Origin of the sequence: Winogradskyella pacifica (genome assembly GCF_013403915.1) — a bacterium.
In the GTDB taxonomy this organism is placed as follows: Bacteria; Bacteroidota; Bacteroidia; order Flavobacteriales; family Flavobacteriaceae; genus Winogradskyella; species Winogradskyella pacifica.
This window is the reverse complement of sequence record NZ_JABFDI010000006.1, coordinates 115,343-200,130: the sequence shown is the minus strand read 5'-3', so window position 1 is coordinate 200,130 and position 84,788 is coordinate 115,343. Positions and strand designations below refer to the sequence as shown.

Sequence of the window (84,788 nt, the reverse complement as noted above, 5' to 3'; positions counted from 1 at the left end):
TTAAGATACGAAAATCAATGCTTCTTTGAAAATATAAAATATAAAAAAAGAGACTGCCTTTTTAGACAGCCTCTTTTATTTTTAGCAGCATTCTATTTTAGACTCTTAAACCGTTTCTAACTGAGGTATAGAAATATGCGTCAATTCATTTTTATAAAATTGAAGTTCATTTTGAATAGTCGTATATTTTGAAGATAGAACACTTACAAACAAGTCTTCATAATAAGCAATACCATCAAACAGATTGCTTTTAAATGCCGTCCATTTTTTAATCTGTTTAGCCGTTAGGTCTTCAGAAATGGTGTCAATATCAGTCTTTAAATAATCCACATACATTTTCAATTCCTTCATAAACATATTTGGACGACCTACATTAGAAAGTACAGAGGCATTTCCATTAATGTGTTGCATCATCTGAGATAGCGATACTTCTTTATCAAAATAAGCCATATTTGGTCCTGGACAAATAACAACTCCTTGCTCCTGCCCTTTAATATTAATATCGTTTTCTAAATAAGAAGCATTTGCCAAACCAACACAAAGGCACGCTTTTTCAGTTATTTTTGCTTTAGCATTCTCATAAATGGCAGGAGACACGTCCGCTTTTTTAGCTTCTAGTTCCTGTAGCTTAACATCTTGATATTTTTTAGACGCGGTACAAACCCCTTCTGGACCAAACGCTTTATTTAAAGCCAAAAATTTCTTTGGGCAAGAACTTCCTGCCTTATTATTAGCAATACGTTTTTGTTTATGAAACTCATTGGTCGTTCCTTTTATAGTATTAAAAGGCACACCTAAAGGAGAAATACCGCTTAAATACAAATCTTTTTCTTTAGCGCTACGCAATAAGTCTCTGGTTTCTTGATCTACAGATGTGGCTTCGGGCACTAATAAAAATGGTGTTCCCCAACCTACCGAATCGACCTGATAATTTTCAAGTAAAAAATGATGCTCCTCTGCGGTACCCACACCACCTTGAACCGTGATTTTTAATTCTAAAGGTTGCTCAGGAGCATCGATTTCCTTTTGATTTAAACCTTTTACATAAACCGCGTGCGTGTCTTGTATTAATTCTATTTTCTTCGTTTTAAACTCTTCTAAAATCGGCCCCAATAAAAAACCTTCGGTAGCAAAAGCATGACCACCACAGTTTAATCCGGATTCTATTCTATATTCGGAAACCCAAAGGCCTTTTTTAGCCAAAAATTTCCCTTGAATAATTGCTGAGCGATAATCACTAACTTTTAATATAATTTTCTTTTTTAAATGCCCATTCACATCTGGAAAGAAGTCCTTAAAGCTTTCAAAGTAACTGTATAACCTCGGATTCATTCCTGCAGAAAGGACTACAGATGAACTTAAATTACTATTCGCAAAACCACGTAGCGATGCATGTGCATCATTGAATTGTGTTGGTAATTGTTCCCCTTTAATAAAATTATCTTTATCTACTTTGGTCATGATGTTAACATCAATAGTTCCCACTTTTAGATGTGTTTCAAGATAACTTCTAGCCTTGTCCTTAAATGCAACTCCTTCTTGTAGTAAATTGGAAAGTCCATCTTTAAAATCAGATGTATTAGGTAAGGTGGTGATGAAGTGTTCTAAAGCTGCTTTGCTTTCAGATAATTCTGTTTTAAAATTTACGAATTTTTCTTTTACAATTGTATCAGTCAAATTTAAATACGAGGTAATCCGCTCTGCGCGATAATCTTGTACTTTCTTTGTGATTTCTTGGTATGGTACGTTGAATTTTTTGCTGTAAAATGAATTCATCTTTTCGATGAGCTCGTCGTCTATAATAGAAACTACGGACGAAATACCATATTGAGCCACTCGAATAGGACTATCAATAGTATACGCTAAACCCATTACGGGTATATGAAAACTGTGGAGTGATTTTGTTAAAGCCATCTTCTAATTTTGTTTAAAAATTGAATAAGCTACAAAGATGACTTTAGTTTTTATGTCAAAACATGACTTATGTCACACCTTTTTATCCTTTATTGATCTTTGATCTTGTTAGTGAATGAAAAGTCTTATTTCAACTTTCCTGTTTTATAAAGCACAAACAGAATAATTATAGGCACGGCCAATAAGCCAACATAGCCTAGATTACTTGTAAATAAACTTGGCATCATTATTAAAGTTACAACATAGCCACCAACTGCTCCACCAAAGTGTGCATCATGCCCAATATTGCCTATTTTATTTTTCATGCCATAAATAGAATATAATAAATAGCCAATACCAAACACATAACCAGGAATCGGAATGGGTATAAAATACATATATAAGTTCATATCTGGTCGTAAAAGTATAGCTGCGTATAAAACACCGGTTACCGCACCACTCGCACCAATGGCACTATACCAATACTCATCTTTATGAAAATATAATGAGAGTAAATTTCCAAAAATTAAACTCGCAAAATAAATCACTATAAATTTAAAAGAGCCAAGTATCATAACTACAGCATCTGCGAAAAAATAAAGTGTAAACATATTAAACAGTAGATGGGTTATATCTGCATGTAAAAACCCAGAACTCAACATTCTTATCTGTTCTCCACGTTTAATACTCCCAACATTGAATTTATATTTTTCAAAAAAAATGCGGTCATCAAATCCTTTAAAAGACATAATAACGTTAGCTGCAATAATCACGATGGTAACTATACTTATACCCAAATTGTCCATAAACTCTAATCCTATAAATCAAATATAATATATATTTGTACTTCAACGCTAATATACATTAATGCAACTTATTGCTTATATTTTAATCTACCCTATTCTTTGGTTAATTTCAATTTTACCTTTTAGATTACTTTATGGATTCTCTGATGTGATTTATATTTTTATGTATCGCATATTTGGCTATAGAAAAACCACTGTAAAAGAAAATTTAAGATTGGTTTTTCCTGATAAGTCTGAAAAAGAAATTTCTGAAATAACAGGAAAATTCTATCATCATTTTTGTGATATGATGGTTGAAGCGATTAAATCCCTAACAATTTCGGAGGCTCAAATGAACAAACGCTTCAAGTTTACGAACGTAGAACTCATTAATGATTTAGAAAAAAAACAACGAAATATTATTTTAATGTGTGCCCACTATGGCAGTTGGGAATGGATTTTTATTTTACAACGACATATTGAATACAAAGGCTATGCCGTTTATAAGCGCCTAAAAAACAAGTATTTTGACAAACTCGTTAAACGGATCAGAGCCAAATATAATTCGCATTTAATCACCACTAAAGAAACTTATGGTGTCCTTCTTAAAAGCAAGAAAAAAGATGAACTCACCATTAACGGATTTGTTTCTGACCAATCCCCAAAAGCACATAAAGCTTTTCATTGGAATGAATTTATGGGCATAAAAGTACCCATGTATACAGGTGCTGAAATGCTAGCTAAAAAATTAGATATGGCGGTGGTATTTTTCAGTGTGAAACGAATTAAACGTGGTTATTATGAAACCACATTCACAACCATTACCGAAAACCCAAAAGAATACAAAGATTATGAAATCACAGACTTGTTTTTTAAAATGGTAGAAAAACAAATCTTAGAAGCGCCACAATATTATCTATGGACGCATAAACGTTGGAAACATAGAGATAAAGTGCCAGCTGAATTTCTATAAAAAATAGTATAACTCGTGTGGAAATTGATGTTTAAGTCTAGAACTCAATTAATTCATATCAAACCAAGCATCTACATTTATAGCATCACAAGGGGTATCAACTAAGGTTTTATGCACAAACTCATTATTACATCTTGAGTATTCATAATCCTTAGCCCATGCGTCATGATTCTTAGCTAAATCGGTAATACTATCACAAACATATTTAATCTCTGCATTCGTGGTTGTTGGATGAATAGACATACGAATCCAACCTGGCTTACGAACTAAATCCCCAATGGAAATTTCATTAGTTAATTCGTTAGACATTTGCTGATCTACATGTAGTAAGAAATGGCCATAAGTGCCTGCACAACTACAACCTCCACGGGTTTGAATACCGTATTTATCATTCAATATTTTAACCGCTAAATTAAAATGCAAATCGTCAATATAGAATGAAATGACTCCTAGCCTATCTTGGTGTTGGCCTGCAAGAATGTTAAGATTCGATACGTCCCCAAGTTTATCAAAAATAATTTCAACCAACTCATGCTCGCGTTGCAACATCTTATCCACTCCCATTTGTTCTTTTAAACGAATGGACAGTGCCGTTTTTATAACTTGAAGAAATCCTGGCGTCCCACCATCTTCTCTGTCTTCAATGTTATCTATGTATTTGTGTTCGCCCCAAGGATTCGTCCAGCTAACAGTTCCTCCCCCCGGACAATCGGGTACCATGTTTTTATATAATTTCTTATTAAAAACCAATATACCTGAAGTTCCTGGTCCACCTAAAAACTTGTGAGGTGAAAAGAAAATAGCATCTAATTGCGCATCTTCATCAGTAGGATGCATATCAATACCTACATAAGGTGCCGAGCATGCAAAATCTACAAAGCATACTCCACCGTGCTGGTGCATTAGTTTGGCCACATCATGATGCGGAATTTGAATTCCCGTAACATTAGAACCACCGACTACTGACGCAATTTTAATGGTACAATCTTTATATTGATGTAATAAGGTTTCTAAATTCTTAAGGCAAAATAAACCGTCTTCATTTGGTGGTACAACCTCAACCTTTGCTATCGTTTCTAACCAAGTTGTTTGATTGGAATGATGCTCCATATGTGAAATAAAAACCACTGGTTTCATTTCTTCTGGAATGTTTGTATAGTCTTTTATATTTTCAGGAATCTTTAATCCTAATATACGTTGAAACTTATTGATAACACCGGTCATACCATTACCTGAACAGATTAAAATATCATCATCATTGGCATTAACGTGATCTTTAATAATATGCCTCGCTTTATGATAGGCTTTCGTCATAGCTGTACCAGAAACTGTAGTTTCCGTATGGGTATTTGCAACAAAAGGACCAAAATCATTCATTAATTTTTCTTCAATCGGTCTGTATAACCGACCAGAAGCCGTCCAATCGGTATAGATAATTTTCTGTTCTCCATAAGGAGATTCAAACCGTTGGTTTTGACCAATAATATGTTGTCTAAACTGATTAAAATAGGTTTCTAATTCAGTGGTTTCGGTTGTATTTGTTTCTAAAATCATGGCCAAATATTATTATATATGCATCATTAAAAAGGTAATGAAATGTCAGTTTGAGCGCAGTCGAAAACCTTAAAACAGTCACCATTAAAGCATTTCAACTGCGCTCAATGTGACATTTATATTTATACAATTATTCAATTAAAATACCCCTACAATTTTTCAATTTATAAGTACTTAATTTCATTTAAAGATATTAAATATTAGCAATAGCTTTTATTTCAGCAATAAAACGATCTGCTAACGTATCTGCTGCTTCTTGCGAAGGAGCTTCTGTATAAATTCTAATTATTGGTTCCGTATTACTCTTACGTAAATGCACCCAACTATCCGAAAAATCAATTTTCACACCATCTATAGTGGTTAATTTTTCATGACTATAATTAGATTCCATAGTGCTTAAAATACCATCAACATCCAATCCTGGAGTTAATTGAATTTTCTTCTTGCTCATAAAGTAATTTGGGTAAGACGCTCTAAGTTCACTGACTTTCATTTTTTTCTCAGCCAATAAACTTAAAAATAAAGCCACACCAACTAAGGCGTCACGTCCGTAATGAGAATCTGGATAAATAATTCCTCCATTTCCTTCACCACCAATAACTACATTATTCTTTTTCATTAAAGTTACAACGTTGACTTCACCTACAGCACTAGCTTCATAAGTTCCGCCATGTTTTTCAGTAACGTCGCGTAACGCACGTGTAGAACTCATATTACTTACGGTGTTCCCTGGTGTCTTACTCAATACGTAATCTGCACAAGCGACCAATGTATATTCTTCTCCAAACATTTCTCCTGTTTCATCCATAAAAGCTAAACGATCTACATCTGGATCTACAACGATTCCGAAATCCGCATGTTCTTTTACAACTGCTTTTGCTAAGTCACCTAAGTGTTCTTTCAAGGGCTCTGGATTATGAGGAAAATGACCTGTTGGATCACAATATAATTTTACAGGCTCAACACCTAAACGTTCTAATAATAATGGAATAGCGATACCTCCTGTAGAATTTACACCATCAACAACCACTTTAAAATTTGCGTCTTTTATCGCTTGTACATTGACTAATTCTAAGTCTAAAACTTCATCGATGTGAATATCGATATAGGCATCATTAACTGTTATTTTCCCTAAGTCATCTACCTCAGCAAAATTCATCGTATTAGACTCTGCAATCTCTAATATTTTCTGTCCTTCTGCTCCATTCAAAAATTCACCTTTGGCGTTTAAAAGTTTTAAAGCATTCCATTCTTTCGGATTATGACTTGCTGTTAAAATTATACCACCATCAGCATGCTCTAATGGTACAGCAATTTCAACCGTTGGTGTGGTAGACAAACCTAAATCAATAACGTGAATTCCAAGTCCGACTAAAGTATTCATCACTAAATTCTGAATCATTTCTCCAGAGATACGAGCATCACGTCCAACGACAACGATATAATTGTCTTTTTGGCGCTGTTGCTTTAACCAAGTCCCATAAGCTGCTGCAAATTTAACCGCATCAATTGGTGTTAAGTTATCATCTACTGGTCCTCCAATAGTACCTCTAATTCCTGATATTGATTTTATTAAAGTCATGTATATTTCTATTTTCAACAAATATAAATAGATATACTGTTTTTAACTATTTTGTGATTATGAATTTGTAATTTCGAAATATGAATTTTCTCGCTCATATTTACCTTTCAGGAGGTAACGAACTCATTACTATCGGAAACTTTGTTGGAGATGGAGTAAGAGGTAATAAATACAAATTATACCCTAAAGAAATACAAATTGGTATTCAATTACATCGCAACATTGATACGTTTACAGATGCACATCCTCTTTTTAGACAATGTACCAAACGCTTGCATAAAGGGTATAGTCATTACAGCGGAGTTATTGTAGATATATTTTTCGATCACTTTTTAGCTAAAAACTGGACGACCTATTCCGATATTCCACTAGATGTATATATTGCCGACTTCTATAAAAGTTTATCGCATCATATTGCTATTTTACCGCCGCGATTTCAAAGTTTGACTCCGATTATGATTGAAGGTAATTGGCTACTGAGCTATGCTACCGTTGAAGGTATTCAGATTGTATTAAACGGAATGAATCACAGAACCAAAGGACTATCTAAAATGAATGAAGCAACTAAAGAACTCAGAGAACATTATGATGCTTTTGAGGCCGATTTTACGTTGTTTTTTGAAGATCTTAGAGCGTTCAGTATTTTGAAACGAATTGAGATTGAAAAGCAATTTAATTTAAAATAACCACTAATTTAGCAACCTTAAAAGTAAATAGCTAAAGCTGTTTTTAGCTTTATTAAATTTTATAGGACTAGTTACGTATTATGGCAAAAGCATCTAAACTAAAAAAAGCATTAAAAATTATAGGAGGAGTGATTGTATTCTTCACCTTACCAACTCTACTACTCTTTGGGTTTATATATTTTAAATATAACGAAGAATTACCAACAGGTCAACAAGGTCCTAAAGCTGAGCAGTTAGCTAATAAAATGCTTAAATCATTAGATGAATCGGCATATTTAAACACGGATTATATAGAATGGACTTTTAAAGGCAGACAAAAATATAAATGGTATAAATCGGACAATACCTGCGAAGTCTATTGGAAAGATTTTACAGTGATTTTAGATTTAGAAAATCGCAACAACTCAAAAGTGTTTGTTTTAGAACAAGAGTATAATGGCATAGAAAAACAAGAGTATATTACAAAAGCCGAAAACTATTTTAATAACGATTCGTTTTGGTTAGTTGCGCCGTATAAAGTTTTGGACGAAGGCACTGAGCGTCGTATTGTGATCACAGAAGACCACAAAGAAGCCCTTTTGGTAACTTATAAGTCTGGCGGTACAACACCAGGCGATTCTTATTTGTGGCATTTTGATGATGAAGGAAAACCAAAAAGTTTCCAAATGTGGGTCGATATTTTACCCATTAAAGGTTTAGAAGCTACTTGGGAAAATTGGACGACTACGGAAAGTGGAGCCCAGCTACCAACCTTTCATAAACTTTTGATTTTGGGTATTGAGATTACAGATATTAAAGGCTTAAAGATGTAATACTGTTGCATTACCAAATGAAATTATTTAATGTGTTGTAATAAGGTTTCAATTAAGTTATTAAAGAAACTATCTCTTTTAACTATTCACTCCTAACTTTTCACTATTAACCAAAAACTATTTAGACCGTTGCCCAACAAACTGTTGACTCTTCAACTTAAATAGCACATTAAAACTTGTTAAACTTCCATAGCTTCTCGTAATATACTGTTGAAGATCTATCTTCTCTTGCTCCTCGAGATTACTCGAATTTATCTTTTGTTCCATAACACGAAGGCGGTCACGTACCATAGTAATTTTATGAAAGAATGTATCTATTGGTACTTCACTAGACTTTAAATTAGAATCTCCAGGTGTCATAATCAATTTTCCACCTTTCCATTTATCTGCAATTGTAATAACTTCAGATACATCAGACCATTTTTTTAAGATGGACTTTAAACTACGCTCTACATCGTAAAAACTTACAGCGTCCACGTCGTCCTCTGCGGCTTCAATCACTTCAAAATCAGAATCTAAATCTAGAGTCTCTAAACCATCGTCGATAAAGGTGACCCAATAGTGCTTTGAAGTGACGTTGGTCACCACACCTTTTCCATATTCTGAATGCTTTATTCTAGATCCTATTCCCAGTAATTTCATAGTGTTCTTTATGTGCTATTTGAGTTAATAAAAAAACTAAAATAACAAAAAAAACAGCTTAAAATTAAATTGAATTTACAAATGTTAAGAATTATTAAAAGTTGTATTTCGTACGAATTAATCTTATTATTTTTACAGTAAACACAATCTAAACCCAATTAATTATGAAAAAAATAATTTTTACACTTTTATGCTTCGGCTTTATCTTAACAGCTTCTGCGAATAATGACCCTAAGATTGGGGATTTATTAACGGTAAAAACACCAACTGCACAAGGATTTAATCACGTTGATTTTCCTAAAGCTAATATTTTAATAAAACGGGGTGTCGTAACGAACTATAAATCCGTAAATAATGAGACTGTTGTTATAGACAAAGTAGAAACTGAAGCTAACGGATCTACGACTGTAATTCTTAAGAAACAAGATGGTTCTAAATTCTTTGGCTTTTTAAGTAACGTTAAAGCTGATTATACAAAAGCTATAGGATCAGGAGAACTTGTTGTAATTAAATAACATCACTTCTAGCTTTTAGCTATTAGCTATTAGACACAAAAAAACTTAGTCTAATTATAGACTAAGTTTTTTTGTTTTAAGATAAATGTTTAGAATTATTACTCTTTAACATAAGCATCACCTAAAATTTATTTAATGTAATCTCGTTTAAAAATTACCATAAAGCGGTTTTCATTTCAGCCTATCTTTTATTTTTTCGTTTAGGTTTGTCTTCTTGGAGTCTTACATAAATTAATTTAGAACGTCCTCTTGAATCCTCGCGTCGCTCAATTTCGAAAGCTGAAATTGAATTAATTAAAGGAGTTAATTTCTGAAAACCATAATTTCTAGAATCAAAATTAGGCTGCTTCTTTAATAGTAAGCTTCCCACATCACCCAAAAATGCCCAGCCATCATCATCTGCTACATCATCTATAGTTGTCGCAATCAGCTTTATTTCTTTTGCTGTAATAGTATCATAATTATTCTTTGATGTTGTAGACTTCGTTTTGTCTTCTAATGGACTTTCTTCTTTTATATTTTTAAGAATCTCTATATATATAAACTTATCGCAAGCGACAATAAAGGGATTTGGTGTTTTCTTTTCACCTATACCATAAACCGCCATACCTGCTTCGCGCAAACGGGTTGCTAACCGTGTAAAATCACTATCACTAGAGACCAAACAAAAACCATCTACTTTCTCTGAATACAAAATATCCATAGCATCAATAATCATAGCAGAATCCGTAGCATTTTTCCCTGTAGTATAACCATATTGCTGTATAGGAGTTATGGCATTTTCTAAAAGCATATTTTTCCATTTGGATAAATGTGGCTTGGTCCAATCACCATAAATACGCTTTATAGTTGGATTGCCGTATTTGGCAATTTCTTCCATCATTTCTTTTACATAAGCTGATGGTATGTTGTCACCATCAATCAGTACTGCTAATTTTATATCCATAAGTGATTTTACATATTAATTTTTGTAATCCTAAAGATAAGGGCTTTAAAATAAAAAACCACTTCAATTGAAGTGGTTTTGTTAAACTTTACTGTAATCGTTACTTACGACTTACCTTTTTAGCGATTTTATCTGCTTTTTTTTCTTTAGCCGATTTAACTGGCTCTTTTTTTGAATTTTTCTTTGCATCTTGTGATTTAGCCATGACTATATATTTTAAGTTTTCACTTTTTAATTAGTATTAAATATAGTGAAAAAGAAAATACAAATGCGTGTTAAACGTCCAACTTCATTAGTTTTTTAAAATTCCGTTATTCTTCGTCTTCAATCCGTTTCCAAATCAACTCACTATTAAGTAAAAAACTACCTATGTGGTCAAAATTACAATCTGAAGGAGCAATAATAGATAAGAATGATTCTTCCTTTTTATCGCGATACAAGTGGTAAGTCTCACCAACGATGGGCTCAAAGGTGTAACGCGAATTATAAACCAATGTGTTATATTCTAGCTCTTGCATCATTTTTTCGTATGCTGCTTTAAGTTCTAAATATTTGGCTTTAATTTGTTTATTGGCCTTATTGATGTTTCTGGTTTTCCAAGACGAATTATCTGTAACTTGTATGGCAGGTGCACCAACATTAGTGGCATACGGTTTTAGATACGCATCATAACGGCTGGTAACTTCATCATATACAACCTGATCTGGTTTCTTATCTTTCGACATATTCAACTAGCTTTTCATAAAAAACGCTTTAATGAAACATTAAAGAGAATTGAATGTGTGTTTTTTTTATTAAATTTAGATCAATTAATTAATCCGTACTAAACTTTATGAAAAAAATAGGCTCATTAAACCTCTTTATGATAGCACTATGTGTTTTAATTATTATAGTAGCCATGTATTTATTCTTAAGAGGAGATCAGCGTCATGCTATTTTTATTGGACTCTGGGTACCGACAATTCTCGCGTTCGCAATCTTTATAAAACAAATCTTCAATGGAGGCAAATGAAATAATTTTTACTTTTTCGATATTTGTATCTATATGCGTAGTCGTTTGGGCTGTTTTGGTCATTCGCGCTTATAATAAGATAGATCGAAATGACTAAGTAAAACAATCATCTTTACGTTGTAAAAAAAGCAATGTGCTAAAGATTTAAATCATCTTAAAATCCAAAAGCAATTCCCCTTCAATTGAAGCCTGTAAATGATCACCTTTAACAACCAAGCCCGTGCCACTGGCAGGCGTACCTGTAAAAATAAGATCACCTTCGTCTAATGTCATAAAAGACGATATATAAGTAATAATTTCAGCAAAGCTATAAATCATTAAACCCGTTATACCCACTTGTTTTTGTTCTCCATTAATTTTTAAATCAAAATTTATAGCATTCAAATCTGAAAATTCTGAAATCGGTTTAAACCCCGAAATCGGCGAGGCACCATCAAACCCTTTAGCCAAAGCCCAAGGCCCTTTATTTTCTCTACTAGCAGCTAACACATCTTTGGCTGTGTAATCAATACCAATTGCCAATTCTGAAATATAAGACACAGCATCATTGAGTGCAATATCCTTACCACGTTTTCCTATTTTAACCACCAGCTCTACTTCGTAAGCTAATTGATTTGTAATTTTCGGAAATTCAACATCTTTATTATCGGTAACTAAACTAGAGTCTGGTTTCGTAAATATAGTTTGTGCACCAGTTTTTAGAGCACTAATTTCTGATGTTTCGTTGACATAATTTTTGCCAATACCTATTATTTTCATGTGGTTTTATCTTTCAAATTAATTAAGAATAAAGATAGAAAAAGCCATTCTAAAACCTATTAAAAAATAGGTTATCAATAAAAAAAATATACAACTTCTAAAATACCTCAAATACATACCCAAGCAGCCAATAGAGTATAAAAAATACCACGATAGTACCTATACAACCGCACTTACCTCCTCCTATTTTCTTAGCTCCCCAAGCAGCACCTATAATTCTTAATAATTTTTCCATAGCGTTACATATTATATATCGTAAAGTTAAGTCGCGTTTAGATAATTATGGTGCTGTAATTAAATAAATTTACGCTCATATCATTATTTTAGATTGTTATTACAGACATTACTACGGTTATTTTTAACAACTATAATTTGTACCTTTGCAGCTTTGCTAAAAACAATAAGAGGACAAATCCAAATATGAGCCAATTCAACGATTATATTGAAGTCAAAGGAGCACGTGTTCACAACCTTAAAAACATTGATGTTACCATTCCACGGGAAAAACTTGTCGTAATTACAGGTTTATCAGGAAGCGGAAAATCATCCTTGGCTTTTGATACTATTTATGCCGAAGGACAACGTCGCTATATTGAAACATTTTCAGCGTATGCGCGTCAGTTTTTAGGTAATTTAGAACGTCCTGATGTCGATAAAATTGATGGCCTTTCTCCTGTTATTGCTATAGAGCAAAAAACAACGAGTAAATCACCGCGCTCTACGGTTGGCACAATTACCGAGATCTATGACTTTTTACGCTTGTTGTACGCCAGAGCTGCAGATGCTTATAGCTACGAAACAGGCGAACAAATGGTAAGCTATAACGATGAGCAAATTAAAGACCTTATTTTAGAGTCTTACAAAGGCAAACGCATTAACATCTTATCACCTGTGGTGCGTTCTCGTAAAGGTCATTATCGCGAATTATTTGAGCAAATTGCGAAACAAGGTTTTGTTAAAGTTAGAACCGATGGAGATATTGTAGATATCGAAAAAGGTATGAAACTAGACCGTTACAAAACCCACGATATTGAAATTGTTATTGATAGACTAAAGATTGATAGCACTGAAAACGATGAAAAGCGCTTAATGGAAAGCATTAATACAGCCATGTATCATGGTGAAGACGTATTGATGGTTATTGACCAAGACACTAACGAACCACGCTTTTTTAGTCGTAACCTTATGTGTCCTTCTTCTGGTATTTCTTATCCCAACCCAGAGCCTAATAATTTTTCTTTTAACTCACCAAAAGGAGCTTGCTCTAATTGTAATGGTATTGGCGAATTGTATGTGGTAAACCCAAAGAAATTGGTGCCAGACGAATCGTTATCCATAAAAAATGGAGCTTTAGCACCCCATGGCCCACAGAAGAAAAGCTGGATATTTAAACAGTTTGAAACCATAGCACAACGTTTTGATTTTTCTTTAAACGATGCTTGGAAAGACATTCCTGAAGACGCAAAACAAATTATTCTTTATGGTGGGAAAGATAAATTTACAGTAGAAAGTAAGCTACTAGGTGTTACACGCGATTACAAAATTGATTTTGAAGGAGTTGCTAATTTTATTGAAAGCCAGTACAATTCAGATTCCACATCGTTAACGCGTTGGGCAAAAGAATATATGGACAAAGTAGAATGTCCTGTTTGCGAAGGTTCTCGTTTACGCAAAGAGTCTCTCTATTTTAAAGTGGATGGCAAAAGTATAGCCGATTTGGTGAATATGGATGTGGTAGAGTTAGGCGTTTGGCTAGATGGTTTAATGGACCGTTTATCTAGCAAGCAACAACAAATTTCTGCCGAAATCATAAAGGAAATCCGAAGTCGTGTTCAGTTTTTATTAGACGTAGGACTCACCTACCTAAGCCTAAATCGAAGTTCAAAATCCTTGTCTGGAGGCGAAGCACAACGTATTAGATTAGCCACGCAAATTGGTTCGCAATTGGTTGGTGTACTTTATATTTTAGATGAACCAAGTATTGGTTTACACCAACGCGATAACGAAAAACTAATCAATTCTTTAATTTCTCTTAGAGATGTTGGAAACTCCGTTATTGTGGTCGAACACGATAAAGATATGATAGAACGTGCCGATCACGTTATTGATATCGGTCCTTTTGCGGGTAAATATGGTGGCGAAATTATTAGTGAAGGCACTCCAAAAGAATTACTAAAACAAAAGACATTAACCGCAGCTTACCTCAATGGCGAAAAGGAAATTGAAATCCCAAAAACCAGACGAAAAGGCAATGGTAAAAAATTGATATTAAAAGGCTGTACTGGTAATAACTTAAAGAATGTTGATATTGAGTTACCACTAGGAAAAATGATTGGTGTGACGGGAGTTTCCGGAAGTGGGAAATCGACATTAATCAACGAAACCTTATACCCTATTCTTAATGCTTACTATTTTAATGGTGTAAAAAAACCGATGCCCTATAAAAGCATAAAAGGTTTAGAGCATTTAGACAAAGTGATTGACATTAACCAATCACCAATCGGAAGAACACCAAGAAGTAATCCTGCAACTTACACGAAGACTTTTGATGAAGTTAGAAGTTTGTTTGCTAAGATTCCCGAAGCCATGATTCGTGGTTACAAACCAGGACGTTTTAGTTTTAATGTCAAGGGTGGACGTTGCGAAACGTGCCAAGGTGGTGGCTTGCGTGTTATTGAAATGAATTTCTTACCAGATGTTTATGTCGAATGTGAAACCTGCCAAGGCAAACGTTTTAATCGAGAAACATTAGAGATTCGCTATAAAGGAAAATCGATTAGTGATGTTCTAAATATGACCATCGAAGAAGCAGTTAGTTTCTTTGAAAACATTCCTAAGATCCATAGAAAACTCAAAACAATTAAAGATGTAGGGTTAGGATACATTACGCTAGGCCAACAATCTACAACACTTTCTGGAGGGGAAGCGCAACGTATAAAATTAGCGACAGAATTAAGCAAACGCGATACTGGAAATACCTTTTACATACTCGATGAACCAACTACTGGTTTACATTTTGAAGATATCAGAGTGCTAATGAAAGTGCTTAACAAATTAGCAGATAAAGGTAATACCGTTTTAATTATTGAACACAACCTCGATGTTATAAAAACCGTAGACTACATTATAGATATCGGTTACGAAGGCGGAAAAGGCGGTGGTAATGTGGTGGCTAAAGGTACACCTGAAGAAATTATAAAAGATAAAAAGAGTTATACTGCTAAGTTTTTGAAAAAGGAAATGCAGTAAGTGCAACTCAACAATCTACTATAAGTAAGATTTCCTTCTAAACATTTAAAGACTACAGACAAAATTTAAGTTAAAAAGAACTTTTTTACAACTATTGTTAACTCAATCGGTTTTACCATAATGAAGCTATTGTTATATTTTATAACTTGACTTCACTAACACAAAAACCTTAACATTATGAAAAGTATTCTTTGGCTTGTAGCCGTTATCTGTATAGTAGTATGGCTGCTTGGATTATTAGACATTATTCCAGGAATGAGCAGTAACAGTCTCATACATATATTATTAGTTATTGCTGTGGTTGTTATCTTATATAATATAATTTCGGGTAGGAAACCATTATAAATTCTAAATAAAATAAATTCATAAGCGTATCTCAATATTTAGGTACGCTTATTTTTTTTGAGTTTAAATATCTATTTCAATCTATTTAACTTAACTTTGAAAGTCTTAAAAATTAGACAAAGCCATATTAATATATGGCTTTTATATTGTTATAATAAATTATATTGATATTATGCGAACAGAAAGCAACAGCAAACGATGGAATGAAATAAAAACAAATGACTCATGGGCGATTTTCAAAATCATGGGAGAATTTGTCAACGGATATGAAAAACTGAGTAAAATAGGTCCTTGTGTTTCTATTTTTGGATCAGCAAGAACTAAACCAGACCATAAATATTATAAACTAGCAGAAGAAGTTGCTGCTAAAATTGTAGACCAAGGCTATGGCGTTATTACAGGCGGTGGACCAGGTATTATGGAAGCGGGAAATAAAGGCGCGCATATCGCAGGTGGAACGTCTGTAGGTCTAAATATCGAATTGCCATTTGAGCAGCACGACAATCCTTATATAGATTCAGACAAGAGCTTAGACTTTGATTATTTCTTTGTTAGAAAAGTAATGTTTGTAAAATACTCGCAAGGTTTTGTTGTAATGCCTGGAGGTTTTGGAACTTTAGATGAACTTTTTGAAGCGATAACATTAATTCAAACGCACAAAATAGAATCATTTCCTATCATCTTAGTTGGAAAAGATTTTTGGGGCGGTTTAATGGAGTGGGTAAAAACGACCTTATTAGATGCCGGAAACATTAGCGCTAAAGATTTAGATCTTATTCACCTTGTGGATTCTGGAGATGAAGTAATTGAAATACTTAACGATTTTTATAAAGAATACGATCTTAGTCCTAATTTCTAAAAAAAATCTTTATTTTTCAATTCAATGCCTTGAAAAAAAATTTTTAAGTTATTTTACAATAAAAATATTCACTTTAACGATTCTTAATCAAGAAACCGTTAAAGTGATGTTTTATAATTTATGCTATTACCCTTTAAAAGATGCAGTTACTAATCCCAAAAACTTTATAATTCCTTAATTGCATAAAAACCTATTCATAACAGCCCTCTTCATTGTTTTTAGCTACACTATTGCGGCTCAAAATATAATTGCTATTAATGCAGATGTCGATGTTGAGTCCAAAACTATCGCTATAGAACAAACCATAGTTTATAAGAATGAAACTAAGGACGTGCTTAGCAGTATTTATCTTAATGACTGGAATAATAGTTACTCTACCAAATCCACACCATTAGCAGAACGTTTTGAACAAGAGTTTAGCACTAAATTCCATTTAGCTAAAAACGAACAACGTGGGTTTACGTTGGTGACTTCAATAAAAAACGACGCTGAAACTCCTTTAAATTACGACCATTTAAAAGCACATCCCGATGTTTTAAAAGTTGACTTAGCTAACCCATTGCAACCTGGCGAATCTTATACTTTGCAGCTCAATTATCAGCTGTTAATTCCTGATGCTACTTTTACGAATTATGGCATAACTAAAGCTAAAGATTTCGACTTAAAATATTGGTACATCACACCTGCCGTATACGATGGCGAATGGCATTATTATAGCAACAAGAATTTAGATGACTTATTTATTCCTAAAGCAGATGTAACTATTAGCATTACTCACCCGAGAAACTATAAAGCCACTTCTGAGCTCAATTTTATTACCTCAAAAATTAACGAAGAACAGAACACACAAACCACGATTCTAAGCGGAAAAGATAGAATAGATACCTATTTATCACTTTATAAATTCTCGTCATATAATTTTGTACAGACTGATGACTTTATTATAATTTCTGATATAAAAGAAAAGGACTTACCTGGTCCTGCAAAAGCATTGATAACAGATAAGGTTACGAGATATCTAACTAAGCATCTTGGAACCTACCCGCATGAACAACTGTTGGTAACCTCTATTGATTACCAAAAAGATCCACTGTACGGCCTTAATCAACTACCTTCTTTTTTTAGACCTTTTCCTGAGGATTTTCAGTATGAATTAAAACTTCTTAAAACCGCATTAAAAAAGTACATAGACAATATTCTATTATTAAACCCTAGAAAAGAACATTGGTTAAGTGAAGGGCTTCAAGTATATTATTTAATTAATTATGTTGAAGAAAATTATCCCGACATGAAACTCTTAGGAACCTTAGCAGACGTTTGGGGAATTAGAGCTTTTCATGCTGCCGATTTAAATTTTAATTTTCAGTACTTTTTGTACTCCATGGAGATTGCTAGAAAAAACAGAGATCAGCCTTTAACCACGTCTAAAGATTCCTTAACTAAATTCAATACTAATATTGCGGGCAAATATAAAGCAGGTGTTGGCTTAGATTACTTAGATCAGTTTACAGACGACATCAACTTATCTGATAATATCACAGAGTTCTTACAAGAAAATCAATTAAAAACAGTTTCTCTTACCGATTTTGAAACCTTTATCAGCTCTAAAACATCTAAAGATATTCGTTGGTTCTTTAGCGATTACCTAAATACTAGAAAGAAAATAGATTTTAAAATTTCGTCGATAAAATCATTAGAAGATTCCTTAGAATTAACCATAAAAAATAAGCGCGATAATGCGATGCCTATTTCAGTTTTTAAGTTGAAAAACGATTCCGTTATTGGAAAATTATGGGTAGAAAACATAAATGGCACTAAAACTGTAACACTGCCAAAAGACAGTACAGAGAAGTTTGTTTTAGATTACGATAATGTGATACCAGAATACAATCAGCGTGATAATTATAAAGCTGTTAATGGCTCTTTTCTAAATAACAAACCACTTCAGTTTAGATTATTTAAAGATATTGAAGACCCTAATTACAATCAAATATTCTTTATGCCATTGGTTGAGTTTAATAATATCTATGATGGTTTAACATTAGGCACAAAAGTGTATAATAAAACGATTTTAAGAAAGCGATTAAACTATAGGTTCTCGCCACAATATGCTACAAAATCAAAATCATTAACAGGCTCTACTTCTGTATTCTATTCACACAATTTAGAAGATCAAAATCTATATGATATTACCTATGGGCTTTCTGCAGGTTACCAATCCTTTGCTACAGATGCCTTTTTTACCAGAATAAGACCTTCGGTTACTTTTAGTTTTAGAGATGATTCGGATTTTAGATCCCCACAAACGGATCAGATTATGGCTAGGTATGTTAGCATATCTAGAGAACTTGGCGAGGACGCTACAGTTCCCTTAGACGAAGACGAACCAGATTATGGTGTTTTTAATTTAAGGTATACGCATTTCAATCCTGGCGTTATTAATTATTCAAAATTTTATACTGATATCCAAGTGGCCAATAAGTTCAGTAAAATTTCATTTAATTACGAATTTAGAAAACTAACTCAAAGCAACCGAAATATTAACTTTAGATTTTTTGCAGGTGCATTCTTAGATAACCGTTCTGACCTTAGTTCTAATTATTTTAGTTTCGCCTTAGACCGACCAACAGATTATTTATTCGACCTAAACTATCTTGGTCGTTCGGAAGCTTCAGGGCTTTTTAGTCAACAAATTATTATTGCAGAAGGAGGCTTTAAATCAAAGTTAGAAACACCTTTTGCTAACCAATGGATGACTACAGCTAATTTTAGCACCTCTATTTGGAGATACATTCAAGCTTATGGTGATGCAGGTTTAGTAAAAAACAAATTCAGTAATGCTAAATTTGTTTACGATTCTGGCATACGATTAAACCTTGTTGAGGATTATTTTGAAATCTACTTCCCTATCTACTCTAATCTCGGTTGGGAAATCGGACAGCCAAATTACGATCAGTCTATTCGTATTATGTTTACTGTAGACCCACAAGTTCTTTTAGGGCTTTTTAGACGAAAATGGTATTAAGGAATTCTTATTGAAAAGTTAAAATTATTAAATAATTTAAGCTATTGTCAGCGATAAAGCTATTTCACTGAGAATATCACAAGATTATAACGCTGCTCACTGTTGCATAAAATTTTAATTTTTTGTACTTTCGCAAGACTTAAACAGTGACTATATGAAGACGGATCCTAACACCAAAACAGAAATTACTTTTGACGATTTTAAAACCGAAGTTTTAAGCGACTACAAATTAGCGGTAACCAGCCGAGAATGTAGTTTGCTTGGTCGTAGAGAAGTTTTAACTGGGAAAGCCAAGTTTGGTATTTTTGGTGACGGAAAAGAAATCCCTCAAATCGCTTGGGCAAAAGCATTTAGAAATGGGGATTTTAGATCTGGTTATTATAGAGATCAAACCTTTATGATGGCTATCGGTGAATTGACTATAGAGCAGTTTTTTGCTGGCCTGTATGCAAACACAGATATTAAAGAAGAGCCTATGTCTGCTGGTCGCCAAATGGGAGGCCACTTTGCAACCCATAGTTTAGATGAAAATGGCCAATGGAAAAACCTAACAGAACAAAAAAATTCTAGTTCAGATATTTCTCCTACCGCAGGACAAATGCCTAGACTTTTAGGTTTAGCTCAAGCGTCTAAAATATATAGAGAAGTTAAAGGTATTGATACCGCAATGTTTTCTAAGGAAGGTAATGAAATTGCTTGGGGAACCATCGGTAATGCCAGTACAAGTGAAGGCTTGTTTTTTGAAACTATAAATGCTGCAGGTGTTTTACAAGTACCTATGGTCATTAGTATCTGGGATGATAATTACGGAATTTCTGTACATGCGAGACATCAAACAACAAAAGAAAATATTTCTGAAATACTAAAAGGCTTTCAACGTGAAGAAGACCAAAAAGGTTACGAGATTTTTAGAGTTGATGGTTGGAATTACCCTCAGTTAATTGATACGTATCAACGTGCTGCTAAGATTTCGAGAAACGAACATGTACCAGTAATGATACATGTTCAAGAATTAACACAACCTCAAGGCCATTCTACATCTGGATCTCATGAGCGTTATAAGAATAAAGAACGTTTAGCATGGGAAGCAGAGTACGATTGTAATGTACAAATGCGTCTTTGGATTATCGAGAATAACATTGCTACAGACGAAGAACTAACAGCTATAGAGCGTACCATTAAGAAAGCAGTTAGAGAAGGTAAAAAAGCAGCTTGGGCCGCGTGTATAAATCCTATAATCGCAGAACGTAAAGAAGCACTGAGTATGTTAGAGCAACTAGCAGCATCTAGTCCAAATGCCGTGTTTATTACCAAACTAAAAAACGAATTAGAAGGTTTTGATGAACCTTTACGACGCAATATACTTACGGCAACTAGAAAGGCGTTACGCTATGTGGTTTCTGAATCATCTTCAGAAAAAACAGCCCTTCAAAATTGGATTACAAATTATATTAATACCATTCAACCTAAATACAGTTCGCATTTACATAGCGAATCACAGAAAAGTGCTTTTAACCAATCTGAAGTTATTCCAACTTATGATGCCAACGCCGAAGAAGTTGATGGACGTGTGGTTTTACGAGAAAATTTCGATGCTATATTTAGTAACTATCCAGAAGCTTTAATTTTTGGAGAAGATGCTGGTTATATCGGAGATGTTAATCAAGGCTTAGAAGGTCTTCAAGAAAAGCACGGAGAACTTAGAGTTTCAGATACTGGTATTAGAGAAGCGACCATTATAGGACAAGGTATAGGAATGGCTATGCGTGGTTTAAGACCAATTGCAGAAATTCAGTATTTGGATTACATTATGTACGCAATTCAAATAATGAGTGATGATTTAGCTACAGTTCAATACAGAACTAAAGGTCGCCAAAAAGCACCATTAATTGTAAGAACTCGTGGTCATCGATTAGAAGGTATTTGGCATTCTGGCTCGCAAATGGGTGGTGTTCTTAATTTAATTAGAGGTATTCATGTTTTAGTACCAAGAAACATGACTAAAGCCGCTGGTTTTTACAACACTTTATTAGACAGTGACGAACCTGCTTTGGTTGTAGAATGTTTAAATGGTTATAGGTTAAAGGAAAAATTACCAAATAACATCGGGGAATTTAAAACACCAATCGGAGTTGTAGAAACCATTAGAGAAGGTGATGATATTACCCTTATATCTTATGGCTCAACATTACGTTTAGTTGAAAAAGCAGCAAAAGAATTGCAAGTGGTTGGTATTGATGCAGAGATTATTGATGTACAATCATTATTACCTTTTGATTTGAATCACGATATCGTTAAAAGTATTGCCAAAACCAACCGTGTTATGGTAATTGATGAAGATGTAAAAGGAGGAGCTTCGGCTTATATTCTGAATGAAATCTTAAATACACAAGATGCCTTTCAGTATTTAGATAGTGCACCAAAAACTTTAGCAGCAAAGCCACACAGACCAGCGTATGGTACAGATGGAGATTATTTTTCAAAGCCATCTGCAGAAGATATCTTTGAAGCTATTTATGATGTGATGCATGAATTGAGTCCTGCTGATTATCCTAAATTAAGATAATAAGAATCACAATTTTATAAAATATATAGAAGCAGTTAATTATGACATATAATTAGCTGCTTTTAGTTTTACATGGGTTTCATATACAACTACAACGAAAAGTCTTAAATTTATAGCATGAAGATTGAATCCATCGTTACCATTAAAAAAGAACTCAAACACCTTTCTCAAGAGGAGCTTTTAGAGCTGTGTTTACGCTTAGGCAAATTCAAAAAAGAAAATAAAGCACTACTCACCTATCTATTATTTGAATCTCATGATGAAGATGGTTACATCGTAAGTGTAAAAGCGAGTTTAGATAATTTGTTTGAAGGTATTAATACCGATAGCTATTTCTATATGAAGAAAACGATACGTAAGATTCTCAGAGAAATCAGAGTATACAGTCGTTATTCGTTAAAGAAAACAACCGAAGTGGAGCTCCTACTCTATTTTTGTGAACGGATGAATGAATTAAAACCTTCAATTCATAAAAATACTACGCTGAGTAATTTATATGAACGTCAAGTACTTTCTGTGAAGAAAAAAATTAAAGTACTGCATGAAGATTTACAGTATGATTATAATTTGCAATTGGAGGCTTTGGAGCGGTAATTTGTATTTCTCGTAAAGGCGCTAAGACGCAAAGATGAACTCTGAAAATTAGCACTGAAAGTTATGACACAGAGTTACACGAAGAAGGCTCAAAGATGCACGGAGAGATTGTTCTAAAAAACAAACTCTATTTGCTCATTCATATTATAAATCCATTCGAAAAAACACTTCGTTTCTGAAAACTACTACTAAGACATTAGGCTTTTAACTAACGACTACCAACCAACGACTAAAGATTAACCTACTGCTTATGAGTCTTCTTACTACCTTCATACATTTCGTACTTCACCAAACGTGCTTCAAGCTTAGCGTTAAAGACTTTTATTTTTCTTGAAGGTCTTAAACCTACAGATTTTAAAGCTTCCATATTAGAGGTAATTAACCACGCATTGGTATTAGGATATCCATGCTTTAGGGTAGTTCCTATATTACCGTAGAATTCTTCAACATTTAAATTCTCTAAACGTTCACCATAAGGAGGATTAAAAACCATATGTAATTTTTCATCACCCGATTTTTGAGTTTTAAAGAAATCTTCATGCTGAATGTGTACAAATTCATCTAAATGCGCATTCTTAATATTCTCTTTTGCTTTTACAATTGCCGACGGAGATTTGTCGTACCCCATTATTTTATGATGAAAATCACGTGTTTTTTTCAATAAGGATTCTTCAATTTTTTCGAATAATTCCACATCCCAATCTGTCCAACGTTCAAAGGCAAACTCTTTTCGCATTAAATTTGGCGGAATATTACAAGCAATCATAGCGGCTTCTGCCAACATGGTTCCACTACCACACATCGGGTCCATAAAATCAGATTGACCATCCCAACCACTCATCATAATAAGTCCGGCAGCTAAAACCTCATTAATTGGAGCAATATTCGTTGCCGTTTTATAACCACGTCTATGTAATGATTCTCCAGAAGTATCTAGAGAAATCGTACAACGTTGACGATCTATATGTACATTTATTTTTAAATCTGGAAAACGTAAATCGACATCCGGACGCGTACCGTCAATATCTCTAAAACGATCTACAATAGCATCTTTCGTTTTTAAAGCGGTGTATTGCGAATGCGTAAAGACACTATTATGAACCGTAGCATCAACAGCCAAGGATCCAGTAGATTTTAAATAGTCTTCCCATTTCATATTCTTTACATTTTTGTAAAGATCTTCCTCTTTAGTCACTCTAAAAGAATGAATAGGTTTTAATATTTTTATGGCCGTTCTAATTCCAAGGTTCGCTTTATACATAAAGCCTTTATCTCCTTCAAAGCTCACATTTCGCACACCTTTTTCCACTTTCATGGCTCCAAGTTGTGTGAGTTCCTTTGCTAAAATATCTTCGAAGCCAAATAGTGTTTTGGCTAACATCTTGTAATTATCTTCCATAAATTCCGTCAAATAGATTGCAAAAATACAGTATTTTTGCAGCATGACACCCTAAAATTTGAATAGGACTCGTCATTACGAAATTTTAAGACAAAGTTGACACCATCTTTTTATTGATAATGAGATGACCACGCTTATGCTTCTCGTAATGACAACTAATTATTTTAACGAAAGTGACTCCTACTTTTATTAGGAGATAAATATGACTAAACCAGCAAAACAATGGTACGCATCGTGGTTTGATACACCTTACTACCATATCTTATATAAAGACAGAAATTATACTGAAGCCCAGGATTTCATGGATAATTTAACAAATTATCTTAACATTCCCGAACAAGGTAAAATTCTAGATTTAGCATGTGGTAAGGGAAGACACTCTGTGTACTTAAACTCTTTGGGCTATAATGTTACAGGTGCCGATTTATCAGAACAAAGTATTGCTTATGCGGAGCAATTTGAGAATGACACACTAAAATTTAAGGTTCACGATATGAGTAAACCTTATCCTGATACGTTTGATGCTGTTTTTAATCTTTTTACTAGTTTTGGTTACTTTGAAGACGAAAAATGTAATCTTGAAACGATAAAGTCTATTCAAGCAGAATTAAATGAATTTGGATTTGGGGTTATCGATTTTATGAACACCAATTACGTTATTGAAAATTTAATTCCAGAAAATATTAAAACGGTTGAAGGGATTGATTTTCATCAAAAACGATCGGTTAAAGATGGTTACATTATTAAAGATATTAGTTTTGATGCTGACGGTGAACACTTCGAATTTCAGGAACGTGTAAAAGCTTTTACGCTAAAAGATTTTGAAGCGCTTTTTGAAAAAGCCGGAGTGCATTTGTTGGATGTTTTTGGAGATTATAAATTACACAAATATCATACTCAGACATCTGAGCGTATGATTATGATTTTTAAGTAAACTGCATGAATAGCTATTTATTACCATTACTTGCCGTAATCATCGGTGTTGCTATCGCTTTAGTCACTAAACACCAAAAGTCAATTTACACCAAATTGCTTTTATCTTTTAGTGGTGCCTTTTTATTAGCATTAACACTCTTTGATTTGCTACCAGAAGTCTATCAGCACATTGATGCCAAGCTCACTGGTTTGTATATAATGTGTGGTATATTACTTCAAATTATTTTAGAGTTCTTTTCTAAAGGAGCTGAGCATGGACACGTTCATATTCATAAAGAGGACAACGAATTTCCTTGGTTACTTTTTATCAGTTTATGCATTCATAGTTTTTTAGAAGGCTTTCCCATACACCAACATAATGATATGGTTTATGGAGTTTTAATTCATAAAATTCCGATTGCCATTTTAATAACCGCATTTTTATTAAAATCTAGTTATAGCAAATTACAGATTATAAGCTTCTTAGCAATATTTTCGGCTATGACGCCTTTAGGAACCTTAATATCTAATCACTCTAGCTTTATGGCAACTTATGTAGATGTCATTAATGCTATTGTTATAGGTATCTTTTTACATATTTCTACCACTATTTTATTTGAATCTGGCGAGGGCCACAAGTTTAATTTATCTAAATTAGTCGCTATCTGCTTAGGAATATTAATTGCTTATTTCATTTAAATGTTTTCAAAAGAAGAATCACGATTATTACGACAAGAATTCTGGATCAGTTTCGGAAAATCATTTCCTAGAAAATGGTTATTATACGATACAAAAATAAAAGGGTTCTCGTTTAAGTTTCATTTCGATACGAAGTCCGCTTTAATCGCTTTAGATATTGAAGATGATTTGGAGAATCGTATTAAATATTGGGAAAAACTCACCTCATTAAAAGGCATTTTAAAGAATGATTTTCTTCCAGAAATTATTTTTGAAGAAGAATACATCCTAGAAAATGGAAAGGAGATTTCACGAATATATTTACCATTAGAGCAAAAAGTATCGATCCATAATAAAAATACATGGAGAGACGTTATGGAATTTTTTAATGAAAATATGGATTTATTTGAATCCTTTTTTTATGAATATAGCGATATTATAAAAGATTAACTTTTATACTAGATTTCTTTTATTTAGCTTAAAAGCATTGCTATCACTAAGAAAAACCATTTCACCTTATTAAGCGCTCTAATTTTTTTAAGAAATATTTATCATTGTAATGCTAAAATTAAAACTATCTCTTGTTGGTAATATAAATCTAATGGTATAGTTTTGACCCCCGAAATGAAAAAGACTTTCAATAGATACTTATCTTTAATTGTTGTTCTATTACTAAGCACATTTGCTAATTTACAAGCTAATGAAGCTATTGGCAATACAACAAACACGCTCACTACCCATCATGGTAGTATAACACTTACGTATACTAAACAATTTAGTGATGCAACTATTATTCCGTATCATAAAGGTGCGGATGATAGAAGAAATGTTGAAGTTATTGAAAGTAACAAAGTAGAAGACGAAGAAGCGTCTAGTAAAAAACAGTACTATAAAGACTACCTAGAAACAGCTTTCATAAATGCACTGTTATTTGAGTTTTCCTCTAAAGAACTACAAAAAAAACCATACCGCTCAGAAAGCGTTATCAATGAACCTTGTCTTAGGCTTCATATCCAATTCCAAGTTTTTATAATTTGATATCCACAAGAACAGACATACAACTTAAAACGGTCTGTTTCTAATTTATGGATTTAGAGTTTAGACCAAAACTCTAAAATGTCATGCTCAATTCCCAATGGGTCTGACCTCATACTTATATCATTTTATAAAATAATTTACAAGTGAACATCATTAAGAAAATAACTATTTTCACAGGCCTATTTATGTGTATAACTCTGGCGAGCTGTGAAGAACACAAAGAAGAAAAACACGAAGAATCAACATTTCTCGTAACCAATCCTATAAAAAAAGACACGACTCTTATTAAAGATTATGTGAGTCAAATCCACTCCATAAGACACATTGAATTGAGAGCTTTAGAAAAGGGCTATTTAAAAAATATCTCTGTAGATGAAGGGCAACATGTAAAGAAAGGACAGCAGTTATTTCAGATCATGCCTAACATTTATCAAGCTGAACTCAATAAGGCTAAAGCCGAATCTAAAGTCGCGCAAATAGAACTCGCCAACACGCAATTACTAGCTGATGGTAATGTAGTGTCTCCTAATGAATTGGCCATGGCACAAGCCAACTTAGAAAAAGCCAATGCCGAAGTCTCTTTAGCGCAAACCCATTTAGGTTTTACCAGTATCAAAGCGCCTTTTAATGGTATTATTAACCATTTGGAAGCTAGAGAAGGTAGCCTTTTAGATGAAGGTGAATTATTAACCACACTCTCAGACAACAGTGAAATGTGGGTATATTTTAATGTGCCTGAAGCAGAATACTTAGATTATATTACCAGTGAAGCTAAAAAGAACAACACAAATGTTGAACTTCTAATGGCGAACAACAAGCTTTTTAACCAAAAAGGTATTGTAGAAACTATTGAAGGAGAATTTGATAGCGAAACCGGAAATATTGCGTTTAGAGCTACATTCCCTAATCCCGATGGAATTTTAAGACATGGTGAAACAGGAAGCATTTTAATGACCATTCCTTTCAAAGATGTTGTTATTATACCACAAAAAGCCACGTTTGAGATCTTAGACAAAACCTATGTTTTCGTAGTTGACACGAACCATGTTGTACACCAAAGAGAAATCACTATTGGTGCAGAGTTGCCGCACTTATTTATCGTAGATAAAGGGTTATCTGAAACCGAAACGATACTTCTCGAAGGTATTAAAATGGTCAGAGATCAAGAGGAGATCCATACTAAAACTGTAGATCCTGTTACTGTATTATCTAATCTAGAACTTTACGCAGAGTAATTCTAACTAATCTACACACATCATGTTTAAAAAATTTATTAAAAGACCCGTCTTGGCTATTGTCATTTCGGTGATCATTATATTTATAGGTGGCTTAGCGATAAAGCAACTACCTATATCTCAATTCCCGCAAATTGCACCGACTACAGTCAATATTTTTATTGCCTATCCAGGTTCGAGTGCTGATGTATTGGTGAATTCCACATTAATTCCATTAGAAACCGCCATCAATGGTGTTCAAGACATGCGTTATATCGCATCAGATGCTACTAGTGCTGGTGAAGGCACCTTACGTGTTATTTTTGAACCAGGCACAGATCCCAATGAAGCGGTTGTTAGAGTAAAAACTAGAGTCGATCAGGTAATGCCATTGCTTCCAGAATTGGTACAGCGTGAAGGTGTTATTATTACACCTGTACAACCTAGTATGTTAATGTACGTTAACCTATCGAGTACAAATAAAGACAACGACGAAAAGTTCCTCTACAATTATGCTTACACCAAAATAATTCCTGAAATACAGCGAATTAAAGGGATTGCAAGTGCTCAAATTTTAGGAAGTCGAAAATATGCCATGCGTGTTTGGTTAAAACCAGATCGTATGCGCGCTTATAATATTTCTGCAGAAGAAGTTTTAGAAGCGATGGAAGACCAAAGTATTTTGGCACGTCCTGGTCGTTTAGGACGAAGTTCGGGTAAAACAGCCCAATCCCTAGAGTATGTTTTAACCTATCAAAACCGTTATAACGAACCCGAACAATATGAAGAGATTATTGTTAAAGCCAATAAAGAAGGGCAAATTGTTACGCTTGCTGATATTGCTGATGTAAAATTAGGAAGTGAATTTTTTGATATATATTCAAATTTAGATGGAAAACCTTCGGCTTCAATTGTATTAAAACAAACTTTTGGTAGTAATGGTAGTGATGTTATTGATGCTGTAAAAGAAAAGCTAAAAGAACTTGAAGTTGATCTTCCTCCAGAAGTTGATTTTCAAATTAGTTATGATGTTTCTAATTTCTTAGATGCTTCTATAGATCAAGTTATTCATACACTGCGAGATGCTTTTATCTTAGTTGCCATAGTGGTATTCTTATTTCTAGGAGATTGGCGTTCAACTTTAATTCCTATTATTGCTGTTCCGGTTTCCTTGATTGGAGCCTTTTTCGTGATGCAGATGTTTGGGTTATCCATTAATCTTATTACGCTTTTTGCCTTAGTATTAGCGATTGGTATTGTGGTCGATAATGCCATTGTGGTCGTTGAAGCTGTTCACGTAAAAATGGAAGAAGACCATCACCTCACTCCCTACCAAGCATCTTCAGAGGTTTTAGGCGAAATTGGAGGTGCTATTGTTGCCATAACTTTGGTCATGGTTTCGGTATTTATTCCTATTTCGTTTATGACGGGTCCTGTTGGTGTTTTCTACCGACAATTCTCAATTACCATGGCTGGTTCAATTGTTATTTCTGCCATTGTGGCCTTGACGTTAACTCCAGTGCTTTGTGCCATGTTATTAAAGAATAATCATGGTAAGAAACGTACTTCACCTTTAGATAAATTTATTGATTACTTTAACGGTGGTTTTGAAAAACTGACAGGAAGTTACGTTAAGATTCTAAACAAAATAGTCGCGAGACGCTTTATCACCTTTGGAATACTTGCCGCTTTCTGTGTTGGAATTTTCTTTACAAATGAAGTGTTACCTGCCGGGTTTATTCCTAATGAAGACCAAGGTATGATCTATGCCATTATTCAGACACCACCTGGTGCGACTTTAGAGCGTACCAATGAAGTGGCTAAAAAACTTCAAAAAATATGTGAAGAAACTGAAGGTGTCGAATCCGTATCCTCTTTAGCTGGTTATGAAATTATGACAGAAGGTCGTGGATCCAACGCAGGAACCTGTTTAATTAACCTGAAACCTTGGTCAGAACGTGAGCACTCGGTTCATGAAATCATGGAAGAATTAGAAGAAGAAACCAAAGACTTAGGAGCAGTTATAGAATATTTTGAACCGCCAGCAGTGCCAGGATTTGGATCTTCAGGTGGATTCGCTTTACGTTTATTAGATAAAACAAACTCTACAGATTATCACCATTTTGAGAGTGTGAATAACGAGTTTATGGACGCCTTATCTAAGCGCCCAGAACTATCTGGTTTATTTACCTTCTTCTCTGCCAACTATCCGCAATATGAGTTAAAAATAAACAACAAAATTGCGATGCAAAAAGGAGTAACCATTGGTACAGCCATGGAAAACCTCAACATTTTAATTGGTAGTACTTACGAGCAAGGCTTTATTCGGTTTGGTCGTTTCTTTAAAGTGTACACGCAAGCAGCACCAGAATACAGACGTTTACCAAGTGATCTCGAAAAATTATTTGTAAAAAATGAGGAAGGAGAAATGGTTCCTTATTCTGCTTTTATGAGTATTGAAAAGAAACTAGGCCCTAACGAAATTACACGTTATAACCTTTACAATTCGGCATCCATTAGAGGATTGCCTGCAGCAGGATTTACAAGTGATGATGCTATTAAAGCGATTAAAGAAGTTGCTGCGACGCAATTACCAAGGGGTTATGATATTGCTTGGGAAGGCTTGAGTTTTGATGAAGCGCAACGCGGAAATGAATCTATTTACATTTTTATAGTCGTACTCATATTTGTCTACTTTGTATTAGCAGCACAATATGAAAGCTTCCTGTTACCTTTTGCGGTTATTTTATCTTTACCTGTTGGTGTCTTCGGTTCGTTTATACTTCTTAAAGCCATGGGATTAGCTAATGATGTTTATGCTCAAATTGGAGTCATTATGCTGGTTGGTTTACTTGGTAAAAATGCCGTGTTAATTGTGGAGTTTGCCGTTCAAAAACGCAGGCAAGGTGCTACAATTTTAGAAGCCGCCATTGAAGGTTCTAGAGCACGATTTAGACCAATCTTAATGACATCCTTTGCTTTTATTGCCGGATTAATTCCGTTAGTTATGGCTTCTGGAGCTGGTGCTATTGGGAATAGAACTATTGGTGGTTCTGCCTTAGGAGGAATGCTTATCGGTACGCTTGGTGGTGTTTTAATTATTCCTGGTCTGTATTACATTTTTGCAAAAATGGCTGATGGAAAAAGTCTAATTAAAGACGAAGCTAGTGAGCCTATTTCGGAAGAAATGATGCGCGTTAGTGAAACTAAAAATCAAAGTGAAGCTAATGCTGAAAAAATCAGTAAACTCACAAAACTATTGAAAAAACTTCGTAAAAATAAAAACGATGAATAAGATAAAAACGATTAGAAAAGCACACCTTATTGGTATGCTTACCTTACTATTACTTTGCTCTTGTGTACCTACGCAACACGCTGTAAAAGAAGCGAACACCACGGTGCCTGATCAGTATCTAGATAAAACTACAGATTCGGTAAATAGCGCCACCATACAGTGGAAAACATTCTTTTCAGATCCAAAGTTAGTCGCATTAATTGATACTGCGCTAGCCAATAATCAGGAGCTTAATATTATGCTACAGCAAATTGCAATGGCTAATAATGAGGTACAAGTTAGAAAAGGAGAGTATTTACCTTTTGTAAATGTTTACGCAGGCGCAGAAGTTGAAAAAGTTGGTGAATACACCCGAAATGGAGCTGTAGAACAGCATTTAGATATTCGTGAAGGCGAAGAATTTCCAGAACCTTTAACCGATTTTTCAGTTGGTTTGGATGTGTCATGGGAACTCGATGTGTGGAAAAAACTGCGCAATGGAAAAAAAGCAGCCGTTTTAGAATATCTAAGTACTATTGAAGGTAAGAATTTTATGATCACCACTATTGTTTCAGAAATAGCCAATTCCTATTACGAGCTTTTAGCTTTAGATAATCAGTTAAACATTATTGAGCAGAATTTAGAGATTCAAAAAAATGCTTTAGAAATGGTTAAACTTCAAAAGCAAGCTGCGAGAGCGACGCAATTAGCGGTGAGACGTTTTGAAGCAGAAGTCTATAAAAATCAAAGTAATAAATTTGAAATTCGTCAAGAAATTGTTGAAACTGAAAATAAGATTAATTTTCTTTTAGGGCGCTATCCACAAAAAATTGACAGAGATTCTGACGATTTTATTAATCGCCCAATAGATACAATTGAAGCCGGTATCCCAGCGCAGCTTTTAGCAAATAGACCCGATATTAAACAAGCAGAATATGAATTAGAAGCTTCAAAATTGAACGTTAAAATTGCCAAAGCGAACTTCTACCCTTCTATTGGTATTAAAGCAGGTATTGGTTTGCAAGCTTTTAAAACAAAGTATTTAACCAGTACACCAGAATCGCTTTTATATTCTTTAGTTGGAGATGTGGTTAGTCCGTTAATCAATAGAAATGCTATTAAAGCGGAATACCGTAATGCCAATAGCAGACAACTACAAGCGGTTTTTGAATATGAAAAAGCCATTCTAAACGGTTATATTGAAGTGGCCAACACGCTTTCTAACATTAATAATTTAAAAGAAAATTATGAGTTAAAGGAAAAGCAAGTTGATGCTATGACAGAAGCTATTGATCTTTCTATACAATTGTTTAGATCTGCTAGAGCAGAATACACCGAAGTTCTATTGACGCAAAGAGAAGCTTTAGATTCTAAAATTGAAATTATTGAAACGAAAAGAGACCAATTCTTGGCGAATGTAAAAATTTATCAAGCCTTAGGTGGTGGATGGAATTAGTTGAAACCTGTACCAAATCTGAAAGCCATTTTACACTACTGTATAATGGCTTTTTTTTTTATAATTAAATGAGTGTTGACAATGGTGTAGCGCTTCTTCCGTCTTATGCAAAGTAGGGCAACAAATGTGTTAAACCTTATAAAAAGTATTCCTATTCATAACCCAAAAACATGAGTCTAGTTGAAGCTGTACTCAATAACTTAACGCAACAAATATAAATTAATAGATTTGTTATTATGTTACGTAAAAAAATTGGTCGACTTACTCTGAAAGGAAAAATACAAATAGAGACTCTTTTAAACTAAAATAAGTCAAAAGCACATATCTCCAAAACTTTGAATAGATCGCGTTCTACAATCACTAGAGAGGTCAATAAATGGGTGCAATCTCATAGAGATAAATACGCCGCTGAGTTAGCCCATTGGTATGCTAAAGAGGATTATTTAAACAAGAGAAATACGGATAAAATTTCTACATATAAAAGACTTCGGTTATACGTCTATAGAAGATTATTATCTGAATGGACACCTGAGCAAATTGCTGGTAAATTAAAACTAGAGTATCCTAACGACCCTATAATGTCTATTTCCCAAGAATCTATATACAGAAACATTTATACACAACTACAAGCTAGCTTATACAAAAAGTTAATCAAACTACTCGTACGTAAAAAACTTGACGTAGACCCCCTAAAAAAAGACGGGGAATTGGAAGCAAAATCATCAACTAGGTCAGTATTGACAATAGACCTAAGCATATTCTATTAAGAGAATAAATTGGACATTGGGAAGGTGATTTAATGATTGGTAAAAACCAAAAATCTGCAATTGGAACCATCGTAGAACGCAAATTTAGATACACAATAATAGTCAAGTTAAAAGCTAAAAACTCTAAAGAAGTCGCTAAAATGTTCTCCAAACACTTAAATAAATTAAACCCGTTATTCAAAAAAAACAATGACTTATGATAACGGAATTGAAATGGCAAAACATGAATTTATTACACAAAAAACAGGGACAAATATTTACTTTGCTCACCCTTACTCCTCTTGGGAAAGAGCCACTAACAAGAACACTAATGGACTCATTAGAAGATACCTTCCTAAAGATACTAACTTTAATAAAATTGATCAAAAAACATTAGTAGATATACAAAAAAAATTAAACAACAGATCTCGAAAATGAACAGAAATTTGTAGCTTAGACTCATTAAAAAAAAGCAACGGTTGTTGCGTTAGAACCTTGAATGCAGCGAAAAACCTGTTAATTTCTTGAGCTAACCAGTAAAATTCTTGTGTGCAAAAATTATTGTAAATTGGCGTTAGTCAGAATTTTGAAAATAAAATCGAATTATGAAAAACCCCAAAATACCAGAAAATGAGTCTGAAAGACTAAAAGAATTGGAAAGTTATCAATTGATTGGGCTTTCCGAGAATGACGATTTTGATTTTATTACTTCTATGGCTGCACAAATTTGCGGTACAAAAATATCTTTAATTAGTTTGATAACCGAAAACAAGCAATGGTTTCTTTCTCACCATGGCTTGGAAGTTCGTGAAACACCAAAAGACTACGCATTTTGCGCACATGCTATCAATCAACCAAATGAACCATTCATAGTGGAGGATGCCCGAAAAGACGAACGGTTTCATGACAATCCTTTAACTACCGGTGATCCAAATGTTATATTTTATGCGGGTATCCCTTTGGTTACTTCCAATGGCTTCCCATTAGGTACGCTTTGTACTATTGATGACACGCCTAAAAACATCAACAAATCGCAGCTGGAGCAGCTTAAAAAATTAGCAGGACAAACGGTAAAACTTTTTGAAAACAGAATAAAAAGTATTGAGCTAGATGTTCTTAATCAAGAACTAGAGAAAAAGAATGAATTGCTCCAAGAAACACAAAAAGCTAATAAGCTAGGTATATGGGAATTGGACATCGCTACAGGAAAAACCACCTGGAGTGATTTAGTTTATGAAATTCACGAAGTATCTCAGGATTTTAACCATAATAAAGCAAATGCAATAGAATTTTACCATCCTCACTATCGTCCTATAATTACCGATGCGATTACAAAGTGTATTTCTAATAGCGCCCCATTTGATTTGGTATGCCAAATGATCACCGCTAAAGACAAACTGATATGGGTAAGATCAACAGGAAGAAAATTGGGCGATAAGCTCATTGGTAGTTTTCAGGATATTACTGAAATAAAGCACAATGAAATAAGATTCAAATCGGTAATAGAAGGCACCCATGTTGGCACGTGGGAATGGAATGTACAAACTGGGGAAACCGTCTATAATGCGAGGTGGGCTGAAATTGTTGGTTATAGCTTGGAAGAGCTCACTCCTATTAGCATAGAAACCTGGGTGAAATTAGCTCATCCAGATGACCTAGAAGAATCCAATCGTAGATTAAATGCTTGTTTTGAGAAAAAGGTAGACTACTATGAGTTTGAAGCACGTATAAAGCACAAAGATGGGCACTGGGTATGGGTCTATGATAAGGGCAAAGTTTTTGAATGGACTAAAGACGGAAAACCCTTGATGATGTATGGTACCCACCAGGATATTACCGAAAGAAAGCAAAGAGAAGAAAGGCTACGAATCAGTGAAGAAGCTTTTAGAGGAAATTTTGAAAATGCTGCCATTGGAATGGCTTTGTTAGATGAAAAAGGGAAATGGCTAAAGATAAACACAAAGGTTAGCGAAATAATTGGGTATTCAGAAGAAGAGTTAATTAAGCTTACTTTTCAAGACATTACATATCCCGATGATTTAAATTCTGATTTAGAGCTTTTAACTGAACTTATTGAAGACAAAAGAGATCACTACCAAATGGAAAAGCGATACTTCCATAAAGATGGACATATAGTTCATATCCTATTAGCAGTATCTATGGTAAAGAATGAGCAAGGTAAAGTAGTCTACTTTATTTCGCAAATTATAGATATTTCTGAAAGCAAAAAGCTCCTTTTAGATATTGACTACCAAAAAGACCTGTTATCTGCTTTATACAATTTATCCCCGATAGGAATCGCCCTAAATGAATATGACACTGGCAAATTTTTAGATGTAAACAATAAACTACTTGAACCAACAGGTTACAACAAAGAGGAATTCTTATCACTGAGTTACTGGGATACTACGCCTAAGGAGTATGGGCCATTTGAAACTACTGCAATTCAGCAAATGGAAAGCAAAGGAAGCTATGATCTCTTTGAAAAGGAATACATCCGTAAAGATGGCTCACGATACCCTATAGCTCTTCAAGGAGTGGTGATAAAGGACAGCAAAGGAAAGAAACTGATTTGGTCTTTTGTAAGGGATATTAGTCAGGAAAAAGAGGCGGAAAGAAAACTTCAACATGCTATCTCGAGTTTGCAAGCCATATTGGAAGCAAGTAAACAAGTTTCGGTTATTGCCACCGATACTAAAGGTACAATTACCTTGTTCAACTCTGGTGCCGAAAAATTACTAGGTTATAAAGCCGAAGAATTGGTAGGAATACATAATCCACAGTTAATTCACCAACGTGAAGAGGTAGAAAAGCGAAGCATTGAATTGTTTGAAAAACATAAAAAAGAAGTAAAAGGTTTTGACACCTTTGTTTATGAAGCTAAAATTGGTGAGCCAACCACCAAAGAATGGACCTATATAAGAAATGATGGTACAACTTTTCCTGTTTTACTTTCTATCAATACTATTCTTGATCATGATAATATAGTGGGATATTTGGGTGTAGCTACCGATATTAGTGAATTAAAAAAAGTAGAGAAAGAGATCAAATCACTGCTCGATATTACGAATGAACAAAATGGAAGGCTCCGAAATTTCGCACATATTGTATCCCATAATCTGCGTTCTCACAGTGGAGGTATATCTGGAATTCTCGATTTAATTCAAATGGAACAGCCAGACATATTGAAGAATGAATTATTTGCACTTCTTATTTTAGGAGCCGAAAATCTGAATCAGACCGTAAATGATTTGACAGAAATTGTAAAAGTGAATTTAACACAGGCTGATGTTTCAAAAGTAAATATCCATGAAGTCATTCAAAAAAACATAGAGATCCTAAACATACAAATAATGAAAGCTAAATTTGAAATCATCAACAATGTAGATAAGAACTTAACCGTCAAAGGTGTTCCTGCATACTTTGATAGTATTGTGCTAAACATGATTACAAATGCCATAAAATATAGAAGTGAAGAAAGAGCGAGTTATTTGAAGATTTATGCAGATGTAGAAACTGAACAATCAATGATCACTTTATTTTTTAAAGATAATGGGTTAGGGATAGATCTGAAAAAAAATGGGGACAAGCTCTTTGGCTTGTACAAGACTTTTCATCGTCATGATGACTCCAGAGGAGTGGGTCTATTTATTACAAAAAACCAAATTGAGAGTATGGATGGCAAAATTGAAATAGCTAGTGAAGTAAACTTAGGTACAACATTTAAAATAACATTACCAAAATGAGAAAAATAGATTTAGCATGTATTGTTGAAGATGATCCAATGCATTTGTTTATAACAAAGAAATATATGGAACTATCAGGGTTTGTTGAAAAAATATTAGTTTGTAAAAATGGAAAAGAAGTATATGATACACTAAAAGCTATGTTTCTAAATAGTGAAAAACTGCCCCAAATTATATTTTTAGATTTAAACATGCCTATTTGGGATGGTTGGCAGTTCTTGGATGAATTCACTAAAATACCTATAGAACAAAAAGTTATTATTTACATTTTAACAAGTTCAAATAGTGAAGAAGATATTAAAAGGGCTGAACAGTATAGCTTAAAGAGTAACTACTTAATCAAACCAATAAATCAAGGTCAACTGAAAAGTGTTTTAGAAGAGCTTGTAAATAATTAATCGCAATCAACCAATTTTAAAAACGTTTGCTAACATCATATAAAATTAATTGCTAATACAAACCTACTTACGAAAATCCTTGCGGATTTTCTATTCGGTTTGTACTTGTTAAATTGCGTTTATTACCATCGCAACTATTCTTATACAAAACCGTTGCAAACAATTAACTTACCAATGAAAATAAGGTTAACTTTAATATTTTTATTACTAAATTGTTTTTTAAGTTATGCTCAATATGAATGGACTTCAGGTCAACTAATTTTAAAGAATGGAGATTCATTAATTGGATTTATACAGATTCCAATGAATGTTGCTAGATTGGTTTCATTAGGAAAATCAGAGGTTGAGTTTAAAGAAGATATGCAAGGATATGTCAATAGCTATGACAAATCGCAAGTGGAAAAAATCATATTTAACACTTATGATGCAAATCCTGGATATTATGAATATGCACTATTAAAAAAACGAAAATATAGAATTTTTAAATTGTTACTTGATGGAAAGGTAAAGTTATACACTAGAACTGTAGCTATTGAACACAAAGAAAAAATTATTGACAATCCTTATAATCCAAACTCGGATGTGGATGTTTTTAAATATCATTATGAAGAAGAACAAGAGTTTTATGTAATTAGAGAAGACGAAACAAAACTAACACCATTAATATCTCATTATTCCTTAAGCAATTTTAAAAACAGAGCTCTCAAGTATTTTTCAGATTGTAAAGATCTGACTGAATACTTAAAAGAAGACCTCTATGAAGAAATCGATATTATTGAATTAGTCAATGATTACAATTTAATTTGCGAATTTTAGCAATCAATCACGCCAATTTATATTCAAATATATTATTAACTTATAACTTACGAAAAAATAAAAAAAGCTATTCTTTTAATTTTATTAATTACTTCTTCTTATACTTATTGCCAAACTAGAGTCTATTCCCCTAACATTAAAAAATCTGAAGATATTAACACCAAAAATTCAGATTCAATATTTTATTCAGACGGTAGTAAAGAAATACTAGAGCTGTCAGAAAAGGATATGTATTCTGTTATACAATGTGACAACAAAATGGGAATGTGTAAATTTAATGGCAAATATTTTGATAAGGTTACTTTAAAATACACCACAAATAGTTACATAAGAAGTGGTTATAAAAAGAAGAATAAAAAGACCTTTATCGACTCATTTATTCCTCTGGATTTTTCAAAAGTATTTGTAAAACCAATAAAAAGAGCAATGATCTTTACATTACCACAACTTAAATACAAAGGTCAATCATATAACTTTTATCAGGTTGATTTAATAATTTCAGATGGGCCAAAAGAATACATTGTTTTAACAAAACCTAATTCTAAAGAAGTTCTAGTTATTTTTTCTACTGGTAATATTCATATGAGAAGTAAAGGCTTTAGTTTTGAAAAATTATTTAAAATTTCTAAAAAATCATTTGAAAAAACAGATCTAATAAATAAATCATTAAAAGACAAAGAGTATAAAAACGATGATTTTGAACCATATGAAATATTAGATAATTCTGGAGGTTTAAAGGCTGAACTCAAAAAATTTATATATTAAAATAATACAACGTTGCACAGCACTTTTATAATTTCCATCATATATTAATCCCGGTTTAGCAATTGCAAAGGCCTGCTTTAGTAAATTACTACAAACCGCTATTGATACTATTTTTTTACACTTTCCTTTGGCAACTATGCGCTCATAAATTGCTTTGCAAGCCTGGTTATATTTGCAAGCAGTAAAACTGCGCCTAAATAATAAGTTTCTCAACTTTTTATGCCCCATTTTACTTATTCGTGGCCTCCCTTTTACACTACTTTAAACAATTTTATTAACGATATTGTATGTTTTTCTGCGATAGAATTGTGGCATAAAAAAGGCGGCAAAAATGCCGCCTTTTTATTTATTAAGAAAGTTTAAAAAGCCCGAACTGCACGCACATTATATCCCCAGCCCTTAGCTGCAGAGCCATTATTAGTTAATTTACTTGTCTCCGCTTTCTCAAAATTAACCTCCGTAGAACTCCAGTAGAAAGTAGTATTAAAAACAGCACCGCCGTTAGCCGTTGCTGTAGCTTCTATAGCTGCTCCATTTAGGAATATTTCTTTCAACTCATCGTCACTCGGTAAAAACCAATCGTTAAAACCACCTCCTGTATAAGCTTTTGCTAAACCTGCTGCATAATTGGTTTCTGTTGCACCTTGTGCTGTAATAATAGTAGCTGTATTTGCAGCACCAGTACCAATTGCTACACCTGTAGCTCCGGTAACTATGTAAGAACCATTAGACCATTGTATTGCTGAACTTTGGTCTGCTATGGCGCAAACTAGCCCATGGGTATTATCTGTAGGGTCTATCCAGAATACCACGCCTCCATATCTAAATTCGCCTATAGTTGGTAGAGGTTCCAAAGCAATAATCCGTGCATCCAACGCCGCTATTTGCGCTTGTAATGCATCTACATAAGCTTTTGTTGCAGCATCTTGGGCATCTGTTGGGTCGGTTACGTTTTTTATTTGAGCATCCGCTGTATTACCTTCAGTAAGTACTTCTGATAAATTTTGAATTTCGTTACTAATATCACTATCAGCATCATTAATAAGTGATGTTAAATCTACTGTTCCGCCACTATCAGATAGTGTTAAGTTAGGTGATGTAAAACTTAATGTTTGTGCAATACCTACTCCATCGGCTCCATCATTACCTGCAGGACCTTGTAGTCCTTGTAACCCTGTAGCTCCTGTAGCTCCATCCGTACCGTCAGTGCCTGCAGCTCCATCTGCTCCGTCAGCACCATCATTACCTGTTGGACCTTGTGCGCCTTGTGGACCAGTAGACCCTGTTGCTCCTGTTGCTCCATCCAAACCGTTAGTGCCATCAGCACCATCGGATCCGTCGGCACCATCATTACCTGCTGGACCTTGTGCGCCTTGTGGCCCAGTAGACCCTGTTGCTCCTGTTGCTCCATCCAAACCGTTAGTGCCATCAGCACCATCGGATCCGTCGGCACCATCATTACCTGAGGGACCTTGTGGGCCTGTTGGACCAGGCGTAGAACTACCTGATGTTTTTGCATATAAAGCGTAAGGCACACTCATTAATTGGCTAGTGCCGGTAATAGTGTAACTACTTCCGCCCGTTGGATCGGTTTCTGTTTTTATAAAATACGTATCAGCAGACCAATCTATAGTTGCAAAATCGCCACTTACAACACTTCCTGTACCTATTTCTAAGGTTACTAATCCGTTGATATTCGTGGTTGGAGTCTGTGTTTCTACATAAACCGCTGTTCCTGTTGCGGTGGTTTGCAAAATACTTATTTGCATCCCTATGGGTTGGTTAGCGACTAAGTTATCACCACTGTCTCTTACAACAGCTTGGTAACTCATTTTTTCTGGCGTTTGGGCAAACGTGCTTAGCGTTAATAAAACCGCCGCTAAAATTGTGTAAAATTTCTTCATAATTGGTTACGATTAGTTTTTGATGATTTTAAAGGTCTTTAGTTCTTTTTTGTTGTGGCTTACCTTAAGCAAATAGGTGCCTAATTCTAAGGTTCGCATGTCTATTTGCGTGTTAGATTGGGGTGCTTGACCTTGTGATACCGCTCTACCTTGTAAATCATAAAGAACATAGCTCAAACCTATAAATTTGGCGTCGCTTATGGCCAATACCACATAATCTGATGTTGGATTGGGATAGGTCACCGCCGACAGCTTTACGGTGGCTAGTTCTGGGTTGCTCAAGGTAAACAGTTCGATACTTTGTTGTACGCCCTGTGTAACCGTGCCATTTCCTGTATTGGTGGTATACGCCAACTGGCCAACTGAATAACTGGACGAACCGCCACTACCAGTGGCATCGCCTCCGGAGGCAGGAACGTTTTCTTGTGAATAAATTAATGGTGTAGCAAGTAATAGACAGGCTACGAGTGTAGTGTTTCTCATTTAATTGATTTTTTTTAGATTCGTCTTAAATCAACTCAATGAAAAGGGCAGAAAAAAGTCTAAGAAGAAAGTCTAACTAGATTAGTTGATGGCGAATATAACAAAAGCATTTGAATAATAGCAACAAAGTACTGTGGCAAAAAACAAGTAAAAACGCATTACTGTTTCACTAAAGTACTTTTATAATTTCCATCATATATTAATCCCAATTTAGCGATTGCAAAAGCCTGATTTAGTAGATTACTACAAACCGCTATTGATACTATTTTTTTACGCTTTCCTTTGGCAACTATGCGCTCGTAAAGATCTCGACAAGCTTTGTTTTGTTTACAAGCATTGAAACTGCACATAAATAATAAATGTCTCATGTTTTGCTTCGCCAGTTTGCTACACTCAGGTCTATTCAATTTGAATTTCCTAAATTCGTTCTCTAAACACGACACAAACTCACATACAGTTATTTATGAATGACACATATGTTAACACAACGCTAATTATAATCTTGATTTGCCATTTAGTCTCCATAATCGTCGCATACAAAAAGGGAAAATCGACTTTAATAATTCCGTATTTAAATATGGCTATGGTAATCGGTATATTTGTTTTTTGGGCTATCAATACTCCGAATATAAAAGAGCATAACTTTGAATTTAGAGAATTAGTGGTCATCGGTTTGGAAGCATGTATTTTACTATTTGCGTTCTATGCTATTTTTGGTTTTTATAATAAAATGCCCGTCAAAGTCATAAATAGTATTGGATTTGGACTTCATTTATTGGTGACAATAGGCCTACTTTATTATATGTTAGCATTCAAATTTGATAGACTTTTTTAACGATAAATCACACTTAACTATGACGATTTTCAACTTTAATATATTGATTTTACTACTTGTATGCATACAACACACAGGATTTGCACAATCAGAAAATAACATGACAAACGATTCTATTACAATACCTATAGTAGCAGGAAAAAATCTTAGTGTTCAATTTGAAGCATTAGTTATAGAACCTGTTAATCTATTCATTCAATCAAAATTATTAAACACCAACTCACCTCAAATTCAACTCGAATTAAACGTATTTAATAACAACAAAAAATACGCTACTTTTCTCTGGTGTTATGATGCGTTTAGTGATCGTAAAAAAACAAACTACCCAAAAGCTTATCAAAACTATTCTTTTGATTTAAAAATTGAGAAAAACGACGTTGCGTTAGTTGTTACGAAATTAGATTTTGGAAAACCAATGTTTATTGATTTAGGACAAACCGCTGTTATTGATAACCTTCAAATTTTATTTAAGGATTATATTGGTGAATGGTCAGAGGACATAGATGGCAATCAGACCGATGCCTTTAACTCATATCATATGTCATTATCAGAAGACGATGAGCAGAAAACGGTGTCATTTACGTCATTAAATAAAGCTGAAGACAAGGATCTAATTATAGAATGGAAGCACTATAAAATTATGATTATAGAAGATTCTGAAAAAGCAATAAAGCTAATGGTGGTTAAAAATGATAGGTTATAGAGTTAATATCAAACAAATAATTTCATAAAAAGCCTAATATAAAAATTAGAGTATACCTTCATCCTTCTTATACAAAGTAGGTAAACTAATTTTATAGCGCACGGCAATTAACCTAACGGTCATAACAACCAAACCAACGATAACAAATAAGATGTTTCTATCTTCAAAAAATTGTAACAGCAAAAAATAGGTAATTCCACCCAAAATGCAGGCCGTTGCATAGATTTCTTTTCTGAAAATTACAGGAATTTCATTACATAAAATATCTCTCAATACTCCACCAAAACAGGCTGTCATTGTCCCCATAGCAATACAAATTAAAGGATGTAATCCCGCTATAAGCCCTGTTTCTATACCAACAACCGTATAAAGTGAAATCCCAATAGTATCGAATAAAAAGAGTGATTTTCTGAGGTAGTTAATCCGCTTCCTGAATAATACAGCAAAAAACGCAGAACTAATAATAACATAAACGAAGGTCATATTTCGCATCCATGATACGGGTTCAATACCAATCATAACATCTCGTAATGTTCCACCTCCTACAGCTGTCACAAAAGCAATTATTAGGACTCCAAATGGATCCATCCGTTTATTCATGGCTACTAATGCACCAGATATGGCAAAAGCAATAGTTCCTAATATATCTATGACTTGAAAAAACATAGGGTACTTATATTTACATATTTATCAGTCGTGCGAAGGTAGGAATCTAATTTAAAATTCATAGCTAAAAACCTTAAAGACAGTCCTAAGCTTAAGTTAAATGATTCACACACTTTTCCTAATAAAAAAAGAAAAAGCGATTCTCTGAGATCCCAAAACCAGTTTGGGATAAGCGATTCACTCACTTTTTCTCTTATACTTTAATTGTTCAGTATAACAAATTCAAATACTATCTATGAGATACTTCGGCTGCGCTCAGCATAAGCGATTCACACACTTTTTCAGAAAAAGAAAAAGTGGTTCTCTGCTTACATATTCTGAGTATAATAATTATAATCCTTTATAACCGTTGCCACAAAATCTACCGGTTTATCTTGAGTTTCAATCGCCATAATTTTTAATAAGCGATGGTGCAAATTCAGAATAATATTATGATGGCCATTTCTAAGCGCATCATCATACAAATTTTTCACCGTCTGCATATCCTTATCATTTAACACCGTAACCTGACTGTACGTAGGCACATAATTTACAGGGATATCTTTTATAAGCGTATCATTAATCGTTAAAAGCTGTTTTTCGCTAATTACAGTTGTACCAGCCGCAATATCACCCAAACGCTGTCCGTTTCCTTTTATTAAAATAGTAAATGCAGCCACACCACCTGAGGTTAAAACCACATCGACAATTCGTAAAATCCAACGTACAAAATAATTAGAGAAACTAGGTTTAGAACCATCTAGTTTCACCACTCTTGTTTTCATAAGTACTTTACCAACCGTTTTACCATCCAAAAATGTTTCGAGTAACACATAATATAAAAATGCAGGTAACGACACCAACAAATAAATGGCCCAAGTATCTCCCATGTCCATATTTAAAGTGGTTAAAAGGAGTATCGCAGCAATGCCATACAAAAGAATAATAGCACTATCAATGAGGTAACCAAGCATTCTATCACCAATACTAGCAACATTTTGATTAATCCCCACATTTTGGGCAGTTTCTATTTGAAATTCATCCATATTTTCTTTTCTTTGAAAGTCTAAAAGGGAATATAATGCGCGAAGCAGCTTTTGTAAAGCAAAATAAAGATAAATGGTTAGAATTTGAAAACATTCTTACAAATAAAACGCAAATAGATCCCGATTTACTATCTGACCTCTATATTGAAGTTACCGACCATTTAAGCTACGCCAAAACATTTTATGCCAATAGCAATACAGAACGCTATCTCAATCAATTAGCATCTAACGCGCATCGACTTATTTATAAAACGAAGAAAGAACCCAAAAACAGACTGATTTCTTTTTTTAAGACGGAATTCCCTTCGATGTTCTATCAACATCATCGCGAACTTCTCATTGCCTTTTTAACGTTCACCCTTTTTGTAATGATTGGCGCATTTTCTGCCGCTAGCGAAGACGACTTTGTAAGATCGTTTCTTGGAGATGGTTATGTTAATATGACGATAGAAAACATAGAAAAAGGAGATCCTATGGCGGTTTATAAGCAACAAGGAGAGTTTAATATGTTTTTGGGTATAACGCTTAATAATATTAAAGTAGCCCTTATGGCCTTTGGCTATGGCATTCTCTTAGGTGTTGGCACCTTATTTATAATGATGCAAAATGGTATTATGTTAGGCAGTTTTCAATATTTCTTTTATGAACAAGGTTTATTATGGGAATCTGCACGTACCATTTGGATTCATGGAACTATTGAAATATCCGTAATCATTATAGCAGGTTGTGCTGGTCTCGTTATGGGAAACGGCATGTTGTTTACAGGCACATTGCCACGACTAGAAGCTTTTAAACGTGGTGTTATAAATGGTTTAAAAATCTTAATGAGCACCATTCCCTTTTTTATAATTGCAGGTTTTTTAGAAGGTTTTGTTACCAGACATACAGAAATGCCAGATTGGCTCGCCATTTTAATAATTACGAGTTCTCTAGCATTAATTCTTTTTTACTACGTAATTTACCCAATTCAACTCCATAGAAAATTAAAACAGAATATAGTATCTAAAAACACCATAGAACTTAACGATAAACCAACCGATTAAACATGAATAAACCCTATATCGAATTTAGAAAACAGAGAGATTTCAGTAGCATACTTACTGACACCTTTGGCTTTATTAGAAATGAATTTAAACCATTTATAAGAACCATTTTCAATATTGCTGGTCCTGCGATTGTTCTGTTTATGCTATCACTTGCTGCCTATAATTATGTGGCTGGTGATTTATTAAATTTTACAAGATTTAATGAGCCTAGCTTAAACTCCCCTAATGTCTTTGTGACCATTCTCGTTGTCATTGTTTACTTTATTTCCGCAATTGCAGCTTATATTCTTACAGCTTCTACAGTACTATTTTACATTAAATCTTATATAGATCATAAGGGTATTGTTGACGCTGCTGAAATAAAAAGTAATGTGCTTAAATCATTTTGGTCGTTTTTTGGACTTAGTTTTTTAAAAGGAGTCACATTGATCATCGCTATAATGCTTTGCTTTGTACCTGTGCTCTACGCCATGGTTCCTATGGCACTTGTATTTAGTATTTATGTTTTTGAACCTAAGCGCTCAACATCCGATGCCTTTAGTCAGAGTTTTACGTTAGCTAATGCTGATTTCTGGACGGCTTTCGGTGTTATTATCATTTTGGGCATCATTTATTACATTCTTCTTATGGTGGTTTCAATTCCATCTGTTATTTACGCACTAGTAAGTACAGGTATTTTTTCTGGAGAAATTGATCCTGCCAACCTCAATACCTTTTCTGCCGATCCGGTGGTTATTATACTTAACGTGTTAAATACATTCTTTCAGTTTTTATTAAATATCATTTTAATGGTTGCTGGAGCGGTGATTTACTTTCATTTACACGAAAAAGTAAATTTTACTGGCACCTATGATCGTATTAATGAAATTGGAAATACAGAAGACTAAATGTTAGTATACAGATTGCTACTTCTTTGTTTTTGTTTTGGGCAACTTTCTGTTGCGCAACAAAGTGAGCAATCCGTAAGGTTTGATGATAGTACACTTGAAAAACAAGAAATAACCGAAGACGATTTAGAAGCCTACAAAGCCGATAAGGATTTTAACTATACAGAAGTTGAACCTGAAGAAAATTTCTTAGACAAAGCGTATCGTTGGCTTCAAAATATACTTAACAAGTTTTGGGAAGCCATATTTGGAGTGGGTACTGCCTCTGGCTTTCTGTACTTTGTTTTTAAAATTCTACCTTATTTATTATTAGCCTTTTTACTATTCTTATTAATTCGGTTTTTCTTAAAAGTGAATTCGAATAATCTCATAGCAAAAAGCAGAAAACAAGGTTCTATTTTGTTTACCGAAGAAGAACAAATTATAAAGAATGAAGATATTCCTGCGTTAATAAATGAAGCCATTCAACAGAACAATTACAGATTAGCCATTCGCTATTATTACCTATTGTCTTTAAAATATTTAACCGAAACCGATCATATTTCTTGGCAACCACAAAAAACAAATGAAGATTATATCAATGAAATTAATAAGGAACTTTTAAAAGCCGATTTCAAAAATATCACCAGAATCTATGATTACGTATGGTACGGTGAGTTTAATATCGATGTTGCAAAATTTGAAACATTAAAACTTCCTTTTGAACATTTAAATACTACAATTACAACACCTTGAGCAAAAAAGGAAAACTATATATCATCCTTGTAGCATTTACCATTTTGGCTATCGTTGTTCTAGAAATGAACAAACCGAAGGCTATAAATTGGTTTCCTTCTTATGCAACACATCATAAAATTCCTTTTGGCACGTATGTGTTTAACAACCAATTAAAACACGTTGCAGACTCTGTTTCTATTGTAGACCGTCCGCCTTTTGAATATTTAAAAAACAATGACATCAATGGTACATATTTGTTTTATAATGGAGGTATTGAATTTGGAAAAGAAGAATTAAATAGCCTTTTAGATTGGGTTTCTAGTGGAAACACACTTATTGTTGCTGCGGTAAATTTTGAAGAAAAATTACTAGACACTTTAAATCTTAATATGCAATCTGTTAATACGTTTGATAATTTTAATAACGAATACCAAGTTAAACTGGTAAATCCCGCAATAGACGACTCTCAAACTTATAAGTACGATCGCTCAACAACATTCTTCCACTTTAATAAAATCGATACCTTAAAAACATCGGTTATTGGTCTTATTGATACGTATAGAGGTGAAAATAAACCTATGGAGGACACTTTAGTCAGCAGTATAAAACAACCTTTTGGAGATGGTGAAATTATACTTAGTACATTTCCTCAGGCATTTACAAACTACTTTATACTACAATCACCAAATCAAGATTATACCGCCGGACTTTTATCTTACATAGACACTTCCAAACCTGTGTACGTGGATACCTATTACAAAACAGGAAAGACATTTTACACCTCACCAATGTATTTGTTTTTAAATACAAAATCCTTAAAATGGGCGTATTATTTAGTACTGATTGGTGCTTTAATCTATATTATTTTTGAAGGTAAACGAAAACAACGCGCCATTCCGATTGTAAAATCGTTGAAAAATCAGACTGTAGATTTTACAAGAACTATTGCCAACATGTATTATGAAAGCGGAAAACACAAAGACATTTCACAACATAAAGTGCATCATTTTTTAGAGTATATTAGAAACACATTACACCTTTCGACTGCAGAAATAAACACCAGTTTTATAAATAATTTAGCAGCGCGAAGTAATAACACGGTAGATGATACGAAGGCTTTATTTCAACTTATTGAAAGTTTGAATCAGAAGAATGACATCAGTCCTACGGAATTAGAAAGGCTAAACACCTTAATAGAACAATTTAAATCCCATAATCAATGGAAGAAAACGAAACAGTAAACGACGACTTAAATTTTGATAATCGCATTCAATTAGAAGATTTAAAAAATGCCGTAGAAAGCATTAAAAGTGAGTTAGGGAAAGTCATCATTGGGCAAGATAATTTTGTAGAATTACTTATCGTAGCCTTATTAGCCGATGGCCATGTTTTAATTGAAGGTGTTCCGGGAATTGCAAAAACAGTGACCGCAAAACTATTCGCCAAAGTTTTAAAAACTGAGTTTAGCCGAATTCAATTTACTCCAGATTTGATGCCAAGTGATGTTTTGGGAACTTCGATTTTGAATATGAAATCTTCGGAATTTGAATTTAAAAAAGGACCTATTTTTTCGAACATTGTTTTAATTGACGAAATCAACAGAGCTCCTGCAAAAACGCAAGCGGCTTTATTTGAAACTATGGAAGAGCGCCAGGCAACAATTGATGGCACAACGTATCCGTTTAATAATCCGTTTATGGTGCTTGCCACTCAAAACCCAATTGAGCAAGAAGGAACTTATGCTTTACCAGAAGCGCAATTAGACCGTTTTATCTTTAAAATTAAAGTGGATTATCCGTCTTTAGAAGATGAAATTAAAATTATTGCCTCTCATCACGAGCGTAAAGGTGAGAAACCACAAACACGGATTAATCCTATTTTAGATGTCGCTTCATTAGAAGATTACAAAAGCAAAACGCAGTCTGTTCTCGTTGAAGAAAAGATTATAAAATATATCGCAGAGGTGGTTTCAAAAACTCGAAATCATCCGCATTTATATCTTGGTGGTTCGCCAAGAGCATCTATTGCAATTCTTAATACAGCCAAAGCATTTGCTGCTATAAATGGTCGTGATTTTGTAATTCCTGAAGATGTAAAAAAATCATTAAATCCGGTATTAAATCATCGTATCATTCTAACTCCAGAACGCGAAATGGAAGGTATGACTACAGAAAATGTCATTGAAATGATTGTGCAATCGGTTGAAGTGCCGCGTTAGTGAATAGTGAATAGTGAATAGTGAATAGTGAATAGTGAATAGTGAATAGTGAAAAACTAAAAGTTGAGAGTTATGGGAGAATCTATTTTACGCAATAAAAGTTACGACTTTGCATTAAACATAGTGGAACTCTATAAAACTTTAGCTTCTGATAAAAGAGAATTTATATTATCGAAACAATTAATGAGAAGCGGAACCTCGATAGGTGCAAATATTAGAGAGGCTGAATTTGCGCAATCTAGTAAAGATTTCATTCACAAAATGAGTATTGCTTTAAAAGAAGCAAATGAAACTGATTATTGGCTATCTATTCTAAAAGACTCAAACTATATATCAATTCAATCATTTGAAACACTTTGCAGTAAGAATCAAGAATTAATAAGAATGTTGGTATCCACAATTAAAACCATGAAGAATAAAGCTTAAATAGATTAACTGTTTTTACACTTTTAACTCATAACTATTAGCTCTTAACTGATTATGAATTTTTTAAAATCATTATACATACACAGCCAGCTCTATATTTATATAGCTATGGCTTCGGTGTGCTTTCTTTTATCGTTTTGGTTGCCTGTGTTATATGCTGTGGCTTGGATAGTGACTATTATTATAGCAGTACTGCTACTTATAGATTTATTGCTACTCTACCAGCCAAAAGATGCTATTAATGCACGGCGAATTCTACCAGATAAGTTTTCCAATAGCGATAATAATCCTGTGCCAATTACCATCACCAACAAGTATGGTTTTAAAACGTATATCGATGTTATAGATGAGTTACCTGTACAATTTCAGAAACGCGATTTTCTTTATCAAACATCTTTAAATCCTAATCAAAATCACGACTTCGAATACTTAGTAAGACCTGTAGATCGTGGTGAATATTATTTTGGTCATCTTAATATATTTGTGTCTTCGGTTCTAAAAATCATAAAACGCAAGTATAAGTTTCAAAATCAGCAAATGGTAATGGTCTACCCTTCCATTATTCAAATGCAGAAATACGATTTTCTAGCGATCAGCAATTCATTGACTGAGTTTGGTTTAAAGAAGATAAGACGTATTGGGAACACTTCAGAATTTGAACAAATTAAAGACTATATTCCTGGTGACGATTTTAGAACCGTAAATTGGAAAGCGACAGCAAAACGTGGCCAATTGATGGTGAATCAATATCAAGATGAAAAATCACAACCCATCTACTCTATTATTGATACTGGCAGAATAATGAAAATGCCTTTTAACGGTTTAAAACTGTTAGATTACGCTATCAATTCAACATTAGCATTTAGTAATGTGGCGTTAAAAAAACACGATAAAGTTGGCATGATTTCTTTTTCAAAAAAGATAGAATCCTTCTTACCTGCCATTCAGAAAATCACTTATCTCAATCGTATTTTAGAAAACCTATACAATATTGATACGCAATTTAATGATAGTGATTTCGGTCTGCTTTATGCGCAATTAAAACGAAAAGTCACACACCGTAGCTTACTTTTATTATACACTAATTTTGAACACATCAGTGCGTTAAAACGACAGATGCCATATTTACAAGCCATTTCTAAAAAGCACATGCTTGTGGTTGTGTTGTTTGAAAATACAGAATTAGACATCATATTAAAAGAGAATGCCGAAGATTTACAATCTATATATCATAAAACTATTGCAGAAAAATTTGCTTTCGAAAAACGCTTAATGGTTAAGGAACTTCAAAAACATGGTATTCAATCTATTTTAACGGCTCCTGAGAATTTGACTATTAATACCATTAATAAGTATTTGGAGATTAAGGCGCGGGGACTTTTGTAGGTGGTGATTAGTGATTAGTGATTAGTGATTAGTGATTAGTGATTAGTGATTAGTGATTAGTGATTAGTGATTAGTGATTAGTGAAAAATTAAAAATTCACACGCTACTTTTTAACTCATAACTCACAACTCTTAGCTCTTAACTCAAAACTCACAACTCTTAGCTCACAACTCCCAACCAAACAACAGTCCATCCTATAAAAATTACAGTTCGGTAATTACAATTATAAGAATTGAAGCGTTTATGGGATATTTGAATCATCAACAAAAACGAACAGTAGTTCACTAACCATTAAAACGCTTACTCATGAAAAAATTAATATTAACATTCGCATTAACTTTAACTTCAATCATCGGGTTTTCTCAAAATGAAGGGGCAACAATCACTATCACCATTGATAATGTAAAAAGTGATAACGGAAAAGTATTAACCTCGTTACACAATTCAGAGACGTTTATGAAAGGTAAAGGAATTATGGACGCCGAAACTGAAATAAAAGACGGAAAAGTAACCATAACCTTTAAAAACGTACTACCTGGAGAATATGCAATAATGACGCTACATGATGAAAATGACAATAAACGCATGGATTTTCAAGATAACGGAATGCCTTTAGAATCTTATGGAGTTTCTAATAACGTTATGTCATTTGGACCACCTAATTACGGTGACGCTAAATTTAAAGTTGCAGATAAAGATTTGGAAATGAATATTCGTTTCTAAAATCACATATTTAAGCCTTAACTATTTGTCAGTTTGAGCGCAGTCGAAAACCTTATGAATATAATTTTCATAGCATTTCGACTGCGCTCAATGTGACACATCAATCAAAACAAAAAAAGACTGCTAATTAGCAGCCTCTTTCTATTTTAAAATAATTCAATCTTAAACTGTTTCACCCAACCAAGCCTTCATCATCCAAACCGTTTTTTCTTGTTCGGTAATAAAATCACTCATCATAGAATTTGTTCCTTCGTCATTAGCATCACCTGCAGCTTCTAAAATAGAACGTTCCATTTTTAATAATTCTGAAAGTGAATCTACAATTAATTGAACTGCTTTTTCATCCTTAGAAATATTTTTACCTACAGGTACTTTTGCTGCTTTTGTGTAATCTTCAAACGTATGAAGCGGTGTGGCACCTAACGTTAAAATACGTTCAGCTATTTCATCGACCTTTAAATTGGCATCCGTGTATAATTCTTCAAATTTTACATGAAGATCAAAAAAACCACGCCCTTTAATATTCCAGTGAATACCTCTTAAGTTCTGATAATACAATTGAAAATTTGCTAATAATTGATTTAAATCATCAGCTAATCCTTTTGTTTTTACGGTATCTAAACCTATGCTATTTAGTTTCATAATCGTTGATTTTTAATTTATTCAAATTTACAACACAATTAGGACTCCTACGCATAGCTTTTATGAATAGTTTTTATACTTTTATAGCCTAAATTAATAGTTATGACGATTACACAACTAAAATACGCTCTAGCCATTGCAGAGCATAAGAATTTTACGAAAGCAGCAGAAAAATGTTTTGTAACGCAACCTACTTTAAGCACACAAATTCAGAAATTAGAAGACGAATTAGATATCATTATTTTTGATAGAAGTAAAAAACCGATAGAATTAACTGACGTTGGACGAAAAATTGTATATCAAGCTCGGAATATTGTTAATGAAGCCGATAGAATTCAAGATATCGTAGATCAGCAAAAAGGATTTATAGGAGGCGAGTTTCGATTGGGCATTATCCCAACCATAATGCCAACGCTTTTACCTATGTTTTTGAAGAGTTTTATTAAAAAATATCCAAAGGTTAAATTAAAAATTGAAGAGTTAACCACTGAAGAAATTTTAACGCGCCTTAGCGATGGTCATTTAGATGCAGCAATCGCAGCAACACCATTAGAAAGCGACAATATAAAAGAACGCGTTTTATATTACGAACCTTTCGTAGCTTATATCCCTGAAAATCATCGTTTAAAAGACAAAAAAGTTATTGAAGTTTCAGATTTAAGCATCGATGATATGTTGCTATTAGAAGACGGACACTGTTTTAGAGATGGAGTCATCAACCTCTGTAAAACATTTAAAGATCAAATGGATGAAAATTTCCAACTTGAAAGTGGCAGCATAGAAACCTTAATAAAATTATCTAACGAAGGTATGGGAATGACACTACTTCCGTATTTACACACCTTAGATGTCAAAGAAAAACTGGGGCCTAATTTAAGACACTTTAAAGAACCGTCTCCAGCGAGAGAAGTGAGCATTATTTATCATAAAAGTGAATTAAAAATGCAAATTATAGATGCGATGCACAATGTTATTTCAGGAATTATTCGTGGTGCTATAGCCTTTCAGAATGTAGAAATTATTAGTCCGAAAGCCAAATAGACTCAACACGTCTATTGTGATTTCACAATGAGATGAATTACAAAACAAGCGTCCTGATAAATATCAGGACGCTTGTTTTATATTATGCCTTTAAATAAATTAAGCATTGATTTAAATCTGGGTTTTGATTGATTAAGGACTGAATAAAGATTCTTAATTCTTCAAGTTCGTGAGGCAGTAAACGTCTTACTGCTTTTTGCACTTCCTTACAGAATAATGTCGCATCAAAACTCACTTTGCTAAGTACAGTTTTAGTGTACTCGTACATTGCTCGCGCCATAGTTATTTTTAAGTTTTTAGGTTAACAAAAAGTAGTTTTTTATCTATACGCTATTGTTTCAATTCTGACTTAAAGATAGCAAAATATACTAATGAAATTCACTTTCTAGAAAAGTTTAACAGCTTGTTATGTTAAAAATTTGAAATTATGCGATGAAGCCTGTACTTTTTAGAGGGCAATTCTCACGTCGCAACAAGCTATATATCAAACTATTACATAAACCAAATTCTTAAAACCGATTATCACCATCTAATAAATCACCTAAGCCACCGAGAATACTACCTTCCCCTTTAGATTTTCCTCCTCTTGGAACCGAAGCTAAAACTCTGCCTGCTAACCTACTAAATGGTAAGGATTGAATATACACTTTTCCTGGCCCTTGAAGTTTAGCAAAAAACAAACCTTCTCCTCCAAAAATTGAGTTCTTAATACCTCCTATAAATTCTATATCGTAATCTATACCTTGTGTAAAACCGATAATACATCCTGTATCTACACGTAGAGTTTCTCCTGCTGCCAAGGTCTTCACTGCAGTGGTGCCACCTGCATGTACAAATGCCATTCCATCACCTTCTAACTTCTGCATTATAAAGCCTTCACCACCAAAAAGTCCTCTCCCTAATTTTTTAGAAAACTCAATACCCACGCTCACTCCTTTTGCGGCACAAAGAAAGGCATCTTTTTGGCATATAAATTTTCCGCCATACTCTGTTAAGTCTATTGGAATAATTTTTCCAGGATACGGAGAGGCAAAAGATACATTACGTTTACCTGTAAGATCGTTGTAAAAGGCTGTCATAAATAAACTTTCTCCTGTAAGAATACGTTTTCCTGCGCCTAATATTTTCCCTAAAAAGGTGGAATCGTTTTGAGAACCGTCTCCAAAAATAGTATCCATTTTAATACCATCGTCCATCATCATAAAACTTCCCGATTCTGCAATAACCCCTTCTTGAGGATCTAATTCTATTTCTACGTATTGCATTTCTTCACCGTAAATACGGTAGTCAATTTCGTGTGCTGTCATAATTTTTTTGATTTTTTAAGATTGATTCTTCTATAGGTTGTTCAAAATCTAATAATGTTACAGTTAAATTCATGAAGCTATTACTGTGATAATCATGCGGCGCTAACTCTAAGATTACGATTTCACTTTTAACGTCCATTCAAAATTAAAACTTGAGACCTCTACTCCATCTGCATTAACTCCGTTAGACTTTAACCAAACCGTTTGGCCTTCTCCTGTTTCAATAGTCTTATTTATAGCGTCGTCTATTTTATGCCCTTCATTACACGTAAACGTAATTCTACCTGTAGCCTTTTTTGTAAATGAGGCATTATTGGAAGCCACTAACATGGATATTTTTTTACCGCTTCCTTTAATCTTTTTCATCACTAATGCTCCGGTTGTTAATTCGGCAGCCATACCTTGTACAGCCCAAAACATAGAATTAAATGGATTTTGATTGACCCAACGGTGTTTTACAGAAACCACACAAGAGTTCTCATTTAACTCCTTAGTTCTAACACCTGTAAAAAAGGCGGCAGGTAACTTAAACATTAAGAATTTATTCAGTTTAGAGGGGGTGATATTCATAACTACTGTTCTATTTTACCACTAAAATAAGCGAAAATATCAGACCTAACTAATGTTAAAAAAATGTTAATTTTCAGTACTATGCGTAACATAATACCTTTTTAAAGACATATATTTGTATAAGCAACTATTATATACTTTATAACATGATAGATAATCACCATAAAAATTTAGCGACATTTATACATTTGTCAACGTTTTCACGATTTGTAATTCCATTTGGAAATTTCATTGGTCCTATAGTATTATGGGCAGCCAATAAAAACAAATCCGAATTTATAGATCTGCACGGAAAACAGGCTATCAATTTTCAGATAAGTGTTCTGCTCTATGCTATTATCATAGGTACGCTCAGTGTTCCGTTTTTTATATTCAAAATATTTAGAGGTATGGATATATTAGATTTCAATGGCTTTAATAATTTTCATATTAATATAGGAGAGCCTTCTCCTCTACTTTATATAGGTGGCGGTTTAGGTGCCTTAGCAATTGTTGCTTTTATAATTGAATTAGCACTTATTGTTAAAGCTAGTCTATCTGCAAGAGATGGAAACACATTTAAATATCCGTTAACCATAAATTTTTTAAAGTAAATAAAGTATTCATCAATAATCAAATCAATCAAAAAATGAACAGTTTAATTAACTTAATGACACATCGACTATGACACGAGCGCATTACAAAACATCATCAATTAATAAATATCGCACGCGCGAACTGCATGTGTCCTTATTAAAAAATAGAAAACACACATGAAAATAGAAAACACAAAAGCACAAATGCGTAAAGGTGTTTTGGAATATTGCATTTTATCCATCCTAAAAGATGAAGATGCTTATGTTGCAGAAATTCTCGGCACATTAAAAGACGCAAAGATGCTTGTTGTAGAAGGAACTATATATCCACTATTAACAAGATTAAAAAATGCAGGATTACTCAATTACCGTTGGGAAGAATCGACTTCTGGTCCACCAAGAAAATATTATGGACTAACTGAAACAGGAAAACTGTTTCTTAACGAATTAAACTCCACATGGAGCGATCTACAAAATGCAGTTAACCTAGTAACCAACACAAAAACACCAAAGAAATGAATAAAACAGTCAATATAAATTTAGCAGGTATATTCTTCCATATAGACGAAGATGCATACCTCAAATTATCACGCTATCTTGAGGCTATAAAACGTTCATTTACAGATTCTCAAGGCCGATCAGAAATCATCGCCGATATTGAAGCTAGAATTGCTGAATTATTTGCTGAACGTATTCAAAATGAAAAGCAAGTTGTTGGTGTAAAATTAGTTGACGAGGTTATTACCATTATGGGACAACCAGAAGACTACTTAGTAGATGACGAAATTTTTGAAGATGAACCAAAACAGCACTACAAGCAAAAATCGGGTGCAACGAGACGATTGTTTAGAGATACAGACAACTCGTATGTTGGTGGTGTTTCTGCTGGTTTAGGGCATTATTTTGGAATTGATGCTTTATGGGTTCGTCTGCTTTGGGTTATTTTAATGTTTGGTGCTGGTACAGGATTTTTACTTTATATTTTACTTTGGGCTTTAATACCTGAAGCCAAAACTACGGCAGAAAAACTCACCATGACTGGTGATGCTGTGAACATCAGTAACATCGAAAAAAAAATTAAAGACGGTATTGATACTGTATCCGAAAACTTCAAAAATGTAGATTTAAAAAAACATGGAGATAAACTAAAAGAAGGTTTTGATCATGTCTCAGATAATATATCTGAAACTGTAAAAAATGTCGATTTTCAGAAGCAAGGTAGTAAGCTAAAATCGAGTTCTCAATCTTTTTTTGAAACTATTGGTTCTATCATTATGTTTTTCTTAAAAGTGATTGCAAAATTCATCGGTATTATTTTAATTATCGTTGGCATCAGTGCCTTAATCGGATTAATAATTGCCTTTTTCACCGTTGGTGTTACCAATGCCGTTCATTTTCCTGGTATGGATTTTATTGATGCTTCAAATGCCGCAAATATTCCAATTTGGTTAATGTCAATGTTATTGTTCTTTGTGGTCGGAATTCCTTTTTTCTTTATCTTTTACTTAGGACTAAAGATTCTTGTAAACAACCTTAAATCTATTGGTAACATTGCAAAATTTACACTTTTAGGGCTTTGGATAATGGCCATAATTGGCTTAGTCATCACTGGTGTAAAACAAGCTACAGAGCATGCGTATGATGCAACTATTGTTAAAGTAGAAAAGCAAATAAACGTCACTTCAAAAGACACCTTAAAATTAAGAATGTTGAGTCATGATATTTATAATCAAAATTTCATTAGAAATTATAAAAATTACAAGATTAGTCCAATAAATAACGGTGAGAAAATAATATCGAGTACTGATGTTAGATTGATTATAAAACAGACTTCAGATTCTTTAGCTAGTATTAAAATTCACTCGCTAGCTAGTGGTAGCAATTACGATTTAGCTAGAGAACGCGCACAGAATATAAATTATAATTATGAATTAAATAAAAACGAACTAAAAATGGATTCTTATTTTACCACTGAAGGATCTAATAAATTTAGCGAGCAACAAGTAGAGATTTATATCTATTTACCAGAAGGCACCGTATTTCAGACTGATAATTATGTGTCGCGTTTTTCAAAATATTACAACGCACCAAATAATTTATTAACACGCGAAATGGATAATCATTATTATAAAGTTGATATGAATGCCATTGAATGTTTAGACTGTATTGAAGAAATCAAAGAGCAAGATATCGAAGATGTCTTTGAGGAAGCGGTTGAAGACATCATTGAGCAAGAAACGAGCACGCTTGAAAACACAGGTAATAAACCGTTAAATTCAAATAAGAAATCTGAAGTCAACATTAAAATTAATGATGAAGACGGAGTGAGTATTGAAGTTAATGACAATTGAGACTTAATATTCAACAATTCATCACTTTAAAATATGTAACCGAGTCTAATCCACTTAAATTTATATAACAAATAATTCATCAATCAAAAAACCAACAGAAATCATGACTACACTAACCAGAATTATCATTATTAGTATTATTAGTTTATTAATGCTCTCTTGCAACTTCTCTATGAATTTGGGAGAAGGTGTTGACGGCAATGGCAACGTTGTTACTATGGATCGCGATATTTCATCAGACTTTAACGAAATTAAAGTCAGCCAAGGTATTGACTTATACATCACCCAGTCTGATGCTATAGGACTTAGTGTTGAAGCCGACGAAAACCTTCAGGACTTAATTATGACAGACGTAGAAAATAGCATCTTACGCATATACACTACCGAAAACATAAGAAGAGCAAGCTCAAAAAAAGTACTCTTAAATATTGAAACCATCTCAGCAATTAAAGCAACAAGCGGAAGCGATGTCTATTCTACGAATACTATATCTGTTCCAAATTTAGAACTCAATTGTACCAGTGGAGCGGATATAACCTTAGATGTCATAACCGAAACCCTAAATTGTAAATCTACAAGTGGTAGCGATATTAATGTAAGTGGAACTACGAAATCCTTAATTGCCGAAGCCACAAGTGGTAGCGATATTGATGCTTCTAATTTAAAAGCACAAACGTCTAATGTAAAAGCAACAAGCGGTGCGGATATCTCTGTAAACACCTCTAAAGAACTAACCGCAAATGCAACTAGTGGTGGAGATATAAGATATTCCGGAAATCCTGAAAAAGTGAACAAATCTGATAATTCTGCTGGTAGCGTAAAACAACAATAAGCATATAATACAACACTGATTGTTTATTTAATCATCAAGATAAACACCTAATATACAAGTGACTAAAAACCATCTTAAATTCTAAATAGAGTTTGGGATGGTTTTTGCTTATCTTAGTTTATTAACTTTTAATTGACCAATATTAAACAGAAATCCTTAATATTGACAATCGGAACTCCTCCTAGTAGTCTATAAACATAAATAGTGACTTATTTTAGGTGTTTTGTGTCTCTTAAAAGACAGTAAACAATAGAACATGAAAAAAAGAATACTTACTCTGCTTTTAATGATTGTGGCTTTACCAGTACTACAAGCACAGTCTGATGAAAAAATTAAAGGCGATAGAAATGTTACCATAAAGCAAACGTTTATTGATAATTTTCATTCTATTATAGTCGATGGAGATTTTTCAATTGAAATCGTTTACAACAGCAAACCATCAGTGAATATTGAAGCGGACGACAACTTACATGATGTTATTCAGTTTAATGTTGTGGATGGTGTACTAACCTTTACTGAGACCGTTCGTATTTCATCTAAGAAAAAGCTAAGTATCACTGTTAATTACAGTGATGGACTCAGTAATATAGAAACGAGAGGCGATGGCGAAATTAGATCGTTAACCTCTATGGAACTTGTTGATGTTACCTTAACAACTGCTGATAATTCTAGAGCTTATTTAAACATTAATTCTAAAACCTTTAACTATAAAAGCTCAGGGAAATCTAAAGCACGTTTAAATCTTACTGCAGATACAACCAAAATTGAATTAAGCGATAACTGCAAATTAGATGCTTTAGTTAACAGTAAAATTGCAGGTTTTATTTTATATCAACGTGCAGATGCTGTGATAGAAGGTAGAGCAAACAATGCTATATTTCAACTCGATAGTTCAACTAACTTTGATGGAGCAAAATTTGATGTAAAAAGTGTTGATGTAAAATTAGAAGATAGTAGTGATTTAACGATTTCTGCAACTGAAAATATTACTATTGCTGCTTCTGGTGATAGTGAAATTTATCTTTTCGGTAGTCCTGCAATAACGATTACTAAGTTTGATGATACCGCTAAGTTGCAAAAGAAGCAACGCTAAAAAGTATTAAGACTCTTTAATTTTAAGAGAAAATTGAATCTCTATCTCAGGGGAAACCTTAACCATACCAAGCATTTTTGTTGGTGCTATTAAATTAAAGTCATTTATATCTAAGGGCATCACTCCACTGACGTGTAAACCTTCATTATTTGCTATGGAAATAGGAATTGTATACGTCCTTACAATATTACTAATTGTAATTTCTATAGTCGCTGTAATTAAACCCGTATCTATTTTAGTCTTAGAAATTTCTTTTAGCTTAAGAATTATTTCAGGATATTCTTCGGTATTTAATAGTTCATTAAAGTCTCTATTAATGGCCTTACCGCCGCAGTTAAACTCTAAATTAGGTAGCGTTAATTTGGTGTCTTTAAATTGTATGCGTTTGTCATAATCTTTATAGCTAATACTGATAGCTTCAGAAATCGTTGCCATATCAAACTGGCATTCAAAAGAACTTACATTAGTTTTACCCTTAATTTTTAGAAAGCTTTCAGAAGAAAAAACCACAGTTGAGTCTTTGGTTTCTAACGGTTCTACTTCAAAAAAAGCAGATTGCATAGATCCTAAGAAAACTAAAATGATAAATGATACTGTCTTAACCATAATTAAAAATATAAAAAAAATAAGACCTCCATCGTACATGATGAAGGCCTTAAAAAAAACTAACCTCTAGAAACTTATAACTGCTTCTAACATAAGTCCATCAAACTGACCGTCTTCAAGAAGATTTCCTGTTGGATAATCCTTATATTTTTGTACTACATATTCTGCTTTCATTAATACATTCTGAGTTAAAAACCAACCTGCACCTAATTGAAATCTATCTACACTAACATCGTCACCACTAGCTAATTCAGCACTTACCGTGTTGTAACGCGCACCTAAGTATACGTTTTCTGCTTGTCCGAATCTGTAAATAACCTCTCCAGCATACTGATCAGCGTTTCTTCTGTCTGCCTCACTTAAAGCTTTTCCTGAAGCTAACTCAACAGTTCCAAAAAATTCTAAACCACCATACTTTACAAATGGGTTAATCATAATTGCAGTAATTTGATTTCTAAAACCAGGGTCAAAACGACCAGATCTAAAGTTATCGCTAGTTGCAGAAGCATCTTGCATAATGTTATAATATCTAGAACCTGCTCTATCTGCAGAATATAAATATACATTTGGTGCATAGCCTGTGTTATATAAAGATCCTGATAATCTAAATCTGAAATCATCATTGATTTGCTTATCGAAACCTAATTTTGCTAAAAATGAAGCTCCACCGGTTGAACCGTCAGAAACTGTAGTGCTTTGATTTAATTTACCATTAGTGAATCCGACCATACCAAAAAATCCATTATCAGCAGTATAGTATACCTCTGCCCCTACCTCTGTTGTAAACGAATCCATGATTAAGTTTCCAACAAATGGGTTATGAATAGCTTGTGCATTATCACTTCTTCTAAAATGTGCATCACCATAGTTATTCTCCATATGACCAATTTTTATAGTCGTATGCTTCATAAGATCTTCCATAAATCCTTTAGAGATAAAATCTAATTTATCTATTTTAAAATAACCACCTTTTACATAAGGTTCGTGGTGGTGTCTAGAAGATAAATAGGTTCTTAAGTGCATGCTTACACCATCATAAAGTGCTACATCTAAATCTAAATTCGCTGTAGCTAAATTAAAGTTGCTACCTACTTCTGATAACGGTGTTACACCTGAGTTTTCATTATCTAAAGCTTGGTACTGCAATGCAAATGATCCACCGATTCTAACATGTAGTTCTTCAAAAGCAGTCACCGTGTCTTTTTTTGCTTCAAAAACATTAACGCCTCTTTGATCTGGTTGTCTGTAATTATCAAAGTCTCTTGGATTCTTTGTTTGTGCAGATATAGAATATCCCATGGTCATAACCATGACAAGTGTTGCGAGTTTTAATACTGATCTCATAATTTATAAATTTAAGTTTGAATTGATTTTAAGTTTTATTTATTTTTTTTCGAATACGGATTTGAATTCAATTTTAATAGCATCACCTGTTTTAATTGTTCCTAGCAAAGCTTTAGGTGGATCGATACCAAAATCTGTCATTTTGAATGATTTTTCACCATTAAGAAAAAGCTTATTTCCTTCTAGTTTCACAGTCATGTCAATTGTAATAGACTTCGTTACACCAGAAATAGTCATTTTTCCTAAAGCAGAAACTTTGAATGATTGATCAGACTGTTTTGTTACCTTTTTTAATGATGTAAGGTTAAAGTCCATCGTTTTATGATCATCTGTGTTTAGAGCTTTAAACGTGTTTTTATCCATTGCTGATTTTCCACTTTTAAGACTTTCTGCTTCAACAGAGAAATTAAGACTACTAATCTCTAGCTCCTCTGAGTTTGTCACAACTACTTTACCTGATTGCTTTTCTGTTTCTAATGTCCAATCATGTAACGAAGAAGTTCCATGCACTTCTAAAACCGAAGAGGAATTATTTAAAGTATAATTTTGAGAGAAAACAGTCTGAAAAGAAAATAGACTACTAAAAAAAACTGTTAGAAAGAATACCGGGAGTTTAATTGAATGTTTCATAATTGTGTTTTAATGTTTCGACAAAGATTGACATTAAAAGCCTTTTAAATTATGACAAAAGTCATATACCTAATTTTCCTTAAAAAAATCGCACAAAAAAGCCGAAGTGTTAACTTCGGCTCTCAGTATATGTTATAAACTGTTTAGTTATAAGTAGAGGTAGCAACCTCAAAATCAGAATCTTTAGCTGCCAAATAGCGTTCTGCATCTAATGCAGCCATACAACCTGTACCTGCTGCCGTAATCGCTTGTCTGTACACATGATCTGCGGCATCTCCACTAACAAACACACCTTCTATATTGGTTTTGCTCGTTCCTGGTTTTGCATTAACAATGTAACCTGTTTCGTCTAAATCTAAATAGTCTTTAAATATATCCGTATTCGGTTTATGGCCTATAGCAACGAAGAAACCAGTCGCTTCAATATCCTGCTTTTCATTTGTTTTGTTGTTAATGACACGGACACCAGTTACCACTTGTCCATCACCTAAAACCTCATCAGTTTCTGTATTGAAAAGTATTTCAATATTTTCAGTATTCTTTACACGTTGTGCCATAATTTTAGAGGCTCTAAATTCATCGCGTCTTACTAACATCGTTACTTTTTTACAAAGTTTAGATAAGTAATGTGCTTCTTCGCAAGCTGAATCTCCTGCTCCTACTATTACAACTTCTTGATTTCTGTAAAAGAACCCATCACAAACGGCACAGGCCGAAACACCACCACCTAGTTTTAAATATTTTTGTTCAGAAGGTAAATTTAAATATTTGGCAGATGCTCCTGTTGAAATTATAATCGTATCTGCGTGAATTTCTTTTTCTTCATTTACCCAAGCTTTATGAACATCACCAGAAAAATCAACTCTAGATATCCATCCGTGTCTTACATCTGTTCCAAAACGTTCCGCTTGCTTTTGTAACTCAATCATCATTCCTGGGCCAGTGATACCTTCAGGATAACCCGGGAAATTCTCAACATCATTGGTTGTGGTTAATTGACCACCTGGCTGTTCCCCTTGATATAAAACAGGAAACATATTTGCTCTAGACGCATATATTGCAGCTGTGTATCCTGCAGGTCCAGACCCTATAATTAAACACTTTACTTTTTCAATTGTATCAGACATATTTTGTATTTTATTATATAAAACAAAAGTAGGTTTTTTGTTCAAATCCTTACAATGAAGTTATTAACAGTACTTATAACGTCATAAATTTTATGAATATAAGTGCTTTCTGCTTATAATTTCGTAATTTAAAGGTGTTTAAAAGTAAAATCTTATAAATTATGTCGTACAAATTACTAGTTGTAAGTTTAGCTATGGTGTTTATATCTTCCTGTAAGGAACCAGATCAAAAGCCTGTAGAAAATAGTGAATCAGAAGAAATTTCGGAAAACACCAAAAAAAACCTAAATGGCACTTGGGAATTGGTCGGCTTTTATAATTATAAAGATAATGTCGTTGTAGATTCGTTTTCTAACAACACTATTTCTAGACAAATTAAAATGTATTCTGATAATAGAGTGATGTGGTGTAAACTTTTAAAAACAGATTCTATTGAGTTTTTTGGGTATGGAACTTACCGCTATGGCGATGGTAACTTAACTGAGACCTTAGAATTTGGTTCTGCTTTTATGAATGAAGTTATTGAGGAAAAACAAGAATTTAATTTTAAACTAGAATTATCAGAAAATCGTTTTGAACAAATTGAAATAGATGAAGATGGCAACAAAATCTATTCTGAAAACTATAAACGTATAGAATAACGATGCTTTTGAAAGGTCTTTTTATCCTCTTTAATTCGCTTTGGACTATTACGTTTCTATAAATGAAACGTATACACAGTAAGTAATTAAAGTTATATTATGATTTAAACAAAAAAAATGGCCTTGAGAATTTTGAGCTTCTCAAGGCCATTATCGTAATATTTATCTATTTACTTTTTCACGACTCCCTTTAATAAAGACAGTACAAAAAGCACTATAAATATAAAGAAGACGATTTTAGCGATTCCTGCTGCTGCTCCTGCGATTCCACCGAATCCAAGGATGGCTGCTATGATTGCTATTATAACGAATGTGATTGTCCAACGTAACATATTTTTTGGTTTTAAGTTATTAGGTTAGAACTTCTAACCTTCCCTACAAAGATGGTATATATTTAGAAGACTGATTTGCTCATATACTACTGATATTAACCGTTTTGATACGTAAAATATCACATAAAGAAAAAGCGAGTTCTCTAACCGAAAACTCGCTTTAACACTAGGTAACCAACCTATACTAAACTAAAAAAAGTAATTAAACTTAAGTTACTATTAATATATATCAAAGATATGTTCTAAATGGCGCTAAGCTTGACTCGAAAACAGAAGTTATTGACGCAATCAGACGATTTTAAATAAGTTAAATTATTGTAAGAATTGGCAAATCACTATAATGTGCTGGTTCTAATACAGATTCAAAGACAATATCGTTTTTGTAAAATTCTTTTGAAATGGTATGTGCCTTTAATTTTTCTCTTTTAATTTTTTCAATACCATCAGTTGTTAGATCCAAATCTAGACTTAGCCAATCGTCATAGTCATCAGCATTCATGCAAATAGGAAAATCTTGACCTAAGTTGTGCACGTGTTTTAATTTGTGTTCTATAGTTGACGTTATTAAACTAACCGTCATAAAGCCATCCGACAATCTAGAATAAACTCCAGCCAACGCAAAGGGTTCGTGGTTTTTTGAATAGACATAAAATGGATACACCTCTCCGTTGTATAAATACGATGTAAAAAAACCAGATACAATTACAACACAGCGTTGATTAATTAAGCTACTTTTTATCCACTCTAGCCTATTAATCTGGTGTAATGATATATTTAATGTATTGGTTAAATTTTGAAAACTACCCCAACCATCAGTGTAATTCTGCGGCAACATTCCCCAAATTGCATATTCAATAACGTGTGGATTATTCATGCGAATGATAGGTAATGATTGCTCAGACAAACCATTAATTATAGGTTCTGAATTATAAAGAAAAGGATATTTAAACTGTGCATTGAAAACAGATTCAATATCTAATAAATCAGTTGTATTTGATAGTTTATAGAACATGAGCGTTTTTATTAGCAAGTACGTCATTATAACTGATCATTATTATCCTGAATACTTAAAAAACTGCCTCAAACAAAAGCATATTAAAATGAATTTTTGTTTGATGCCCTTAAAATCAATTTTCTTAAATGCGAAATACGTGCCGAAAACAGAATATACACCAATCTAAAAATAAAGAAAGCGTATTCTATTGAGTAGAATACGCTCTTTTAATTTTATGTAATAAGCAGATTACATCTACTTTAAATTTTCTAAAGATTTCACTTTAGATAAATCCGTTTCAATTTGATGTTTCTGCGATAATAAGATCGATTTTGTACTGCTAGGTAAACTTGCCTCTTGCAAGACCTCGTCATATTCATTTACTGACGCTTTTTCACCTCTAATCGCTTCCTCTAGCATAGATTCTTCATTATCGGCTGAGAACATCGCTTTAACGTCCATCCATGTCCTATGCGCTGATCCTGTAAAACTACCTCCCTTATCTACGTCCTGACCAAACGCTCTGATCTCTGATTTAAGATCGTGCCCAAAAGTTTTTCTCTCTATTGCTTTTCTACTGAAATAAGTTTTTAATCCAGTATGCTTTGTATTTTCAGCAGCTTTTTTATACCCTTTTTCTGCGTCGTAATTTTTCTCTAATAAACCATTAAGTTTATTTCCTACTTCTTCTGTGTATGTTGCCATTTTTTTTTGATTTTAATTTTAAGGTAATTTTCATTAGATGCCTACCTTTTTACATCGATAGTGTTATTAGCACTAACTGATACTCAAAAATAGTCACCTTTTTAAAGGTTGATTAATTCTATTACTGAAGAAATTAACGCAATTAATTACAGGTTAAAATCTTAACACATTTTGGGAAGAATTTGGCAAACACATTAGAAAAGAACTCACTATCAACACTTTTTAAATTAAAAAAGCTATCCTTTAAATTTAAAAGATAGCTTTTATTCTTAGTAGAAATAATATTACCTATGCTCCTCCATATAAGCATTATATTTTGTGGCTAATGTTTGTTTTTCTTTGTCATTAAAGACTTTTCCAGATAGTTGAAAAAAGCTATGCTCTTCATCCTCCAAATGATGTTCTACTTTATGCTTTAGATCTTTCGCGATTTTTAACCATGCAGATGAATCCATTTCTGTTTTTTCTAACTGCTCAATAAGCTCATCAATTTCATGATGCTCTGCAATACCATGTCGCGCATGTTCTTGCATCATATCGATTGGAATTAAAGGTTTATAAAAATGACGCTCTTCTGCATTAGCATGAAGCGTTAGTTCTTTACGTAATTCTTTAAATAAATCATGTCGTGTTTTAGTATCACCAGAAGTGTCCACTAATTTATCTAACAAATTGCGTTGAATATCGTGATCTTTTCTAATAGCTTCATATATGTTCATAATTTCTTCGTTTTGGCGGTTAAAATGTTGTTTAACAAAGTTAATTATAGAAATACCCTATAATTTGCTCATATAGTTGAAAAATTAACTGTTATACCTTTCACAACGATAATGTTGCACGAATTTTTGATTTTTGTAAAAACTATAAGTGAAATCGATTTTAAATCGTCTATTTTTACAATTATTCAATTGCATTCAAAAAACCTTATCAACTATTATAACATGTTATCTGTACTTAAACAATATTAAAACAGGTAATTACACAACTAAGTACTAGCCAAACATCAATATGATAGAAATTGTAATTAACCCAACAAACACAAGAGATATCCTTACTCAAATTAGTGAGGATTTAAATGGTCAAATTGAAGAACGTTGGGGAGAATATACCATGACAATCGATAACGCCAATGCTAAAGGTCAAATCATTTATATTCCTTTTGACTGGGGAGTTAATCTCTTAGATTTTAATATAACATTTCATAAAGAATTTATACTTAGAATTGAAGGTGAAGAATTTAACCCTGTCCGTTTTATGTATAACCTTCAAGGCTATTTTTCTCATCGGTTTGGGGTGCAAAATAAAGAACACAAGACAGAGCAATTTCAATCTGTAATTTTCACTAATAAGTCTGAAGGTGTTAATTATATACACTTTCCTAAAAACGAAAAATTACAAATCAATATTATTCAAATTGTACGTAAAGAGTTTATGAAGAAACGGACCACAAATGTGTCCTCTCTTAATAAAAAGCTATACGAAGTTTTTGTAGACACAGATCACGAAAATAGATTTTCGCATTTTGGAGAACTAAATTTAAAAATGGCTGATGATGTTAAATCTATCCATAAGATTAAATCCAAAGGCATGCTTCGAATCTTAAAAATTGAAGCCAAGGTGTATGAAATTCTTTCATTACACATTCAACAACACGATAGACAAATTAAAGGTAAAAAACTGCCTACCTCTGTTTCGAAAAAGGAATTAAAGACGATTAAGAAAATTTGTGATCTTATACAAAAAGAGCCTGCAAAACAATATTCTTTAGACCAGTTGTCTATCGATTATGGATTGTCTCAGGCTAAGCTTCAAGATGGGTTTAAATTTATATATAAGCGTACTGTTACTGAGTTTATTCGTCATATCCGACTAGAACAATCAAGAAACCTAATGAAAACAACCGATTTAAATATTTCTCAAATCGTTTATTCTATAGGTTTTACAAGTAGAAGTTACTTCTCTAAAATATTTAAGGAAAAATTTGGCCTTTCGCCTAATGAGTTTAAAAAGCAAATTGTTGCTAAAGTATAGGTTTAGCAAACTTATATAACTTACTTCTTAAAAAGCCAGTTTCTTATCATTGCGATAAAACTGTATTTTCCTGTTAATTTTAGGGCTGTACTGATCCAATTTAAAGGTTCTAAATCTTGTTTATACTCCGTTTTAATGAGTTTAAGTTCCTCCCAGGCAATATCGCGCTCTAACTTATGACGCGTTAAATCGTGCTCTATATCTTTGAATGTGGTATATGTTTTCATATTAATTAAAAAATTTAAGTCCGACTTTCTTTATAATATACGCATTGAATTTTGCTCTAAGTAGATAGATTAAAATCGAAATCACTACGTAAATAAGACCAACTAATAAAAATCCCAATGAATAACTATTCACGGCATTTCCCAATTCTATAGCTCCTGCAATAGACAAGAAAACCAATCCTGCAAACAAAAGACTACCAACAGCTAAAACCTTAGTCACCATACTTAGTGACAGGGTTAACTGCTGAAAAACCTTCAACTTAAAATATTGGTGAGACGCTCTAATATAGCGCTCACCAATCTGAGAAGCTCTTTCTGTGGTGTGATTTATATCATTAAATACACTCATGGATTATGCTTTTTTCTGTAAAGTTTTATTCTTTTCTTTTAAGTCTTTTAGTTTAGCCTCAAGTGTGGTAATCACATCTTCCGCCTTGTAACTCGCATTAGAAACAATATAATCTACTTGTTGATCTAAATTTTCTTTCTGAGATGCAATAGTATTGCCTAAAGAATCTCTTAACTCAGTTGCTTTTTCGGCCATTAAATCTCTTTTAGTTGCCGCTTCATCTGCAATTCTTTGTCTTGTTACACTACCTTTATCTGGCGCGAATAAAATTCCTAAGACTGCTCCTACTGCTGTTCCTGCTAATATTCCTAAAACTGTGTTTCCGTTATTACTCATGATGTTATCTTTTTTTTTATAATTATTTTTAATTTTCAGCACGTTGCTGTGGTACAAATATATACGTAATAGAGGCTATAATTTGACTCTTTAGATAGCAATATTAGCTGAAATGCTATTTGTTATTAGCGTTAAACATTTTTGTAATAGAACTAACGCATTTTGACGAACTTATTTAAATTTGAAAGATAACTACGCCTATGAAATCTATAAAAACATATAACCCTTTTAATGGGAATCATCTTGAGACCTATGCACAAGATTCAAAATCAAAATTGAAAGAGAAACTTGAATTGGCAGACTCCACTTTTAAAACGTGGAAAGAGCTTGAAATTGAAGAACGCATAGAATTATTACAAAATTTAGCTGAGGAAGTATTCAGAAACAAGCAACACTTGAGTTTACTAATGACAGAAGAAATGGGAAAACCAATTCTTGAAAGTGAAGCTGAAATTGAAAAATGCATTTATCTTATTGACTTTTATTCAAAAAATGCAGAACAATTTTTACAAGATGATCTTATTGAAACCGAAGCGCACGAAAGCTTTATAAGTTATGATCCTTTGGGTTGTGTATTGGCCATTATGCCTTGGAATTATCCGTTTTGGCAAGTATTTCGGTTCGCAATCCCGACATTAACAGCAGGGAATGTGGCACTTTTAAAACACGCTTCTAATGTTACTGGTTGTGCTATTGCCATTGAAAAACTATTTATAGATGCAGGATTCCCAAAAGGATGTTTTCAAACACTTGTAACGGATCATGAAACTATTGAAGACCTTATGGGAAATGATACTGTAAAAGCAGTGTCTTTAACCGGAAGCGAAAAAGCAGGTCGAAAAATCGCAGAATTGGCTGGTAAAAATTTAAAACCGTCGCTTTTAGAATTAGGCGGAAATAATGCGTGTATCATATTAAAAGATGCGGATTTAGACAAATATATAGACACTATCGTCAAAGCGAGAATGCAAAACTCTGGACAAAGTTGTATTGCAGCAAAGCGGTTTATAGTTGTAGAAGATATATATGATGTCTTTATTGAAAAATTCACCTCTAAGGTAAAAGACTTAAAATATGGAAATCCATTAGAAGAAGACACCACAATATCTTGTTTGGCTCGTGAAGATTTAGCAGAAACTTTAGAAAAACAAGTTCAACAATCAATTGATTTAGGAGCTAAAGTCATAAAAGGTCATAAAAGAAATGGAGCTTATTACGAACCGACAATTCTAACCGAAGTAACTACTGAAATGCCCGTATTTAAAGAAGAAACTTTCGGACCCGTTGCCGCTATTATAAAAGTAAAAACGGAAGATGACGCTTACGAAGCAGCTGCAAATTCAAAATTTGGGCTGGGAACTATGGTTTTTACTTCAAATTATGAAGCGGCATCAAAACGCGTTTCAGAAATTGAAGATGGTGGCTTTTTTATCAATGAGATGGTAAAATCTGATCCTAGACTACCTTTTGGTGGAACAAAAATTTCAGGTTATGGTCGTGAATTATCCAAAGAAGGTATGTTGGCCTTTGTAAATATTAAGACAACCTATATTAACAAGTAAAAAAAGAGAAATTATGAAATTTGTAAAAGACGAAGAAGAAAAGACAAGAGATTATATATTCCAAAAAGACACGAAAACTAAATTTGGTGCGTGGTTTATAATAATTGTATTACTAATTTTAGTTGTAGCCGTAGCTATTTCAGGAATTCATTTCAAGTGGTTTTAAGAAACTCTGATTAGAATAAGTTCATAACAGAGCAACTCCAAAACTTTATCGGTTTTTTGATGCTATTACACTTATTATTAATATCTGTATGGCATGAAACAACATCAGCGGTAATAGAATAATACCAATAGTCGCCATATTACCGAAAAGAATCTTAGAAAAAACTGTCCCATGGACTAATGATTTTTTAGTACCACAAAACTGAGCTGTTATTTTATCTTCTCTGTTAAGACCAAGCTTTTTAGCCATAAAGCCTGTTAACGAAAACGCGATAATAAATAACACCATTACGCCAATTAAAAGTAAAGCTAAATCAAAAAGTGAAACCGCACTAAACATATTGTTATAGAACGATGCTGCAAAACTTTTGTAGATTATTAATAAGATAATAGACTTATCAAACAACGTTAATTTACTACTGTGCTTAATAGCAAAATCACCCCAAAAACGTTGTAAGAGTAATCCTAATATTACAGGTAATATAATCTGAATAATAAGCTTTAGGTAGATATCGGTAAAATCAAAATCGGTTTGCGTACTATCTATAAACAACCCCATCCACAAGGGCGTAACGGCAATACCTATAATTCCTGAAATACTAGCATTAAAAATAGCTGCAGGTATATTTCCCTTTGCCATTGAGACCATCACTACAGACGATGATACTGTTGATGGTAATGCTGCCAGGAAAAAGAAGGCTAACCAAATCGTTTCTTGCTCCTCATTTTGAATAAATGGACGCAGCAGCAACACTAGTAACGGAAACATTAAAAACGTAGAACCTTGCACCAGAAGATGCAACTTCCAATTTTTAAGTCCTGCTTTTAATTGGGTTGGATGTAATTTCAATCCATAGAAAAAAAATATAAGTGAAATTCCTATGGCACTAATAGTGTCGATAGGAATTTCGCTATTTTCAATTCCCCATTCCGGAAAAAAGTAAGCTAGTATTATAATTCCTATAATAAATAGGACAAATTTATCAATCTTCATAATTGTTTGTTAGGCACATTGATTCCTTTGCGAAATTAAAGACTCTTTTTAAGAATTGCTCTAAAAATAATGTCAAAAAATTGAATTCGTAGTGATGAAGCTAAAATAACACCTTCCGACTATAAATTCCTTATAAATTAAAAGAGGTAATCCTTTCTGAATATTTCATTTGCACAAATAACACCCCTTATTTTCAATTTAAAAACATTAGGAAATTTTAAAATAATTAAAGACCTTTGATATGTGAAAACAGCTACACTCTTTTTAGCATTATTTATGCTTTTAAAACCTACTATTCCATTTGTGGAGTACGCTGCTTTTTATAATTACATTAAAAATGAACTTTGTGTTAATAAAGAAACCCCAGAAATGGGTTGTAATGGTAAATGCTATTTAAAAAAGGAATTAGCCAAGGCTTCCGATTCTGAAAAAAGTAGCGATAAAAACCAGTCTTCTGCCACGGAACATCAAGTCGTTTTCTTTCAAGATATTTTTATTAATACTTTAGATAGCATCGTAAAAGAAGAAAATTCAAAAATAGACGCTTCATATCATAAAATTTATAAATTCAATTTTATGAATTTTATTTTCCACCCTCCGCTCGCTTAATTTTAAAATAGAATCTCTGTAACTTATAGAATTAGTATGTCGCTATGTGATTTATTATTAGGCTATGCACTACATCCATAGATCATTAATTAGAGCTCATTAATAATCTATCACTTTTGCTGTATATCTACTATTCTACACAAACAAGATTTCTATGTCTCCTTTGTAGCGAAACTAACAGTAATTTCTGTCGTTCTACGTACCTATTTTGATACTAATATTGTTACTATCTAAACAGCGTTTAAGTATTAAAATAGCTGCAGCTACATCTTATTTTTTTTTAAATAAAAACACTTATAAGTGATGAAGAAAAGCATTTTTCTCGTAGCTGCAATTCTGGTTGCGGTTACATCGTGTACCCTAGATAAAACCGATTACGAATCTGAAATAAGCACTGTAGTTACAGAGCATTTTGAATATCTCGAAGTTGTGTCCTTCACTAAAAATGACTATCAGATTAGTATTCAAGCCTTAAACGGAACCTTCTATAAAGGTTACAATGACTTCCGTTTAAAAATCATCAACACTCAAACTAACGAAAGTTTAAATACGTCAGAAATCACATTCTTACCTATTAGCACTAATTATAATGGTAATAATTCTTCGGGTCCACATCGTTATAATTTAAATTATAATTCCACAGAGGATTATTATTCTGGCTACGCTGTCTTCACCAATGAAAGTACCGATTCAGAAAACTGGAAACTATACCTCTCATTTACCGACAATGACGAAACGTACACCGTTGATGAAAATATTATTGTAGAAGCGCAAACCAATATGAATTTAAACATGACCTCCTTTACAGGAAGTGATGGTGAGCAATATTTTATTGCTTTGGTAGCACCACAGAAACCCAAAATTGCACAAAATGAATTGGTTGCAGGCATTTACACATACAATCCACCTAGTAATGACGCTGGTACTTTTCCTGATGCTTCTCAGTTTTCATATTCTGAAGTCACCGATTACACCTTATTATTAGATCCAAGAATGCCAGAACCCTCAATGGGAAATCATTCCTCTTTAAACAATGAAGATTTAACTCAGCAAGAAGATGGTTTGTATTATGGAATCGTCAATTATACTATGACAGGAAACTGGACTTTAAATTTCAGAATGCAAAACCAATTTGGTGAAATTTTAAAAGGAACAGAAGTATCTACCGAATTCACACCAGGAATTGAAGGAGCAAGAAGCGAACTATATATCGATATATTATTCTAATACTGATGAAATTCCTAACCCTTATACTATTGCTTTTTGCCGGATTGTTCATCCAGGCACAAAACACAGAAAAAAAGAAAGACAGCATTATAGCACTCAGCGAAGTAAAATTAATATCTGTAGTTAAAAAGAAGATTGAAACAGACATGAAAATGGCCGTTTCCGTTGATGAGTTTTTAGCGTCTTCAGAAAATATCAGTTTTATAAAACGCGGTGCATATGCATGGGAACCTTTACTAAACAATATGAGTTCGGAACGCTCTACAATTACCATTGACGGTATGCACGTTTTTGGTGCCTGTACAGATAAAATGGACCCAATAACTTCATATGTAGAAAGTAATAATTTGTCTGCGATTGATATTAAATCCGGGCAAGAAGGTAATATGCATGGTGCAACCGTTGCCGGAAGTATTGATTTAAAGCGAAAAAGCACACCTTTTGGCTTATCAAAGCAATGGAATGGCGCTTACCAAACAGGTTTTGAATTTAATAATAAGCAGTTTTTCAACTTAGCGAACACCTCTTATTCTAGTGATAAATTTGTCGTCGATGGAAGTTTAGCATTCCGTAACGCCGAAAATTATAGTGACGGAAATAACGATGACGTTGAGCATTCACAATTCACTAAATTCAATGCTTCACTAGGATTAGCCTATAAAACAAGTGAGTTATCTTCTGTAAAGTTAGAAGCAATCTATGACCAAGCTAATGATGTTGGCTATCCTGCTTTACCCATGGATTTATGGTTATCGCGTGCCTTAATTACCTCAGCAACATACAAACAAGTATTTGAAAAGGGTTTATTCAGAGCCTTAGATACTAAGATTTATTTTAATGCTATTGAACATTATATGGATGATACCACACGTCCTGAAAACTTGGTCCATATGGATATGCCAGGCTGGAGCACCACTTATGGTTTGCTCTCTAAAGCGAATATTAAAAAGAATCGTTTTAGCTCTGAAATTCAACTAAACGCTTATAATAATTTATCTACAGCCGAAATGCGCATGTATCCTCAAGACCGAAGTGAGCGTAGCATGTTTGCTTACAGTTGGCCTGGAGTTACGACGACTTTTGCCGGACTTTCCATCAACAACTCCTGGGAAATGTCTGAGAAAAGTCAACTGAATTTTGGTGGCTCTTTGGGTGTCAATTACAACCATTCGAAATATGTAGAATTCAACTGGATATTTCACCCAGGCACACCACAAGACAAAACGAGACTATTACCTAGTTTACACGCAGGTTATCAATTAGATATCAATAAATTTAATTTCTCTGTAGGAGGTGGTTACGGTCACAGAGCACCATCGGTTTCCGAAGGTTATGGCTATTACATTTATAATAGTTTTGATCGTTACGATTATATTGGAAACCCTGATCTTGATAATGAAATATCATACGAAGGCAATGCTAGTGCTGGTTATAAAGATGATAAATTTAGTATTCAAGCTAGTGTGAATTATTTCTACATTGAGAATTATATCATTGGTCGGATATTAAGTTTGGGTAGCCCAATGAATTATCAATCTATTGGTGTTAAAGGCTACACGTCTTTGGATTATTCAACGTTATTCAATTTCTCACTGAATGGAAGTTATTCCATTTTAGACAATTTACACTGGAAAGGCGTTCTAACTTACGCACGTGGAAAGGATGAAAACGAAAACAACTTGCCATTTATTAGGCCTTTAAGCTATCAAACAGCACTTCATTATCAGCATCATAATCTAAGCTTTCAAACATCGATAAATGGAGATTTAGAACAAATCCATTACAGTCCAGAATATGGTGAAGACCAAACACCTTCTTATACCATTTGGAATTTATCTGCAGATTACACCTTCCGCATTAAAGATTATAAAACCGTTATACAAGTTGGGGCAGAAAATGTATTGAATGCATACTACAGTACTTATGCCGATTGGGGAAACATTCCGAGAATGGGACGTAATATTTTCACTTCTTTAAAATTCAATTTCTAAAGAGATGCGCAGCGTTTTTAGTTTCATAATGACCCTTATATTTCTGTTTGTTGTTTCGCAGCAAGCCGTCGTTATTATGCACTTTAAACTCAACCAAAAAGCCATTATAGAACAATTTTGTATCAATAAAAGCAAACCAGAACTACAATGTAATGGTACATGTCATTTAACAAAAGAATTACAAGAAACCGAAGATACCCCTTCAGAAAAAATTATTAATACAAGAAATTTTGATTTAGCATTCAGTTCAAATTTCGAAATTGAATTAAAAATTCCAAAAATCTCAAAAAAGAGGGAATTGGTGATTTACAAAGAATTTCAGCATACCGAACCCTATTTAGAAATACTGGTGCCACCGCCAATATATACACAGGGTTTTAATCGCACTTAATATTATTTAAAACAAATTACCAATTATTACAAATTTAAAAAATGAAAAATCTTAAAAAATATATTTTATCAGCAGCAGTACTTGTTGCGTTTATGTCTTGTAGTTCTGATGACGACAACCGTGTAGCAAACAATGTGACTTTAGAATTCAGCAATACATTTAACAGTACGCCTATTGTTCTTGGTGCAGCAACTTCTGCAGAAGCTACCGTTAATACTTCTGATGCAGGACAAGTTCACCATTTTTCTGAATTAAAATACGTAGTCAGTAACATTCGTCTTATAAAAGCTGATGGTACTGAAATTCCTTATAACGTCAACAATTTAGATACAGGCGCAACGGTGGTTAACCAAGCAAAACCAGAGACTTTAAGCTACGTTTTAAGTGATATTCCTGTTGGAGATTATACAGAAATTAAATTTGGTTTAGGTGTAAGATCAGACTTAAATACTTTAGATCAAGTTAGCTTTCCAACGTTTTATGATAACGCAGGATCAAATGATACTGAAATGCATTGGGAATGGGGAACAGGATACCGTTTTACTAAAATTGAAGGCTTCTATGACACAGATAACAAAGAGTTGTCTTTCCATTCTGGAAGTACTTTAGAAGGTGACGAAGAAAATTATACACAAGGAGTCGATGCTTATAGAGATATTACATTAAGTCTACCTGCTACTGCAACTGTTGGTAATAGTGCACCAACAATTGCTATCAAAGCTGATTTTGATTATTTATTAAGTGGAAATAGTCACACAGTAACGTTGGTTTCAACTGAAGATATTTCGAACAACGCAACACCAAGTGCTCATACAGCCACTGAAATGATGAAGTTTGTAGAGAATATTGGAGGTAACGGCACAACAGATGTTACAGGAATGTTTTCTATTACGTCAGTAGAAAACTAAATCTAAAATTAATGAGTCGGTTATGAGGCCTACCTCTAGCCGACTCTTTTTACTAGTTTCATACTATATTTTCATGAAAAAACTCATACGACATATCGCTATAGTATTGCTAATTACGAGTTGTAATAACGATGATTCTGAACGTGTTACTTATAACAATCCGGAAATCCCATTGAATACTCCTAGTAATTTTCCTGAACTCAACAATTCAGTATACACTAATACACCTACAGAATTTGGTGTTGAATTAGGGAAAAAACTATTTTTTGACAAACAATTGAGTGCAGATAACACGATTTCGTGCTCTAGTTGTCATATTCAAGAAAGCGCTTTTGCAGATCATAATCCCAAAGGAATAGGAATCGAAGGCCGCATAGGACTTCGTAATGCACCACCTGTTCAAAACATGGCGTTTATGCAGTTTTATAATTGGGACGGCAATAAACTTCAATTAGAAGATCAGCCATTAGTGCCTATTATTACACATGAAGAAATGGATTCTTCAATTTTAGAAGTGATAGGTAAACTTGAAACAGATGTATCTTATGTTGAGCTTTTTAATAAAGCATTTGATGGTGAAGGTATTACCGCTGATGGTATTTATAATAGTATTGCACAATATGAATATACCTTAATTTCAGCAAATAGTAAATACGATAAAGTAAAACGCAATGAGGGTGAAACATTTACTACAAGTGAAGCGCAAGGTTACGCTGTTTTTCAAGATAACTGTATCAGCTGTCATAGTACAGAATTATTCACGGATCAAAGCTTTAGAAATATCGGATTTCCTATAAATTCGGATCCCGAAGAAGGCGGACGTGCCAGAATTACAGGTCTTGTTGAAGATTATATGCGTTTTAGGGTGCCTAGTTTAAGAAATATAGAATATACTGCTCCTTACGGCAGCTTCGGACAATTTGCAACATTAGAAGATGTGCTCAATTATTTAGATACTGGTGTTTTAGAAGCTAATAATTTAGATCCTATTTTAAAAGATAATAACAACAGAATACCACTTTCACCACAGGAAAAAACAGACTTAATTGCTTTTATGAAAACCCTAAGTGATGTTGAATTTTTAGGTCTCAACGATTAAGAACACTTTTTACACACTCCTGTTAAAACACAATTTACGTTCTCTACATGGTAACCGTTTGGAATCGAAAAATTAACTTCATTAGGAAGACATTCTAATGTTTCACAAACCGTACATTTAAAATGAAAATGTTGATGCATTTGATGTGTTTCATCACAACCATCGCATAAGGCAAAATATTGTTTACCATCTTCTGCAATAACTTTGTGCAACACACCATCCTCACAAAAACGATTTAACACACGATAGATTGTTGCTCTATTAATATCAATAGAAATTTCGCCTTCAATCGCATCCTGACTCATAGCTTGTCCGGCTTTAGTGATTACACTTAAAACGGCTTCTTTAGTCGGTGTATTTCTTCTTTTCATTCTTAATGCGATTTATTTGCAATAATTTATTGCAACAACATTGCAATATTATAAATAAATAATATATTTGCAAAACCCAGTAATGCGACGTAGTCGCTTTTAAATTCTTTAACGTTTAGTAAAGTGAATAAAATAAAAAATAATACCCTAGATATAATAGCACTTTCAAGCTCTTTAATTTGCGCCATTCATTGTGCTATATTCCCTATTTTACTTTCGTTTTCTTCATTGAGTAGCTTATATTTTTTAAATAATCCAATGATTGAGTGGGTATTCATAAGTTTAGGAATTGTGTTTTTATTAACCTCGCTTTGGCCAAGTTATAAAACAATTCACCATAAAACCAAACCTTTAAAGATTGCTTTATTAGGGTTTGCTTTTATAGCTATAGGCAGACTTCACCTCACAAATTTATGGGAAGTTAGTAATACGGTTATAGGTGCAACTTTACTAGCTTTAGCACATTATGCTAATTGGAAATTATTACGCATAGCGGCTAAGCAAAACCACTAATTAAAACTTAGTAAACAAATTTAAAAACGTAAATATTTTAATTATTAAATGAAGAACAGCATCACATACTTCTTTATTATTCTTTTTCTTTCCTTAAAAATGGTTGGGCTTCACGCCTTGACTCACGATGAGGATAAGGACCAAGATTTACATTGTGAGGTTTGTGATTATGCTACAATTAATAATGTAATACCTATCCTAACTCCAGAGGCACAAGAGTTTTACATTAAAAACACAGAATTAGTCATCGTTAGAGACAACTTTAACGCTTACAGTTTTGTAACTCATAAGACGATTACTTCTAGTCAACTACTGTCTAGACCTCCTCCCTTTTCACTATAAGTCTCTCTCTATATACCTTTTAGCTTTTGAAGCATTAGTTCCATTTTTAGAATTATGTGCTTCAATATCGAGATACTCAGAGACCCCATGATTTAATGCGTTTAGACGTCTTCTTCCATAGTGAAGCTCTAAAACTTTAGCTATTTAAATCATTTGATTCGTTATAGAAAATCCGATTTCATTCAAACCAAATAGATTTTATAATGGGTCGTCCGTTTGACGAATCCTACAAATCTTATAGTATCACATTATGTTATACAAAACCCTGAGTTTATGGCTATTTTTTAGCCTAAGCACAATCGCTATTGCACAGAATTCTTTTCAAATAAAAGGATCCGTAATAAGCCAAAACACTTTACAACCCATCGAAGGTGCCACTATTAATGGCGAAAATCTTCATGAGATTTCATCTGCTTCAGGAACATTCACCATTCCTAATGTTACTGAAGGCATCTACTCCTTTACGATTTCGCATTTAGGTTACGCTTCTAAAACAATTACTATAAAAGCAAGCTCAAATAGCGAAAACCTTAAAATTTTATTAGAGGAATCTACCACCGAACTCAACGAAATAAAGGTCAACGGAAAAACTAAAAAGAGAGAACATAAAGAATCGCCTGTAGTTTCTCAATTGGTCTCTAAAGAATTTCTTACTACCAACAGGGAAAATAGCTTGATGCAAACCCTAAGTAAAATTCCGGGGGTAAGTACTATTAAAATTGGCTCCGGACAATCTAAACCTGTCATTAGAGGTTTAGGATTTAATAGAGTTGCTGTGGTTCAAAATGGTATAAAACACGAAGCACAACAATGGGGAAATGATCATGGTTTAGAAATAGACCAATATGGCATTGAAACTATTCAGATTGTAAAAGGACCGGCTTCTTTGGTTTATGGTTCTGATGCTATTGCTGGTGTTGTAGATATTCAACCAAATAAAATACCGCTTGCAAACTCTTTTAATGGAGAAGTGAATGTCTTAGGAGAAAGCAACAATGATTTATTAGGTATTTCTGCAGGAATCCAAGCCAGAAAAGAAAAATGGTTTTATCGTGGACGCCTCACTTATAGAGATTATGGCGATTATAAAGTTCCTACAGACCAAATAAATTACGAAAATTACATCTTTACGCTACACGACAATAATCTACGTAACACCGCAGGAAAAGAAGCTAACGCTAGTATAAGTGTAGGGTATATTTCAGACCGTATAACGACAGAAACCACAATTAGCAACGTCAATGCTAAAAATGGCTTTTTCGCTAATGCCCATGGTTTAGAAGTGAGAACATCGCGCATTGATTACGACCAGTCTAATAGAGATATTGATCTGCCTTATCATAAAGTGAACCATTTTAAAATTACTAATAATACATCAATAGCTTTAGATAAGCACAGTATTAATCTCGATTTCGGTTTTCAAAATAATTTAAGAGAGGAGCATTCCGAACCAATACCGCATGGTTATATGCCAACTCCTTCTAACAGTAAGGAACGTAGTTTTCAAAAAAATACGTTGTCCCTGAATGTCAAAGATGCCTTTACACTAATTGATGATCATCATATTGTTACCGGTATCAATGTAGAATTTCAAGATAATAACATTGGCGGCTGGGGATTTTTAATACCTGAATATACCCGTTTCACTATTGGTGCTTTTGCTTTTGATCAGTTTGAAATCAATTCAGACTTACATCTTTTAGCTGGTATTCGTTATGATTTTGGACAAATACATAGTAAGTCTTATTTTGATTGGTACCCTTCTACCATCAATAATGCTAATGGTTCTACCTCATATGTCTATTTACAAAGAGCCGAAAATAAAACGCTCAATTTTGGAAATGTGAGCGCTTCTGTAGGCTTAAGTTATATTCTAAACAATACCACCTTTAAAATAAATGCAGGAAAAAGTTTTAGAATGCCTTTACCTAATGAATTAGCTTCAGATGGAGTGAATTATCACATGTACCGTTATGAGCAAGGCAACCTCAATTTAGATCCTGAAGAATCCTATCAATTAGATATTGATATCGACCACACCACAAAGGATTTTAGCATCGGAGTTAGTCCATTCGTCAATTTCTTCGAAAATTTTATTTACCTGAATCCGACTTCAAATTATTATGAGACGTTACAAATTTACGAATACACACAAAACAAGGTATTTAGAGCAGGTGGAGAATTAAGAGCGAGTACAAGTGTTATTCCTAATTTAAAATTAGATGCTTCTGCTGAATACGTCTACTCTAAACAAACCAGTGGCCCAAAAGAAGGTTTTACTATTCCATTTTCTCCACCATTATCCGGATTGTTTTCTGCAAACTATCAGTTTAAAGATGCACTCTTTTTTAAACAACCTCAACTTATTGCCGATTACAGAATTACAACGGCACAAGATGACATTGTACCACCAGAAGAACAAACTGAGGGCTACCAAGTCTTAAACATGGCATTACTCACACAAATAGATGTCTTTAAAACTCAGAAACCATTAGAAATAAAGTTTAAACTCAATAACGTCTTCAATACTAAATATTACGACCATACGAGTTTTTACCGCTTAATCGATGTGCCAGAAGCCGGAAGAAACATCTCTATAGCACTCACACAATCCTTTTAATAACCATAAATAATTTATAAACCATGAACACAAACATTATGAACACAAAAACAAAACTTATGAAATCAAATTTTAAATTTTTAGCGCTTATCGCGTTTTTCGGAATCCTTTTAAACTCATGTAGCAGTGATGATGACACTAGTTCACCTAGTCTTAATGCTCCAGAAATAACTAATTTTGAATATGGGGAAGGCAGCGTACACTCTACAGATCAGGTTGCTTTTAAAGGATCAGACATTCATTTAGAAGCCGAAATAAATGCAGAAGCTGTGGTCAGTAGTATTACGCTTTCGATCCATGCTCACGATTTACCTCTAGCTGATGGTGAAGTTGAGTGGGACTTTTTCCAAGAATACTCAGGGAGTAATTATCAAGTCATCAATCCTACATTTCATGAACATGTAGATGTACCAACTAATATTCCTTCTGGAGAATACCACATTGAATTAACTGTTACTGATGAGCTTGGAAATAGTACAGCAATCGAAGGGCATTTAGAGGTTTTAGATTCCATAATATTAAGTGGTTTCTCTGTGGATGCTGCTGCAGCTAAAGGGAGCGATTTTCATGCTGAATTTATGATTAATGCACGTAATGGCATTCACAATATTACAGTAGATATCCATGCGCACGGTCTTCCTGTTGGTGCTGGTGAAGTAGAATGGGATTCTGAAATCATATTCTCAGAAGGTTATCATGGCTTAACAGACGTAGAATTCCACGAGCATATTGATGTCCCAGCAACTGCACCTGCAGGAGAGTATCATATAACTTTTACTGTTGAAGATGAAGATGGAAACACTAAAGCCTACGAAACACATATCGATGTTACAGCATCTTAAACATTAATTATTCCGCATAGTATCGCAAATACTATGCGGTTTTAAACTTTTTACCATGAAATGGATTACCAAATATTTTAATTTAATCTTAGTGATAGTACTTTTTACTTCATGTTCTAGCGACGACAGTAATACTATTGATGAAGAAAAGCCTACTATTAGTATTAATTACGCTGAAGGTTTTCCGCAAGCTTGCGAACAACTCCTAAAAGGGGAAACTTATAGCTTTAAAGCACAGGTTGCAGACAACAAAGCACTGGCTTCATATAGCTTAGACCTTCACCATAATTTTGATCACCATACTCATGATGATCAAGGAGAGACTTGTGATTTAGACCCGATAAAAGGAGCCGTAAATCCATTCATATACATGGAAAATTTTGAAATCGAAGGTGGATTATCAACTTATGAGATTAATATTAGTATCACTATCCCAGATGATATAGACACAGGGGACTACCATTGCTCATATTCAGTAACCGATGAAACAGGTTGGCAAAGCAGAACTTCTGTTGATATAAAAATCATTGATTAGATATTTACCTATTAAAAGACATAAACAATTACATTAAAATTGGGTTAGATTTTTGATGTTTTTTAGCAGTGCCAGAAACCACATACTGGCACTGTTTTTTTTATGTAAAAATTCTTCTACTCACGACGATTTACCGATTATAATCGAGATCAAAAAATGCCTCCAAAAAGGCATTTAATCTATCATCAAACAATTTCAATATTTACACTAAATAAGAAGGTGTTTTTATCTAAAATAGAATACAATTATCTACCTTTGTCCTCTATTGGTTTATGTCTATGTATTATAGATATGATTAAAAGGGAATCAGGTAAAATAGTTATTAACTTAATAATCCTGAACTGTTCCCGCAACTGTAAGTTTAGTCCCTTTTTGGGATGCCTCTAATGAAAATCTTCAACATCCACTGTTCTTTTAGAATGGGAAGGACCATTAGTAGGACACGAGTCAGGAGACCTGCCAATTTTACCAACAATTAACACAACGGCTTTCGGGTAAAAGGCATCGGGTTTATGAGATATTTTGTATATACCATTTTGTTTTGCATAGGTTTTTGTTCTATGCTTCATTCGCAAACCGACTCTATAACGGCTTTGAGAGAGGTACGTCTTATTTCTTATCGACT

The 84,788-nt window shown here is 33.5% G+C and carries 84 protein-coding genes, 3 pseudogenes and 1 riboswitch (1 of these 88 cut by a window edge); of the genes and pseudogenes, 55 read left to right on the top strand and 32 right to left on the bottom strand.

The features are described 5' to 3' along the window. Positions 1-105: 105 nt before the first annotated feature. Together HM984_RS07735 and HM984_RS07730 are read right to left on the bottom strand one after the other, a co-directional pair. A complete protein-coding gene (locus tag HM984_RS07735; protein WP_179348738.1) occupies positions 106-1,914 on the bottom strand; it encodes a hypothetical protein in 1,809 nt (602 codons plus the stop codon). Between the two features lie 125 nt (positions 1,915-2,039). Further along, positions 2,040-2,699 carry a rhomboid family intramembrane serine protease gene (locus HM984_RS07730; RefSeq protein ID WP_115808452.1) on the bottom strand — a complete coding sequence of 220 codons (660 nt, stop codon included), beginning with the start codon at positions 2,697-2,699 and terminating at the stop codon, positions 2,040-2,042. A gap of 61 nt (positions 2,700-2,760) precedes the next feature. Between HM984_RS07730 and HM984_RS07725 the strand changes: the two genes are divergently transcribed. Continuing rightward, positions 2,761-3,651, top strand: coding sequence for a lysophospholipid acyltransferase family protein (locus HM984_RS07725; protein ID WP_179348737.1), 891 nt, complete (start codon positions 2,761-2,763; stop codon positions 3,649-3,651). Between the two features lie 48 nt (positions 3,652-3,699). On the opposite strand, the gene HM984_RS07720 is transcribed toward HM984_RS07725, so the two are convergent. Further along, a complete protein-coding gene (locus tag HM984_RS07720; RefSeq protein WP_179348736.1) occupies positions 3,700-5,205 on the bottom strand; it encodes an aminotransferase class V-fold PLP-dependent enzyme in 1,506 nt (501 codons plus the stop codon). A 193-nt stretch (positions 5,206-5,398) separates the two neighbouring features. Then, positions 5,399-6,787 (bottom strand): phosphoglucosamine mutase, encoded by a 1,389-nt coding sequence (gene glmM / locus HM984_RS07715; RefSeq protein WP_115808450.1) that lies wholly within the window; start codon positions 6,785-6,787, stop codon positions 5,399-5,401. Positions 6,788-6,867: 80 nt separating this feature from the next. Here glmM and HM984_RS07710 point away from each other — a divergent pair, with 80 nt between their 5' ends. After that, positions 6,868-7,473, top strand: a complete 606-nt coding sequence (locus tag HM984_RS07710; RefSeq protein ID WP_179348735.1) for an acyl carrier protein phosphodiesterase — start codon at positions 6,868-6,870, stop codon at positions 7,471-7,473. Positions 7,474-7,553: 80 nt separating this feature from the next. Then, positions 7,554-8,285 (top strand): hypothetical protein, encoded by a 732-nt coding sequence (locus tag HM984_RS07705; protein WP_179348734.1) that lies wholly within the window; start codon positions 7,554-7,556, stop codon positions 8,283-8,285. A 117-nt stretch (positions 8,286-8,402) separates the two neighbouring features. Here HM984_RS07705 and HM984_RS07700 read toward each other — a convergent pair whose 3' ends face one another. Beyond that, positions 8,403-8,927, bottom strand: a complete 525-nt coding sequence (locus HM984_RS07700; RefSeq protein WP_179348733.1) for a DUF8685 domain-containing protein — start codon at positions 8,925-8,927, stop codon at positions 8,403-8,405. 164 nt (positions 8,928-9,091) lie between these two features. Here HM984_RS07700 and HM984_RS07695 point away from each other — a divergent pair, with 164 nt between their 5' ends. Continuing rightward, positions 9,092-9,442 (top strand): hypothetical protein, encoded by a 351-nt coding sequence (locus tag HM984_RS07695; protein ID WP_179348732.1) that lies wholly within the window; start codon positions 9,092-9,094, stop codon positions 9,440-9,442. A 181-nt stretch (positions 9,443-9,623) separates the two neighbouring features. Here HM984_RS07695 and HM984_RS07690 read toward each other — a convergent pair whose 3' ends face one another. Further along, the gene (locus HM984_RS07690; protein ID WP_115808445.1) at positions 9,624-10,388 is read right to left on the bottom strand and encodes an NYN domain-containing protein; all 765 of its coding nucleotides are present in this window, start codon (positions 10,386-10,388) and stop codon (positions 9,624-9,626) included. Positions 10,389-10,699: 311 nt separating this feature from the next. Beyond that, positions 10,700-11,113: a DUF2452 domain-containing protein gene (locus HM984_RS07685; RefSeq protein ID WP_115808444.1), complete on the bottom strand. Its 414-nt coding sequence runs from the start codon at positions 11,111-11,113 to the stop codon at positions 10,700-10,702. Between the two features lie 107 nt (positions 11,114-11,220). Here HM984_RS07685 and HM984_RS07680 point away from each other — a divergent pair, with 107 nt between their 5' ends. After that, complete coding sequence (locus HM984_RS07680) at positions 11,221-11,400, top strand: hypothetical protein (protein WP_179348731.1); 180 nt, start codon at positions 11,221-11,223, stop codon at positions 11,398-11,400. A 144-nt stretch (positions 11,401-11,544) separates the two neighbouring features. Here HM984_RS07680 and HM984_RS07675 read toward each other — a convergent pair whose 3' ends face one another. Further along, positions 11,545-12,159 (bottom strand): fumarylacetoacetate hydrolase family protein, encoded by a 615-nt coding sequence (locus tag HM984_RS07675; protein WP_179348730.1) that lies wholly within the window; start codon positions 12,157-12,159, stop codon positions 11,545-11,547. A 420-nt stretch (positions 12,160-12,579) separates the two neighbouring features. Here HM984_RS07675 and uvrA point away from each other — a divergent pair, with 420 nt between their 5' ends. The 6 genes from uvrA to HM984_RS07645 all read left to right on the top strand — a co-directional run bounded on the left by uvrA (position 12,580) and on the right by HM984_RS07645 (position 22,797). After that, the gene (gene uvrA / locus HM984_RS07670) at positions 12,580-15,408 is read left to right on the top strand and encodes an excinuclease ABC subunit UvrA (protein WP_179348729.1); all 2,829 of its coding nucleotides are present in this window, start codon (positions 12,580-12,582) and stop codon (positions 15,406-15,408) included. A 177-nt stretch (positions 15,409-15,585) separates the two neighbouring features. Further along, positions 15,586-15,753, top strand: coding sequence for a lmo0937 family membrane protein (locus HM984_RS07665; protein WP_115808440.1), 168 nt, complete (start codon positions 15,586-15,588; stop codon positions 15,751-15,753). A 172-nt stretch (positions 15,754-15,925) separates the two neighbouring features. Then, entirely contained in the window at positions 15,926-16,612 is a 687-nt protein-coding gene (locus tag HM984_RS07660; protein WP_179348728.1) for an LOG family protein, read from the top strand. A 178-nt stretch (positions 16,613-16,790) separates the two neighbouring features. Next, the gene (locus tag HM984_RS07655) at positions 16,791-19,637 is read left to right on the top strand and encodes a gluzincin family metallopeptidase (protein WP_179348727.1); all 2,847 of its coding nucleotides are present in this window, start codon (positions 16,791-16,793) and stop codon (positions 19,635-19,637) included. 154 nt (positions 19,638-19,791) lie between these two features. Continuing rightward, positions 19,792-22,203, top strand: a complete 2,412-nt coding sequence (locus HM984_RS07650) for an alpha-ketoacid dehydrogenase subunit alpha/beta (RefSeq protein ID WP_115808437.1) — start codon at positions 19,792-19,794, stop codon at positions 22,201-22,203. 117 nt (positions 22,204-22,320) lie between these two features. Further along, positions 22,321-22,797 (top strand): hypothetical protein, encoded by a 477-nt coding sequence (locus tag HM984_RS07645; protein WP_179348726.1) that lies wholly within the window; start codon positions 22,321-22,323, stop codon positions 22,795-22,797. 241 nt (positions 22,798-23,038) lie between these two features. Here HM984_RS07645 and HM984_RS07640 read toward each other — a convergent pair whose 3' ends face one another. Beyond that, positions 23,039-24,196, bottom strand: a complete 1,158-nt coding sequence (locus tag HM984_RS07640; protein ID WP_179348725.1) for a THUMP domain-containing class I SAM-dependent RNA methyltransferase — start codon at positions 24,194-24,196, stop codon at positions 23,039-23,041. A gap of 202 nt (positions 24,197-24,398) precedes the next feature. Here HM984_RS07640 and HM984_RS07635 point away from each other — a divergent pair, with 202 nt between their 5' ends. The 12 genes and pseudogenes from HM984_RS07635 to HM984_RS07575 all read left to right on the top strand — a co-directional run bounded on the left by HM984_RS07635 (position 24,399) and on the right by HM984_RS07575 (position 39,242). Then, positions 24,399-25,130, top strand: coding sequence for an SAM-dependent methyltransferase (locus HM984_RS07635; RefSeq protein WP_179348724.1), 732 nt, complete (start codon positions 24,399-24,401; stop codon positions 25,128-25,130). 5 nt (positions 25,131-25,135) lie between these two features. Beyond that, positions 25,136-25,810 carry a ZIP family metal transporter gene (locus HM984_RS07630; RefSeq protein WP_179348723.1) on the top strand — a complete coding sequence of 225 codons (675 nt, stop codon included), beginning with the start codon at positions 25,136-25,138 and terminating at the stop codon, positions 25,808-25,810. After that, positions 25,811-26,239: a DUF4268 domain-containing protein gene (locus HM984_RS07625; protein WP_179348722.1), complete on the top strand. Its 429-nt coding sequence runs from the start codon at positions 25,811-25,813 to the stop codon at positions 26,237-26,239. It begins immediately after the preceding gene. Positions 26,240-26,413: 174 nt separating this feature from the next. Beyond that, positions 26,414-26,827, top strand: coding sequence for a hypothetical protein (locus HM984_RS07620; protein ID WP_179348721.1), 414 nt, complete (start codon positions 26,414-26,416; stop codon positions 26,825-26,827). 152 nt (positions 26,828-26,979) lie between these two features. Next, positions 26,980-28,062, top strand: coding sequence for an efflux RND transporter periplasmic adaptor subunit (locus tag HM984_RS07615; protein ID WP_179348742.1), 1,083 nt, complete (start codon positions 26,980-26,982; stop codon positions 28,060-28,062). Positions 28,063-28,084: 22 nt separating this feature from the next. Further along, entirely contained in the window at positions 28,085-31,336 is a 3,252-nt protein-coding gene (locus HM984_RS07610) for an efflux RND transporter permease subunit (protein WP_179348720.1), read from the top strand. Next, a complete protein-coding gene (locus tag HM984_RS07605) occupies positions 31,329-32,771 on the top strand; it encodes a TolC family protein (protein ID WP_179348719.1) in 1,443 nt (480 codons plus the stop codon). Before HM984_RS07610 ends, HM984_RS07605 begins: the two co-directional genes overlap by 8 nt. A gap of 236 nt (positions 32,772-33,007) precedes the next feature. Continuing rightward, a pseudogene (locus HM984_RS17945) lies at positions 33,008-33,955 on the top strand (IS30 family transposase). A gap of 167 nt (positions 33,956-34,122) precedes the next feature. Beyond that, the gene (locus HM984_RS07590) at positions 34,123-37,263 is read left to right on the top strand and encodes a PAS domain S-box protein (protein ID WP_115808426.1); all 3,141 of its coding nucleotides are present in this window, start codon (positions 34,123-34,125) and stop codon (positions 37,261-37,263) included. Beyond that, positions 37,260-37,661 (top strand): response regulator, encoded by a 402-nt coding sequence (locus HM984_RS07585; RefSeq protein WP_179348716.1) that lies wholly within the window; start codon positions 37,260-37,262, stop codon positions 37,659-37,661. The genes HM984_RS07590 and HM984_RS07585 overlap by 4 nt, the downstream gene beginning before the upstream one ends. Before the next feature lie 153 nt (positions 37,662-37,814). Beyond that, positions 37,815-38,477 (top strand): hypothetical protein, encoded by a 663-nt coding sequence (locus tag HM984_RS07580; RefSeq protein ID WP_179348715.1) that lies wholly within the window; start codon positions 37,815-37,817, stop codon positions 38,475-38,477. Between the two features lie 264 nt (positions 38,478-38,741). Next, a complete protein-coding gene (locus tag HM984_RS07575; RefSeq protein ID WP_179348714.1) occupies positions 38,742-39,242 on the top strand; it encodes a hypothetical protein in 501 nt (166 codons plus the stop codon). Here the strand turns inward: HM984_RS07575 and HM984_RS17645 are convergent. The 4 genes and pseudogenes from HM984_RS17645 to HM984_RS07560 all read right to left on the bottom strand — a co-directional run. After that, a pseudogene (locus tag HM984_RS17645) lies at positions 39,210-39,503 on the bottom strand (hypothetical protein); the annotation flags it as partial. The gene HM984_RS07575 and the pseudogene HM984_RS17645 sit on opposite strands and share 33 nt — an antisense overlap. 98 nt (positions 39,504-39,601) lie before the next feature. Continuing rightward, positions 39,602-41,146, bottom strand: coding sequence for a DUF8740 domain-containing protein (locus HM984_RS17640; RefSeq protein ID WP_257018464.1), 1,545 nt, complete (start codon positions 41,144-41,146; stop codon positions 39,602-39,604). Between the two features lie 12 nt (positions 41,147-41,158). Then, complete coding sequence (locus HM984_RS07565) at positions 41,159-41,629, bottom strand: T9SS type A sorting domain-containing protein (RefSeq protein ID WP_115810342.1); 471 nt, start codon at positions 41,627-41,629, stop codon at positions 41,159-41,161. Positions 41,630-41,787: 158 nt separating this feature from the next. Next, positions 41,788-42,030 (bottom strand): annotated as a pseudogene (locus HM984_RS07560) (IS110 family transposase); the annotation flags it as partial. A 62-nt stretch (positions 42,031-42,092) separates the two neighbouring features. Here HM984_RS07560 and HM984_RS07555 point away from each other — a divergent pair. Further along, complete coding sequence (locus HM984_RS07555; RefSeq protein WP_179348713.1) at positions 42,093-42,464, top strand: hypothetical protein; 372 nt, start codon at positions 42,093-42,095, stop codon at positions 42,462-42,464. A 100-nt stretch (positions 42,465-42,564) separates the two neighbouring features. Beyond that, positions 42,565-43,167: a hypothetical protein gene (locus HM984_RS07550; protein WP_179348712.1), complete on the top strand. Its 603-nt coding sequence runs from the start codon at positions 42,565-42,567 to the stop codon at positions 43,165-43,167. Positions 43,168-43,212: 45 nt separating this feature from the next. Here the strand turns inward: HM984_RS07550 and HM984_RS07545 are convergent, their stop codons facing one another. Both HM984_RS07545 and HM984_RS07540 read right to left on the bottom strand, forming a co-directional pair. Further along, positions 43,213-43,833: a trimeric intracellular cation channel family protein gene (locus tag HM984_RS07545; RefSeq protein WP_115810334.1), complete on the bottom strand. Its 621-nt coding sequence runs from the start codon at positions 43,831-43,833 to the stop codon at positions 43,213-43,215. A gap of 308 nt (positions 43,834-44,141) precedes the next feature. Next, positions 44,142-44,858, bottom strand: coding sequence for an RDD family protein (locus HM984_RS07540; protein ID WP_179348711.1), 717 nt, complete (start codon positions 44,856-44,858; stop codon positions 44,142-44,144). A gap of 35 nt (positions 44,859-44,893) precedes the next feature. Here HM984_RS07540 and HM984_RS07535 point away from each other — a divergent pair, with 35 nt between their 5' ends. The 8 genes from HM984_RS07535 (at position 44,894) to HM984_RS07500 (ending at position 52,261) form a co-directional block, all read left to right on the top strand. After that, positions 44,894-45,901, top strand: coding sequence for a stage II sporulation protein M (locus tag HM984_RS07535; protein WP_179348710.1), 1,008 nt, complete (start codon positions 44,894-44,896; stop codon positions 45,899-45,901). Positions 45,902-45,903: 2 nt separating this feature from the next. Continuing rightward, the gene (locus tag HM984_RS07530; protein ID WP_179348709.1) at positions 45,904-46,791 is read left to right on the top strand and encodes a hypothetical protein; all 888 of its coding nucleotides are present in this window, start codon (positions 45,904-45,906) and stop codon (positions 46,789-46,791) included. Next, on the top strand, positions 46,792-47,526 hold the full coding sequence (locus HM984_RS07525; protein WP_179348708.1) for a DUF4129 domain-containing protein: 735 nt from the start codon (positions 46,792-46,794) through the stop codon (positions 47,524-47,526). Continuing rightward, a complete protein-coding gene (locus tag HM984_RS07520; RefSeq protein ID WP_179348707.1) occupies positions 47,523-48,749 on the top strand; it encodes a DUF4350 domain-containing protein in 1,227 nt (408 codons plus the stop codon). The genes HM984_RS07525 and HM984_RS07520 overlap by 4 nt, the downstream gene beginning before the upstream one ends. Next, positions 48,728-49,726, top strand: a complete 999-nt coding sequence (locus HM984_RS07515) for an AAA family ATPase (RefSeq protein WP_092468754.1) — start codon at positions 48,728-48,730, stop codon at positions 49,724-49,726. Before HM984_RS07520 ends, HM984_RS07515 begins: the two co-directional genes overlap by 22 nt. 72 nt (positions 49,727-49,798) lie before the next feature. Beyond that, on the top strand, positions 49,799-50,152 hold the full coding sequence (locus tag HM984_RS07510) for a four helix bundle protein (protein ID WP_179348706.1): 354 nt from the start codon (positions 49,799-49,801) through the stop codon (positions 50,150-50,152). Between the two features lie 54 nt (positions 50,153-50,206). Then, the gene (locus HM984_RS07505; RefSeq protein WP_179348705.1) at positions 50,207-51,538 is read left to right on the top strand and encodes a DUF58 domain-containing protein; all 1,332 of its coding nucleotides are present in this window, start codon (positions 50,207-50,209) and stop codon (positions 51,536-51,538) included. Positions 51,539-51,844: 306 nt separating this feature from the next. Next, positions 51,845-52,261 (top strand): DUF2141 domain-containing protein, encoded by a 417-nt coding sequence (locus tag HM984_RS07500; RefSeq protein ID WP_179348704.1) that lies wholly within the window; start codon positions 51,845-51,847, stop codon positions 52,259-52,261. A 162-nt stretch (positions 52,262-52,423) separates the two neighbouring features. Here HM984_RS07500 and HM984_RS07495 read toward each other — a convergent pair whose 3' ends face one another. After that, a complete protein-coding gene (locus HM984_RS07495; RefSeq protein WP_115810312.1) occupies positions 52,424-52,903 on the bottom strand; it encodes a Dps family protein in 480 nt (159 codons plus the stop codon). Positions 52,904-53,005: 102 nt separating this feature from the next. Between HM984_RS07495 and HM984_RS07490 the strand changes: the two genes are divergently transcribed. After that, on the top strand, positions 53,006-53,944 hold the full coding sequence (locus tag HM984_RS07490) for a LysR substrate-binding domain-containing protein (RefSeq protein ID WP_115810310.1): 939 nt from the start codon (positions 53,006-53,008) through the stop codon (positions 53,942-53,944). A gap of 82 nt (positions 53,945-54,026) precedes the next feature. Here HM984_RS07490 and HM984_RS07485 read toward each other — a convergent pair whose 3' ends face one another. The 3 genes from HM984_RS07485 to HM984_RS07475 all read right to left on the bottom strand — a co-directional run bounded on the left by HM984_RS07485 (position 54,027) and on the right by HM984_RS07475 (position 55,821). Then, positions 54,027-54,224 (bottom strand): hypothetical protein, encoded by a 198-nt coding sequence (locus HM984_RS07485; RefSeq protein ID WP_020896136.1) that lies wholly within the window; start codon positions 54,222-54,224, stop codon positions 54,027-54,029. A gap of 229 nt (positions 54,225-54,453) precedes the next feature. After that, positions 54,454-55,251: a TIGR00266 family protein gene (locus tag HM984_RS07480; protein WP_115810308.1), complete on the bottom strand. Its 798-nt coding sequence runs from the start codon at positions 55,249-55,251 to the stop codon at positions 54,454-54,456. 114 nt (positions 55,252-55,365) lie between these two features. Then, on the bottom strand, positions 55,366-55,821 hold the full coding sequence (locus HM984_RS07475; RefSeq protein ID WP_179348703.1) for a DUF4442 domain-containing protein: 456 nt from the start codon (positions 55,819-55,821) through the stop codon (positions 55,366-55,368). Between the two features lie 146 nt (positions 55,822-55,967). Between HM984_RS07475 and HM984_RS07470 the strand changes: the two genes are divergently transcribed. From HM984_RS07470 to HM984_RS07450, 5 genes are all read left to right on the top strand, one after another. Continuing rightward, on the top strand, positions 55,968-56,414 hold the full coding sequence (locus HM984_RS07470) for a DUF4870 domain-containing protein (RefSeq protein ID WP_179348702.1): 447 nt from the start codon (positions 55,968-55,970) through the stop codon (positions 56,412-56,414). 159 nt (positions 56,415-56,573) lie between these two features. Then, positions 56,574-56,915, top strand: coding sequence for a PadR family transcriptional regulator (locus HM984_RS07465; protein WP_020896132.1), 342 nt, complete (start codon positions 56,574-56,576; stop codon positions 56,913-56,915). Beyond that, complete coding sequence (locus HM984_RS07460) at positions 56,912-58,747, top strand: PspC domain-containing protein (RefSeq protein ID WP_179348701.1); 1,836 nt, start codon at positions 56,912-56,914, stop codon at positions 58,745-58,747. Before HM984_RS07465 ends, HM984_RS07460 begins: the two co-directional genes overlap by 4 nt. A gap of 103 nt (positions 58,748-58,850) precedes the next feature. Continuing rightward, a complete protein-coding gene (locus tag HM984_RS07455; RefSeq protein WP_115810300.1) occupies positions 58,851-59,579 on the top strand; it encodes a head GIN domain-containing protein in 729 nt (242 codons plus the stop codon). Positions 59,580-59,835: 256 nt separating this feature from the next. Continuing rightward, entirely contained in the window at positions 59,836-60,672 is an 837-nt protein-coding gene (locus HM984_RS07450) for a GIN domain-containing protein (protein WP_257018461.1), read from the top strand. 6 nt (positions 60,673-60,678) lie between these two features. On the opposite strand, the gene HM984_RS07445 is transcribed toward HM984_RS07450, so the two are convergent. The 4 genes from HM984_RS07445 to trxB all read right to left on the bottom strand — a co-directional run bounded on the left by HM984_RS07445 (position 60,679) and on the right by trxB (position 64,379). Further along, positions 60,679-61,278 carry a YceI family protein gene (locus HM984_RS07445; protein WP_115810298.1) on the bottom strand — a complete coding sequence of 200 codons (600 nt, stop codon included), beginning with the start codon at positions 61,276-61,278 and terminating at the stop codon, positions 60,679-60,681. 66 nt (positions 61,279-61,344) lie between these two features. Continuing rightward, entirely contained in the window at positions 61,345-62,622 is a 1,278-nt protein-coding gene (locus HM984_RS07440) for a hypothetical protein (protein ID WP_179348700.1), read from the bottom strand. A 39-nt stretch (positions 62,623-62,661) separates the two neighbouring features. Then, complete coding sequence (locus HM984_RS07435) at positions 62,662-63,252, bottom strand: YceI family protein (RefSeq protein ID WP_115810294.1); 591 nt, start codon at positions 63,250-63,252, stop codon at positions 62,662-62,664. Between the two features lie 143 nt (positions 63,253-63,395). Further along, the gene (trxB, locus tag HM984_RS07430; RefSeq protein ID WP_115810292.1) at positions 63,396-64,379 is read right to left on the bottom strand and encodes a thioredoxin-disulfide reductase; all 984 of its coding nucleotides are present in this window, start codon (positions 64,377-64,379) and stop codon (positions 63,396-63,398) included. Positions 64,380-64,540: 161 nt separating this feature from the next. Between trxB and HM984_RS07425 the strand changes: the two genes are divergently transcribed. Then, on the top strand, positions 64,541-65,020 hold the full coding sequence (locus HM984_RS07425; RefSeq protein WP_115810290.1) for a hypothetical protein: 480 nt from the start codon (positions 64,541-64,543) through the stop codon (positions 65,018-65,020). A 170-nt stretch (positions 65,021-65,190) separates the two neighbouring features. Here HM984_RS07425 and HM984_RS07420 read toward each other — a convergent pair whose 3' ends face one another. The 4 genes from HM984_RS07420 to HM984_RS07405 all read right to left on the bottom strand — a co-directional run bounded on the left by HM984_RS07420 (position 65,191) and on the right by HM984_RS07405 (position 67,770). Then, positions 65,191-65,352, bottom strand: a complete 162-nt coding sequence (locus tag HM984_RS07420; RefSeq protein WP_115810288.1) for a DUF1328 family protein — start codon at positions 65,350-65,352, stop codon at positions 65,191-65,193. A 307-nt stretch (positions 65,353-65,659) separates the two neighbouring features. After that, entirely contained in the window at positions 65,660-66,364 is a 705-nt protein-coding gene (locus HM984_RS07415; protein WP_179348699.1) for an SOS response-associated peptidase family protein, read from the bottom strand. Between the two features lie 237 nt (positions 66,365-66,601). Next, the gene (locus tag HM984_RS07410) at positions 66,602-67,051 is read right to left on the bottom strand and encodes a ferritin-like domain-containing protein (RefSeq protein WP_115810284.1); all 450 of its coding nucleotides are present in this window, start codon (positions 67,049-67,051) and stop codon (positions 66,602-66,604) included. Positions 67,052-67,335: 284 nt separating this feature from the next. Beyond that, positions 67,336-67,770 (bottom strand): hemerythrin domain-containing protein, encoded by a 435-nt coding sequence (locus tag HM984_RS07405; RefSeq protein ID WP_115810282.1) that lies wholly within the window; start codon positions 67,768-67,770, stop codon positions 67,336-67,338. Between the two features lie 289 nt (positions 67,771-68,059). Between HM984_RS07405 and HM984_RS07400 the strand changes: the two genes are divergently transcribed. After that, the gene (locus HM984_RS07400) at positions 68,060-69,082 is read left to right on the top strand and encodes a helix-turn-helix domain-containing protein (RefSeq protein WP_179348698.1); all 1,023 of its coding nucleotides are present in this window, start codon (positions 68,060-68,062) and stop codon (positions 69,080-69,082) included. A gap of 20 nt (positions 69,083-69,102) precedes the next feature. Here HM984_RS07400 and HM984_RS07395 read toward each other — a convergent pair whose 3' ends face one another. Genes HM984_RS07395 through HM984_RS07385 form a run of 3 tightly spaced genes read right to left on the bottom strand, consistent with a single transcriptional unit; the run spans position 69,103 to position 69,994 of the window. Then, the gene (locus HM984_RS07395) at positions 69,103-69,309 is read right to left on the bottom strand and encodes a DUF6327 family protein (protein ID WP_115810278.1); all 207 of its coding nucleotides are present in this window, start codon (positions 69,307-69,309) and stop codon (positions 69,103-69,105) included. Between the two features lies 1 nt (position 69,310). After that, on the bottom strand, positions 69,311-69,658 hold the full coding sequence (locus HM984_RS07390) for a hypothetical protein (protein WP_179348697.1): 348 nt from the start codon (positions 69,656-69,658) through the stop codon (positions 69,311-69,313). 3 nt (positions 69,659-69,661) lie between these two features. After that, positions 69,662-69,994 carry a YtxH domain-containing protein gene (locus HM984_RS07385; RefSeq protein ID WP_179348696.1) on the bottom strand — a complete coding sequence of 111 codons (333 nt, stop codon included), beginning with the start codon at positions 69,992-69,994 and terminating at the stop codon, positions 69,662-69,664. 200 nt (positions 69,995-70,194) lie between these two features. Between HM984_RS07385 and HM984_RS07380 the strand changes: the two genes are divergently transcribed. Both HM984_RS07380 and HM984_RS07375 read left to right on the top strand, forming a co-directional pair. Beyond that, positions 70,195-71,556: an NAD-dependent succinate-semialdehyde dehydrogenase gene (locus HM984_RS07380; protein ID WP_179348695.1), complete on the top strand. Its 1,362-nt coding sequence runs from the start codon at positions 70,195-70,197 to the stop codon at positions 71,554-71,556. A gap of 13 nt (positions 71,557-71,569) precedes the next feature. Beyond that, positions 71,570-71,722: a hypothetical protein gene (locus tag HM984_RS07375; RefSeq protein WP_179348694.1), complete on the top strand. Its 153-nt coding sequence runs from the start codon at positions 71,570-71,572 to the stop codon at positions 71,720-71,722. A gap of 45 nt (positions 71,723-71,767) precedes the next feature. Here the strand turns inward: HM984_RS07375 and HM984_RS07370 are convergent, their stop codons facing one another. After that, positions 71,768-72,715, bottom strand: coding sequence for a bile acid:sodium symporter family protein (locus tag HM984_RS07370; RefSeq protein WP_179348693.1), 948 nt, complete (start codon positions 72,713-72,715; stop codon positions 71,768-71,770). A 243-nt stretch (positions 72,716-72,958) separates the two neighbouring features. On the opposite strand from HM984_RS07370, the gene HM984_RS07365 reads away from it, so the two are divergent. From HM984_RS07365 to HM984_RS07340, 6 genes are all read left to right on the top strand, one after another. After that, complete coding sequence (locus HM984_RS07365; RefSeq protein ID WP_179348692.1) at positions 72,959-73,324, top strand: hypothetical protein; 366 nt, start codon at positions 72,959-72,961, stop codon at positions 73,322-73,324. A 303-nt stretch (positions 73,325-73,627) separates the two neighbouring features. Beyond that, positions 73,628-74,551 (top strand): hypothetical protein, encoded by a 924-nt coding sequence (locus HM984_RS07360; protein WP_179348691.1) that lies wholly within the window; start codon positions 73,628-73,630, stop codon positions 74,549-74,551. Positions 74,552-74,556: 5 nt separating this feature from the next. Next, positions 74,557-76,542 (top strand): TonB-dependent receptor plug domain-containing protein, encoded by a 1,986-nt coding sequence (locus HM984_RS07355; RefSeq protein ID WP_179348690.1) that lies wholly within the window; start codon positions 74,557-74,559, stop codon positions 76,540-76,542. Positions 76,543-76,618: 76 nt separating this feature from the next. After that, positions 76,619-76,933: a hypothetical protein gene (locus HM984_RS07350; protein ID WP_179348689.1), complete on the top strand. Its 315-nt coding sequence runs from the start codon at positions 76,619-76,621 to the stop codon at positions 76,931-76,933. Between the two features lie 41 nt (positions 76,934-76,974). Then, complete coding sequence (locus tag HM984_RS07345) at positions 76,975-77,841, top strand: MbnP family protein (protein ID WP_179348688.1); 867 nt, start codon at positions 76,975-76,977, stop codon at positions 77,839-77,841. 73 nt (positions 77,842-77,914) lie between these two features. After that, positions 77,915-78,940 carry a cytochrome-c peroxidase gene (locus tag HM984_RS07340; RefSeq protein ID WP_179348687.1) on the top strand — a complete coding sequence of 342 codons (1,026 nt, stop codon included), beginning with the start codon at positions 77,915-77,917 and terminating at the stop codon, positions 78,938-78,940. On the opposite strand, the gene HM984_RS07335 is transcribed toward HM984_RS07340, so the two are convergent. Further along, positions 78,937-79,311 (bottom strand): Fur family transcriptional regulator, encoded by a 375-nt coding sequence (locus HM984_RS07335; RefSeq protein ID WP_115810258.1) that lies wholly within the window; start codon positions 79,309-79,311, stop codon positions 78,937-78,939. The genes HM984_RS07340 and HM984_RS07335 overlap by 4 nt on opposite strands. Before the next feature lie 123 nt (positions 79,312-79,434). On the opposite strand from HM984_RS07335, the gene HM984_RS07330 reads away from it, so the two are divergent. The 6 genes from HM984_RS07330 to HM984_RS07305 all read left to right on the top strand — a co-directional run. After that, complete coding sequence (locus tag HM984_RS07330) at positions 79,435-79,824, top strand: MerC domain-containing protein (protein WP_179348686.1); 390 nt, start codon at positions 79,435-79,437, stop codon at positions 79,822-79,824. A 48-nt stretch (positions 79,825-79,872) separates the two neighbouring features. Further along, positions 79,873-80,166, top strand: coding sequence for a hypothetical protein (locus HM984_RS07325; RefSeq protein ID WP_179348685.1), 294 nt, complete (start codon positions 79,873-79,875; stop codon positions 80,164-80,166). A 250-nt stretch (positions 80,167-80,416) separates the two neighbouring features. Next, the gene (locus HM984_RS07320) at positions 80,417-82,786 is read left to right on the top strand and encodes a TonB-dependent receptor (RefSeq protein WP_179348684.1); all 2,370 of its coding nucleotides are present in this window, start codon (positions 80,417-80,419) and stop codon (positions 82,784-82,786) included. A gap of 59 nt (positions 82,787-82,845) precedes the next feature. Next, the gene (locus HM984_RS07315; protein WP_179348683.1) at positions 82,846-83,628 is read left to right on the top strand and encodes a DUF4625 domain-containing protein; all 783 of its coding nucleotides are present in this window, start codon (positions 82,846-82,848) and stop codon (positions 83,626-83,628) included. A gap of 55 nt (positions 83,629-83,683) precedes the next feature. After that, on the top strand, positions 83,684-84,163 hold the full coding sequence (locus HM984_RS07310; RefSeq protein WP_179348682.1) for a DUF4625 domain-containing protein: 480 nt from the start codon (positions 83,684-83,686) through the stop codon (positions 84,161-84,163). Positions 84,164-84,413: 250 nt separating this feature from the next. Continuing rightward, positions 84,414-84,641: riboswitch (cobalamin riboswitch) on the top strand. A 34-nt stretch (positions 84,642-84,675) separates the two neighbouring features. Further along, positions 84,676-84,788 carry the beginning of a TonB-dependent receptor plug domain-containing protein gene (locus tag HM984_RS07305; protein WP_179348681.1) on the top strand. Its footprint extends 1,723 nt past the window's final position, so only the first 113 of its 1,836 coding nucleotides appear in the window; it begins with the start codon at positions 84,676-84,678; its stop codon lies off the right edge, out of view.

What these genes read in the sequence shown, in the direction of transcription:
- HM984_RS07395 (WP_115810278.1), bottom strand. Translation starts at nt 69,309, where the DNA reads ATGAAAACATATACCACATTCAAAGATATAGAGCACGATTTAACGCGT.
- HM984_RS07630 (WP_179348723.1), top strand. Translation starts at nt 25,136, where the DNA reads ATGAATAGCTATTTATTACCATTACTTGCCGTAATCATCGGTGTTGCT.
- HM984_RS07610 (WP_179348720.1), top strand. Translation starts at nt 28,085, where the DNA reads ATGTTTAAAAAATTTATTAAAAGACCCGTCTTGGCTATTGTCATTTCG.
- HM984_RS07360 (WP_179348691.1), top strand. Translation starts at nt 73,628, where the DNA reads ATGAAGAAAAGCATTTTTCTCGTAGCTGCAATTCTGGTTGCGGTTACA.
- HM984_RS07665 (WP_115808440.1), top strand. Translation starts at nt 15,586, where the DNA reads ATGAAAAGTATTCTTTGGCTTGTAGCCGTTATCTGTATAGTAGTATGG.
- HM984_RS07355 (WP_179348690.1), top strand. Translation starts at nt 74,557, where the DNA reads ATGAAATTCCTAACCCTTATACTATTGCTTTTTGCCGGATTGTTCATC.
- HM984_RS07415 (WP_179348699.1), bottom strand. Translation starts at nt 66,364, where the DNA reads ATGTTCTATAAACTATCAAATACAACTGATTTATTAGATATTGAATCT.
- HM984_RS07650 (WP_115808437.1), top strand. Translation starts at nt 19,792, where the DNA reads ATGAAGACGGATCCTAACACCAAAACAGAAATTACTTTTGACGATTTT.
- HM984_RS07335 (WP_115810258.1), bottom strand. Translation starts at nt 79,311, where the DNA reads ATGAAAAGAAGAAATACACCGACTAAAGAAGCCGTTTTAAGTGTAATC.
- HM984_RS07735 (WP_179348738.1), bottom strand. Translation starts at nt 1,914, where the DNA reads ATGGCTTTAACAAAATCACTCCACAGTTTTCATATACCCGTAATGGGT.
- HM984_RS17640 (WP_257018464.1), bottom strand. Translation starts at nt 41,146, where the DNA reads ATGAAGAAATTTTACACAATTTTAGCGGCGGTTTTATTAACGCTAAGC.
- HM984_RS07680 (WP_179348731.1), top strand. Translation starts at nt 11,221, where the DNA reads ATGAAAAAAATAGGCTCATTAAACCTCTTTATGATAGCACTATGTGTT.
- HM984_RS07315 (WP_179348683.1), top strand. Translation starts at nt 82,846, where the DNA reads ATGAAATCAAATTTTAAATTTTTAGCGCTTATCGCGTTTTTCGGAATC.
- HM984_RS07555 (WP_179348713.1), top strand. Translation starts at nt 42,093, where the DNA reads ATGAATGACACATATGTTAACACAACGCTAATTATAATCTTGATTTGC.
- HM984_RS07540 (WP_179348711.1), bottom strand. Translation starts at nt 44,858, where the DNA reads ATGGATGAATTTCAAATAGAAACTGCCCAAAATGTGGGGATTAATCAA.
- HM984_RS07405 (WP_115810282.1), bottom strand. Translation starts at nt 67,770, where the DNA reads ATGAACATATATGAAGCTATTAGAAAAGATCACGATATTCAACGCAAT.
- HM984_RS07465 (WP_020896132.1), top strand. Translation starts at nt 56,574, where the DNA reads ATGAAAATAGAAAACACAAAAGCACAAATGCGTAAAGGTGTTTTGGAA.
- HM984_RS07685 (WP_115808444.1), bottom strand. Translation starts at nt 11,113, where the DNA reads ATGTCGAAAGATAAGAAACCAGATCAGGTTGTATATGATGAAGTTACC.
- HM984_RS07475 (WP_179348703.1), bottom strand. Translation starts at nt 55,821, where the DNA reads ATGAATATCACCCCCTCTAAACTGAATAAATTCTTAATGTTTAAGTTA.
- HM984_RS07480 (WP_115810308.1), bottom strand. Translation starts at nt 55,251, where the DNA reads ATGACAGCACACGAAATTGACTACCGTATTTACGGTGAAGAAATGCAA.
- HM984_RS07340 (WP_179348687.1), top strand. Translation starts at nt 77,915, where the DNA reads ATGAAAAAACTCATACGACATATCGCTATAGTATTGCTAATTACGAGT.
- HM984_RS07725 (WP_179348737.1), top strand. Translation starts at nt 2,761, where the DNA reads ATGCAACTTATTGCTTATATTTTAATCTACCCTATTCTTTGGTTAATT.
- HM984_RS07565 (WP_115810342.1), bottom strand. Translation starts at nt 41,629, where the DNA reads ATGAGAAACACTACACTCGTAGCCTGTCTATTACTTGCTACACCATTA.
- HM984_RS07635 (WP_179348724.1), top strand. Translation starts at nt 24,399, where the DNA reads ATGACTAAACCAGCAAAACAATGGTACGCATCGTGGTTTGATACACCT.
- HM984_RS07485 (WP_020896136.1), bottom strand. Translation starts at nt 54,224, where the DNA reads ATGGCGCGAGCAATGTACGAGTACACTAAAACTGTACTTAGCAAAGTG.
- HM984_RS07505 (WP_179348705.1), top strand. Translation starts at nt 50,207, where the DNA reads ATGAATTTTTTAAAATCATTATACATACACAGCCAGCTCTATATTTAT.
- HM984_RS07605 (WP_179348719.1), top strand. Translation starts at nt 31,329, where the DNA reads ATGAATAAGATAAAAACGATTAGAAAAGCACACCTTATTGGTATGCTT.
- HM984_RS07390 (WP_179348697.1), bottom strand. Translation starts at nt 69,658, where the DNA reads ATGAGTGTATTTAATGATATAAATCACACCACAGAAAGAGCTTCTCAG.
- HM984_RS07720 (WP_179348736.1), bottom strand. Translation starts at nt 5,205, where the DNA reads ATGATTTTAGAAACAAATACAACCGAAACCACTGAATTAGAAACCTAT.
- HM984_RS07625 (WP_179348722.1), top strand. Translation starts at nt 25,811, where the DNA reads ATGTTTTCAAAAGAAGAATCACGATTATTACGACAAGAATTCTGGATC.
- HM984_RS07695 (WP_179348732.1), top strand. Translation starts at nt 9,092, where the DNA reads ATGAAAAAAATAATTTTTACACTTTTATGCTTCGGCTTTATCTTAACA.
- HM984_RS07590 (WP_115808426.1), top strand. Translation starts at nt 34,123, where the DNA reads ATGAAAAACCCCAAAATACCAGAAAATGAGTCTGAAAGACTAAAAGAA.
- HM984_RS07530 (WP_179348709.1), top strand. Translation starts at nt 45,904, where the DNA reads ATGAATAAACCCTATATCGAATTTAGAAAACAGAGAGATTTCAGTAGC.
- HM984_RS07410 (WP_115810284.1), bottom strand. Translation starts at nt 67,051, where the DNA reads ATGGCAACATACACAGAAGAAGTAGGAAATAAACTTAATGGTTTATTA.
- HM984_RS07370 (WP_179348693.1), bottom strand. Translation starts at nt 72,715, where the DNA reads ATGAAGATTGATAAATTTGTCCTATTTATTATAGGAATTATAATACTA.
- trxB (WP_115810292.1), bottom strand. Translation starts at nt 64,379, where the DNA reads ATGTCTGATACAATTGAAAAAGTAAAGTGTTTAATTATAGGGTCTGGA.
- HM984_RS07310 (WP_179348682.1), top strand. Translation starts at nt 83,684, where the DNA reads ATGAAATGGATTACCAAATATTTTAATTTAATCTTAGTGATAGTACTT.
- HM984_RS07385 (WP_179348696.1), bottom strand. Translation starts at nt 69,994, where the DNA reads ATGAGTAATAACGGAAACACAGTTTTAGGAATATTAGCAGGAACAGCA.
- HM984_RS07440 (WP_179348700.1), bottom strand. Translation starts at nt 62,622, where the DNA reads ATGAGATCAGTATTAAAACTCGCAACACTTGTCATGGTTATGACCATG.
- HM984_RS07435 (WP_115810294.1), bottom strand. Translation starts at nt 63,252, where the DNA reads ATGAAACATTCAATTAAACTCCCGGTATTCTTTCTAACAGTTTTTTTT.
- HM984_RS07645 (WP_179348726.1), top strand. Translation starts at nt 22,321, where the DNA reads ATGAAGATTGAATCCATCGTTACCATTAAAAAAGAACTCAAACACCTT.
- HM984_RS07660 (WP_179348728.1), top strand. Translation starts at nt 15,926, where the DNA reads ATGCGAACAGAAAGCAACAGCAAACGATGGAATGAAATAAAAACAAAT.
- HM984_RS07380 (WP_179348695.1), top strand. Translation starts at nt 70,195, where the DNA reads ATGAAATCTATAAAAACATATAACCCTTTTAATGGGAATCATCTTGAG.
- HM984_RS07500 (WP_179348704.1), top strand. Translation starts at nt 51,845, where the DNA reads ATGAAAAAATTAATATTAACATTCGCATTAACTTTAACTTCAATCATC.
- HM984_RS07585 (WP_179348716.1), top strand. Translation starts at nt 37,260, where the DNA reads ATGAGAAAAATAGATTTAGCATGTATTGTTGAAGATGATCCAATGCAT.
- HM984_RS07620 (WP_179348721.1), top strand. Translation starts at nt 26,414, where the DNA reads ATGAAAAAGACTTTCAATAGATACTTATCTTTAATTGTTGTTCTATTA.
- uvrA (WP_179348729.1), top strand. Translation starts at nt 12,580, where the DNA reads ATGAGCCAATTCAACGATTATATTGAAGTCAAAGGAGCACGTGTTCAC.
- HM984_RS07690 (WP_115808445.1), bottom strand. Translation starts at nt 10,388, where the DNA reads ATGGATATAAAATTAGCAGTACTGATTGATGGTGACAACATACCATCA.
- HM984_RS07640 (WP_179348725.1), bottom strand. Translation starts at nt 24,196, where the DNA reads ATGGAAGATAATTACAAGATGTTAGCCAAAACACTATTTGGCTTCGAA.
- HM984_RS07730 (WP_115808452.1), bottom strand. Translation starts at nt 2,699, where the DNA reads ATGGACAATTTGGGTATAAGTATAGTTACCATCGTGATTATTGCAGCT.
- HM984_RS07450 (WP_257018461.1), top strand. Translation starts at nt 59,836, where the DNA reads ATGAAAAAAAGAATACTTACTCTGCTTTTAATGATTGTGGCTTTACCA.
- HM984_RS07445 (WP_115810298.1), bottom strand. Translation starts at nt 61,278, where the DNA reads ATGGTTAAGACAGTATCATTTATCATTTTAGTTTTCTTAGGATCTATG.
- HM984_RS07710 (WP_179348735.1), top strand. Translation starts at nt 6,868, where the DNA reads ATGAATTTTCTCGCTCATATTTACCTTTCAGGAGGTAACGAACTCATT.
- HM984_RS07675 (WP_179348730.1), bottom strand. Translation starts at nt 12,159, where the DNA reads ATGAAAATAATAGGTATTGGCAAAAATTATGTCAACGAAACATCAGAA.
- HM984_RS07515 (WP_092468754.1), top strand. Translation starts at nt 48,728, where the DNA reads ATGGAAGAAAACGAAACAGTAAACGACGACTTAAATTTTGATAATCGC.
- HM984_RS07375 (WP_179348694.1), top strand. Translation starts at nt 71,570, where the DNA reads ATGAAATTTGTAAAAGACGAAGAAGAAAAGACAAGAGATTATATATTC.
- HM984_RS07535 (WP_179348710.1), top strand. Translation starts at nt 44,894, where the DNA reads ATGCGCGAAGCAGCTTTTGTAAAGCAAAATAAAGATAAATGGTTAGAA.
- HM984_RS07455 (WP_115810300.1), top strand. Translation starts at nt 58,851, where the DNA reads ATGACTACACTAACCAGAATTATCATTATTAGTATTATTAGTTTATTA.
- HM984_RS07545 (WP_115810334.1), bottom strand. Translation starts at nt 43,833, where the DNA reads ATGTTTTTTCAAGTCATAGATATATTAGGAACTATTGCTTTTGCCATA.
- HM984_RS07700 (WP_179348733.1), bottom strand. Translation starts at nt 8,927, where the DNA reads ATGAAATTACTGGGAATAGGATCTAGAATAAAGCATTCAGAATATGGA.
- HM984_RS07350 (WP_179348689.1), top strand. Translation starts at nt 76,619, where the DNA reads ATGCACTTTAAACTCAACCAAAAAGCCATTATAGAACAATTTTGTATC.
- HM984_RS07495 (WP_115810312.1), bottom strand. Translation starts at nt 52,903, where the DNA reads ATGAAACTAAATAGCATAGGTTTAGATACCGTAAAAACAAAAGGATTA.
- HM984_RS07575 (WP_179348714.1), top strand. Translation starts at nt 38,742, where the DNA reads ATGTGTAAATTTAATGGCAAATATTTTGATAAGGTTACTTTAAAATAC.
- HM984_RS07345 (WP_179348688.1), top strand. Translation starts at nt 76,975, where the DNA reads ATGAAAAATCTTAAAAAATATATTTTATCAGCAGCAGTACTTGTTGCG.
- HM984_RS07460 (WP_179348701.1), top strand. Translation starts at nt 56,912, where the DNA reads ATGAATAAAACAGTCAATATAAATTTAGCAGGTATATTCTTCCATATA.
- HM984_RS07510 (WP_179348706.1), top strand. Translation starts at nt 49,799, where the DNA reads ATGGGAGAATCTATTTTACGCAATAAAAGTTACGACTTTGCATTAAAC.
- glmM (WP_115808450.1), bottom strand. Translation starts at nt 6,787, where the DNA reads ATGACTTTAATAAAATCAATATCAGGAATTAGAGGTACTATTGGAGGA.
- HM984_RS07325 (WP_179348685.1), top strand. Translation starts at nt 79,873, where the DNA reads ATGAAGAACAGCATCACATACTTCTTTATTATTCTTTTTCTTTCCTTA.
- HM984_RS07490 (WP_115810310.1), top strand. Translation starts at nt 53,006, where the DNA reads ATGACGATTACACAACTAAAATACGCTCTAGCCATTGCAGAGCATAAG.
- HM984_RS07525 (WP_179348708.1), top strand. Translation starts at nt 46,792, where the DNA reads ATGTTAGTATACAGATTGCTACTTCTTTGTTTTTGTTTTGGGCAACTT.
- HM984_RS07705 (WP_179348734.1), top strand. Translation starts at nt 7,554, where the DNA reads ATGGCAAAAGCATCTAAACTAAAAAAAGCATTAAAAATTATAGGAGGA.
- HM984_RS07470 (WP_179348702.1), top strand. Translation starts at nt 55,968, where the DNA reads ATGATAGATAATCACCATAAAAATTTAGCGACATTTATACATTTGTCA.
- HM984_RS07550 (WP_179348712.1), top strand. Translation starts at nt 42,565, where the DNA reads ATGACAAACGATTCTATTACAATACCTATAGTAGCAGGAAAAAATCTT.
- HM984_RS07400 (WP_179348698.1), top strand. Translation starts at nt 68,060, where the DNA reads ATGATAGAAATTGTAATTAACCCAACAAACACAAGAGATATCCTTACT.
- HM984_RS07425 (WP_115810290.1), top strand. Translation starts at nt 64,541, where the DNA reads ATGTCGTACAAATTACTAGTTGTAAGTTTAGCTATGGTGTTTATATCT.
- HM984_RS07420 (WP_115810288.1), bottom strand. Translation starts at nt 65,352, where the DNA reads ATGTTACGTTGGACAATCACATTCGTTATAATAGCAATCATAGCAGCC.
- HM984_RS07320 (WP_179348684.1), top strand. Translation starts at nt 80,417, where the DNA reads ATGTTATACAAAACCCTGAGTTTATGGCTATTTTTTAGCCTAAGCACA.